General features: G+C 70.3%; 71 protein-coding genes and 11 pseudogenes. 41 read left to right on the top strand and 41 right to left on the bottom strand.

Annotated elements, in window-relative coordinates:
- Positions 1-380, bottom strand: a pseudogene (locus ACIHCQ_RS38515) (ABC transporter ATP-binding protein); the annotation flags it as partial.
- A gap of 268 nt (positions 381-648) precedes the next feature.
- On the opposite strand from ACIHCQ_RS38515, the gene ACIHCQ_RS38510 reads away from it, so the two are divergent.
- Positions 649-1,038 carry a hypothetical protein gene (locus tag ACIHCQ_RS38510; RefSeq protein ID WP_399673196.1) on the top strand — a complete coding sequence of 130 codons (390 nt, stop codon included), beginning with the start codon at positions 649-651 and terminating at the stop codon, positions 1,036-1,038.
- Between the two features lie 69 nt (positions 1,039-1,107).
- On the opposite strand, the gene ACIHCQ_RS38505 is transcribed toward ACIHCQ_RS38510, so the two are convergent.
- Positions 1,108-3,348 carry a glycosyl hydrolase 115 family protein gene (locus ACIHCQ_RS38505; RefSeq protein WP_399673221.1) on the bottom strand — a complete coding sequence of 747 codons (2,241 nt, stop codon included), beginning with the start codon at positions 3,346-3,348 and terminating at the stop codon, positions 1,108-1,110.
- Positions 3,349-3,442: 94 nt separating this feature from the next.
- Positions 3,443-4,042: pseudogene (locus ACIHCQ_RS38500) on the bottom strand (hypothetical protein); the annotation flags it as partial.
- Positions 4,043-4,366: 324 nt separating this feature from the next.
- On the opposite strand from ACIHCQ_RS38500, the gene ACIHCQ_RS38495 reads away from it, so the two are divergent.
- The 5 genes from ACIHCQ_RS38495 (at position 4,367) to ACIHCQ_RS38475 (ending at position 8,162) form a co-directional block, all read left to right on the top strand.
- Complete coding sequence (locus ACIHCQ_RS38495; RefSeq protein ID WP_399673194.1) at positions 4,367-4,666, top strand: DUF1778 domain-containing protein; 300 nt, start codon at positions 4,367-4,369, stop codon at positions 4,664-4,666.
- The gene (locus ACIHCQ_RS38490; protein WP_399673191.1) at positions 4,663-5,049 is read left to right on the top strand and encodes a fic family toxin-antitoxin system, toxin component; all 387 of its coding nucleotides are present in this window, start codon (positions 4,663-4,665) and stop codon (positions 5,047-5,049) included. Before ACIHCQ_RS38495 ends, ACIHCQ_RS38490 begins: the two co-directional genes overlap by 4 nt.
- Positions 5,050-5,096: 47 nt before the next feature.
- Positions 5,097-6,533: an FAD-dependent oxidoreductase gene (locus ACIHCQ_RS38485; RefSeq protein ID WP_399673189.1), complete on the top strand. Its 1,437-nt coding sequence runs from the start codon at positions 5,097-5,099 to the stop codon at positions 6,531-6,533.
- A gap of 121 nt (positions 6,534-6,654) precedes the next feature.
- Entirely contained in the window at positions 6,655-7,401 is a 747-nt protein-coding gene (locus ACIHCQ_RS38480; protein WP_399673186.1) for an SDR family oxidoreductase, read from the top strand.
- A 41-nt stretch (positions 7,402-7,442) separates the two neighbouring features.
- Positions 7,443-8,162, top strand: a complete 720-nt coding sequence (locus ACIHCQ_RS38475; protein WP_399673183.1) for a TetR family transcriptional regulator — start codon at positions 7,443-7,445, stop codon at positions 8,160-8,162.
- Between the two features lie 32 nt (positions 8,163-8,194).
- Here the strand turns inward: ACIHCQ_RS38475 and ACIHCQ_RS38470 are convergent, their stop codons facing one another.
- The 8 genes from ACIHCQ_RS38470 to ACIHCQ_RS38435 form a co-directional block, all read right to left on the bottom strand.
- Positions 8,195-9,088: an aminoglycoside phosphotransferase family protein gene (locus ACIHCQ_RS38470; protein WP_399673180.1), complete on the bottom strand. Its 894-nt coding sequence runs from the start codon at positions 9,086-9,088 to the stop codon at positions 8,195-8,197.
- Between the two features lie 94 nt (positions 9,089-9,182).
- Positions 9,183-10,367 (bottom strand): acetate/propionate family kinase, encoded by a 1,185-nt coding sequence (locus ACIHCQ_RS38465; protein ID WP_399673177.1) that lies wholly within the window; start codon positions 10,365-10,367, stop codon positions 9,183-9,185.
- A complete protein-coding gene (locus ACIHCQ_RS38460) occupies positions 10,364-12,697 on the bottom strand; it encodes a phosphoketolase family protein (RefSeq protein ID WP_399673174.1) in 2,334 nt (777 codons plus the stop codon). Before ACIHCQ_RS38460 ends, ACIHCQ_RS38465 begins: the two co-directional genes overlap by 4 nt.
- Entirely contained in the window at positions 12,694-13,230 is a 537-nt protein-coding gene (locus tag ACIHCQ_RS38455; protein WP_399673218.1) for a Dps family protein, read from the bottom strand. The genes ACIHCQ_RS38460 and ACIHCQ_RS38455 overlap by 4 nt, the downstream gene beginning before the upstream one ends.
- Before the next feature lie 201 nt (positions 13,231-13,431).
- A complete protein-coding gene (locus ACIHCQ_RS38450) occupies positions 13,432-13,617 on the bottom strand; it encodes a hypothetical protein (protein ID WP_399673172.1) in 186 nt (61 codons plus the stop codon).
- A gap of 46 nt (positions 13,618-13,663) precedes the next feature.
- Positions 13,664-13,987 carry a DUF2795 domain-containing protein gene (locus tag ACIHCQ_RS38445; RefSeq protein ID WP_399673169.1) on the bottom strand — a complete coding sequence of 108 codons (324 nt, stop codon included), beginning with the start codon at positions 13,985-13,987 and terminating at the stop codon, positions 13,664-13,666.
- A gap of 13 nt (positions 13,988-14,000) precedes the next feature.
- Complete coding sequence (locus ACIHCQ_RS38440) at positions 14,001-14,507, bottom strand: hypothetical protein (protein WP_399673166.1); 507 nt, start codon at positions 14,505-14,507, stop codon at positions 14,001-14,003.
- A 110-nt stretch (positions 14,508-14,617) separates the two neighbouring features.
- Positions 14,618-15,103 carry an AAA family ATPase gene (locus tag ACIHCQ_RS38435; protein WP_399673164.1) on the bottom strand — a complete coding sequence of 162 codons (486 nt, stop codon included), beginning with the start codon at positions 15,101-15,103 and terminating at the stop codon, positions 14,618-14,620.
- A gap of 133 nt (positions 15,104-15,236) precedes the next feature.
- On the opposite strand from ACIHCQ_RS38435, the gene ACIHCQ_RS38430 reads away from it, so the two are divergent.
- Together ACIHCQ_RS38430 and ACIHCQ_RS38425 are read left to right on the top strand one after the other, a co-directional pair.
- Complete coding sequence (locus ACIHCQ_RS38430) at positions 15,237-18,437, top strand: RICIN domain-containing protein (protein WP_399673162.1); 3,201 nt, start codon at positions 15,237-15,239, stop codon at positions 18,435-18,437.
- 86 nt (positions 18,438-18,523) lie between these two features.
- On the top strand, positions 18,524-30,580 hold the full coding sequence (locus ACIHCQ_RS38425) for an amino acid adenylation domain-containing protein (RefSeq protein ID WP_399673215.1): 12,057 nt from the start codon (positions 18,524-18,526) through the stop codon (positions 30,578-30,580).
- A gap of 27 nt (positions 30,581-30,607) precedes the next feature.
- On the opposite strand, the gene ACIHCQ_RS38420 is transcribed toward ACIHCQ_RS38425, so the two are convergent.
- Positions 30,608-31,825: a hypothetical protein gene (locus ACIHCQ_RS38420; RefSeq protein WP_399673213.1), complete on the bottom strand. Its 1,218-nt coding sequence runs from the start codon at positions 31,823-31,825 to the stop codon at positions 30,608-30,610.
- Positions 31,826-31,970: 145 nt separating this feature from the next.
- Between ACIHCQ_RS38420 and ACIHCQ_RS38415 the strand changes: the two genes are divergently transcribed.
- The 7 genes from ACIHCQ_RS38415 (at position 31,971) to ACIHCQ_RS38385 (ending at position 39,007) form a co-directional block, all read left to right on the top strand.
- Positions 31,971-33,062 carry a glycoside hydrolase family 5 protein gene (locus ACIHCQ_RS38415; protein WP_399673160.1) on the top strand — a complete coding sequence of 364 codons (1,092 nt, stop codon included), beginning with the start codon at positions 31,971-31,973 and terminating at the stop codon, positions 33,060-33,062.
- Positions 33,063-33,221: 159 nt separating this feature from the next.
- Positions 33,222-33,959, top strand: a complete 738-nt coding sequence (locus ACIHCQ_RS38410; RefSeq protein ID WP_399673210.1) for a PIG-L deacetylase family protein — start codon at positions 33,222-33,224, stop codon at positions 33,957-33,959.
- A gap of 81 nt (positions 33,960-34,040) precedes the next feature.
- Positions 34,041-35,009 carry an NADPH:quinone oxidoreductase family protein gene (locus ACIHCQ_RS38405; RefSeq protein ID WP_399673158.1) on the top strand — a complete coding sequence of 323 codons (969 nt, stop codon included), beginning with the start codon at positions 34,041-34,043 and terminating at the stop codon, positions 35,007-35,009.
- An 8-nt stretch (positions 35,010-35,017) separates the two neighbouring features.
- Positions 35,018-36,205: an acyl-CoA dehydrogenase family protein gene (locus ACIHCQ_RS38400; RefSeq protein WP_399673207.1), complete on the top strand. Its 1,188-nt coding sequence runs from the start codon at positions 35,018-35,020 to the stop codon at positions 36,203-36,205.
- Positions 36,202-37,320 carry an acyl-CoA dehydrogenase family protein gene (locus tag ACIHCQ_RS38395; RefSeq protein WP_399673155.1) on the top strand — a complete coding sequence of 373 codons (1,119 nt, stop codon included), beginning with the start codon at positions 36,202-36,204 and terminating at the stop codon, positions 37,318-37,320. The genes ACIHCQ_RS38400 and ACIHCQ_RS38395 overlap by 4 nt, the downstream gene beginning before the upstream one ends.
- 492 nt (positions 37,321-37,812) lie before the next feature.
- Complete coding sequence (locus ACIHCQ_RS38390) at positions 37,813-38,691, top strand: phosphatidylinositol-specific phospholipase C/glycerophosphodiester phosphodiesterase family protein (protein WP_399673204.1); 879 nt, start codon at positions 37,813-37,815, stop codon at positions 38,689-38,691.
- Between the two features lie 121 nt (positions 38,692-38,812).
- Entirely contained in the window at positions 38,813-39,007 is a 195-nt protein-coding gene (locus ACIHCQ_RS38385) for a hypothetical protein (protein ID WP_399673153.1), read from the top strand.
- A 3-nt stretch (positions 39,008-39,010) separates the two neighbouring features.
- Here ACIHCQ_RS38385 and ACIHCQ_RS38380 read toward each other — a convergent pair.
- Positions 39,011-39,355: pseudogene (locus tag ACIHCQ_RS38380) on the bottom strand (DUF779 domain-containing protein); the annotation flags it as partial.
- 57 nt (positions 39,356-39,412) lie between these two features.
- On the opposite strand from ACIHCQ_RS38380, the pseudogene ACIHCQ_RS38375 reads away from it, so the two are divergent.
- A pseudogene (locus ACIHCQ_RS38375) lies at positions 39,413-39,502 on the top strand (nitroreductase/quinone reductase family protein); the annotation flags it as partial.
- A gap of 106 nt (positions 39,503-39,608) precedes the next feature.
- Positions 39,609-40,172 (top strand): NADPH-dependent FMN reductase, encoded by a 564-nt coding sequence (locus ACIHCQ_RS38370; RefSeq protein ID WP_399673151.1) that lies wholly within the window; start codon positions 39,609-39,611, stop codon positions 40,170-40,172.
- A gap of 12 nt (positions 40,173-40,184) precedes the next feature.
- Here the strand turns inward: ACIHCQ_RS38370 and ACIHCQ_RS38365 are convergent, their stop codons facing one another.
- Together ACIHCQ_RS38365 and ACIHCQ_RS38360 are read right to left on the bottom strand one after the other, a co-directional pair.
- On the bottom strand, positions 40,185-41,354 hold the full coding sequence (locus ACIHCQ_RS38365; RefSeq protein WP_399673149.1) for a MalY/PatB family protein: 1,170 nt from the start codon (positions 41,352-41,354) through the stop codon (positions 40,185-40,187).
- A 55-nt stretch (positions 41,355-41,409) separates the two neighbouring features.
- On the bottom strand, positions 41,410-42,921 hold the full coding sequence (locus tag ACIHCQ_RS38360) for a hypothetical protein (protein ID WP_399673146.1): 1,512 nt from the start codon (positions 42,919-42,921) through the stop codon (positions 41,410-41,412).
- Positions 42,922-43,133: 212 nt separating this feature from the next.
- On the opposite strand from ACIHCQ_RS38360, the gene ACIHCQ_RS38355 reads away from it, so the two are divergent.
- Positions 43,134-43,940 (top strand): class I SAM-dependent methyltransferase, encoded by an 807-nt coding sequence (locus tag ACIHCQ_RS38355; RefSeq protein ID WP_399673144.1) that lies wholly within the window; start codon positions 43,134-43,136, stop codon positions 43,938-43,940.
- Between the two features lie 31 nt (positions 43,941-43,971).
- Here the strand turns inward: ACIHCQ_RS38355 and ACIHCQ_RS38350 are convergent, their stop codons facing one another.
- Positions 43,972-44,124 carry a hypothetical protein gene (locus ACIHCQ_RS38350; RefSeq protein WP_399673141.1) on the bottom strand — a complete coding sequence of 51 codons (153 nt, stop codon included), beginning with the start codon at positions 44,122-44,124 and terminating at the stop codon, positions 43,972-43,974.
- A gap of 250 nt (positions 44,125-44,374) precedes the next feature.
- Positions 44,375-45,005 (bottom strand): annotated as a pseudogene (locus tag ACIHCQ_RS38345) (alcohol dehydrogenase catalytic domain-containing protein); the annotation flags it as partial.
- Between the two features lie 392 nt (positions 45,006-45,397).
- On the opposite strand from ACIHCQ_RS38345, the gene ACIHCQ_RS38340 reads away from it, so the two are divergent.
- Positions 45,398-45,592 (top strand): hypothetical protein, encoded by a 195-nt coding sequence (locus tag ACIHCQ_RS38340; RefSeq protein ID WP_399673138.1) that lies wholly within the window; start codon positions 45,398-45,400, stop codon positions 45,590-45,592.
- A gap of 16 nt (positions 45,593-45,608) precedes the next feature.
- Here ACIHCQ_RS38340 and ACIHCQ_RS38335 read toward each other — a convergent pair whose 3' ends face one another.
- The 8 genes from ACIHCQ_RS38335 to ACIHCQ_RS38300 form a co-directional block, all read right to left on the bottom strand.
- Positions 45,609-46,565, bottom strand: coding sequence for an ABC transporter ATP-binding protein (locus tag ACIHCQ_RS38335; protein ID WP_399673136.1), 957 nt, complete (start codon positions 46,563-46,565; stop codon positions 45,609-45,611).
- A 4-nt stretch (positions 46,566-46,569) separates the two neighbouring features.
- Positions 46,570-47,691: a FecCD family ABC transporter permease gene (locus ACIHCQ_RS38330; RefSeq protein WP_399673134.1), complete on the bottom strand. Its 1,122-nt coding sequence runs from the start codon at positions 47,689-47,691 to the stop codon at positions 46,570-46,572.
- Between the two features lie 2 nt (positions 47,692-47,693).
- Positions 47,694-48,719: a FecCD family ABC transporter permease gene (locus ACIHCQ_RS38325; protein WP_399673131.1), complete on the bottom strand. Its 1,026-nt coding sequence runs from the start codon at positions 48,717-48,719 to the stop codon at positions 47,694-47,696.
- A 144-nt stretch (positions 48,720-48,863) separates the two neighbouring features.
- Entirely contained in the window at positions 48,864-49,937 is a 1,074-nt protein-coding gene (locus tag ACIHCQ_RS38320; protein WP_399673129.1) for an iron-siderophore ABC transporter substrate-binding protein, read from the bottom strand.
- Between the two features lie 34 nt (positions 49,938-49,971).
- Positions 49,972-51,810, bottom strand: coding sequence for an ABC transporter ATP-binding protein (locus ACIHCQ_RS38315; protein WP_399673126.1), 1,839 nt, complete (start codon positions 51,808-51,810; stop codon positions 49,972-49,974).
- On the bottom strand, positions 51,807-53,459 hold the full coding sequence (locus ACIHCQ_RS38310) for an ABC transporter ATP-binding protein (RefSeq protein ID WP_399673124.1): 1,653 nt from the start codon (positions 53,457-53,459) through the stop codon (positions 51,807-51,809). Before ACIHCQ_RS38310 ends, ACIHCQ_RS38315 begins: the two co-directional genes overlap by 4 nt.
- 170 nt (positions 53,460-53,629) lie before the next feature.
- Entirely contained in the window at positions 53,630-54,235 is a 606-nt protein-coding gene (locus ACIHCQ_RS38305) for a hypothetical protein (protein WP_399673122.1), read from the bottom strand.
- Between the two features lie 59 nt (positions 54,236-54,294).
- Entirely contained in the window at positions 54,295-55,410 is a 1,116-nt protein-coding gene (locus ACIHCQ_RS38300) for a M20 family metallopeptidase (protein ID WP_399673201.1), read from the bottom strand.
- Between the two features lie 209 nt (positions 55,411-55,619).
- Between ACIHCQ_RS38300 and ACIHCQ_RS38295 the strand changes: the two genes are divergently transcribed.
- Together ACIHCQ_RS38295 and ACIHCQ_RS38290 are read left to right on the top strand one after the other, a co-directional pair.
- Positions 55,620-56,537: a LysR family transcriptional regulator gene (locus tag ACIHCQ_RS38295; RefSeq protein WP_399673120.1), complete on the top strand. Its 918-nt coding sequence runs from the start codon at positions 55,620-55,622 to the stop codon at positions 56,535-56,537.
- Between the two features lie 66 nt (positions 56,538-56,603).
- Positions 56,604-57,821: pseudogene (locus tag ACIHCQ_RS38290) on the top strand (SpoIIE family protein phosphatase); the annotation flags it as partial.
- Positions 57,822-57,825: 4 nt separating this feature from the next.
- Here ACIHCQ_RS38290 and ACIHCQ_RS38285 read toward each other — a convergent pair.
- Positions 57,826-58,425, bottom strand: coding sequence for a TetR/AcrR family transcriptional regulator (locus tag ACIHCQ_RS38285; protein WP_399673117.1), 600 nt, complete (start codon positions 58,423-58,425; stop codon positions 57,826-57,828).
- A gap of 66 nt (positions 58,426-58,491) precedes the next feature.
- Positions 58,492-60,558 (bottom strand): discoidin domain-containing protein, encoded by a 2,067-nt coding sequence (locus ACIHCQ_RS38280; protein ID WP_399673199.1) that lies wholly within the window; start codon positions 60,556-60,558, stop codon positions 58,492-58,494.
- 300 nt (positions 60,559-60,858) lie between these two features.
- On the opposite strand from ACIHCQ_RS38280, the gene ACIHCQ_RS38275 reads away from it, so the two are divergent.
- Together ACIHCQ_RS38275 and ACIHCQ_RS38270 are read left to right on the top strand one after the other, a co-directional pair.
- A complete protein-coding gene (locus ACIHCQ_RS38275) occupies positions 60,859-62,052 on the top strand; it encodes an RNA ligase (RefSeq protein ID WP_399673115.1) in 1,194 nt (397 codons plus the stop codon).
- 3 nt (positions 62,053-62,055) lie between these two features.
- Positions 62,056-62,976: an AAA family ATPase gene (locus tag ACIHCQ_RS38270; RefSeq protein ID WP_399673113.1), complete on the top strand. Its 921-nt coding sequence runs from the start codon at positions 62,056-62,058 to the stop codon at positions 62,974-62,976.
- A 398-nt stretch (positions 62,977-63,374) separates the two neighbouring features.
- Here the strand turns inward: ACIHCQ_RS38270 and ACIHCQ_RS38265 are convergent.
- The 5 genes and pseudogenes from ACIHCQ_RS38265 to ACIHCQ_RS38245 form a co-directional block, all read right to left on the bottom strand.
- Positions 63,375-63,559, bottom strand: a pseudogene (locus tag ACIHCQ_RS38265) (helix-turn-helix domain-containing protein); the annotation flags it as partial.
- A gap of 145 nt (positions 63,560-63,704) precedes the next feature.
- Entirely contained in the window at positions 63,705-64,949 is a 1,245-nt protein-coding gene (locus ACIHCQ_RS38260; RefSeq protein ID WP_399673111.1) for a cytochrome P450, read from the bottom strand.
- Positions 64,946-65,944: an amidohydrolase family protein gene (locus ACIHCQ_RS38255; protein ID WP_399673108.1), complete on the bottom strand. Its 999-nt coding sequence runs from the start codon at positions 65,942-65,944 to the stop codon at positions 64,946-64,948. Before ACIHCQ_RS38255 ends, ACIHCQ_RS38260 begins: the two co-directional genes overlap by 4 nt.
- A complete protein-coding gene (locus tag ACIHCQ_RS38250) occupies positions 65,941-66,825 on the bottom strand; it encodes an NAD(P)-dependent oxidoreductase (protein WP_399673105.1) in 885 nt (294 codons plus the stop codon). Before ACIHCQ_RS38250 ends, ACIHCQ_RS38255 begins: the two co-directional genes overlap by 4 nt.
- Positions 66,822-67,160, bottom strand: coding sequence for an antibiotic biosynthesis monooxygenase family protein (locus ACIHCQ_RS38245; protein ID WP_399673102.1), 339 nt, complete (start codon positions 67,158-67,160; stop codon positions 66,822-66,824). Before ACIHCQ_RS38245 ends, ACIHCQ_RS38250 begins: the two co-directional genes overlap by 4 nt.
- Before the next feature lie 388 nt (positions 67,161-67,548).
- On the opposite strand from ACIHCQ_RS38245, the gene ACIHCQ_RS38240 reads away from it, so the two are divergent.
- Positions 67,549-68,181, top strand: coding sequence for a hypothetical protein (locus ACIHCQ_RS38240; protein ID WP_399673099.1), 633 nt, complete (start codon positions 67,549-67,551; stop codon positions 68,179-68,181).
- The gene (locus tag ACIHCQ_RS38235; RefSeq protein WP_399673097.1) at positions 68,165-68,641 is read left to right on the top strand and encodes a hypothetical protein; all 477 of its coding nucleotides are present in this window, start codon (positions 68,165-68,167) and stop codon (positions 68,639-68,641) included. Before ACIHCQ_RS38240 ends, ACIHCQ_RS38235 begins: the two co-directional genes overlap by 17 nt.
- A 40-nt stretch (positions 68,642-68,681) precedes the next feature.
- On the opposite strand, the gene ACIHCQ_RS38230 is transcribed toward ACIHCQ_RS38235, so the two are convergent.
- Positions 68,682-69,107 carry a hypothetical protein gene (locus ACIHCQ_RS38230; protein ID WP_399673095.1) on the bottom strand — a complete coding sequence of 142 codons (426 nt, stop codon included), beginning with the start codon at positions 69,105-69,107 and terminating at the stop codon, positions 68,682-68,684.
- 106 nt (positions 69,108-69,213) lie between these two features.
- Between ACIHCQ_RS38230 and ACIHCQ_RS38225 the strand changes: the two genes are divergently transcribed.
- Positions 69,214-69,726 carry a hypothetical protein gene (locus tag ACIHCQ_RS38225; RefSeq protein ID WP_399673092.1) on the top strand — a complete coding sequence of 171 codons (513 nt, stop codon included), beginning with the start codon at positions 69,214-69,216 and terminating at the stop codon, positions 69,724-69,726.
- Here ACIHCQ_RS38225 and ACIHCQ_RS38220 read toward each other — a convergent pair.
- Positions 69,678-70,541: a hypothetical protein gene (locus tag ACIHCQ_RS38220; RefSeq protein WP_399673090.1), complete on the bottom strand. Its 864-nt coding sequence runs from the start codon at positions 70,539-70,541 to the stop codon at positions 69,678-69,680. The two genes, ACIHCQ_RS38225 and ACIHCQ_RS38220, sit on opposite strands and share 49 nt — an antisense overlap.
- A gap of 226 nt (positions 70,542-70,767) precedes the next feature.
- On the opposite strand from ACIHCQ_RS38220, the gene ACIHCQ_RS38215 reads away from it, so the two are divergent.
- From ACIHCQ_RS38215 to ACIHCQ_RS38205, 3 genes are all read left to right on the top strand, one after another.
- On the top strand, positions 70,768-71,658 hold the full coding sequence (locus tag ACIHCQ_RS38215) for an endonuclease/exonuclease/phosphatase family protein (RefSeq protein ID WP_399673088.1): 891 nt from the start codon (positions 70,768-70,770) through the stop codon (positions 71,656-71,658).
- Between the two features lie 321 nt (positions 71,659-71,979).
- Positions 71,980-72,171: a hypothetical protein gene (locus tag ACIHCQ_RS38210; protein ID WP_399673086.1), complete on the top strand. Its 192-nt coding sequence runs from the start codon at positions 71,980-71,982 to the stop codon at positions 72,169-72,171.
- Positions 72,172-72,175: 4 nt separating this feature from the next.
- Positions 72,176-73,177, top strand: a complete 1,002-nt coding sequence (locus ACIHCQ_RS38205; protein ID WP_399673083.1) for an N-acetylmuramoyl-L-alanine amidase — start codon at positions 72,176-72,178, stop codon at positions 73,175-73,177.
- Positions 73,178-73,273: 96 nt separating this feature from the next.
- Here ACIHCQ_RS38205 and ACIHCQ_RS38200 read toward each other — a convergent pair whose 3' ends face one another.
- The gene (locus ACIHCQ_RS38200; protein WP_399673080.1) at positions 73,274-74,254 is read right to left on the bottom strand and encodes an alpha/beta fold hydrolase; all 981 of its coding nucleotides are present in this window, start codon (positions 74,252-74,254) and stop codon (positions 73,274-73,276) included.
- A gap of 467 nt (positions 74,255-74,721) precedes the next feature.
- Between ACIHCQ_RS38200 and ACIHCQ_RS38195 the strand changes: the two genes are divergently transcribed.
- The 5 genes from ACIHCQ_RS38195 to ACIHCQ_RS38175 all read left to right on the top strand — a co-directional run bounded on the left by ACIHCQ_RS38195 (position 74,722) and on the right by ACIHCQ_RS38175 (position 77,296).
- On the top strand, positions 74,722-74,958 hold the full coding sequence (locus ACIHCQ_RS38195; RefSeq protein WP_399673077.1) for a hypothetical protein: 237 nt from the start codon (positions 74,722-74,724) through the stop codon (positions 74,956-74,958).
- A complete protein-coding gene (locus ACIHCQ_RS38190) occupies positions 74,955-75,542 on the top strand; it encodes an RNA polymerase sigma factor (protein WP_399673074.1) in 588 nt (195 codons plus the stop codon). Before ACIHCQ_RS38195 ends, ACIHCQ_RS38190 begins: the two co-directional genes overlap by 4 nt.
- Complete coding sequence (locus ACIHCQ_RS38185) at positions 75,542-76,264, top strand: hypothetical protein (protein ID WP_399673072.1); 723 nt, start codon at positions 75,542-75,544, stop codon at positions 76,262-76,264. The genes ACIHCQ_RS38190 and ACIHCQ_RS38185 overlap by 1 nt, the downstream gene beginning before the upstream one ends.
- Before the next feature lie 175 nt (positions 76,265-76,439).
- Positions 76,440-76,619: a hypothetical protein gene (locus ACIHCQ_RS38180; RefSeq protein ID WP_399673070.1), complete on the top strand. Its 180-nt coding sequence runs from the start codon at positions 76,440-76,442 to the stop codon at positions 76,617-76,619.
- Between the two features lie 44 nt (positions 76,620-76,663).
- On the top strand, positions 76,664-77,296 hold the full coding sequence (locus ACIHCQ_RS38175; protein WP_399673067.1) for a GNAT family N-acetyltransferase: 633 nt from the start codon (positions 76,664-76,666) through the stop codon (positions 77,294-77,296).
- A gap of 235 nt (positions 77,297-77,531) precedes the next feature.
- Here ACIHCQ_RS38175 and ACIHCQ_RS38170 read toward each other — a convergent pair whose 3' ends face one another.
- The 4 genes from ACIHCQ_RS38170 to ACIHCQ_RS38155 form a co-directional block, all read right to left on the bottom strand.
- The gene (locus ACIHCQ_RS38170) at positions 77,532-77,819 is read right to left on the bottom strand and encodes a hypothetical protein (protein ID WP_399673064.1); all 288 of its coding nucleotides are present in this window, start codon (positions 77,817-77,819) and stop codon (positions 77,532-77,534) included.
- Between the two features lie 25 nt (positions 77,820-77,844).
- Positions 77,845-79,122 (bottom strand): serine hydrolase domain-containing protein, encoded by a 1,278-nt coding sequence (locus tag ACIHCQ_RS38165; RefSeq protein WP_399673062.1) that lies wholly within the window; start codon positions 79,120-79,122, stop codon positions 77,845-77,847.
- 305 nt (positions 79,123-79,427) lie between these two features.
- Positions 79,428-80,513: a LacI family DNA-binding transcriptional regulator gene (locus ACIHCQ_RS38160; RefSeq protein WP_399673059.1), complete on the bottom strand. Its 1,086-nt coding sequence runs from the start codon at positions 80,511-80,513 to the stop codon at positions 79,428-79,430.
- 174 nt (positions 80,514-80,687) lie between these two features.
- A complete protein-coding gene (locus ACIHCQ_RS38155; RefSeq protein WP_399673056.1) occupies positions 80,688-81,695 on the bottom strand; it encodes a hydroxyacid dehydrogenase in 1,008 nt (335 codons plus the stop codon).
- Between the two features lie 715 nt (positions 81,696-82,410).
- Here ACIHCQ_RS38155 and ACIHCQ_RS38150 point away from each other — a divergent pair.
- The 6 genes and pseudogenes from ACIHCQ_RS38150 to ACIHCQ_RS38125 all read left to right on the top strand — a co-directional run.
- A pseudogene (locus ACIHCQ_RS38150) lies at positions 82,411-82,998 on the top strand (carbohydrate ABC transporter permease); the annotation flags it as partial.
- Positions 82,999-83,017: 19 nt separating this feature from the next.
- Positions 83,018-83,572, top strand: a pseudogene (locus tag ACIHCQ_RS38145) (carbohydrate ABC transporter permease); the annotation flags it as partial.
- Between the two features lie 37 nt (positions 83,573-83,609).
- Positions 83,610-84,653: a LacI family DNA-binding transcriptional regulator gene (locus tag ACIHCQ_RS38140; protein WP_399673054.1), complete on the top strand. Its 1,044-nt coding sequence runs from the start codon at positions 83,610-83,612 to the stop codon at positions 84,651-84,653.
- Between the two features lie 265 nt (positions 84,654-84,918).
- A pseudogene (locus tag ACIHCQ_RS38135) lies at positions 84,919-85,152 on the top strand (hypothetical protein); the annotation flags it as partial.
- 406 nt (positions 85,153-85,558) lie between these two features.
- The gene (locus ACIHCQ_RS38130; protein ID WP_399673052.1) at positions 85,559-86,677 is read left to right on the top strand and encodes a LacI family DNA-binding transcriptional regulator; all 1,119 of its coding nucleotides are present in this window, start codon (positions 85,559-85,561) and stop codon (positions 86,675-86,677) included.
- Between the two features lie 11 nt (positions 86,678-86,688).
- Positions 86,689-87,024 (top strand): YnfA family protein, encoded by a 336-nt coding sequence (locus tag ACIHCQ_RS38125; protein WP_399673049.1) that lies wholly within the window; start codon positions 86,689-86,691, stop codon positions 87,022-87,024.
- A gap of 41 nt (positions 87,025-87,065) precedes the next feature.
- Here ACIHCQ_RS38125 and ACIHCQ_RS38120 read toward each other — a convergent pair.
- Positions 87,066-87,287: pseudogene (locus tag ACIHCQ_RS38120) on the bottom strand (NAD(P)/FAD-dependent oxidoreductase); the annotation flags it as partial.
- A 69-nt stretch (positions 87,288-87,356) separates the two neighbouring features.
- Positions 87,357-87,770 (bottom strand): arsenate reductase ArsC, encoded by a 414-nt coding sequence (locus ACIHCQ_RS38115; protein ID WP_399673047.1) that lies wholly within the window; start codon positions 87,768-87,770, stop codon positions 87,357-87,359.
- A gap of 92 nt (positions 87,771-87,862) precedes the next feature.
- On the opposite strand from ACIHCQ_RS38115, the gene ACIHCQ_RS38110 reads away from it, so the two are divergent.
- The gene (locus ACIHCQ_RS38110; RefSeq protein WP_399673045.1) at positions 87,863-88,177 is read left to right on the top strand and encodes an ArsR/SmtB family transcription factor; all 315 of its coding nucleotides are present in this window, start codon (positions 87,863-87,865) and stop codon (positions 88,175-88,177) included.
- Positions 88,178-88,267 lie beyond the last annotated feature (90 nt).

Raw genomic sequence — 88,267 nt, 5'->3', positions numbered from 1 at the left:
GCGGTGCCGCCCGCGAGGGCCAGGGCCGGGGCCGCCTCGGTGAGCCGCTCGGCCGTGGTGCCTGTGCCCAGGAGGTGGCCGAGGACGCGGTTGACCGCGATGAGGCCGACCGCCTGACTGACGCCCCGGCCGATTTCCGCCAGGGTCACCAGACGCAGGGCCGCCCTGTCCGCCTGCCACGCCAGCTGCGCGGTGGTGGCGAGCAGACGCGGCAACCGCCCGAGGATGGACCTCAGATTCAGCTGGAAGAAGGCGTCCTCGTGCTTGTTCCAGCCGAGGTCGTAGCGCAGCGGCCCGCCGAACAGTAACTGCTCCGACTCCGAGGTCTCCGAGGTCTCCCCGGTCGCTGGTGCCCCGGCGTGGGGCTTTCGCTTCGCCATAGTCGCTCCTGTCGCAGGTCCGATCTTCCGCACCGTGCGTGATCGCCCGATGGCTCACGGTGCTGTCCGGTGAGTGTGCAGTTTGCCAACCGCCACTGACAACGCGATTGCGCGAATACACGAATACGCGCGATCTCTGAGCCGCGCCGAGCGCCGCTCACGCGCTGAGCGGGCGCCGAAGACGCCTCTGGAAGCCCCGTACTCGTACACACCCGTCCGGTGATACGGCTTGTGGTGCCGACGGAGTGTCACTACTACGGTGGAGGCCATGAGTGCCGACGAAATCAGGCCCGAGGATGCCTGGCCCCTGCCTCCGGCCTGGATGTGGTCCTGCCAGAAGTGCGCCGAGCTCTACCGGACCATGAAGCGGGTCCAGGAGCAGACGGAGGAGCTGCGCCTCACGGGGGAGCGTGGCATCGACTACGACCCCATGGACAGGAATGTCACCAGCCAGATGAGCCTGGCCGAACACATGGCCGCCGCTCACCTTGAGCTGCTTCCCGCCTGGGACCCCGACTGCGCCACGTGCAAGAGCCACCGGGCGGCGATCGCCCGCGAGGCCGGAGAATCCGACCGGGCCGCCGTCATCGCCCGCTTCGGCAACGAACACCGCGCCCGTCACGCCTTCGCCCCGCCCAGAGCCGTCGGCCTCATGTGATGAACGGCAGCTGAGCGGGTGAAGACGTACGGCTCGCGACGGCGGCCGTAGGGCTGCCGGACTGCCGGACTACTGGCCCGGCGCCTCCAGGCCCGACCCCGTGGCGGGGTCGGGATTGAAGGAGCGGTGGTAACTCTCCGGCGGCGCGAGATAGCTGCCGGGCAGCCCGCCCGTGTCGATGACGATCTGGTCCACGGCGATCGAGGCGTCGACCATGAAGAGCCTCAGGACATGCTCGCCGGGTTCGGTGACGGTCACCATGGCGGTCAGTTTCTCGATGCCGTCCTCCACTTGGCGAGCCCAGGCGTCGCCGCGGTTGCCGGTGGCGATGGCTTGTCCCGACAGGACGGTGACCGCCCGGTCGTCGAGGGCGACGGCCACCCGGCGGTGGCCGCGCTCGTCGAGGGACGGCAGACGGAAGACGGTGACCGGGAAGATTCCGGTGCCGGCGAAGCGCACCCGGTACCGCAGTTCCGGTGCCCGGGTGGTGAAGTCCCCGGTGATCGGAGCCGCCGTCGACGGCACCGCTTCCACGGCGGCCGTGCGGCGGCCGAGCCCGCGTACCGTACGCCAGTGGGCTCCGCCCCGCGCCACCTGGCGGTCGAAGTGCGCGGCGTCGATCGAGACGTATCCATGGGCCTCCACGAACCCGCGGGCCCGCTTGCGCGCCCGCTCCCCGTCGTTGAGGACCCGCAGGGGCACGTCGATGCTCTGCCCGGCACCGGTGAGGGTCACCGTCGTATCGTGCGCGCCCTCGGACAGCCGCTTCCAGTCGATCTCCACCCAGAGGCGACTCTGGTCCGTCATGGTGCCGCCGGCTGTGGAGAGACGGACCCAGGGCTGGCCGGCGGTCGCGCTCCAGTCGAACGACAGGAAGCCGGTGTTGAAGACGTCGACGAAGCGGCGGTCCCCGGTGGAGGAGGAGAAGGACAGCGGACGGTCAGCTCCGATTTCGTTCCCCTCGGCCGCCACTCCCAGCCCCGAGGTCTCCTGCCGGGCGACCCTGGTGACGGTCGGCCGGCCCGGCGCCTTCGGTATCTGGGAGGGGTAGGGGTTGACGATGCCGTCCCATTTCCCGCCGGCCAGCTCCGTGTTGTAGCGCTTGGTGATCGCCTGCTCCTCGGCGTGGGCGGCCTCGGCCAGCTCCGCGAAGCGGTTCGTCCCGGCCCCGCGCCCCTGCCGGACGGCGAGCGCGTTGCGGTCGGCCCAGTAGAACTTCAGGTTCATCAAGTACGCGCCGTGCACCGGGTATTCGACCAGCTCGTAGAACGCGTCCCGGTAGGCGGCGGGCAGCTTGGCGCCCAGTGTCCGGGCCCGCTCCAGCAGCTCGCGGTAGGCGGCCATTCTGCGGCCCGCCTCATCGCCGTGGTGGACGGGGGAGAAGACGCCGCGGTCGATGAACTCCGGGCGCCGCTCCGCCGCGAGACGGTAGTACTCGGTACGGATGGCGGCGATCTCGCGGCCGTGGCGCCGGCCGAACTGCCGCCCGGCCCACTCCACCAGGAAGTCCTGGACGTCGTCGGCGCTCCACCGGTCCACGTCCCAGGCCATGTTCATGGCGAAGGACAGGCCGGTCTCGATCGACTTGATGTCACCGACATTGAAGATCCACATCCGGTCGGCGCCGTGCTCGTACACGCGGCGCAGCTCCTGCCAGACCTTGCTCAGCTGGGTGGTGTCCAGCCACAGATAGCTCTTGGGCCGTCCCCAGTAGGAGAGGTGGTAGTAGATCCCGCTGCCGCCCGAGCGCCGCCGTTCCGCCTCGTCCGGCAACTGGCGCATATTGCCGTGGTTGTCGTCCGGCCAGATCAGCGTGACGTCCTCGGGCACCTGGACACCCGCGTTGTACAGCTCCAGGACCTCCTTGTACGGGATGAAGATCTGCGGCACGGCCGCGGCGCCGACCTCCTCGGCCAGGATCCGGCGCTGATCCGCGATGATGTCGTTCATCACCACGACCTTCTCCGGAATCGTGGTGGCGTACCGCGTCTCCAGCGCGCTGTCGTGCAGGCCGCGCATGCCCAGGGTCCAGCTGCTCTCGTGGCCGGCGTTCTGCCGCGCCCGGGCCCGCCAGTAGTCGGAGATGACACCGGGGTTGACCGTGTAGTCGTACACAGGCAGGGCGCCGTCCGCACCCGGGTGCTCCTTGGCCCAGGGCTCCCACTCGTGGACGCCGTTGCGCAGCATGGCCTCGGGATGGCTGGAGCCGACGACGATGCCGTAGCGCTCGGCCAGTTCGGGGTTCTCCCGGTGCTTGTTGAAGAAGTCGGAGTACGGATGCATCGCCGGCCAGAGGTAGTTGGCCTTCAGCCGGAGGAGCAGTTCGAAGACGCGCTTGTACGTCTCGGGGCCGATGTTCTTGTCCGGACTCCTGGGTCCGGTTGGACCATGTGGTCAGGTTCTGCTCGTCGTTGATGAAAATGCCGCGGTAGCGGACGGACGGCTCGTGCCGCTTGAAGGGCCCCGCCGGGACGGTCACGGTGTCGCGGCGCTCGACCGGCACGTCGGCCCACCAGTACCAGGGGGAGACCCCGATCCGCTCGGAGGTGTCGTAGATGCCGTAGACGGTGCCGCGCCGGTCGCTTCCGGCGATCACCAGGGCGCGTTCCACTCCGGGCAGCGGACGGTCCACGACCTGGGTGACCGACGCCTCCCAGCGTCCCTTCACCCGCGAGGTGTCCAGGCGCTTGTCCGCGATGAGCCGGTCGATGACCGGGCTCGCGCCGATGGTGCCCACGAGGACGAGGCACGCGGCCTTGTCCGGCAGCGTGTGCCGCAGCTGCGGCCGTACGCCACTGACCCGCTCGACATCCGCCTGCAGGTCGCCGGCCGCACGCAGCACGGCCGGGTCGTCCGCCGCGTCCACGTACACGTCGACGGCGGCACCGCCCTGCACCAGCGGGAAGTCGGACCGGCCCGGCGACGCGGCCGGTGCCGCCGATGCCGCTTGGGCGGCGGCGGGAGTTACGCCGGTGAGCAAGGGGGCCACCCCAGCGGCCGCCATTCCCCGCAGGAACGACTTGCGGGTCCATGGTTGCCACGGTTGCGACGGGCTCTCGGGGTCGTTGTGCGGCACGTGGCGCTACCTTTCCGCGACAGGCCCGCGCGGCTCCTCGTCCGGGCCGTCGGCAGGGCTGAGCGCATGACTCGGTGAGAGAGGGCAGGAGGGCAACGAAACGGCGCGTGTATTGACATGGGCAGGCTAGAAAGCGCTTGCCGTCACCCTATGGCGGCGCGGCTGAGGCGTCCAGATCCCTGCGGCGCGCAGGGCCCCTTGACCGGATACCGCCCATTTCCGTGAGGTGGTACCACTGGTACCGTAGGTGCCATGTCTGAGCCCAGAGCGATGAATCTCCGCTTCCCGGACCCGGAGCAGCGAGCCGCGATCGCGGCCGCCGCCAGGCAGGAAGGCGTCAGTTTGCAGGAGTACATTCTGTCCGCCGCTTATGCCCGCGCCACCGCCGTTGAGCAGCGCTTCCTGGAGGCCTTCAAGGCGTCGATGGCCCGCAGCGGGGCCGCGTTCGCCGCTGAGTCCAGCAGCATCGACCCGGGCGCTGATGAGCGCGCCGCCGAACAGCAGGCACTCGCCGAGCTCGGGACCCACGGCGAGCAGGGCCACGCCGCGTGACCGACCCCGAACCTGCGCATCCGCTCGATGTCACCTTCCTCCTGCACGCCGCCGAGCTGCTCGACGGCGATCCCCAGGTCGACGACTACGGACCCCTCTACGCGGCAGTCGCGCGTGTCAATGCCCGCGCGATGGAACGCGACATCTACGGCTCTCTTCACCTCAAGGCCGCCGCTCTGCTGCAGACCTTGGCCAAGCTCCCCTGCCTGGAGCACTCGAACGAGGCCTTCGCCTGGCACTCCACCGAGGCGTATCTCGATCTCAACGGAAACAGGCTCGACTACCCGCCCAAGGCGGCGGTCGCGCTGGTGAGGGACGCGGCCTCCGGCACGCTCCGCGTCGCTCGTATTGCCCGCCAGCTGCGAACCTGGACCGTCAGCTGACTGTCAACTGGCCGTCGGCGTAGTGCAGAAGACCTGAGAGGCAGGACATGGCTGATCAACTGGGCACCGATGGGCGGGCCCGTCACGCGGTGGTGATCGGAAGCGGCATCGCCGGACTACTCGCGGCATCGGTGCTCGCCGAGTACGCCCAGCGGGTGACCGTCGTCGAACGCGACCGGCTTCCGGACGGGCCGGAACTGAGGCCGGGCGTTCCGCAGGGACGCCATACGCACGTCCTGCTCGAAGGCGGTCAGGTCGCTCTGGAGCAGCTTCTGCCGGGCGTGCTCGGCGAGTTACGCGCCCAAGGGGCTCCAGAGGTCGGCCTGCCCGGGGACGTAGTCCAGTGGCAGAACGGTTACTGGTTCCGGCGCACTCCCGCCACCACCCACATGTTCACGGGCACGCGCCCTCGGCTCGAACACATCGTCCGCCGCCGCGTGCTCGCCAACCCCCGGATTGAGGTCGCCGACGGCACCGAGGTCGCCGGGCTGACCGGTGACGACAAGCGTGTACGGGGGGTGCTGCTGCGCGAGCGGGGTGCGGGGCGCGGCGCGGGACGGGGTGGCGAGCGGAACGGCGAGCGGAACGGCGAGCGGTCCCTGGACGCCGATCTGGTGGTGGACGCGTCGGGGCGGGGCTCCCGCGCCCCCGAGTGGCTGGCGGCGATGGGCGCGGAGCCCCCGCACGAGGAGACGATCGACACCGGGCTCGCCTATGCGACCCGGCTGTACCGGGACGGTTCGAACGGTCATCTCGCGGACTGTCTCGGTTACTTCGTCGTGCCTTGCCCCACGCAGACGCACGGCGGGGTCATCATGCCCGTGGAGGACGACGGGCTTCATCTGGTCACCTTGTCGGGGCTGCGCGGCGACGAGCCGCCCACCGACGCGGAAGCGTTCGAGAAGTTCGCCGAGACCCTGCCGCGCTCCGTCCTGAGCGAGTGGCTGGCGAAGGCGGAGCCGCAGACAGCCGTCCACAGCTTCCGCAAGACCGCCAATGTGCGACGGCGGTACGACCGTCCAGGACGCAGGCCTGCCGGATTCCTCGCGATCGGCGACGCGATGTGTACCTTCAACCCGGTCTACGGGCAGGGCATGGCCGTCGCGGCAATCAGCGCGGTTGCCCTGCGCGACGCCCTGGCGGACCCCCGGCGCACCCCGACGACCCGGCGTGTGCAGCGCGCGCTGTTCACAGCGTCCGCGCAGGCCTGGGACATCTCCGCCGGCTCCGACAAGAACATGCCCGGCGCTGTGGGCAACGCCGTAGGCTCGCGGATCGCCGACCGTCCCGCGCTGTGGTACCTCCGGCGCGTGCAGGCCCGCTACCCCGCTGATCCGGTCGTCGGTGCTGCTTTCCGGAGGGTTCTGAGCCTGGCTGCGCCGATCAGCGCGCTGTTCGCCCCGGATGTCGCCCGGGTGGTCCTGTTCGCACCGGTCGCGGAGACCCCTGATGGGCCGCCTCAGCTGCCGGAGCGCGCGACGTAGCACCGCTACGCAAAAAAGGTAGCGTCGATAGTAAAGCCGTGTTAGCGTTGTTCTCGCAAGCACGAAAGCGACGCTACCAGCCGGCTGGGCGGCGGCGTTCACGAACCGCAGGAGGAACGCCATGGGCGAGCAGACCACCACCCCGACCCGCGTCGCCGTGGTCACCGGAGGCTCGCGCGGTATCGGTCGCCAGACCGCCGAGCGGCTGGCCGCGGACGGCCTGGCCGTCGTCGTCGCCTACGGCGGCAGCAAAGAGGAGGCCGAGGCCGCCGCGGCCGCCATCACCAAGGCCGGCGGGCAGGCCATTGCCGTCCGCGCCGACGTGGCCGACGAGAACGCCGTCTCGGCGCTCTTCGACGCCGCGGAGGCGGCCTTCGGCGGGGTCGACGTCGTGGTGCACGCGGCCGGCGTCATGACACTGGCGCCCCTGGCCGACCTCGACCTCGACGCCCTGGACCGTATGTACCGCACGAACATCCGCGGCACCTTCGTCGTCGACCAGCAGGCCGCCCGCCGGCTGCGCCAGGGCGGGGCGATCATCAACTTCTCCAGCTCCGTTCTGGGGCTGGCCCTTCCCGGTTACAGCGCCTACGCGGCCACCAAGGGCGCCGTCGAGGCCATCACCCTCATCCTCGCCCGCGAGCTGCGCGGCCGGGACATCACCGTCAACGCCGTCGCCCCCGGCCCGACTGCCACGGCTCTCTTCCTGGACGGCAAGGACGAGGAGACCATCGCGAAGATGGCCGCCCAGCCGCCGCTGGAGCGTCTGGGCGCCACCGAGGACATAGCGGAGGTCGTGTCGTTCCTCGCCGGCCCGGCCCGCTGGGTCAACGGCCAGGTCCTGCGTGCCAACGGCGGCATCGTCTGACCCGGCCCCGCCGTCCAATGGGCTTGATAGCGTCCCCGGCGATGAGTACACGTGAACGGATCCTGCACGTCGCGGCCGACCTGGTCGCACAGTCGCCGCACGGCGACATCTCCACCCGCGCCGTCTGCGAGGCCGCGCAAGTGGGCGCTCCGGCCCTGTACCGGCACTTCGGGGACAAGGAGGGCCTGTTGGCGGCCGTGGTGGACCACGGCTTCGATCAGTACCTGGCGACCAAGCGGCAGCACGAACAGGCAGCCGACCCCATCCAGGATCTGCGAGACGGCTGGGACAGCCACGTCGACTTCGCCCTGCGGAACCCCAATCTGTACCGGCTGATGCATTCCCCGGCCATGCGCACCCCGCCGGCGTCCGCGCTGGAGTCCCACCAGATCCTGACCAGAGACCTCGAACGGGCCGCGGCACAGGGAAGGCTGCGGCTCGCCCCCGAACTGGCCGCCCAGATGGTCATGTCGGCCAATGTAGGGGTGGCGCTGATGCTCGTCGCACGCCCGGCGGTCTTCACCGACAGGAGCACCTCCCGGCGCGTGCGCGACGCCGTGCACGCCGCCGTCTTCACCGCCGACGCATTCGCCACCCCGGCGGCCGGCGGCGCCGAGACCGACCGGGACAGGGTGGCGTCCACCGCCGCCAGGCTCCGTGTCCTGCTGCGCGAGTCGCAGTCCTCCGGGCTCAGCACCGCCGAGGTGGCGCTGATGACCGAATGGCTCAACCGGGTCTCCAATACGGAACCGGGCCGGTAGCAGCCCGCCCGCCCCCGCCCCCGGCCGCCGCGTCAGGCCGTCATTCCCGGCACACCGGTGTGCTCGTGATGATCCGCGAGCACTTCACGGATGACGTGTCTCGCGATGGCCGCCATGACCGGGTTCGTGTCCCGGTAGTACCGCAGCTCGATGAGCGCGATCGACAGCGCCCAGCCGCGGCCTCGCGCCCAGGCCGCGCTGTCGGCGGCCAGCGCGGCCCGGAAGACTCCGCGCGCGTCGGCAGACAGTACGTACCACGCCACGATCAGGTCGACGGCGGGATCGCCCACGCCCAGGCACCCGAAGTCGATGACGGCGCTGAGCCGCCCACCGGTGATCAGCAGATTCCCCGGCTGCAAATCCGCGTGGACCCAGACCGCCGGGCCGGTCCGCGCGGGCGCCCGCAGGGCTGTCTCCCATGCGGCGGTCGCCGCGTCGGTGTCGATGGCTCCGTGCAGTTCCGCGATCGCGCCGCGCGTCTCGGCGTCTCGTGTGGCCAGGGGCCCGCTGCGGTACGAGGGAGGCCCGTCCGCGGGGTCGATCCGGTGCAACGCGGCGACGAACTCCGCCAGATCCTTTGCGAGCAGGGCGGGTTCGGCGAGTCGGCCGACAGTCGGATTCTCGCCCTCCAGCCACCGGTAGACCGACCAGTGCCAGGGAAAGCCCTCGGCGGGCGTTCCCATGCCCAGCGGTACGGGAATGGCAGCCGGAAGCCCCGGGGCGAGCCGCGGCAGCCAGTGGTGCTCCTTCTCCACCTCGGTGGCGGACCCCGCGAGGCGGGGGAGTCGCACGACCATGTCCTCGCCGAGCCGGTACATGTCATTGGATGTGCCCGCGGAGTCGACCGGCTCGACGGGAAGGCCCGCCCACTGCGGAAACTGCGCGGCGACCAGCCGTTGTACGAGACCTATGCCGATGATCACCACGTGTGTCCGTCTCCCTCTGGGCCGTGTCGGGCGGCTCTGCCCGCAGGCGGCTCACTCTATGAGCTCGAAAAGGTTGTGAGCCAGGGCCGCTGAATCAAGGCGGGGACTCGCCGGGCGCGGGGGCCGGCGGCTCCCTCCTCGCGCCCAGTTCCGTCAGCACAGCCCGCGTCTCCGCGGCAACCTGCCGGATCTCGCCCGTCGGGATCACCAGAACCGGTACGGCCGCGCCACTCCGGCTGACCACGGTGTCGTGCGACGGGGTCCCTTCCGTGAGGCCCGCGAGGCCGCCCGTAATGCCGAGGGCGCCCAGCCCGGAGCAGACCTCCTCGCGTACCTCCGGCTGGTCCTCGCCGATCTCGCCGGTGAAGACCAGCGCGTCGATCCGGTCGAGGGAAGCGGCGACACTCGCGATGCCGCGCCGTACGCCCAGCGTGAAGACGTCGAGGGCGTACGCCGCGTTCGCGTCCCCCCGCGCCCGGGCGCCGACAAGATCGCGGGTGTCGCCGGACGTACCGGAGAGCCCGAGCAGACCGGACTCACGGTTGAGGGTTTCGGTGAGACGTTCGGCGGTCATACCGGCCGCCGTCTGGAGCCAGAGCAGCAGACCCGGGTCGACGCTGCCGCTGCGCTTGCTCATCACCAGACCTTCCAGTGGGGTGAAGCCCATGGTGGTGTCGACGCTGTGTCCGTCGCGGACCGCGCAGGCCGAGCAGCCGCCGCCCAGGTGCGCGAGCACCACCTGGAAGGACTCGGTCGGCCGGCGGAGCAGCGCGGCCGCGCGCCGCAGGGCCCAGGCGTAGGACAGGCCGTGGAATCCGTACCTGCGCAGCCCATGGCGCTCCGCCAGGTCGCGGGGCAGCCCATAGGCGCGAGCGGCAGATGGCAGGCCCGCGTGGAAGGCGGTGTCCAGGCATACGACATGCGGCACATCGGGCAGCAGGCGGCGCGTCGCGTCCAGGGCGGCGAGCGCCGGGGGCACATGCAGCGGGGCGAGTCCGGCCGCGTGGTCGAGTTCGGCGCGTACGCCGTCGTCGACGGCGGTGGGGCGCAGCAGGCGCGGTCCGCCGTGGACGAGGCGGTGCCCGGTCGCGCTCACCGGGGGCGCCTCGCGCAGGAAGTCCCCGATCAGGCCTGCCAGCTCCCCGGCCTCGGGCGCCTCGGGCCCGGAGGGTGGCTCGGTGAGGTCCTTCGCGGCCAGTTCGCGGTCGTCGCCGTCCAGGACCCGTAGGTGCAGGCTCGCGGACCCGGCGTCGGCGACCAGGACGCGCGCGTCGCTCACGGCTGCCACCTCCATTCCGTGATCTCGGCGGGGTCGGCGCCGGTACGGCGCAGCTCCTCGCGCAACCGGTCGCGGCGGTGGGCGTACGAGGCGGCCAGGTCGCCCGTCGCGGCCGAGCGTCCGCGCAGGTGGCCGAGTGCGGTGACGGCGAGGTCGTGGCGCGATACGCCGTTGCTCGCGAGCAGGTCGTACGGCGTGGTGGTGGTGCCCTCCTCGACGTATCCCCGGACGTGGAAACGGTCGGGCCCCGGCCGGCCGTGGAGGAGCTGGTGCACGGCCGCCGGATAGCCGTGGAAGTCGAAGACGACGTGGGTGTCCGTGCCGAACAGGTCACGGAACTCGGCGTCGGCCATGCCGTGCGGATGCCGGTCGGGCGGAGCCAGTACACACAGGTCCACGACGTTGACCACGCGGATACGAGCATCGGGCAGATCGCGGCGCAGCAGCTGGGCCGCGGCCAGTGGGTCGACGGTCGGGATGCCTCCCGCGCACGCGAGGATCAGCTCCGGATCCTCGCCGTCGTACGTGGAGGCCCAGCGCCAGGCCGACGCGCCGGCCGCGCAGTGGCGGCGGGCGGCTGCCAGGCCGAGCCACTGGGCGGCGGTGTGCTTGCCCGCGACGACCAGGTTGACCCTGCCGGTGTCGGCGAGGAGCTGCTCCATGGTGACGAGGAGGGTGTTGGCGTCGGGCGGGAGATACACGCCGGTGACGGTGGACTTCTTGGTGAGGAGGTTGTTGATGAAACCGGGGCCCTGGTGGCTGTAGCCGTTGTGTTCCTGCCGCCACCCTTCGCTGGTCAGCAGGTAGGTGAAGCTGCTGACGGGGGCGCGCCACGGAACCTCGTGGGACAGCTTCAGCCACTTGGCGTACTGGTTGAGCATGGAGTCCACGACAGAGGCGAAGGCCTCGTACGTCGGGAACAGGCCATGGCGGCCGGTCTGTAGATATCCCTGGAGCCAGCCCTGGCAGTTGTGTTCCGACAACACCTCCATGAGGCGTCCGTCGCGGGACAGGTTCTCGGCATACTCGTCGACGGGCCACACATACGCGCGTCCGGTCGCGCTCAGCACGCTGTCGAGTTTGTTGGAGGCGAGTTCGTCCGGCGACATGATGCGGAAGTCCCGCCTTGCGGCGGTCCTGCGCATGAGTTCGGTCAGCCAGTCGGCGAGTTGGCGGTTGGGGCTCGCGGAGGCCGTCCCCGGTCCGGACGCGACATCGACGGCGTACGGCTCAAGGGGCGGCAGGTCCAGCGGGCGGCGCAACCGGCCGCCGTCCCCGGCGGGCTGCATGCCGATGCGACGCTCGCCCTGCGGGCAGGCGCCGAGGACGTCTGGGCTGGGCACACCGTCGGCGGCGAAGAGTTCCTCCGGCGCGTAGGAGCGGAGCCAGGCCTCCAGCGCCCTGAGTTGTTCGGGATCGTCGTGTACGTCCTCCAGGGGGACCTGGTGGGAGTGGAAGGTTCCCTCGATGCGGGTGCCGTCGACCTCGGCGGGGGCTCCCTGGCCCTTCAGGCTGCGCAGCAGGATCACCGGCCAGGGCGGGCGCTCGTCGCCTTTCCCGGTGCGGGCACGGCGCTGGATGCCGGTGATGGCGGTGTGGGCGTCGCGGACCGCGTCCGTGAGGGGGTCGCTGTCCGAGTCCGTCGGCCGGGTCATGTCGACGATGCGGGGAGCCCAGCCGTATCCCCGGAACAGCGCCGTGAGTTCGTCGTCGGTCATGGTGGCGAAGAGGGAGGGCGAGGAGATCTTGTAGCCGTTCAGATGCAGGATCGGCAGGACCGCGCCGCGGGTGGCGGGGTCGAGGAACTTGGTGGAGTGCCACGCCGCCGCGGTCGGCCCCGTCTCGGCCTCGCCGTCTCCGACGATGCACGCCACCAGCCGCTCGGGCGCGTCCAGGGCCGCGCCGAAGGCTGTGGACAGCGCGTATCCGAGCTCGCCACCCTCGTGGATGGTGCCGGGCAGGGCCGGTGAGAGGTGGCTGGGGAAGCCGTCGGGCGCGCAGTAGCGCCGGGCCAGTTCGCGCAGGCCACGCTCGGTGCGGGGGAGGGCGGAATCGTAGTGTTCGTGTGTGCCTTCCAGCCACAGTCCGGCGTGGTTGGCGGGTGCGCCGTGCCCGGGACCGGTCACGAGCAGCACGTCCGCGTCGCGCTCGCGGATGAGGGTGTTGAGCGCGGCGTACACCATCGTGATGCCGGGGCACGAGCCCCAGTGCCCGAGCAGGCGCGGTTTGAGATGCTCCGGGCGCAGTGGCTCACGCAGCAGCACATTGTCCTGAAGGAAGATCAGCACGGCGGCCACATAGTCGGCGGCACGCCGGTACGCCCGTGTCACGGCTGCTTGCGCGCCTGTTCGGCGGCCTGGGCGGCTGCTTCTCGCTCGGAGCCCGCGTCCGCCGTACTGAGGGTGCCGCCGGAGCTTTCCAGGTGTGCCCGTACGAACCACTGGAACAGCTCCAGGGAACGCAGTTGCTCGATCAGCATGTCCTGCGACACCCGGTCGGGTTCGTCAGTGGCGCGTACGGCCGCACGGTGCTCCTCGATGATCTTCGCATAGACGAGATCGAGCGCGCCAAGGTGCTCGATGGCCTCGGCGCGGCCGACCGAGTAGTCCTGCCAGGTGCGCTCGGCGACCAGGGCTCCCGAGGTGCCGCGGGGGATCCCGCCGAGCGTGGAAATGCGTTCGGCGGTGTCGTCGATCATGCACCGGACCTGCTCCACCTGTGGGTCGAGCATTTCGTGCACGGCGATGAAGTGGGGGCCCACCACATTCCAGTGGATGTGCTTCAGGGTGAGCGCCAGATCGTTCAGCGCGTACAGGCGCATGCTGAGGAGTCGGATGACCTCGGCGCTGTCCTGGGACGTCATGCCGGGGACGGTGTAGTGGGGCGCGGGCGCGGCGTCGTTCGTGGACAAGGCTTCCTCCGGATCGTCTCGGGTCATCTCAAGGGCGCGACGGACTGAGGCGCCGGTCCCATACGACCATCGGCCCGCGCCACGTGCGCGTTGAGCGGCTCCGCCAGGGCCGGTGGCCTACGCCGCGTGGGCGGTGCCGCTGCTTGTTACTCCTTACTCCTTGCCCTGCTCCTGCTCCCGCCCCTGCTCCTTGTGCTGGGCCTTCTTCTCCTCCCGCGACCGTACGGGTCCGCTCGCGTCCGTCTGAGGGTCGTCGTCCGCGACGGGCTCAGGGTCCATGGCGTCTTCGGCGTGCGTGTGCTGCCCGGACTTCAAGTAGCCCTGCAGCTCATGCTTCATCTCGTCGTCCTTGCGGGGACTCAGTGGGTTGCTGCCGCGCTTCACTTCAGGTCTCCTCGTCCAGCTCTTCCTGAATCGGCGTTTTCGGCGCGTCGCGCAGGTGCTGCGACAGCCCCGGCTTGCCGCCCTTGCGTGCCTGCTCCGCGCTTTGCGCAGGACTGTGGCCGAGGTCCGAGTCGGCATCCAGCCGGACGGAGTGGGCCACGTCTTCCCGGTTGGTGTACTGCTCGGGCGGGATGCCGCGCAGTGCCTTGATCACCTCTGGCGACGCATTGGCCCGGCGCGCGGCGTCCAGCAGTTCGTCCTTACCGGCCGGAAAGTCGACTTCCTTCAGTGCGTGCAACACTTCCGGGACATCCGTATGGGCCATGGCTGCTCTCCTGTCAGTGCCGTGGCTTGGTCTCGTACCGGGGGCCGAGGTCCGGGGAATCCACCCGTTGCAACTCGCTGACCAGACCGTGCGTGGTGATCAGGTCGTGGAGCAGCGCCCGGGTCTCCTCCGGCGGCAGACCGGCGATGCGGGCCACCTCATCGAGGTGCGCGCCCTCGCCCTGGTGCTGCTGCTCGGCCTCGGTGACAGCCTGGAAAACCTGCTCGTGGGCGGTGGAGTACTCCGGCGAGCCACGGCCGGTGAAGGAGCGCTCCTGGGGCCCGGCCGAGGGACGCGGCGGGCGTTCCGGTTCCGCTCGGATGTCGGCGGCGCTGCGCTGCTTGCCGCGGTGCAGGGACGCGGTCTTCTCCTCGTGGTCCGCGGAGGCTGTCAGGTGTGCGCGCTGTTTGGACGCGCCGGTCGTTGTGCTGCGGGCACTGGGGCGCTCCCCGGCCTGCTCGGCTTCCCGCGCCGCCGCGCGCCTCTGCTCTTCGTCCCCTTCCATCTTCTTACGCACCATGATGATCCTTTGGGCTTCCGGCAGCTGTGTGCTTGCACAGCAACGGGTGACACCGACGATGTGCGTCAAACGGGGACGGACCGAATAGTTTCGGGCATTGTCACCGAGCGTCAGTGATTTGTCGCACTCTGTCGCACCTGGAATCCGCCACGGCCGTCGAACCGCACCTCCAGCACGGCATCGAACCCGTCCGAGACCGACGGCTTGCGCAACCGCTTCAGCGTGGCGTGAATGCCCACGTCGGGAACGCGATCCCGGCCCTCCCGGGCGGCGTTGCGCCGCAGTGAACCAGCCACGTCCGGAGGAAACCAGTACGCCGTGGCGGTCGCATCATGAGCGTGACCCAGGGTGACCAATGGCCCCCACTCCTCGGGCGACGGGTTGGTGTTGTCGACGGCCACCGACTCCCCGGCCGCCAGCGCTTCCGTCACCAGGCGCAGCTGCCGCTGCTGCTTGTTGCGCGCACCGCGCGGAAACAGGTCCTTGCTCACCAGCCCGTAGCGGCCGGCGAGCTGCTGCTCGTAGAACGTGGACTTCCCGGCGGCCTGCAGTCCGACGAGCACGGCCAGGTCCAGTCCTGTCTGTTCCGTGTCCATCCTCAGCGGCACCTCCTCCTGCGCTTGATCTTGATTTTGTTCAATGTCTTGACGTGTTCATTTCCGTCGGGAACGATTCCCTCTGCTCGATTGGTTCTGGTTGATTCTGTTCACAATGTTGTGAAGGAGCGCTATGGGCAGCAGGCATCGCACCGGCCGCACCGTCTGGGGGACAGCGCTCGCGGTTCCCCTGATGCTCGGCGCGGGACTCGTCACCGCACCGGCCGCAGGCGCGGCCGCGCCGGGCAGCGCGGTCACGGTGCGGATCGACCCGTCCTACCAGCAGCAGGAGTTCGAGGGATGGGGCACGAGCCTCGTCTGGTTCGCCAACGCCACGGGCGGCTACCCCGACCCCATCCGTAAGCAGCTGGCCGAGATGCTGTTCGGCGAAGACGGTCTTGGCCTCAACATCGCGCGCTACAACATCGGCGGCGGCAACGCCCCGGACGTACGCACCGACTATATGAAGCCGGGCGCCACCATGGAGGGCTTCTGGAAGGCCCCCGAGGGAACCACCCGACAGGACATGGACTGGTGGCAGCCCGAGAACCCAGACCACTGGAACTGGGCCGCCGACGCCAACCAGCGCTGGTGGGTGGATCAGATCAAGGACAAGATCACCCGCTGGGAGGCGTTCAGCAACTCGCCGCCGTGGTTCCAGACGGTCAGCGGATACGTATCCGGAGGCTTGGACTCCAGCAAGGACCAGATCCGTACTGACCGCGTTGACGACTTCGCCACGTATCTGGTGCGCGCGACCGAGCAGCTGGAGAAGGCGCACCGCATCAAGTTCGACACCATCGCCCCGCTCAACGAGGCGAACACGCCCTACTGGGGCACCCAGCTCGGCCCGGACGGCCAGCCGGTGGGCGGGCGCCAGGAGGGCGCGCACGCCGGTCCCGATCTCCAGCAGAAGGTCATCCTGGCGCTCCGGAGCGCCCTCGACAACGCCACGACCAGCGCCGGCATCTCCGCGATGGACGAGACCAACCCCAGCATCTTCACCCAGAACTGGAACGCCTACGGCCCTCCGACGCGAGCCGCCGTCGACCAGCTCAATGTGCACACGTACGGCACGGGCATGCGCACCAGCGCCCGCGACATCGCCAAGGGCGCGGACCAGAAGCTGTGGATGAGCGAGGTCGAGGGCACCTGGGGCACGGGCACCGACTTCACCAGCATGGAGCCGGGGCTCGGGATCGCCACCCGGATGATCGATGACATGCGCGAACTGGAGCCCTCGGCGTGGGTGTTCTGGCAGCCCATCGAGGACTCCATCCCGCAGGCCGCGGCGGGGAAGAACTGGGGCAGTATCCACGTCCCGTTCAACTGCACGGCCACCGACACACTCAAGACCTGCCCGATCCGGACCAACACCAAGTTCCACACCATCCGCAACTTCACCCAGCACATCCGCCCCGGTGACCGCTTCGTGAAGGTCGACGACGCGTCGAGCGTCGCCGCGGTGAAGCAGTCCGGCCGCGCGGCAACGGTCGTGCACGCGAACAGCGGTACGTCGTCGCGCGCCGTGACCCTCGACCTCTCGCGCTTCGGCCAGGTCTCGCGGCGCGCCTCCGTGACCCCCGTGGTGACGAGTGCCGACGGCGCGCTCGTACGAGGCGAGCCGGTCCGCGTGAGCGACCGCACGGCCACGCTCGTCGTCCCCGCGAAGTCGGTCACGACCTTCCTGGTCGAGGGCGTCCGCGGCGTGGCGAAGGACGCCGCTCTCGTCCAGCCCGGCCATGTCTACCGGCTGCAGGGCGCGCAGAGCGGAAAGTCGCTGGCCCCGTCCGACGACGGGACCGGACTCGTCATCCGTACGACAGACTCCGGCAGCGAAGCGCAGCTGTGGTCCGTGCGGAAGCTGACCCCGGGCAACGACAACCGCGAGCGTTACGAGATCGTCAACGCGGCCACCGGCAAGCGGCTCGCCGCGCGCGAGAACGAAGCCGTACTGGAAGAGCCGGACCCGGACAGCGGCGCGGTCGGCGAGGCCGCGCAGTGGATCATGTCAACGACCGGCGACTCCACCTGGACGTTCGTCAATGCCGCCACCGGCCGCCTTATCGAGGTCGCCGGGCAGTCCTCCACGGACGGCGCGAAGGTGTCGACGTGGACCACGACCTCGGCGGCGAACCAGCGGTGGACCGCGACCGACGAGACGGTGCTGCGCACCCGGCCGGTCGAGGCGTTCACGGTCCCCGGCCTGGCACCGAAGCTGCCCGAGACGGTGACACCCGTGTTCCGGGACGGCGCCCGGGGGACACTCCCCGTGGTGTGGACCCTCCCGTCGGACCGGGCATGGCGCAAAGCCGGGACGGTACGAGTCACGGGCCAGGCAACCGATGTGCGCGGGCTGAAGATCCCCGCGCAGGCAGTCGTCACCGTCGACACCATCGCCTCGACCCTCCCCGCTCGTGCCAAGACGTACGTGGGCGGGCGGCCTGAACTCCCGGCCACGGTCACCGGCGTCGGCGCACATGGCGGCAAGGCCGGTCTTCCCGTGACCTGGAACCCCGCGCCGGACGGGGCGTTCGACACCACCGGGGTCGTGACGCTGCGCGGAGTCGCCCAGATCGTCGGCGGCTCCACGGCCGCCGCGACCGTACGCGTGCAGGTCACCGAAGCGGCGGAGAGGAACGCCGCGCTCGACGACGGGGTCGCGGTCAGCGCCACGTTCACCGAGAGCGGGTACTCCGCGGCGGGCCTGCGCAACGGCAATCCGGCCGAGAAGGCCTGGTCGAACTGGAAGTCCGGGACGAAGAACCCCTCCGACACCATCACCTTCAAGCTGCCGGCGGCACAGGACGTGCGGCGGATCGTGACGCACTTCCACCGGGACGGGGACACCGCCAGCTTTGCCCAGAGCCTGAAGGTGCAGGTGCGGGCGGCGGCCGACGGCGCGTGGGTCGACGCGAGCGGCGATGTCCAGGTGGGCACGGAGGGCACACCGGTGGTCGACGTCCCGCTGTCGGCGGGACCGGCGACCGAAGTCCGCGTGGTCATGACCGCGCGTCCGGGCGGCTACCTCACGGTGGGCGAGATCGAGCTGTACGCCAGGACACCCGGGGTCTCCTCGGACGACACGGCCGCGTCGATCGAGGTGGCCGGGGTTCCCGTGGCACCGTTCGACCCGGACACGACCAACTACCGGGTCGTCACCGGGCAGCCGGGCCGCAGCGCGGTCACGGCGACGGCGGGCGACCCGTATGCGACCGTCACGGTGACGGCCGAGAAGGCGAGCAAGAGCCATCGGACGGTGGCCGTCGTCACGGTGACCAGTGAGGACGGGACACGGACGCGGAAGTACCGGCTCGAACTCGTACGGCGCTGAGGCGCTGCCGGGGTGACCGGGGTGGCCGGACGCCTCGATTTGGCCCGTTCTGATAGAACGATTCGGTGATCGAATCAAACCGTGGAATGACGCTGCCGCAGGTGCTGTTGGACGCTGCTCTGGCGGCACCTGCGCAGGTCATCGTCCACGTTCGCGGCGATGGCAGCGAACGCGTCGTCACGCTGCGCGAGCTGTGCGACGAATCGCTGCGGGTCGCCGGTGGCCTGCTCGCCGCCGGACTGTCCCCGGGGACATGCGTGCCCATCGTCGCGGACCGCAGCGACGACTTCCAGCCCATGTTCTGGGGCGCGCTCGCGGCAGGTCTGGTGCCCGTACCGCTGGCTCCCGACGCGCGGTTGATTCTCCCGGTGTGGGAGCTGCTCGGCCGGCCGCCCGTTGTTGTCGATGAGTCGACCGCGCCGCTGCTCGCCGAACTGCCTGCGGACGTACGCCCCTTGGGCCTGGCAGCGCTGCGGGAGGGGCAGGCGCCTGACCGGCTGCCGGTGCGGGCGCCGGACGATCTGGCGTTCCTGCAGTTCTCCTCGGGCTCCACCGGGTCGCCCAAAGGCGTTGAACTGACCCATGCCTGCGTACTCGCCAACCTGGAACAGATACGGATCGCGACGGCCCTCACGCCCGACGACGTGGTGGCGAGCTGGATGCCGTACTTCCACGACATGGGGCTCATCGGCACGCACCTGGCGCCGCTCGCCGCACGGGCCAAGCAGGTGAAGCTCGGACCGCTGTCGTTCGCCAAACGGCCGCTGATGTGGTTCGAGATGGCGGAGCGGCACCGGGCGACCATCCTGTCGGCGGCGAACTTCGCGCTGGCCCTGGCCGTACGACGGATCCCGGACGCGGCGCTCGCAGGGCTCGATCTCTCCCGCGTACGACTGCTCCTGGTGGGCGCGGAGCCCATCTCGCCGACGGTGTGGCGCGAGTTCGCCCGCAGGACCCGGCCGGCGGGGCTCGACGCGCGGGCCGCTCAACCCGTCTACGGCCTGGCGGAGGCCACGGTGGCGGTCGCGTTCCCGCCGCTGGGGGAGGTGGCGGCGCCACTGGTACTGGACCGGGCGGCGCTGAGCCGTGGCCGGGCGGTGGACGCCGCGGCGGGCGCGCCCGCCGCGGAGCGGGTGGAGCTGATGGATGTGGGGCATCCGGTGCCCGGCTGTGCGGTGCGCGTCGTGGACGACGGGAGGACGCCGCTGGGTGACCGGTGGGTCGGGCACATCGAGGTCCGCGGCCCGCAGGTGGCACGCGGCTACCACGGCCTTCCCGAGGCGACCGCCGCGGCGTTCGCCGACGGGTGGTTGCGCACCGGCGACACGGGGTTCCTGCGCGATGGCCGACTGTGTGTGACGGGCCGTCACAAGGATGTGCTCTTCATCAACGGCCGGAACTTCTACGCTCCGGACCTCGAAGCGGTCGCGGCGGACACGCCCGGGCTGCCGCCGGGAACGGCAGCGGTCATCGGCTCCACCGATCCGGTGACCGGAGGAGAGCGCGTCGTGGTCTTCGTCCAGTGGGCGAGGCCGCCGCGCGCCACGGTGGACGGTGTCCTGGACCGGGTGGCGGCGCGGGTGCGCGAGGTGCTGGCGCATGACGACGTACGGGTGCTGCCGCTGGCCGCGGGGGCGTTTCCCCGTACGACGAGCGGCAAGGTGCAGCGGCAGCGGCTGCGGGCCCGCTTCGAGGCGGGGAAGTACGCCGGGAAGCTCGGCGGTGTGGTGCCGGGTCCGGTCGGGGCTGTGGTTGAGGCTGCGGTCGGGGCTGCGGTCGGGGCTGCGGTTCCGACACCGCAGCTCCGCTCGCGCAGGGACACCGAAGGTGCCGTCCGTCGTATCTGGGCGCAGGTGCTGGACCTGCCGGAGACCGAGATCGGCTTGCAGGATCGTTTCCTCGCCCTGGGCGGTTCGTCGCTGAAGGCCATGCAGGTGCTGGCCGCGCTGGAGGACACGTTCGGTATCACCGTGCGACCGTCCGTCCTGCGCGACTGTGACACGGTCGCCGCACTCGTGGATCAGGTACTCGCGGGGGAGACCGACGGGCCGCGCCCCCTGGGGGTCGCGGCGCAGCGCGATGCCCCGGCCGCCGCCACCGCGACCCCCGCCATGACCGCGACCACCGCGATCACCGGGATGGCCTGCCGGTTCCCCGGCGCGGACACTCCGGAGGCGTGGTGGGACCTCCTCGCGGCGGGCCAGGACGCCGTCACCGAAGTCCCGGCGGGCCGGTGGCCGGCACCGGGCGACGGGACCGCCCGCTGGGGAGCGTTCCTCGACGATCCGGGCGCCTTTGACGCGGGCTACTTCGGTGTGGGCGAGGAGGAGGCCCGCGCGATCGATCCGCAGGCGCGGCTGTTCCTGGAACTCGCACACGAGGCCCTGGAGCGCGCGGGCTACGCGGGTCCGCGACGGCGGGACCGCCGGATCGGCGTCTTCGCGGCGGTCGGCGAGAGCGGGCACCGGGAACTGCTCGCCCAGGGCCTTGCCGAGCGTGCGGACCTCGCCGGGCCTGCCGGATTCCCCGGGCCTACCGGATTCGGCGGAGCCGGAGTTACCGAATCTGACGGGGCTGCTGGATCCGCCGGGTCCGACGGGGCTGCTGGAACTGCCGGACCTGCATGGTCTCCCGGACCCGCCGGAGCTGGGTCTGCCGGACTTGCTGGACCCGTGGGCCTCGTTGGCTCCGCCGAGACTGCGGGAGCTGTGGGACTTGACGGGCCCGCTGGATCTGCGGGGCCTGGGGGACTCGCCGGGTCTGCCGGGCCCGCTGAACTTGCCGGGTCTGCCGGACGTGCCGGAGCCGTAGCGGCTGGATCCGCCGGAGCTGCGGGACCTGCCGGACTTGCCGGGCCTTCTGGTGCCGCTGGTGCCGGGCTTGCTGGACATGCCCGGTCCGCCGGGCCCGCCGAGGCTACGCGGCCTGCCGGATCCGCCGGGTCCCCCGGGCCCGCTGGACCTGCCGGGTCTGCCGGGTCTGCCGGACGCGGCGGAGCCGTAGCGGCCGGGTCTGCCGGGTCTGCCGGACGTGCCGGAGCGGCTGGATCCGCCGGAGTTGCGGGACCTGCTGGACGCGTCGGAGCCGGAGCTACCGGACCCGCCGAGCGATCACAGCCGGGCGTTCTCGCGTTGCTCGGCAGTCTGCCCAATCTCATCGCCGCCCGCGTCGCGCAGAGTCTGGACCTGGACGGACCTGCGATCGCCGTCGACACCGCCTGCTCCTCCGCCCTCGTCGCGCTCCACCTCGCCCGCCGCAGCATCGAGGACGGCGAATGCGACATCGCCGTCGTGGGCGGGGTCAACCTCAACCTCACACCGACCGCGTACCAGCATCTGGAAGCGGCACAGGCGCTGTCGCCCACCGGGCGCTGCCGCGCCTTCAGTTCCGCCGCCGACGGCTTCGTCCCCGGCGAGGGCGGCGCGGTGATCGTGCTGACCCGCCTCGATGACGCGCGACGCGCGGGCGACCCCGTACTCGCCCTGGTGCGCGGCACAGCGGTCAACAACGACGGCCGGTCGCTGAGCCTGATGGCGCCGAATCCGTTGCGGCAGCGCGAGGTCGTCGCGCGGGCGTACCAGGACGCGGGTGTCGATCCCGGCACAGTGTCCTACGTGGAGGCCCACGGCACCGGCACGGCGATCGGCGACCCGATCGAGATGAAGTCACTCGCCCACGCCTTCCCGCCCCGCGCGGACGGAAAGCCGCGGCTGCTCGGCTCGGTGAAGACCAATCTCGGCCATCTGCTCAACGCCGCCGGAATGCCGGGCCTGGTGAAGGTCGTACTGGCGCTGGGCCACCGGCAGCTTCCCGCCTCCCTGCACCACGCACCGCCCGCGCCCGCCCCCGCCCTCGCCGGATTCGACGTGGTCACCGAACTGCGCGACTGGGCCGGGCCGGGCCCGCTGACGGCCGGGGTCAACGCCTTCGGCTTCGGCGGCACCAACGCGCACGCCATCCTTGAACAGGCCCCACCGGCGCCGCCCCACCAGCCGTCCCCGGTCCCCGGTCCGCACCTGCTCACGCTGTCGGCGCGCAGTGCCCCGGCCCTGCGCGCAGCCGCGTCCGCACTCGCGGCCCATCTGTCGGCCCACCCGGCGCTGGACGAAGGCGACGTCTGCGCGACCGCCAACACCGCCCGGGACGACGGCCCCTGCCGCCTCGCCATCGTGGCGGACGGAGACCTGGCGGAACAGCTCGCCGCCGGGCCCGCCCACACGATTGCGCGGTCGAGCCCCAGGACTGTGTTCCTCCTGCCCAGCCAGGGTGCGCAGGCCCCGGGGTACGGCCGTGAGCTGTACGAGAGCGCGCCGGCCTTCCGGGAAAGCCTTGAGAAGGCGTCCGAACTCCTCGGCCCGGTGCGCGGGCGCAGCCTGGCGGCATGGTGCCTGGACTCCGATGTGACACCCGCCGAACTCGCCCGTACGGACGTCGCCCGGCCACTGACTGTCGCGTTCGGCATCGCACTCGCCCGCCAGCTCCAGGCCTGGGGTGTGCGCCCGGACGCCGTCGTGGGCCACGGGGTCGGCGAGATCGCCGCGGCATGCGTCGCCGGAGCGCTCAGCCTCGATGACGCCATGGCGGGCGCGATCACGGCACAGTGGCAACTGGAGGAGCCCGCGGACTGGGCGGCGCGGTTCGGCGCCGCCGTCGAACGGACGATGGACGCCGGGTACGACACGTTCCTCGAACTCGGCCGCGGGGCCACTCTGGCAGGGGCAATCCGCGCCGTCGCGCCGGCCGGGGCTGTCGTGTCGGCGGCGCTGCCGACGGACACCAGTGCCGATGTGCGGGCTCTGCTGGAGACCCTGGGGCGGCTGTGGTCGCGTGGCACGGCCGTGGACCGTACGGCCCTCGCCGCCGGACGGGCCCGCGTAGCCCTGCCCACCTACCCGTTCCAGCACCAGCCGTCATCGGTCGAACCCCCGAGGTCGGGACTGCTGCACCGTTTCGTATGGCAGGGCTCTCCGGTGACGGCCGACGGCGGGGCGCGTACGGTCGCGCTCGTCGGGCCGGACTCGCCGATGCTCCGAGGACTTGCCCAACGGATCACCGCGCCCGAGGGCGGCACGGTGCCGGACACCATTGTGCTGATCGCCGGGCCCGCTGCCGACCTCGACACCGTGGCGGCGCTCGACACCACCCAGCACACCACCCTGACGACGTTCCACGAGCTGCTCCGGCAGCTCGGTGACGCCCGTCCCGCCCGGCTGATCGTGGTCACCGAGGACGTACACGCCACAGGTGTCGCCGCCCGCGAACAGCTCCGCCCCGCACAGGCGTTGTTCACCGGGCTCACCCTCGCCCTGCCGGAGGAGATTCCCGGACTCGTGGCGGCCGGCGTCGACCTGTCCTCGCTGGACAGCCTGGCCGACCGTCTTGACGCCCTGGAACACGAGCTGGCCGCACCAGGCGTACCGGGTCCGGCCTCCACCGTCGCGTGGCGGGCGGGCCGCCGGCTCACCCGTACACCCGTGGCCGTAGCGACCGACACGGCCCAGTCCGCGCGTCCCCTCCCCGCCGACGGGACGTACCTGATCACCGGCGGCGGCAGCGGGATCGGTGCCGCGCTCGCCCGTGACCTGGCGGGCCGCGGCCGGCCCACCCTCGTACTCGCGGGCCGTTCCCCGCAACCGCCCGCGCAACTGCTCGAAGACCTCGACGCACTCGGTGCCTCGGCGCGCTACCGCGTTGCCGACGTCTCCGTCGAGGCGGATGTCGACGCGCTCCTGGCAGAGCTGCCTGCCCTGGACGCGGTCTTCCACGCCGCCGGAGTGGTGCGCCCCGGCACACTGCGGACCAAGACACCCGAGGAGATGGCCCAGGTCCTCGCCGCGAAGACGCGTGGCAGTCTCCTCATCTCCCGGGCCCTGCGGCAGTACGGCCACCGCCCCGCCGTGTGTGTGGCCTTCTCCTCGATCGCGTCGGCGCTGCCCGGCCTGGCGGGCGCGCTCGGCGACTACGCGGCGGGCAACGCCTTTCTCGATTCCTTCGCCGCCGCCGAACGAGCGGCAGGCAGGCCCTGGCAGTCACTGAACTTCGCCGCATTCGCCGAAACGGGGCTGGCCGCCGCGACAGGCATCCGGCACGCCGTCGCCGCCCGCGGACCGGCCCAGCTCACCACCGATGCCGCGCTGACGGCCCTTCACGCGGCACAGAGCGTCGACGCCGCTCAGCTGCTGGTCGCCGACCTGACGACGCCGGCGCCCGCCCCAACCGCACCCGCACCCACACCCGCGCCCGCTGCCTCCCGCGCAGTCGCGGCGTCTGCGTCCGGCGTCGCCGACGTCGTACGCGGGCTGCTGGCCGTGGCATTGGACCGTACGCCCGGCACCATCCCCGACGACGAACCGTTCCTCGCCATGGGGCTGGACTCCCTCGCCGCCGTCGATCTCGTCAAGCAGCTCGAAAAAGAGCTGGACGCGCCGCTCTCGACCACGCTCTTCTTCGAACACCGGACCATCCGCGAGCTCGCCGCCCACGTCGAGGGCGGCACCTCCGGCGACGCACCGCGGCCCGCACCGAAGCCGGTCACAGCCGAGGCGGACGGCGGCGCTGCGTTCCCGCTCACTCCGGTGCAGCGCGCCTTCCACACCAACGGCCGACTGCACCAGGACGTCTGCTCCTACGGGTATGTACGGCAGACGATCAGCGGCCCCCTCGACGCCGGACTGCTGGGACAGGCCCTCGCCTTCCTCGCGGAGCGGCATCCCATGCTCCGTATGCGTATCCGGCCGGGCAGCGCCGGGCGGCCCGAGCAGTCCATCGCGCCGCCCGCACCCCTGTCCGCCTGGTACGAGATACGTGACCTGGCGGGCAGCGGGGAGGGGCTCGAAGGACTCGAAGAGCTCGAAAAACTCGAAGAGGCCCTGTGCAACGAGCCCTTCGACCTCGCGGCCGAACCGCCCGTACGCGCTGTGCTCGCCCGTGAAAGCACGGAACTCGCCCACCTCGTCCTGGTGATCCACCACGCCGCCGGTGACGGATACAGCCTGAACATCCTCGGCGAGGAACTGTGGTCGGTCTACACCGCGCTCACCCAGGGCCGTACGCCGACGCTGCCTCCGCTCGAAGCGGACTTCGCCGAGTACGCGGACGCCTCCGAGGCAGCACGGTCCTCGACGGCATTCGCCCAGGACCAGCGGTACTGGCGCGAAGCCCTGGCCGCGCGGGCCGAGCCGCCGTGGCTTCCGTACGACCGCGATCCGGGCGCGCCGCCCGCGCCGCCGCTCGCGGCCCATCAGGTGGCCACCGACCCGGCGCTCACCGCAACGCTCCGAGAATGCGCCGCCACGCACGGCGTTTCGCTGTTCCACCTCATGCTCGCCGCGTACGCGCGCTCTCTGGCGCGGTGGAGCGGACAGCGCGACGTGGCCGTCAACGTCGCCCGCGCCCGCCGCGAGACGCGGCTCAACGGCGTCGAGCGACTGGTCGGTCCGCTCGCCGACACGCTGCCGCTGCTCGCGCGGGTCGACCCCGACGAGCCGGTGCCGGAACTGGCCGAGCGGCTGCGGCGGGTCTGGCTGGAGAGCGAGCGGCATGCGAGTCTCACCAGCCTCGACCTGGCCAGGCTCCTGCCCGCCGACAGCCGTGGACCACGTACGGCAGGCCCGGCGGGCTTCAGCTTCGCCCGCTTCCCGGCCGCGACTGCCGATGGCTGCCCCGTCACCGTACGGCCGACCGCGGCCGGAACCGCGTCCGCCGCGACCCGACTCTCCCTGCTGTGCTGGGAGGACGGGGCAACGCTGCGCTTCTCCTGGAACTTCCCGGTTTCGCTCTTCGACCGGGCGACCGTGGCCCGCCTGGCGCGGGAGCATGCGGAGGAACTGGCCCTGCTGGCCGCCAGGCCCGAGGAGACAGCGGCGTCACTCGCACCCGTCTCGGTCGCCGAGCGCCTGTACGACCGGTTCCGAGCGACCCCGTACGCCGTCGCCATCGACACCGGCACGACCACGATGACCTACGGGGCGCTCGATCGTGCCTCCGCAGGGCTCGCCGCCCGGCTGCGCGCCCAGGGCGTGGCCGCCGGGGATCTGGTGGGGCTGCTCACCGAGCCGGGCGTCGACACCGTCGACACCGTCGTCGGTGTAGTTGGCATCCTGAGGGCCGGTGCCGGATGGGTACCGCTGGACTCCGGCCACCCGGCGGCCCGCCTCGCCGACCAGCTCGCCCGGGCCCAGGTCCGTACCGTGGTCTGCCACACCGCCACGCGCGCGTTGGCCGACGGGGACGCCGGTGTCGTACCGGTCTGCGTCGACGATCCGGCACCGGCCCCGCAAGGCACCGATGCGGTCGTCCGCGACCCGGAAGCGACCGCCTATGTGATCTTCACGTCCGGCTCCACCGGCCGCCCCAAGGCGGTGCCCATCACGCACCGGGCCATGGAGAACTACCTCGACTGGGCCCTGGACACCTTCGGGTACCACGCCGGTGACCGGCTCGCCCAGACCGCTTCGGTCTGCTTCGACGCCTCGGTCCGCCAGTTGCTCGCCCCACTGCTCGTCGGCGCCACGGTGGTGACCGCGGACCGCCATGTCGTACGTGACCCCGAACTGCTCCTCGATCATGTCGAGCAGACCCGGATCACGGTGTGGAGTTCGGTACCGACCCTGTGGGAGCAGCTGCTCACGGCCGCCGAGTCCCGGGTACGACGGGGTTTGGCACCCCCCGACCTGTCGGCGCTGCGCTGGATCCACGTCGGCGGTGAGGCACTGCCCGCCGCCTATGTCCGGCGCTGGTACGACCTGTTCGGCGCCGGGCAGCGCATCGCCAACCTGTACGGGCCGACGGAAGCCACGATCAACGCGACCTGTCACATCATCGACGCCCGCCCCGGCGACGACGTGCGCGGGCTGCCGATCGGCCACCCCGTAGCGGGGACCCACCTGGAGGTGGTGGACCAGGACGGACGCCCCTGCGCCCCCGGCGAACCCGGTGAACTGCTCATCGCCGGAACCGGCCTGACACCCGGCTACCTCGGCGAGCCGTCGCTCACGGCTGCCGCCTTCACCGAGCGCGACGGCCGACGGTGGTATCGCAGCGGTGACCGGGTCCGCCGTGGTCCGAAGGGCGCGCTGGAGTTCCTCGGCCGCCTCGACGACCAGGTGAAGATCCGTGGACACCGGGTGGAACTCGGCGAGATCGAGGCGGTGTTGCAGACCCACTCCGGTGTGGCCCGCGCAGCCGTGGTTCACCGGAACGACCGGCTGACGGCCTTTGTCGAGCCCCGGCGCGATGTCCCGGCGCCGGACGCGGCGGCGCTGCGGGCCCACCTCGCCGCCATCCTGCCGGGCTATATGCTTCCGGCCCGTATTGAGCTCGTAGAGGCGCTTCCGCTCACCGACACAGGCAAGATCGACCGCCGCCGGCTCGATCCCGCGACCGTTGCCGGTACCCATGGCGGTGGCACCCCTCCGGCGACCGTGACCGAGTTCCGGCTGGCACAGATATGGTCCGTGCTGCTGGACGTTCCGACGGTCTGCCGCGAGGACGACTTCTTCGCCCTCGGCGGCGACTCCCTCCTCGTCCTGGAGGTGTTCGCGCGGCTGGAGAAACAGTTCGCGGTACTGCCCAGACCGACCGTCATCTACGCGCACGGCACACTGGCCGCGCTCGCCGCACAGATCGACGCGACGGCGGACGAGCACGACCCGGTCGACTCCACGGGAGCGGAGGACTTGCCGACCGGCACCGGACCATCGCCGTACTCGCTCACTCCCACCCAGCGTGGCTTCCTGCTCGCCGAAGCGCTCGCGCCCGAAACCAACTCCGCCTGGCTCGCCCGCCTGCGCCTGCGGGGGCCGTTGCGTACCGCCCACTTCCAGGGCGCGGTCGACGTTCTCGTCGCACGTCACCCCATGCTGCGTACCGTCTTCCCCGCCGGAGCCCGGCCGCCGGTCCAGCAGGAGCTGCCGCCCTCGATGCGGCTCCCCGTCGACTTCGAGACGCTCGCCTCGCCGGAGCTGCTCGACGCCCGGGTCGCCGCGGAACAGCGCCGCCGCTTCGAGCCGTGGACCTGGCCCTTGCTGCGTCTTCGGCTCCTCACCGTCGCACCGGACGAGCATGTGCTCCTCGTCCACGCGCACCATCTCATCGGGGACGGCTACAGCGCGGCCCTGTTCGGACGGGAACTGCTCGCCGTCTACGACCGTCTCGGCCGTGGCGAGCCGGCCGGGCTGCCTCCGCTGCGCGCCACGTTCCGCGACTACGCGGCCCTCCTCGAACGGCCGGTGCCCGCGGCTGCCGAGGCCGCCGCGGATCCGGCAGCCGACGCCTGGCGATCCCGCCTGACCGCCCCGTACCGGCCCCCGGTGCTGCGCACGGGCACCGACGGCCGGCACACAGGTCACCGGAGCCAGGGGTTCCTGTCGGCCGGATTCACGCTGGACGCGGAGCACGTCGACGGGCTGCGCCGACTGGCCGCCGACGCCGGGGCGACGCTGTACGCGCCGGTGCTCACCGCGTACTACCGGGCACTGACCGAACTCACCGGTCAACAGGACCTCGTACTGGGCCTCGCCGTCAGCGGGCGAGATCATCCGCTGCCGGACGCGAACCGCCTGTTCGGCCCGTTCGCCGCGGCTGTGCCACTTCGGCCGGGTGCCCCGGCGAGCCACCGGGACTTCGCCACCGACCTGCGCCGGGTCGCGGCCGAGGTCGCCGCTGCCAGGACATCCACAACGTACGGAGGCAATGGGGACAGCGGTCAGCGGCTGCCCGGCGGACTGCCGCTGTCCGCCCAGTTCTTCTTCACCTTCCTCGACTTCTCCGCACTCGGCCCGCCGGTCAGCGACTCGCTGACCCTGTCCTGGGACGAGGGGGACACCGAACTCGCGCCGCCTCCCGTGGGTACGGATGTGTTCCTGGCGGTCCGCCCGGTCGGCGAAGGCCTGCGGGTTACGCTGCGGGCCGCGGCAGCCGCCCTGACCCCGGCGGCTTTCACGGTGTTCACGGACGCGCTGCGCGACCAGCTCAGCCAATCGGTCCAGGTTGCGCGCGGGCCGGAGCTGGACGCCGCGCTCGTCGGCTATCTGCCGTCCCCGGCACACCTCGCCGGGCTCGTCGGGCTGCCGACTCAGACGCTGCCCCGCGAGGAGTTGCGCTCCCTGCTGTTCCCCGACGCCCGCCCCCGCCTCCTGGAGGAGCTGACCACGCCGCTCGGCCGCTCCGGGTTCATCTGCCTCCCCCTGTTCGCCGACGAACTCGCGCCGGGCGAGGCCCTCGTCGGCCATACCGCGCGGGCGGTGGCGCACGCGATGTCACTCGGCGCGCGGTGCGTGTCGCTGGCCGGCATGATCCCCGCGCTCACCGGCTACGGCTTCGGGGTCCTGCGGGAGACGGGCGCGGCGCCCGTCACCACCGGCCATGCGGCCACGGCGGTGTCTGTCGTCAAGACCGTCCAAGCCGCGCTGGACGCCACTCGCCGCGAGCTGAGCGGGCTCGTCGTCGCTGTGGTGGGCCTGGGTTCCATCGGGAGTTCGTCCCTGGAACTGCTCCTGACCCAGGCTCGGCGCCCACCGGCCCGGCTGTTGCTGTGCGACGTCGCCGGAAGCGGGCCGCGCCTGAAGGAACTTGCCGATGACCTGCGCCGCCGCGGTCTGGCCGAGTCCGTAAGTCAGGTGGAGTCCGATCCGGGGCTGCCCGCCGCCGTATACGAGGCCGACCTCGTCGTCACCGCGGTCAGCGGCGGGGGAACGCTCCTTGACGTCGACAGGCTGCGGCCCGGCACGATCGTGGTCGACGACTCGTTTCCGCACTGCTTCGACGCGGCACGCGCCATTGAACGGATGCGGCGACAGCGTGACGTCATCGTCGTCGGCGGCGGACTGTTCACCGTCGGAGACACCGAGAGGCGGGTGACCGAGGGGCTTCCGGCGATGGCCGCCGCCGGTTACGCGGCGCAGCCATGGTTGCCGGGCACGATCGCCTCCTGTCGGCTGGAATCGCTCCTGCACGCCGCCGACTCCGCTGCCGACTCCGACTCCGCGTCCAGCCTGCCGCTGGTCCATGGCCTGGTCGACGGGGCGCTGGCACGCGCGTACTGGCGAGCGCTGGAGGCGGCCGGGGTACGGGCCGCGCCGCTGCACCTGCTCAACTACACGGTCGATATCGCGTCGCTCGCCGATTTCCCGCGGGGGAGGTGAACCGATCGGTACGGGACCCGGCGCGGATCAACCGTTTCTGCGACCGTCTCCGCGCTGCGCCGGGCCCGTGTGCAGGCTCTCCAGGCGTCGCTGGAGCACCTGGAGCGCCCCGCGCTGACGGCCGGGCACATCACGGCGCAGTCCGACGAGGGCGGGAGCGAGCGACCGGGCCCTGGACAGGTCGCGGATCTGCTCCCACTGGTGGTGCGCCCGGTCGACCGCGCCTTCGACGTCGGGGTCGTCCGGAGCCTGGTGGCGTGCCAGCCGGGCATGGGCGGCGGCCATCCACAACTCGCAGCTGAGGCCGGGGTCCTGGGCGAGGCGGGCGAGATCGGCCCGGACCTCCATCCAGTGGATGGCCTGCGCCGAACCGGGACCGTGGGTACGCAGCTCCTGCTGCTCCCAGGCAGCGGCGGCGGCAGCGGCCTCGCCGTGCCGCCCGGCCTGCGCGGCGGCGAGAATTACCGGATGCGGGTCGGCGACCGCGACCGCGGCCTCTGGGGCGGGGGCAGCTGGGGCAGCCGGGGCAGCGGGGGTGGCCTGCGCGGCGGATGCCGCCTGCGCGCGGTCGCCGCCCACCGGCGCGACGCCGCCGATCGCGAGCAGCAGTGCGTCGCCCTCGGCCCCCAACCCCGCCCGCGCCGCGGCCTGTTCGTGCAGCGCGGCAGGACCGGGCCTGGCCCCGCTGCGCCAGATCGCGGCGCACGCCTTGAGATAGGCGGGCTCAGCGCTACCCCGCCGCGGCGGAGAAGCGGGCGCGATCCGTCCGTAGAGACGGGTGCCGTGCCCGAGTGTCAGGCCCTCCGCCGCGAGGTGCTGCCACGCCTCGGTGTCGGCGACCAGATCCACGACCACAGTGGTGGTGCCCGGACGCCGGATCGCCAGCTCGCCCGCGAGCCAGTGCCAGGGAAGTGCCGTATAGCGCACGGTCGTCGGCGTCGTCCGCGCGAGAGCGAGGTGCGGCAGCCGCTGCTTGCGGTCCAGTTGCAACTGCCCGGCGATGTAGAGCGACAGTGGCCCTTCCGCGGTCGCGGCGGCGCGGATCCGGGTCAGTACGGTCTGGGGGTCGAGGGGATCGGCGAGCTCGATCACCGTCGCGGCCCGGGTGCCGGTCAGCACGCTGGGCGGGACGGCGGCGAGCGCGGGCAGTACGGAACTCGCGTCCATGAGGCGGCCCTTGCCGACCGGGGCGGCTGCGATGACCAGCGCGGTTCCCGGTTCTTCTGTGTCCCCTCTGTCGATCATCACACCCAGCACCGTAGCCGACGCTCCGGCGACGGCCGCTTCTTGGCCCCGAGCGGCAACCTTGCAAGGTGAAGTGGCGGCTGCTATCCATCTATTAGGAAGGTTTCCTTTCGATTCCATACCCGCGCAGGCGACGGAGGCCCCCATGAGATCCGCACGGTTCTGGTTACGCTCGCTCAGCCGCGTCGGCACGCTCGGCGCCGCCGCCCTGTTTCTCAGCCTCAGCGCGGCACCCGCCGCACCCGCTGCTGCCCCCGCCGCCCCCACCGCACCCGTCACCCAGGAAGCCGCGGCCGTGACCCCCGTCGGGATCAACGGACAGCTCCGGGTCTGTGGCGCCAGGCTCTGCAACCAGTACGGCAAACCCATCCAGCTGCGCGGCATGAGCACCCACGGCCTGCAGTGGTACAGCCAGTGCGTGACCTCCGGCTCGCTCGACGCCCTGGCCACCGACTGGAACGCCGATGTCATGCGTATCTCCATGTACATCCAGGAGGACGGCTACGAGACCAACCCGCGCCGCTTCACCGACCTGGTCCACTCGATGATCGAGCAGGCCACCGCGCGCGGCATGTACGCGATCGTCGACTGGCACATGCTCAGCCCCGGCGACCCGAACCACAATCTCTCCCGCGCCAAGACCTTCTTCACCGAGATCGCACAGCGCCACGCCGGCAAGACCAACGTCCTGTACGAAATCGCCAACGAGCCCAACGGCGTCAGCTGGCCGACCATCAAGAGCTATGCCGAGCAGCTCATCCCGGTCATCCGCCAGCATGACCCGGACACCCCGGTCCTGGTCGGCACCCGCGGCTGGTCGTCCCTCGGCGTCTCCGACGGCTCGAACGAGACCGAGATCGTGAACAACCCGGTCAACGCGTCCAACATCATGTACACCTTCCACTTCTACGCGGGCTCGCACGGCGCCGCGTACCTGGGCGCCCTCTCCCGCGCCGCCGACAAGCTCCCCATGTTCGTCACGGAGTTCGGCACCCAGACCTACTCCGGCGACGGCGCGAACAACTTCGCCCAGGCGCAGCAGTACATCGATCTGATGGCGAGCAAGAAGATCAGCTGGTCCAACTGGAACTACTCCGACGACTTCCGCTCCGGCGCCGTCTTCAGAACAGGCACCTGCGCCAACAACGGTCCCTGGACCGGTACCGGGCCGCTCAAGCCCGCCGGCGTGTGGGTCCGTGACCGGATCAGGACGGCGGACAACTTCCCGACGGGCTGACCCAGGTCTCCGCACGCCCATGCCCGTATGCCCGTATGCCCGTACGCCCCGCCCGCCCATATGACACGTGTGTCCCATGGGCGGGCGCAAGCCACGCTTCGCCGCCCGCCGTGCTTGGAGTCATATCCTGCGCCCATGACCGAGCCTGCGACCGAGCCCATGACCCAGCAGCTGCACCCCATGCCCGACGACTGGCAGCGCGCTCTCGCCGTCGTCGCCCACCCCGACGACCTCGAGTACGGCTGCGCCGCGGCCGTCGCCGGATGGACCGACAGCGGACGGGACGTCGCGTACCTCCTCGCCAGCCGCGGCGAGGCGGGCATCGACACCATCGAACCCGCCGTCTGCGCCCCCCTGCGTGAGCGCGAGCAGCGCGCGAGCGCGGCCGTCGTCGGCGTCTCGGCGGTGGAGTTCCTGGACCACAAGGACGGCGTGATCGAGTACGGGACCCGGCTGCGCCGGGACATCGCGGCGGCCATCCGCCGCCACCGCCCCGAGCTGGTGATCACCCTCAACCACCGTGACACCTGGGGCGGCGGCCTCGCCTGGAACACCCCCGACCACCGGGCCGTCGGCCGGGCGACACTCGATGCGGCCGGGGACGCCGGAAACCGCTGGATCTTCCCGGAACTCGTCTACGAGCAGGGCCTCGAACCGTGGAACGGGGTGCGCTGGGTGGCCGTCGCGGGCTCCGCGACCCCCACCCACGCCGTCGACGCGACTGCGGGTCTGGAGCGCTCCGTACAGTCGCTGCTGGAGCACCGCAGCTATATCGAGGTACTGACGGACGAGGACCCGGAGGCGTACTGCCGCGGCTTCCTCACCCAGAACGCGCAGGCCGCCGCCGAGCGCTTCGGCGGCAGGCCCGCCGTTCCCTTTGAGCTGTTCACGCGCTGAGACCGTTCCGCAGGGCTTCCGTAGAGGCAAGCGACCGCTTAGTATGCGCCCGAATGAGCGCAGTCGATCGGAGGCCCTGAAATGCAGGCATGGCGAGTGCACCGGAACGGCGAGCCGGGCGAGGTGATGCGGCTCGAAGAGGTGGACCGGCTCACGCCGGGCGAGGGGCAGCTGCTGCTGAAGGTCCGCGCGGCGAACATCAACTTCCCCGACGCGCTGCTCTGCCGCGGCCAGTACCAGGTGCGCCCGCCGCTGCCCTTCACGCCGGGCGTGGAGATCTGCGGCGAGACCGAGGACGGCCGCCGGGTGATCGCCAACCCCGCGCTGCCGGACGGCGGTTTCGCCGACTACGTCGTCGCCGACGCGGCGGGCCTGCTGCCCGCGCCCGACAGCCTCGACGACGCCGAGGCGGCTGCCCTGCACATCGGCTACCAGACGGGCTGGTTCGGGCTGCACCGCCGGGCGCACCTCCAGGCGGGGGAGACGCTGCTGGTCCACGCGGCGGCAGGCGGCGTCGGCAGCGCGGCCGTCCAGCTGGGCAGGGCGGCCGGTGCCAAGGTCATCGGCGTCGTCGGCGGCGCGGACAAGGCGCGTGCCGCGCGGGAGCTGGGCTGCGACCTCGTCATCGACCGCCGCGAGGACGACATCGTCGCCGCGGTCAAGGACGCCACCGGCGGTCGTGGCGCGGACGTCGTCTACGACCCGGTCGGCGGCGACGCCTACGCCAAGTCCGTGAAGTGCGTCGCCTTCGAGGGCCGGATCCTGATCGTCGGCTTCGCCAGCGGTGCGATTCCCGCGCCGGGGCTCAACCACGCCCTGGTGAAGAACTACTCGATCGTCGGCCTCCACTGGGGCCTGTACAACCAGAAGGATCCGGCCGCGATCCGCGCCTGCCATGACGAGCTGACCAAGCTCGCGGCGCAGGGCGTGGTCAAGCCGCTGATCAGCGGGCGCGTCGCGATGAAGGACGCCGCGGACGCCGTCCAGCGGGTCGCCGACGGCACGACCACCGGCCGCCTGGTCGTCATCCCGCAGGGGGAAGGCCGATGACGGATCCGATGTCTGCTGCGGCCGAACTACGCAGCCGTACCAAGGAGCTACTGGCCGCGCACCCTCCCGCCGCCACCGACCGTACCGACTTCCTGAAGGCGCGCTTCGACGCGGGCCTCGCCTGGGTGCACTACCCGAAGGGCCTCGGCGGACTCGGCGCCCCGCGCTCGCTGCAAGCCGTCGCGGACAGCGAACTGACGGCGGCGGACGCGCCGGACAACGACCCGCGCCGTATCGGCATCGGGCTCGGCATGGCCGCGCCGACGATTCTGCGGTACGGCTCCGAGGACGTGCAGCGGCGCTTTCTGCGACCGCTGTGGCTCGGCGAGGAGGTGTGGTGCCAGCTGTTCAGCGAGCCGGGCGCCGGGTCGGACCTCGCGGCACTGTCCACGCGTGCCGTACGCGACGGCGACGGCGGCGACTGGATCGTCAACGGGCAGAAGGTGTGGACCTCCAGCGCCCATGTGGCCCGCTGGGCGATCCTCATCGCCCGCACCGACCCGGAGCTTCCCAAGCACCAGGGCATCACGTACTTCATCTGCGATATGACCGACCCCGGCGTAGAGGTGCGACCGCTGCGCCAGATCACGGGTGAGGCGGAGTTCAACGAGGTCTTCCTCACCGATGTGCGCATCCCCGACGCGCACCGGCTCGGGGCGGTCGGCGAAGGATGGAAGGTCGCCCAGACCACCCTGATGAACGAACGCGTATCGATCGGCGGCAGCCGCATGCCGCGCGAGGGCGGCATGATCGGCCCGGCCGCGCGGACCTGGCGCGAACGCCCCGAGCTGCGCACTCACGAACTGCACCAGCGGCTGCTGACGCTCTGGGTGGAGGCCGAGGTCGCCCGGCTCGCCTCGGAGCGGCTGCGCCAGCAGCTCGTCGCGGGCCAGCCCGGCCCCGAGGGCAGCGGAATGAAGCTCGCCTTCGCCCGCCTCAACCAGGAGATCAGCGGTCTGGAGGTGGAGCTGCGGGGCGAGGAAGGGCTGTTGTACGACGACTGGACCATGACCCGGCCCGAACTCGTCGACTTCACCGGGCGCGACGCGGGTTACCGCTATCTGCGCTCCAAGGGCAACTCCATCGAGGGCGGCACGAGCGAAGTGCTGCTGAACATCGTCGCCGAACGCGTTCTCGGGCTGCCCTCCGAGCCGCGCAACGACAAGGACGTCGCGTGGAAGGACCTCGCCCGATGAACCGGATGAACCCGATCAGCACGGAGCCTGATCTGCTGTACTCGGAGGCCGAGGACGACCTGCGGGCCGCTGTACGCTCCCTGGTCGCCGACCGCGGCGACACGGCGTCGGCCCTGGCGCGCGCGGAGTCCGGTACGCCGTACGACCCCGAGCTGTGGAAGACGCTCGCCCGGGACATCGGCGCGGCGGGCCTGCTCGTACCCGAGAAGCTCGGCGGGCAGGGCGCGAGCCACCGCGAGGCCGCCGTCGTGCTGGAGGAGCTGGGCCGCGGTGTCGTGCCCGCGCCGTATCTCACCAGCTCGGTGATCGCGACCGAGACGCTGCTCGCACTCGACCGCGAGTCGTCCGACGTCGCCGCGCTGATCGGGGAGCTGGCGACGGGGAGGAGGACCGCGGTGCTCGCCGTGCCGCTGTCGGCGTCTCCGTACGGGCCGCTCACGGCCGGCGCCGACAGGATCACGGGGGTCGCGGACGCGGCGGTCGCGGACGTGCTGCTCGTGGTGAAGCCCGACGGGCTGTACGCGGTCGAGAGGGCGGCCCTCACGGTCGAGGCGCAGACCCCACTGGACCTGACGCGTCCGCTGGCGACGGTGAGCGGCACCTCGGGCGCTGCCGGTGGCGCCGGCGCCGTCCGCCTCGCCGACGCGGAGAGCGCCGAGCGGGCCGTACGCCGTGGGCTGCTCGCGGGGGCGGGGCTGCTCGCCTCCGAGCAGCTGGGGCTCGCAGAATGGTGCCTGGAGGAGACGGTCGGCCATACCCGCGAGCGACACCAGTTCAACCGGCCGATCGGCTCGTTCCAGGCGCTCAAGCACCGGATGGCGCAGGTATGGCTGGAGGTCGTCTCCGCACGCGCGGCGGCCCGCAACGCGGCGGACGCGCTGGCGACGGACAGCCCGGAGGCGGCGCTCGCGGTGGCGGTCGCGCAGACGTACTGCGCGCGGGCGGCGGTGCACGCGGCGGAGGAGTGCGTTCAGCTGCACGCGGGCATCGGGATGACCTGGGAACACCCGGCGCACCTGTACCTCAAGCGCGCCAAGTCCGACGAACTGGCGTTGGGCACGCCGGGCCGCCACAAGGAGGCACTGGCGGACCTGGTCGACCTGCGGGCTCCGTAGCCCCCGAGCCCTCGCGCCTCAATCGCCGGCGAGGCTGAGAATGTCCGGCTCCCTCGTCGGGGCTCCGCCCCGAACCCCGCTCCTCAATCGGCGGAGGGGCTGGGTTTCCGCCGGCGGGGCTTGGTTGACGGATGGCCCGGCAATTCAAGCCCGTCTGGGGGTCCCCCCACGCCGTTAGGCGTAGGGGGAGATTGAGGACACCGCCCGAAGGGCGGTACGGGGGTCTGGGGGCGCAGCCCCCAGTTACGGGAAGGGCCCGGGTCTTCGGGCCGCCCGGAGCCGGGCGGCTGCGCGGACGCCGACGGCTGACGCGCCTTCAGCCCAGGCCACCCGCGTGCCCCGGCTCCGCGGCGGGCCGCCCCCTCCCCGCATCGGCGACGCGCCGCCAAGCGTCAAGTGACAGGTGGCCGAACTCTTCGCGCTGCTCTGCCCATTGGGGCCCACCCGACGGATACTCACCGATGTCCCCGACCCGCAGAGCCCGGAGGCATCATCGTGCTGACCACCCGCCGCAGAGCCGTCACCACCCTCGCCGCCGCGCTGGCCGGAGCCGTCGCCGTGCCCGCGTACGCACACGCGCAGGAGGCCCGCCCAAAGCACCCGAAGCACCCGAAGCAGCCGCTGCGCCGGGCCCACGCCCATAACGACTACCTGCACGAACGGCCCCTCCACGACGCCCTGTCGCACGGCTTCACCAGCGTGGAGGCCGACATCTTCCTCGTGGACGGGGAACTGCTCGTCGCCCACGAACCGGCCCACCTCGACCCCACCCGCACCCTGCGCTCCCTCTACCTCGACCCCCTCCTCGCGCGCGTCCGCGCCAACCACGGCTCCGTGTACCGCGGTTACCACCGGCCCGTCCAGCTGCTGATCGACATCAAGACCGACGGCGCCGCCGCCTACCTCGAACTCGACCGCCAGCTGCGGCACTACCGCGCGATGCTCAGCACGTACGCCTACGGGCAGGTCCGCCTCGGCGCCGTCACCCCCGTCATCTCCGGCGACCGCGCCGCCCGCGTGCCCATGGAGGCGCAGCGCCTCCGCCACGCCTTCTACGACGGCCGCCTCGACGACCTCGCCGCCCCCGTCCCCGCTCCCGCCTCCTTCATCCCGCTGATCTCCAGCAACTGGACGCAGAGCTTCAGCTGGCTCGGCACCGGCCAATTCCCGGCCGCGGAACGCGAAAAGCTGCACGCGTTGGTGTCCCTCGCGCACGACCGCGGGCAGCGCGTCCGTTTCTGGGCCACCCCGGACATCGCAGGGCCCGCCCGGGACGCCGTCTGGAGCGAGTTGCTCGCCGCCCGCGTCGACCACATCAACACCGACGACCTCGCCGGTCTGGAGCTGTTCCTCCGCGCCCGCGGCCAGTAGTCGAAGCCCCACCACCCAACACCACCCGTACGGCGGGCATGCCAGTCGTCCGTACGGGCCCTCCGCTGCGCCAGACTGACGCCCGAATGCCGCAATTCCGGCGCGGCGGAGGAGGTTGGCGATGGCCATTTCGATCTCGGTGGTGCTGCTCCTGCTGATGCTCGCAGCGATTTTTCTGCGCAACGGTGGGCTGAAGCTGTCACACGCGGTGGTCTGTGCCCTGCTCGGTTTCTTCCTCGCGGGCACGAGCATGGCGCCGACCATCCATGAGGGCATCGCCGCCACCGCCCACGTCGTCGGCAGTCTCCGGCCCTGAGGCCAGCCGCGACCGGATCAGGAACCGCACCCCCTCCGGCGCCTCCAGCGAGAACCCGCTGCCACGCCCGTCCACCACATCGACAATGAGCCGGGTGTGGCTCCACAGCTCGTACTGGCTCCTGGACATCCAGAAGGAGACCGGCTCCTCGACCCCGTCCACCCGGAGCTCTTCGAGGAGGATGTCGGACGCGCCCGTACGGAACTCGCCCCGCGGGTAGCACATGGGCGCGCTGCCGTCGCAGCAGCCGCCCGACTGATGGAACATCAACGGACCGTGGTCCGCCCGCAGTCGCCGCAGCAGCTCGGCGGCAGCGGGGGTCAGCTCGACGCGCGGGGCCTGTGTCATCCGGCCAGCAGAGCACCGCCGAGGTTGCAACGCCGTTGCACCCCGTCGTCATCTTGACGACTCCGCAAGAACCCACTGATGCGGGTGGAGCACGAGGGCGTCCACGCGGTGGTCGCCTCGCTGGGCGGCGCGCCCAGGAACCCCCTATCAGCCCGACCGCACCGCTCCCACCAGCGCATTTGGACGGCGGACCGCGAAAGTGCTAGAACATTAAACCAATATCTTAGCTCGCTCTTCCTTCAGGAGTTACGCCATGTCTGTACGTATCGTCGCGCTCGTCGGCAGCCTTCGTGCCGGTTCGCACAACCGCCAGCTCGCCGAGGCCGCCGCCAAGCACGCTCCCGAAGGCGTCGAGATCGAGCTGTACGAGGGTCTGGCCGAGGTGCCGTTCTACAACGAGGACCTCGACATCGAGGCGGGCGCCCCGGCCGCCGCTGCCCGGCTGCGTGAGGTCGTTGCCCAGGCCGATGGCCTGCTGCTCTTCTCGCCCGAGTACAACGGCACCATCCCGGCCGTGCTGAAGAACGCGATCGACTGGCTGTCCCGCCCGTTCGGCGCCGGCGCGATCGGCGGAAAGCCCGTCGCCGTGGTCGGCACCTCGTTCGGCCAGTACGGTGGCCTGTGGGCGCAGGACGAGGCCCGCAAGGCCGCGGGCATCGCCGGCGGCGCCGTGCTGGAGGACGTCAAGCTGTCCATCCCCAGCTCCGTGATCCGCTTCGCCGAGACCCACCCCGCCGACGACGCCGAGGTCGTCACCGGGCTGCTTGAGGTCATCCAGCAGCTGAGCACCAAGGCCACCACCGCCACCGCGGCCTGAGGCTCCCCGCCCCTAAGCGCAGAGGGAGGCGGCCATCCGCCGTACCGCCTCGGTGATCAGTTCCGGTGAGGTCGCCAGATTCAGGCGTACGAAACCGGCGCCGCCCGTGCCGAAGGGCATGCCCGAGCTCAGCGCGACCCGGCCCCGCTCCAGAAAAGCGGCCGCCGGGTCGTCGCCGAGGCCCAGCGCCCGGCAGTCCAGCCAGGCCAGATAGGTGGCCCGCGCCGGTTCGTAGACCACGGCGGGCAGCTGCTCGGCCAGCAGGCGGCTCAGCAGTCGCCGGTTCTCGTCCAGGCCCGCCAGCAGTGCGTCCAGCCAGCCGCCGCCGTCCCGCAGCGCGGCGGTATGGGCGATGATCCCCAGGTGGCTCGGCCCGTGGCTGACCTCCTCGGGGATGCGCGCGAGGTCACCGGCGGCCTCGGGGCCCGCGACAGCGAGGGCGGCCTTCAGCCCGGCCAGGTTCCACGCCTTGGACGCCGACATCAGGGACAGGCCGCTCTCCGCGCCCGGCACGCTCAGATACGGCACGAAGGCGGCGCCGGAGGCCACGATCGGGGCGTGTATCTCGTCCGCCACGACCCGTACCCCGTACGTACGCGCCAGGGCGGCCACGGCCGCGAGCTCCTCGGCGCTGTGCAACGTGCCGGTGGGGTTGTGCGGGCTGCACAGCAGATACACGGCCCGCCTGCCCCCTGCTGTGGCGCGCCGGAACGCGTTCTCCAGTTCGGCGAAGTCGATCCGCCAGTCCTGCCCCAGCCGGGCCTCGACGACCGGGCGGCCCATGCTCCGTACGAACAGGTAGAACGGCGGGTAGACCGGACAGTTGACGATCACCGGGTCGCCGGGTCCCGAGACCAGCTTCAGCATCTCGGTGACGCCCAGCATCACATCGGGCACGATCGCCGTACGCTCCACGGCCACCCCGTCCCAGTCCCACCGCTTCCGGGCGAACTCGGCCAGCGCCTCGGCGTACGCGGTCCCGGCCGGGTATCCGGTGTCGCCGAGCGCGACCGCGTCGAGGACCGCCCGGGCGATCGGCTCGGCGAGCGGCACGTCCATCTCCGCCACCCACAGCGGAAGCACGTCCTCCGGGTAGGCGCGCCATTTCATGCTCGTACGCTGCCGGAGCTGGTCGAGGGAGAGGCGGCGCAGGGGATTGTCGTCGGGCCGCAAGCTGTCCATACGGCAAAGCTAGGCGAGCGACACCCGACACGACAGACCACGGTCAAGGCCACGGTCACCGACTGCGGCGCTCAGGAGACACATACGCGCGGTACCCGGCCCGCTGGCCCAGCTCCGGCAGGCGATGGACCCGCCACAGCCGGGCGTACGACGGAGGGCGCCGCTCGCCGGAGAGCAGCACCACGACCGGGTGCCGCAGCGCCGCGGCGGCCAGGGCGTCGGACGTGATGCTCGCGTCGTGGCCGCCGGGCTGGCGCGAGGCGCAGCCGGTGCGGAAGGCGACGCGGACGGCCTCCTCGCCGGTGACCACGCATGGCGGGCGTACGCCCAGCGTGCGCAGTTCGGCGGCGATGCGGGTGTGGGTGGCGGTGTCGGCGCGTACCCGGTCCGCCACTCCGTCGAGTACGCGGTACTGGACCGCCAGATGCCCGGCGGCGGCAATGGCCAGGAGCCCGACAGCGGCCGGGCGCCACCGTGTCCTGGCCCGCCACAGCAGGAGCAGGCAGTACGCCACGGGCAGGCTCAGCAGCGCATACGCGGGCAGCAGAAACCGCGGCGCGGCATAGCCGACCGTGAACAGATACGGCGCGGCCAGGCACAGCCCGGCCACCGTCGCGAGTACGAGCTCGGCGCGGCGACGGGCGCGGACCCCCGCCCAAACGCCGCCCGCGACCAGCAGCGGCAGTGCGAAGAACCACAAGGCCGTGGCGGGGTACCGCCAGGGCACGTCGCAGGGACGGCACAGGGTGCGCCCGCCCAGCGCGCGCACATGGTCGTCAACGGCGAAGTAGCCACCCAGCCGGCCCTGGATCTCGCTGGCTCGCCGCAGCCGGGCGAGGAGCCCGTCGTAGCGGACGTACGCCTCGATGATCCACTCGGCCCAGCCGAGGGCCAGACCCGCGGCCAGCACCATGACCGGCAGCAGTCGGCGCCGCGCACGCACCAGCAACACCGCCACGGCGAGCGGCAGAGCCAGCCACAGCGCGTCGGTCGGCCGCATCAGCGCGGCGAGCGCCACCCCGCCGCCGAGACCGATCAGCGCCCGGCGGTCCGACGGGTCGCGGGCGGCGCGCAGGAAACAGCCGACCGCGGCGAGTGCCCCGTAGGCGACCCAGAGGTTGGGCATCGCCTGCGGTCCGTAGAACAGGGTGACCCACAGGCTCGCGAACAGCGCCCCGGCGACCCCGAGCGCCGGGGCGGGCAGGAGCCGCCGCCACACCCACAGCGCGCCGAACAGCCCGCAGCCGGCCAGCAGCGCCAGACAGACGCGCAGCGCCAGGGTGGAGGTGGTCAGCGCCGCGACGGGGGCGACAAGGAAGCTGATGCCACGGGCCCGGGGAGCGCTGAAGAACGCCGCCGGGGCCTGCGGGCTGACCTGGCTGACGTACACCGTCTCGTCCCAGCCGAGCCCGAGGCCGGGCACCACCACGGCGAGCTGCACGAGCGTGAAGGCGACGGCGACGGACGCGAGCCAGGGCAGCGGATGTGCGACAGCATCAGCTCCAGGGCCGCGCGCCTTGTGGGGCACGTCCTCGCGTCGGCCGGAGATCAAGCGTGGTTCGTACATGGCCCGGCCTCGCTCGACGGAAGGCGGGTGACGGTTTCCCCGTCCTGTCCAGTCCACACTTTCGGGTGCAGCGCGAGGCCACCAGATCTGGTGTGGCACCTGGCCGAGCGGCCTTCCCCAAGGAGTGAGAGGGCGGTGTACGAATCCCGGGCAGCGCCCGCGTGGATAGCGTTCGGAAAGGGGCAAAGCCCACGAATGGCACGGAGGCAGCCATGCACACAACACCCACTTCGCGCCTGTCGCGGAACCGCTCACGACTGAGCCACAGGCTCCGGTACGCCCTGAGCCACCCGCAGCGCGTGGTGCCGTATCTGCGACGCGCGGGCCGGGACGGCTGGCTGCGGCTGCGACACCGCGGGAGCCATATCGCGTACTACCGGGCGGTGATGGCGTCGGACACCGCGCGGAGTCCGGAGGCGGCCGTCGGCGGCAAACCGTCGCACGACCGCTGGCTGGCCATCGGGCAGATGCAGTACGACTACCTGGTAGGGCATGGGCTGACCCCGCAGGACAGGGTGCTGGAGATCGGGTGCGGCAATCTGCGCGCCGGGTGGCGGTTCATCCAGTACCTGGAGCCCGGGCACTACGTCGGGATCGACATCTCGCCCGACATCCTCATCGAGGCCAAGAAAACCCTGGTCAGGTATGGACTTCAGGACAAGATGGCGCATCTGACACCCGTGGACAACCTGACGCTGGACTTCCTCCCCGACGGCTGGTTCACGGTGGTGCACGCGCACAGCGTGTTCTCGCACTCCCCACTGGAGGTCATCGACGAATGCCTCGCGAATGTCGGCCGGGTGCTGGCCCCCGGCGGCTTCTTCGACTTCACCTACGACCGCACCGAGGCGAATGAGCACCAGGTGCTCGGGGAGGACTTCTACTACCGTACGCAGACCCTGATCCGGCTGGCCGAGAAACACGGCCTGGTCGCCTCCTTCATGGAGGACTGGGAGCAGCTGCCGCACGGCCAGTCCAAGCTGCGGGTCACCCACCCCGCGGCGGACCGGGTGACCTGACGAGCTGCCGCGCATGCGACAGCGCGGGCCTTCAGTCGGTGCCGGTCGCCCCGTCCCGGTGGAGGGAGTCCAGGACGGCCACTTCGCTCTCGGAGAGGCGCAGGGCTCCGGCGGCCACATTCGCGACCAGGTGATCCGGGTTGCCGGTACCGGGGACGGCCAGCACATGCGGCCCGCGCTGCAACGTCCGCGAAATCCTCGACAAAGTCACCCTCGCCGATGTCGCGGCAGCGCAACTCCCTGCCGAAGTACTCGCTCTGACCGACACCCCCGGCGCCTGGACCAACCCCTGACCCCGGAGGGGTACGGGACGTCGGGCCCATGGTTCAGGGGCGAACGAGGACCTTCAGCGCCTCGCGGTTGTCCATGGAGCGGTAGCCGTCGGGCACCTCGATAGAGGCGCGCACCCGGGCGGGGCCGCCGGTGAGGTGATGTTGGGGCCGAACAGGCTCCCGAACCTTCTCGATGCCTTCCTCGCCGCGCTCCGCGACCACGTCGGTCGCGCCGAACTCGCGGCCGAGGTCGGTACGGTCCTTGTGCCGGCCCATGAGGATGACGCGCTCGGCACCCAGACGCCTGGCGGACAGCACTGCCATCAGCCCGACCGCGCCGTCCCCGATCACGGTGACCGTGGTGCGCGGGTTCACCCGGGCCATCTTCGCGGCGTGGTAACCGGTGCCGTACACGTCGGACAGGGTCAGCAACGACGGCAGCAGGGCGGAGTCCTCACCGACGGGCAGCTTCACCAGCGTGCCCTGCGCCTGCGGGACGCGGATCTCCTCGGCCTGCCCGCCGCCAATGCCGCCGGGCGGCCCAGAACCTGCCGAGGCGGCAGGAGGTGTGCAGGCCCTCACGGCAGAAGTCGCAGGTGTTGTCGGCCCACGCGAAGGGGGCCACGACGAGATCGCCGCGCTCGAGCCCGAAGACGTCCGAGCCGAGTTCCTCCACCACGCCCAGGAACTCGTGGCCCATCGGCGTGCCCCGCGGGTGCAGGTCACTGCCGCAGACACACGAGCGCACGATGCGCACGACCGCGTCGGTGGGCTGCCGCAGGACGGGGTGCACTGCCGAATGCTTACTCGCCTGCGGATAGAGAGCTTGGTCAAGGCCGCCGACCGGGTGTCCATCAGCTGGAGCACAAGCGTCGTGCTGGCGCTCGACTGCTTCATCTGCCGACGCGCCCACCGCTCGCACATCCTTGAGGCCGGGAAGCCGGCGGGGCGTTGTGCGTCGGGACAGCGGGCGGGCGAGGAGATTCCGGCGGGGGTGTACAGCTTCAGTGATACGTCGCTGACGCATCCGACGCCGGTCCGGATCGCGGGATTCAATCAACTGACGTACCGAGCCGAAGGGCACCGGGAGGCCCACCGGCTGCGGTGCGATGTCGATTACTGGTGGGCGCCGTTCGAGGATCTGGGCAATGGGATGCCGGGCAGCAGTTTCCCGCGCATCCGTGGGTGCGACTGGGCCTCAGCGTCGGGTGCCGGGCGTGCTTCGACAAGGGGAACAAAAAGGCCCTGGGGGCCCCGGGGAAGCGCGAGTTCGAGACCAACCAGTCCTGCCCGGTCGTGTGGTCCTGCCCCACGTGCGAGCGTGACCTGGCCACCGTCGAGAACCCTCCCGAGGTCACGCTCGTCTCCGCACCGGCGTGAGAGACGCCGGCGGCAATCAGCCCGTGCTCACCGGGACGGCGGCCTGGTGATGCCGGCTGATCGGAATGACCAGCGGGGTGCCGCTGACCGGGTCCGTGGTGACCTGGCAGCGCAGTTCGAAGACGTTCTCGACCGTCGCGGCGGTGATCACCTCGGCCGGCGGACCCTCGGCGACGATACGGCCGGACTTCATGGCGATGACATGATCGGCGTACCGGCAGGCCTGGTTGAGGTCGTGCAGCACCATCACCACCGTGCGGTTCTCCCGCCGGTTGAGGTCGGTGATCAGGTCGAGTACGTCGATCTGGTGAGCCAGGTCCAGATACGTCGTCGGCTCGTCCAGCAGCAGCACGGGCGTGCCCTGGGCGACGGCCATCGCGATCCAGGCGCGCTGGCGCTGCCCGCCCGACAGCTCGTCGACGGCGCGGTCGGCCAGTTCGGTGAGATTCGTCGCCGCCAGGGCCTCGTGCACGGCCAGCTCGTCGGCCTTCGACCACTGCCGCCACCAGGTCTGGTGCGGTGAACGGCCCCGGCTGACCAGGTCGATGACGGTCAGTCCCTCCGGGGCCACCGGCGTCTGCGGCAGAATGCCGAGCCGCTGCGCCAGTTCCCGGGCCGGTATGGAGTGCAGGTCGCGGCCGTCCAGTTGCACAGTGCCCGCACGCGGGGCCAGCAGGCGGGCCAGCGCGCGCAGCAGGGTCGACTTGCCGCAGGCGTTGGCGCCCACGATGGCGGTGATCCGGCCGGACGGGACGGCCAGGTCGAGGTCCTCGACGACCGGCCGGTTGTCGTACGCCAGATGCAGCCCGCTCACCCGCAGGTCGGGTCCGGTGGGTCCGGTGGGTCCGGCGGCGGGGTCCGGGGCGCGGCCCGTATCCGTATCCGTGCCCCCGGCCGTACCCGTACCCGTACCCGTGTCGGGAGCGGAGTCCGAGCCGGGGCGGGGCAGGGGGCCAGGTGTGGTGGTTGCCATGCGTTCAGCCTCCTGAGCCCGCGCGGTTGGCGCGGATGAGTAGCCAGAGCAGCACCGGCGCGCCGAGAACGCCGGTGACGATCCCGACCGGCAGTTCGGTGCCGGGGATCCCTTCGCGTGCGATGAGGTCGGAGCCGAGGACGACCAGTGCGCCGGTCAGTCCCGCGGCGACCGGCGGCGGCCACGCGGTGCCGGCCAGCCGCTGGGCGATCTGAGGGGCCGCCAGCGCCACGAAGGCGACCGGTCCCGCCGCCGCCGTACCGAAGGCGACCAGGCCCACACCCGTCAGCAGAAGGGCGAACCGGACCCGCTGTACGGGGGTGCCGAGCCCGGCGGCCACGTCGTCGCCGAGTTGCAGGATGCGCATCCAGCGGCTCATCACCAGGGCCACGGGCACCAGGAACGCCGTCGCGACGGCGAGTGTGGTGACCTGGTTCCACGTACGGCCGTTGAGGTTGCCGACCAGCCAGCCGACGGCGGCCTGTGCCTCGAAGCCCCTGCCTCTGGCGAGCAGGAAGTCGGTGGCGCTCGTGCAGATCCACGACACCCCGATACCCACCAGGATGATCCGGTAGCCGGTGGCGCCGTGCTTCCAGGCCAGCGTGTACACGATCAGGGCGGTGACCAGCGCACCGAGCAGACCGAGGCCCTGGAGGCCGAGGCCGCCGTCCCAGCCGAGCACGATGCCCGCCACAACGGCGGTGCCCGAGCCCGCGGTCAGGCCGATCATGTCCGGGCTGGCCAGTGGGTTGCGGGTCATGGTCTGGAACAACGCCCCGGAGATCCCGAAGGCGACGCCCACCAGCAGCCCGGTCAGGGCGCGCGGCAGCCGTAGATCCTGTACGACGATGACCGTTCCCGGGTCTCCGGAGCCGGCCAGCGCCTTGACCACCTCGGTGAGGGAGATCGGGTAGTCGCCGATCGAGACACCCCAGCAGAACACCAGGAACACCGCGGCTGTCAGGACGGCGCAGAGCACGATCAGCCGTGGCCGCAGCACCCCGGAGACGGGTGGGATGCCGAGCCGGAAGGTCCTGCGGCCGCCCCAAGGCTTACGCGACGCAAGGGCGGTGGTGGCGTTGGGGGAGGGGTCGGCGGGGGTGACGGGGGTGCCGAGTGGGGACATGCTCACACCTCCGCGAGCTTGCGTCGGCGGACCATGGCGATGAAGAACGGGCCGCCGACGAACGCGACGAGAACCCCCGCCTGGATCTCGATGGGCCGGTTGACCACCCGGCCGAGGATGTCGGCGGTGAGCAGCAGGCAGGGCGCGAGGGCCGCCGAGATCGGTAGCAGCCACCGGTGGTCGGGCCCAAGGCCCGCCCGCTGCGCGAGGATCCGCGCGAGGTGCGGGACGACCAGTCCGAGGAAGACGACCGGGCCGATGACGGCGACCGCCGCACCGGTCAGCAGCACGACCGCGGCGACGCCCTGGAGCCGTACGAGACCGAGCCGCCGTCCCAGTGAGGCAGCCACATCGTCACCGAGGGCCAGGCTGTTCAGCGCGGGGGCGCAGGCGATGGCCAGCACCGTGCCCACGGCGAGGAAGGGCAGGATGTCCAGCACCACATCACCGTCCCGGCCCGAGAGGGAACCGGCGGACCAGAAGCGGAAGCGGTTCAGCGCGTCGGGGTCGGTGAGTACGACGGCGCTGGTGAGCGAGGAGAGCAGCGAGGTCACGGCGACCCCGGCGAGCGCGAGTTTGACGGGCGTGGCGCCGGAACGCCCCAGCCTGCCCAGCAGAAAGACCACCACGCTGGCGACGAACGCGCCCGCGAAGGCGAACCACACGTACCCGTACAGCGATCCGATCCCGAACACCGCGACCGCGACCACGATCGCGAAGGCGGCGCCCGCGCTGACACCCAGGATCCCGGGGTCGGCGAGCGGATTACGGGTCAGAGCCTGCATGAGGGCGCCGGACAGGCCCAGCGCCGCGCCCGTGGCCAGGCCGAGCGCGGTGCGTGGGACGCGTACGGACCAGATGACGTCTTCGACGGTCTGGCTCGGGGGGTCGCCGAACACCGTCCGGACGACCTGAGCCGGCGGGATGGTGAGGGTACCGACGGCGATCGACAGCAGGCACAGGAAGACCAGGGCAGCGACGACCCCGCCCACGAGCAGGGCGGGGCGCAGGCTTCCTCCCGGGGGCACGGGTTCTGGCCCTGGCCCTGGTCCTGGCTCGGGCCCTGGCTCTGGCTCCACAGCCAATTTCCTTGGGTTAGGCACGCCTTGACTCTTATCTCCGCGATCTGTGGTCTGTGGTCGGTGATCTGTGTCTGCGGTCTCTGCGCCGCCTCAGGAAGCCGGCTGCTCCACCTTGGTAGCCGGCTTGCCGTCGACCGCCGCCGCGAGCTGCGGCGCCAGGCGGTCGATGACATACGGCAGGCTCAGCACGGTGACGAACGAGAACGCGTTGCCGTAGTCGGTCTCCTCCTGGAGGAAGACCTCACGGCCCTGCTTCACCACGTTCAGGTTCTTGTACGTGTTGTCCTGGTGCAGCTTCGCCGGACCCTCGGCGATGTCGGGCACCGTCCAGATGACGACGTCGGTGTCCAGCAGATCCGTCCGCTCCTTGCTGATGTTGGCGCCGAACTGGTCACCGATGACCTTGTCGAGATCGGTCGGCAGCTTGAAGCCCAGTGAGGTCATGGTGCGCGACCGCGCGTCCTGGGTGCCGTAGACGAAGAAGCCCTCATACGGGGTGGCCACCACCGCGGTGGCGTTCGTGAAGGCCGGGTTGGCCTTCACGGCGTCCGAGAACTGTGCCTTGACCTCCGTCACAAGCTTCTTGGCCTCGGTTTCCTTGCCGAGCGCCTTGCCCGTCGTCTCGGTCTGCTTCTCCCAGGGGATGCCGTAGTCGTTGAACTCCTTGGGCTGGGCCACGACCGGAGCGAACTTCGACAGGCTGTCGTACTGAGCCTTCGTCAGCGCCGAGTACAGGCCGATGATCAGATCCGGTTTGAGGGCGGCGATCTTCTCCACCTGGGGACCGGTGCCGGTGTCCTTCAGCAGGGTGGGCGCGGTGGCGCTGCCGAGCTTGTCCTTGGCCCAGGGGCCGATGGCTCCCTTGTATCCGCCGAACCAGTCGGTGGTGCCGACGGGGACCTTGCCGAGGGCGAGCACGGCGTCCTGGTCGGTCAGGCCGATCGTGACGATGCGCTGGGGTTCGGACTTGATCGTCGTACTGCCGAACTTGTGCGGGATGGTGACGGGGAAGGCGCTGTTCGCGGAGCTCTTCCCGGTCCCCGAAGAACCAGAACCGGAGTCGGAGTCGGAGTCGGAGGAGCCGCAGGCGGTTGCCGCGCCGACGAGCATCAGTACGGAGGTGAGCAGTCCGGCGAACCGGGTGGCTCTGCGGGCGTGGGGCATCGAGTGATCCTTCTGTTCATTCCGCCGTCGCGGTTCAGGGCTGAGGGGTACTGGTACTGGTACTGCGGTTCTCCGACCAGGCCTGCCACAGGGCCGCGTACGGCCCGCCGGCCGTGCGCAGTTCGTCGTGCGTGCCGCTCTCGACGATCCGGCCGTCCTCCATCACGACGATCCGGTCGGCGGCGGCGGCCTGGCTGAGGCGGTGGGCGACGACCAGCGCCGTACGGCCCGCAAGGGCACGCTCGGCGGCCTGCTCCAGCACCTGGGCGCCGGAGCTGCCCGCCTCGGCGGTCGCCTCGTCCAGCACGGCGACGGGCGGATCGGCCAGCACCAGCCGGGCGAGAGCGAGTTGCTGTGCCCGGTCGGCGGTCAGCCGGTGGCCGCCGTCGCCCACGACGGTGTCCAGGCCCTCGGGCAGCGCCTCGACCCAGCCGAGGGCGCCGACCCGCTCCAGGGCCTCGCGCAACTCCTCGTCGGTTGCGTCGGTCCTGGCCAGGCGCAGGTCGTCGGCGAGCGGGCCGGCGAAGACATGCACCTCCTGGGTCACCAGCGCCACCGTACGACCGGACTCGCTCGGCTCCGTTCCGCCGATGTCGATACTGCCGACGGCCGGGCGGTGCATGCCGACGAGGAGCTTGGCCAGCGTGGTCTTGCCCGCCCCGCTGGCGCCGACGAGGGCCACCTTCTCCTTCGGGCGCAGGACGAGGTCCACGCCGTGCAGCACCGGGCGGCCGGGTACGTAGGAGTGGCCGACCCCGGTCATGGTGACCGTGGGAACGGTCTGCGGTGTGTCCCGCGCTGCCTCGCGCGTCGCTTCCCGCGTTGCCTCCGGCGCAGCATCCCCTGCCGGTTCGTCGACGACACCGATCAGCCTGGCCAGAGCGGCGGACGCCGACTGGGCGTTGTCGAGAAGCACCAGCGCGGTGTTGACCGGCCCGAACAGGCTGTGGAAGTACAGCGCGGCCGCCGTCGCCGTGCCGATCGACGCCGAACCGTCGCGTACGAGCAGGAAGCCGACTGCCAGGACCGCCGCGAGACCGATGTACTCGGCCACATGCAGGCGGCTGTAGAAGCGCAGCACCAGCCGTACCCCACGCATGGTCAGGTCGACGGCGGCCCGGGACCGTTCGGTGACCCGCTCGGTGTGCGCGGCCTCCAGCCGGTAGGCCCGTACGGTGGGCGCCCCGCCGATGGTGTCGAGCAGCTGCTGCTGTTGCGCCCCGGTGGCGATGCGCTCGCGCGCGTACAGGGTCGCGGCGTTGCGTATGTACCAACGGGCGGTGTGCGCCTGTACGGGCACCGCGAGGAGCGCGGCGAGCAGGAAGCGCCAGTCGAGCACGGCCAGCGCGCCGAGTGTGAGCACGATGGAAAGACCGGAGTGCGCCAGTTCGGGCAGAGCGGTCCGAATTGCCTCGGCGACACGGGAGACGTCCCGGGTGACGCGGGCGGTCAGATCGCCCGAGCCGGCCTTCTCCAGCCGGTCGAGCGGCAGCAGCAGAGCCCGTTCGACGAACCGCTCGCGCAGCTCGGCCAGTACGGTCTCGCCGAGCCGGGAGACCAGCGACATACCCAGCGCGGTCGTGACGCCCTGGGCGACGGCGACGGCGACCAGCAGCACCACGGGCAGGGTGAGCGCCCCGGCGGGGCTCCGCTCGGTGACCAGGTCGACGATGCGGCCGAGCAGCGGCTGGGTGAGCAGACCCACGGCGGTGGCCACCACCAGCACACCGAACCCGGCCCAGGCCAGTGCCCGGTGCGGGCGCAGCAGCTCGCCGACGGCGGCCCGGGTACGGGCGGGCGTGGCGGTGGGCAGCAGCTCGCGGGCCCCCGCTGATGGCCCTGGCTGCCCCGTTGTGTCGGGTCCCGTGGTCATGCCAGCACCGCCGTCCGGTAGGTCGCGTCATTGCGTACGAGGTCGGCGTGGCGGCCGTCGGCCGCGACCCGGCCGGCGTCGAGGAGCACCACCCGGTCGGTGACGGCGAGCAGCGCCGGGCTGTTGGTGACCAGGACGGTGGTACGGCCGTGCCGGAACTCCCGCAGGCCCGAGGCGATCCGGGCCTCGGTGACCGCGTCGACGGCGGTGGTCGGGTCATGGACGACGAGCACGGACCGGCCGGCGTTCAGCGCACGGGCGAGGGCGACGCGCTGGCGCTGGCCGCCGGACAGTGAGCGGCCCCCCTCGCTTATCTCGGTGGCTGCGCCGAGCGGCAGCGCGCGGGCGACCTCGTCGGCGCCCGCGGCGGCCATCGCCGTTTCGACGCCTTCGACGCCTTCGACACCTTCCACGCCACCGACGTTGTCGCTCAACGTGCCCTCGAACAGATCGGCGTCGTGCGCCGCGACGAGTACGGCCGTACGCAGCTCCGCCGGGTCCAGGCCGGTCAGCGGTACGCCGTCGAGTTCCACGACGCCTGAGTCCGGGTCATCGGTACGGCCGAGACAGCGCAGTAGGGCAACGGCAGCCGCCGGGTCGGTGGTGGCGACCCCGAGCAGCTCGCCGGGCGGGACAGTCAGATCGACGCCGCGTAGCCCGCCCAGGCTGACCTCCCGCAGCCGCAGCCCACCGCGAACGGGACTCGGCAGCCCCCGGTCGCCGGGAACCACGTCGGGTGGCGCGGCGAGCACCCCCGCGATGCGCGCGGCCGAGGCCCGGCCCTGGGCGAACTCGGCGTTCACCCAGGCGAACACCTGCAGCGGCCCGAGCAGGAACAGCGCCAGTCCTACGGCCGACACGAACTGACCGAGCGTGATGTCGCCCTGCACGGCGAGCCGTCCGCCGATCAGCGCGACCAGGGCGATGAAGCCGCCGGTCAGGGCCAGTACGACGCCGCGCTGCCACGCCTCGGCGCGGGCGGCGCGCAGCGTGGCGGCCAGCGAGTCGCGGCTGGTACGCCGGTAACGGTCCACGGCCGCCGCCTGGGCGCCGATGCCCTTGAGCACCCGCAGCCCGGCCACCAGATCGGCCGCGACGCCGGACGCGTGGGCGGCCCGCTCCTGCTCGGCCTCGCTGCGGCGCTCCAGCGGCTTGCTGAGCAGATGACCGAGCCACAGCAGCACGGGCGTGCCCACCAGGACCACAAGACCGAGGGGTACGGAGATCAGGAGCAGCGCCACAGCACTCACCGCCAGCCCGGCGAAGGCCGAAATCCCGAACATCACCGCCAGGTTGACCGCGCCGACCCGCTTGGCGTCCTCGGTGGCGATGTTGGCGAGCGCACCCGGCAGCCGCCCGCCCTCGGCCCCGCCCCGGGAATCGAGTACGCGTCGGACAAGTTCCACCCGCAGCGAGTGCGCCGCCACCTCGGCTGCCTGCTCACCTGCGCGCGCCCCGAAGCGGAAGCTGAATGAAAGCCCCACATAGACGACGGCGAGGACGACGAGCCAGCGCACCAGCGCAGTCGCGTCGCTCTCGGCCACGGCTTGGTCGATCACGATGCCGATCAGTACCGGAACCAGGGCTTCGCCCAGTTGATGGCCGGCGCCCAGGAGCGCGCCAACGGTTACGCGGCGCCGCTGTCCCATGACCGCTCGCGTCAGGACATCCCGACCTGACGGTTCGTCTGCTCCCACCGGCCGCACCCTCCAGAACCAGCCACCATGACAATATTAGGTAAGGCTAGTCTAACTAGGAGCCCTGGAGGGCCGGCCCATGGGGCTGTGCTGAGGGCGCGCGCTCACTGAACCGGGGGCGGCTACTCCCCGGAGTCCTTCCAAGGGTCCTTCTCCGGAGCGAGGCCGAAGCTGCTGCGGAGGTGTGAATGGAACGCTTTGAGGTCGGCGATGCCTTTGCTGAACTGTTCCCAGCCCCGGAATTCCTGGGCCTGTTTATCGGGAGACCGAAAGAGGAGGTCTTCGGAGCCCGAGTCCAGAACGCTGTTCGCGCCGTCGTAGAGGTTCCTGACGGCGGTCGTCCATGAGATGTACGTCTTCTGGTCCGGGATGGATCCGAAACTCCGAGCGTCGCGGCAGGCGGTCACCAAATCCTCGAAGTCAATGACGGAGGCGTCATTGGCGTGCTCGGTCTGGACCTTCACCGCGGCGTCCGTCACGCGACCGATCAGCACAGCCCCTCCGTACTCGTACCAAGAGGTGACGTTGTCGGCGATCTGCGAGGGGTCGGTGGTCACCGTGGGGGTGGCGGTCGGCGTGGCCTCCACCGTCTGCGAGGCGTGGGCGGTCGGCGTGGCGCTGCCGGCCTGCGTGGGGCCGGGGTCGCCGGAACAGCCGGCGAGCACCACGGCGATGAGGGCGGTGACGGTGATGACGGCGGTGAGTAACAGGGGAGTCCGTGCTGTCATGAGCCTCTGCTTCGCGTAGGAGTGGCAGGAGTGATAGCGGTGACTGGGGTCGGGCCTCTTCACTGCCGCGTCCGCGTGATCAGCTGAGCGAGCAGACGAGTGCGGGGGACGATCTGTGTGACCCGGACGTGCTCGGTGTCCGCGTGGGCGCCGCTGCCGACGGCACCGAGGCCGTCCAGCGTCGGACAGCCCACGCCCGCGGTGTAGTTGCCGTCCGAGGCGCCGCCGACGGCGAGTCCCCGCAGCGGCTCCTGGCCCAGCTCCGAGGCGATGGCGGAGGCGAGGGTGAACAGTTCGGCGGAGGACTCCGGTTCCAGTGGCGGCCGTCGTCTGCCGCCCAGTACCTCCAGCCGGGCTCCGTGCGTACGGGCGGTGAGCTTCCGCATGAGCTGGTCCGTCAAGTCCTGTGCCGCCAGGGTCGGCACCCGTACGTCCACCGATATTTTCGCCAGCGCGGGCACGGTGTTGAGCGTGCTGCCGGCCGACAGCAGGGTGGGCGTGATGGTCGGGGCTCCCAGGGCGGAGCGGGTGGTCCCGTTGGTACCCATCCTGGTACGCATCGACGCCCCGAGGCCGGCGATGGCCAGGACCTGGTGAGCCGCCTCCACCGCGGCGTTGACCCCTCTCTCCGGCTCCAGGCCCGCGTGGGCGGCCTTGCCGTGCACCACGACCTCGTATCGTGACGTGCCTTTACGGGCGGTCTTGAGCGCGCCCTCCGCGTTGGCCGACGCCTCCAGCACGAAGGCGGCCGCGCAACCACGCGCGGACTCCTCGATCAGCTCCCGTGAGGTGGGGGAGCCGACTTCCTCGTCCCCGTTGATCAGTACGCACACACCGTCCGGGGAAGGCAGGGAGGCAAGCGCGTGGAACATCTGCACCAGGCCCGCCTTCATGTCGAGCACGCCGGGACCCCGGGCGATTCCGTCGACCACCGACCAGGGGTGGGTCTTCAGCGAGCCCATGGGCCACACCGTGTCGTGGTGTCCCAGCAGCAGCACACGCGGCGTCCCGAAGGCCCACCGCAGGTGGGTCACACCCTCGATCACGTACGTCTCCGGCACGGCGCCCAGCAGTCTCGCGCCGAGGGCGCCGACCACCTCGGCGCTGCGGGCCACCGCCGCGTGATCGGCCGAGAAGGCCTCGCAGAGTACGAGTTCCTTCAGATCGGCCAGCATCGCCGGCAGCGCGATCGCCGCTCCCGCGGTCACCGGCCCTGCCCCGTCTCAACCTGTTCAACCTTTTGCGGCAACAGCATGCTGTCTCCTCAGGCCTGATCCGATCTGAACCGGCCCCGTCCTCAAACGCGACCACATAAACGACGTTAGGACGGGACAAGGCATTCCACCAGCGACTAGATTGCATGTGAGCCATGCATAGGAGGAATGTGTTCGGAATCGACGCGCTGCGTCTGCTGGTGGCCGTGGCCGACACCGGGTCGTTCACCCAGGCGGCGGTCCGGCTCAATTACACGCAGTCCGCGGTGTCCCGGCGCATTGCCTCGCTGGAGCAGCAGGCGGGCGGACCGCTGTTCGAACGGCTGCCCCGGGGCGTACGGCTGAATCCCGCAGGCCATGCGCTGCACCGTCACGCGGTGGAGGTGCTGGAGCGGCTGTCGCGAGCGGAGCAGGAGCTGGCCGTGATCCACGCGGGTCAGGGCGGGACGCTGCGCGTAGGGGCGTTCTCGACCGCGAACATCTCCTTGGTGCCCGCTGCCCTGCGGGCGTTCAAGCAGGCCAGACCCGATGTCGAGATCGTCGCGATCGAGGGCCGGAGCAGCACGCTGATGCAGCGCCTGGCGGAGGGAGCGCTCGACCTGGCGGTGGTCAGCGACTATCCGTCCGGTCTGCCGTCGGCCGACGGTGTCACGACGGCTGTTCTGCTGGAGGACGAACTGTTCGTCGCCCTGCGGCGCGAGCATCCCCTCGCGGGAGCCGGGACGATCGATCTGCGCGAACTGCGCGACGAGGCCTGGCTCCAGGACGCGCCCGCGGGCGGCCGTCCCACGCTGCTCACCGATGCCTGTGCCCGGGCGGGCTTCACACCCAAGAAGATCATCAAAATCGCGGAGTGGACCGGGAAGTTCGGTTACGCGGCGGCCGGACTCGGGGTGGCGCTGGTCCCCTCGCTGGCAACCTGGGCGGTTCCGGCCGAATTGGTCCTCTGCCGGCTCGGCGATCTCGCCATGCGCCGGACCGTACACACAGCGCTGCCCGCCGCCCCACTGCCGGCGGCACTGAAGCTGCGGGATCTGCTGCGGGACGCGCCGGACACGCGCCGGGGGCCCGCAGTCGGCCTGGCTTGATGCCGTTCTTCAACGGGATCATTCTTGACCGTATGGGGACGCCGACAGGCGAAGAGCGACTGGTCATGGCAAGCGACGACGCCACGGCGGTGCTCGGTCAGGCCGGAGGGTGCGGACGCCGTCAATTTCTCGCTGATGGCCGTACCGCTGGTGGCGCGCGGCACGACACTGGGGGTGGCGGTCTCGGTGGACAACGCACGCCGCTACACCCGGGAGCGCACCACCGCGCTGGCCCTGCAGCGCAGTCTGCTGCCCCAGGCAATGAGCGGGCAGGCGGGAGTGGGCGGGGACTGGTTCGATGTGATCCCGCTGTCCGGGACCCGGGTGGCGCTGGTCGTCGGGGATGTGGTCGGGCACGGCATCCACGCCTCCGTGACGATGGGGCGGCTGCGTACGGCCGTGTGGACGCTCGCCGATGTCGATCTGCCGCCGGACGAGCTGCTCACCCACCTGGACGACCTGGTCGGGCATCTGGCGAACGAGCAGTCCGCGGTGACCGGGGAGATCGGGGCCACGTGCCTGTACGCCGTGTACGACCCGGTGTCCCGCTCCTGCACGATCGCCTCGGCCGGGCATCCGCCGCCCGTGGCCCGGCTCCCCGATGGAACCGTCGAGCTGATCGAGGTGACCGCCGGTCCGCTGCTCGGGATCGGTGGGCTTCCGTTCGAGGCCACCGAGCTGGTGCTGCCCGAAGGCGCTGTGCTGGCTCTGTACACCGATGGTCTGGTCGAGACGCGCGATCTCGACGTGGAGCAGGGCATCGCCGCACTGTGCGCCGCCCTGGCGGCCCCGGCGGCCACCCTGGATGACGCCTGTGACACGGTGATCAAGGCTCTGCTGCCCGACCACCGCGCCGGTACGGCCGACGATGTGGCCCTGCTGCTGGCCCGTACGCGCGCCCTGGACGCCGAGAAGGTGGCCGTATGGGACCTGCCCGCCGACCCGGCAATGGTTGCCACGGCCAGGCAGCACGCCACCGAGCAACTGGCCGTCTGGGGACTCGACATGGCCTCCTTCATCACGGAACTCGTGGTGAGCGAGCTGGTCACCAACGCCATCCGCTACGGCGGCGTCCCCATTCAGCTGCGGCTCATCCGCGACCGCTCGCTCATCTGCGAGGTCTCCGACGGGAGCAGCACTTCCCCCCACCTGCGCCGGGCACGCACCTACGACGAGGGCGGCCGCGGACTGCTGCTGGTCGCCCAGCTCACCGACCGCTGGGGCACCCGGCCCGGTCGCAGCGGCAAGACCATCTGGGCGGAGCAGGCGCTTCCGACGGGGTGAGCGGTCAGTCGCAGGGCAACGCGAGCCCGACGACGTGATCGGCGATCATATCCAGAATGTCCGCGCCGGCTGCGTCGTCGCCGAGCGCGAGGAAGTGCAGGGTCAGTCCGTCGGTCATGGTGGCCAGGTAGCGGGCCAGTACGGGGACGGGTACGCGCAGCTCGAACTTCATGCTGTGACGTAGTTCTTCGATGAGCTCGCCATAGGTGTCGGAGTACAGCTCGTACTGCCGTCGCGCCAACTGCTCGAACCCGGGTTGGCGCAGGGCCCACTGCGTCAGCTCATACGTGAGCATGTGCTCGCCGGGGTTGGCGGTCACATGGTCCCAATAGGCCTGGAAACCGGCCCGGATGGTTACGCGGAGGGTGGCCTTCGGGCGGATCGCGTCCTTCACGACCGTGACGTAGTGATCGGTGATCGTCGCGATGACGGACTCGATCAGGGCCTGCTTGGAGTCGAAGCAGTAGTGGAAGACGCTCAGTGACACGCCCGCCTCGGCGGCGATGGACCGGGTCGTCGTCCTGGCGACACCGTCCCGGGTCATCGCGCGGATCGCTGCTTCGGTCAGCTGTCGGCGCCGCTCGGCCGACGGCATCCGCGCCATCCGATATTCCTTCGCTCTCGTGTCCTGGCGCCCTCAGTCGGTCCTCAGCTGGTCCTCAGCTGGTCCTCAGTTGGTATAGACGCCGACTTCGCGCAGGGAGTAGCCCCATTCGGTGCCGCGCTCCAGCCCCTGGATGCGCACATAGCGGGCCGGTACGCCGGTGAACCGGGCCGTGTCCAGGCCACCGTCACCGGCGGTCGTGGACCAGACGGATCGCCAGTTCGCGCCGTCGGAGGAGAGCTCGATGCGGTATGCCTTCCCATAGGCGCGTTCCCAGTCGAGGGTGACGCGCTTGACCAGCTTCGCCGACCCGAGGTCGATCCCGAGCCACTGGTCGTTGCTCCAGTCGCTCGCCCAGCGGGTGCCTGTGTCGCCGTCCACGGCCCTGCCGGGCGCGTAACTCGTGAGCGGATTCCACTCCGCCGAACTGGCCGACACCGCCGAGCCCGCCGCCACGTTGACGTTCGCCTTGTGGTTCTCGGAGGCTCCCCAGGTGTCGAGATAGGACTCGGCGCCCCGGAAGAGGTCGTCCACGACACCCTGGCCGCCGACGAGCCGTATGTCCTCCACCCAGTCCGGGACAAGACCGTAGTGTGCCGCGCCGTCGGTATTGAGGTCCCAGGTGCGCTCGCCGGAGGTCTGCCGGTCGATGACGGTGGTGCCGTCCGCGCTGCGGAAGGGGTACTTCACGGGGTTCGCGGTGTCCGCGCCGCGCGGAGCGGGCCAGCCGCCGACACCGTTCATGTCGGTGCCGTAGCCATAGCCGACGTTGTACTTGTCGCGCAGCGCGTCCGTACGCTTCGCCTCGGCGCTGAACTCCTCCGAGCCGTGCATGTACTGGGCGATGAAGCCGCCGGCACGGTAGACCCGCTCGGTCCAGTTCAGGTCCATCCAGCTGTGCGAGGAGAGCACACCGGCGTACGACGCGGACTCGACGATGTCGAGCACCCGCCCGGTGGCCTTGACGCCCATATGGTCGATCTCCAGCATCATCTTGCGCTGCATCATGCCGCGCACCGCGTACTCACCGAGGTCCGTCAGACCGCGGCTGTTGCACTGCGCGTCCGCGGCGTACGAGGGGACCGACACACCCGGCGGAAGTGTCTTCTCCGCGTTGGGCGCCGCCGCGCCGCCGATGGGGTTGTCGTGCTGCGGGCCTGCGCACTTCTCCGTCTGCCAGAAGGTGCCGGTCGACAGGAACTGGCCGACGTTGATGGCCGTGCCGAGGGTGCCCTCGTCGAAACGGACCCCGCACAGGGCGTTGTCGAACTTGTGGCACAGGAACATGCTGCGCACGCCCAGCGCGTACAGCTCGTCCAGCCCCCGGTCTATGTCGGCCTTGCCGCACTGCGCGATGTCCAGGATCTGCTTGCAGCCGAACGGCTCCGAGGTCTCGACCCCCAGCACGACGGCCAGCTTGCCCTGCTGGACGACCTCGCGGGCCTGCGCGCTGTCGGTGACGATCCTGAACCAGCCCTTGCCCGCCCCGCCGTACATCGTGTCGATGTAGGCCTGCATGTCGTACGTCTTCCGCGCCTGCAGACGGATGGAGGTCATCTCGTCACAGCCGCGGTCCTTGAACGGGTACACCGAGCAGATCACACCGTTGGTGACGAGATCGTTGACGAGCACCCGCTGACCGCCGCGCCAGGCCCGTTCGACCCAGGCGTAGTAGTTCTGCTGGTGGGTCATCGAGTCATAGGCGGGCCAGTCCTTGAACGTCGGCCAGCCGGTCGGGTCGTGCTTTCCGTCACCGCCCTTGGTGATGAAGTCGAAGAGCGCGAGCGAGCCGTCGGGATAGTGCTCGGGGCAGTCCTTGAGCGCGTCGGCGATGCCCAGTTCCGAGAACGGCTTTCCGCAGATGAGCCGGCCACCGAAGGCCTCGTTGGCCATCAGGTGGTTGTGCGCGTCGACGAAGCCCCGCACCTGTCCCTGGGCGTCGGTTCCCTTGAAGGGCTCGCCCGTGACATTGATCCCGGAGTCGGGGGCCGGCCGCGCGGCCGGGGTCCACCAGCCCGTGTCGGCCGAGGAATTGGGCGCGGCGGGCGCGGCGCCGAGCGTCATGGCCAGCACGGTGAGGAGCAACGACAGAACCGTGAGGGGCCTACGCCTGCGGTGCGGGTGTCGAGTCATCGTCATCACTCACGTCTTCGGTCGTCGGCGGACGGCGCGGCTAGCTGTTTGTCATGGCTCGCACAAACGAAACGATTGGGATGAGAATCGCGACTGCCGTCATCGGAGTCAATAGTCCGGGACGGCTGACCTGATGACTCGTCGGTTCCTACAACCCCCTCCGTAATTCGCTGTCGCCCAGGCGTTTCCGCAGGTGAGAATGCGTCATCTCGAAGGGGAGGAATCCATGAGCCAGGCACACCTGACTCTTCACGACCTGCTGCCGCCGCAGGAACTGGCACAAGCGACGCGGAGGCTGCTATGAAGATCTCTGACCTGTTCAGCCTCGATGACCTAGAGGCGTCGATCGCTGCCGGCCACGTAACTCGCAAGGCCCACCCGTCTTTGCCGATCTCCATATTCACGTACACGCGAGCAGCCCAGTACGACCGCGCCTGGACCTCTGTCACCACCCGCTGCCGGGGCCTGGTCGCAGACGACAGGACCGGCGACATCATCGCGTGGCCGTTCCCCAAGTTCTTTAACATGCCCGAGCACGCCCTCGGCCACGACTACGCTCCGCCGCTCGCCGACGAGCCCTTCGAGGTGTACGACAAGGTGGACGGCAGCCTGGCGGTGGTCTTCCACTACGCCGGCCGGTGGCGAGTCGCGTCCAAGGGCTCGTTCATCAGCACACAGGCCACCTGGGCGCAGCGCCGGCTCGACGGGAAGGACACCTCGGCCCTCACCCCGGGCGTGACCTACCTCGCCGAGATCCTGTACCCGCAGAACCGGATCGTCGTCAACTACGGCGACCGCCGGGACCTGGTGCTGCTCGCCGCCTTCGCCAAGGACGGCACGGAGGTACCCCTCGCCGATGCCGCCCCCGCATGGCAGCCGATCGGCTCCGTCGTCACGGTCTGGCCCGCCATGCCGCTCGCCGAACTGCTGGCCATGAGCGAGTCGAACACCCTGCCCGGAGGCCGGGCCGCCACCGGGACCGATGCGGAGGGCTTCGTACTGCGCTTCGCGTCCGGGGTACGGGCGAAGGCCAAGCTGTCGGAGTACGTACGGCTGCACAAGGTACTGACGGGCGTCAGCGAGCGCGACATCTGGCGCAGCCACGGCATCCAGCGCTTCGGCGGCCTGCCCGCCAAGCGGGTGGCCCAGACGCTGGGCTGCTTGGCGGCGGACATCACCGCGTCGGGCGGCCGGCCGCTGGACGCCCTGCTGGAGCAGGTGCCGGACGAGTTCGATGCCTGGGTGCGCGGGGTGATCGCGCGCATCGAGAAGGACGTGGCGGACCGGGAGCGCGCCATCGACGACGCGTACCGCTCCCTCGCCCATCTCAGCGGTGATCGCGCCGTCTTCGCCCGCGCGGCGAAGGCGCTGCCCGACGCCGCTGTCCGCCCCGCCATGTTCCTGCGCCTGGAGGGACGTCCGACGGAACTTGCCACGTACCGTTCCGTGCGGCCCGAGGCGTCCGATCCGTTCAAGAACGACCAGGAGAACTGACCAGTGCCCGTAGTACATGTCATGACCGGCCTGCCCGCCTCGGGGAAGACGACCGCGGCGCGCGCACTGCAGGCGGAGGCGGAGGGCAGGATGCGCCGGGTCAACCTCGATGATCTGCGAGCCATGCTCGACATTCCGGCGCCCGAGCGCGGCCGGTCGTACGCGCACGAGCAGACGGTGCTGGCGATCCAGGACGCGGCGGTCCGGGCGGCCGTCGACGGCGGTTTCGACGTCGTTGTCGACAACACGCATCTGACGCGGCACATCCCCAAGCGGCTGAAGGCCGCCGTGGCCGGGAGCGCCACCTTCGTCGTGCACGACTTCACCGGCGTGCCGGTGGAGGAGTGCGTACGGCGGGACGGCGAGCGGGAGAAATCGGTCGGAGAGGAGATGATCCGGCTGCTAGACGACAAGCACATGAAGGCCAGGAAGGGCGGCTGGCAGCTCACCGGCGAGTGGCTGAACGACGATCCGCCGCCGCCCGTGGATCCGTACGTCGCGGACCCGGCGCTGCCGTCGGCGGTCATGTGCGACATCGACGGCACGCTCGCCCTCAGGGTAGGCCGCGGCCCGTACGACTTCTCGCGCTGTGACGAGGACCTGCTCAACGTCTCGGTACGGCAGGCCCTGTACTCCTTCCGGCGCGCGAACGACGACGTCATCGTGTTGCTCTCGGGCCGGGGCGAGGAGCACCGCGCCAAGACGGAGGAGTGGCTCCGGCGACACGAGGTGCCGTGCGACGAACTGTGGATGCGGGGCGCCGGCGACGTTCGGCGCGACGACATCGTGAAGGCGGAACTGTTCGACCGGCACGTCCGTCACCGCTTCGCGGTTCGGGTTTCCCTGGACGATCGTGACCGGGTCGTCGCCGTGTGGCGGCGTATGGGCCTGCCCACGTGGCAGGTCAATTACGGCAACTTCTGAGCGGCTGAGGCCGGTTGGTGCCCGGGAGGGGCCGGGCCTGGCGGGAACCCGGCGACCTGCGCGGGATCTCGGGCGTGCGACCACTTCCCGGGCCGGTGGCCCAGCGTCCGTCCGGATTCGTGGCTTCATGCGCTGCGTGGCAGGCCGTGCCACACCCCGGAACGTCACTCCCTGGCACAGCACGGTCTCCCACGCGGCGCACAAAGGCTGCAGGCTGGATTCAGCTTGAAGATCAAGTTCGCTTGACACCACACACACCCGAGAAACACCGAGAAACCCGAGCAGCATGGAGTGGCAACCATGAAACACATCAAGCTTGCAGATCTGGAGGTCTCCCGCATCGGTCTGGGCGCGCTGTCGATGTCCCACGCCCCACGCCCCACGGACTGGCTGGGTACGGCCGGCGCGGTCGACGGGTTGGGCGTGGCGCGGGTGGCGCGCGCGGCGAGGTCGCGCAGGTGCTCACGCTCGGCCTCCTCCAGCCGCAGCGCGGCGGCGAGGACGGACTGGGGTTGGCCTCTTTTCCGCGCTCCAGGCGACTGTAGTGGTCGATGCTGACCCCGGCGAGGGTGGCCAGTTCCTCGCTGTCGGCCGCACGGACCGTCCCGCACTATGGCTGCGCCCCGGCACCGGTGAGTAAAAGCGCGTGAGCGGCAACGGGGTGCATCGGCCGCCCCGGAGGCCCGGGGCGGCCGATGCCCATGCCGCTGTCCGTCTGGTGCCGCCGGTCACGGCACAGCAGGATCCAGCACAACGGGCAGCTCCGCGAGGCCGCGGAAGGCCGGGAACGGAACCGCCATCCAGGGCGCCTCACGCGCCGGGTCGGCCAGCGCCACCCTCGGGAAACGGCTGAACAGACCGGTGAGAGCGAGTTGCATCTCCAGTCTGGCCAGTGGCGCTCCCAGACAGTAGTGAATGCCGTGCCCGAACCCCAGGTGGGCACTTTGCGCGTTGTCCGGTCGGGTCACGTCGAACTCGTCCGGGGAGGCGAACTTCAGCGGGTCGCGGTTGGCCGAAGTCAGCGCGATCTGAACCAGTGCGCCCTTCGGAATTCGCGTCCCGGCGATCTCCAGATCCTCTGTCGCGAAACGGAACGTCGCGCTCTCCACCGAGCCGTCGTAACGCAGCAGTTCCTCCACCGCCTGTCCGACCAGCCCCGGGTTCTCCTGTACGGCGTGGAGCTGTGCAGGATGGGAGAGGAGATGGTAGACGGCGTTGCCTATGAGGTACGCGGTCGTCTTGTGACCCGCGAACATCAGCAGAAACGCTGTCGAGATCAGCTCCTGCTCGGTCAGCCCGCCGTCTCTGTCCCGGGCTGCGGTGAGCGCGCTGAGCAGGTCCTCACCCGGGCGGCCGCGCTTTCGCGCGAGGAGACCGGCGAAGTAGTCGTGCAGGCTCTCCTCCGCCTTCTGCTGGGCGCGTTTGGATTCCTTGTCGAACCCGGTTTGCGCCACGGTGGTGGACCAGGCCTGCACCTCTGACCGCTCGTCCGGCGGCACGCCGAGCAGTTCGCAGATCACGGTGATCGGCAGGGGGAACGCGAACGCGGGCAGCAGGTCGACCGGTTCCCGGGTCGCGCAACCGTCCAGCAACGCCTTGACCATGTCCTGGATCCGCGGCCGCAGTGACTCGACACGGCGCGGGGTGAACTCGGAGTTGACCAGCTTGCGCAGCCGGGTGTGTTTGGGCGGGTCCGCGTTGAGCATGTGATCGTCCAGTGCCACGGACGAGTCACCGAAGATCCTTTGGTAGGAGTCCATGGCTCCGTACAGGTCCTTGCTCAGCCGTGGATCTGCCAGCGCCGACCGCGCGTCCTCGTACCGCGTGATCAGGTACGTGTCGATGCCGTGCGGCGGCCGCATGGGGCAGACCGGCGCCGTCTCTCTGAGGCGCGCGTAGACCGGGTGCGGGTTCAGCCGGAACTCGGGGGTGCACCGCTCGGCTGCGGTGACGGGGTCCTCCACGGTGGTCACGGACGGCTCCTGAGGTCGAAGAGGGCCTCGGCGTTGCCACCGAGGATGAGTTGCTGGGACGCCTTGTCGAGAGGAAGCTTCTCGATCATGCGCATGAGCTCCACCAGCGGTACGGACATCGGCGGCGAGTCAGTGCCGAACAGCATCCGCTCCGGTCCCAGCACCTCCGCGTTGAGGCTCAGGTGCGCCGCGCTGAACGGGCTGGTGTCGACGTACATGCGGTGCAGCGCCGCGACCGGGTCGGCGACCGGGCCGGCAGCCGGGTTGGCAGCCCGGCTGCCGGCAGCTGGGGCTGAGGACGACGCCGGTGGCCCGTCCCCGCCACCCCGGTGCCGCTGACGCGTCGCCGCCGTCTGCAGGCGTTCCGGGAGCAGCGCCAGAGCGCCGCCGCCGGTGGCACCGATCAGCCGCAGGCCGGGATACTTGTCCAGCCATCCCGCGAACGCGATCATGGCCATGCCCATGGAGACGTCGCCGAACCGGCCGATCTGCTCGACGAAGCCCACGTCGTCGACCCGCTCCGTGCCGATCGGTTCGGCCGGGGCGTGCACCAACACCGGTACGTCCAGCTCGGCGGCCAGCGCGAAGAAGGAGTCGGCTCGCGGAGAGCCGAGCAGTTCGCCGTGGACGCTGGAGGTGGTGATCAGACCGACGAAGGCGGGGTCTGCCAGCGTCTCCCGGACTCCATCCAGGTGATCGTCGTCGCCGAACGGGTTGGCGTACACATACCCGCGCAACTGATCCGGGAAGGAGGCGATCAGGCCCGACATCCAGGCGTGGAAGCTTCGCAGCCGGTCTCGGGGTTGCGCGTAGTTGTCGACGCCAGGGACTCGCGCCATCGCACCGGCGCCGACCGGACTGCCGATGATGGTCAGGTCGATCCCGGCCTGAGCGCGGGCGGCGAGCATTCCGTCGACGTCCGTCAGGCTGGGCGGCATGGGGAAGCGTCGGGCGGCCTCCGGTGGGGAGAGATGCCCGTGGATGTCGATGATCATGTCTGGGTTCCCGGGGTCGGTGTGAGCGCGTGGGTGACCGCGACACAGTCCTCGTCGCCGTGCCCGAGCTCGGTGGCGCGGCCGTGCGTCTCGGCGGCCGCGGCGGCCAGCGGAAGCCGCAGTCCACCCGCCGCGGCCTGGTCCGCGGCGAGCTGGAGGTCCTTGGCCATCAGGCGCAGCCGGAAGTCGGGCTTGTCGAAACGCCCGGCTGCCAGGCGCTTCGACTTGAAGGCCATGACCGGCGAGGCGAAGCCGCTGCCCGCGATCGTGCTGAGGACGAGCTTCCGGTCGAGTTTGGTGGCGCCCGCCAACTCGACGGCCTCGGCCAGCGCCTGAACCTCGATGCCCATCAGCAGATTGAGGATCAGTTTCATCCGCATGCCGGAACCGAGTTCGCCGAGGTGGACGACTTCCTTGCCCAGCAGTTCGAGCAGCGGCCGCCCCAAGGTGAAGACCGGCTCGTCGCCGCCGACGAACAGCCGCAGCTCGCCGGTGCGGGCGTGCTCCCGGTTGCCCAGCATGCCGACGTCCAGAACGGAGTGCGTGTTCTCGGCGAGACGGACGATTTCTTCGGGGGCGACCGTGCCGGCGCAGACCAGGTGGCCGGGGTACGCCCCCCCGGCCAGGATCCCGCGCGGTCCGTGCAGCACGGTACGGAGGGCTTCACCGTCGGCCACGGTGCAGATGGCAGCGCTCGTACCTTCGACGGCGTCGGCCGGATGGGCTACGGCGATGGCGCCGGCCCTGGCGAGCGGCTCGGTCCGCTCAGGGGTGCGGTTCCAGACCCGTACCGCCATGCCCTGATCGAGAAGACGGGTGGCCAGGCCGGTGCCCATCGTGCCGAGACCGAGGACGGCGACAGGGCCGCTGGGGCGCGTCATGACTTTCCTCCCACGGTCTCCAGAATGACCCGGTACCGCAGCGACTGGCGGTGGTCGACCCATTCGCGCAGCGGATCCACCAGTGCTTGGTGATCCTCGCCCTGCTGCCAGGCGAAGAAGTGCTCGGGCGTCTCCCACTCGCTGGTGATCACCCACTGCCGGGAGTCGTCGATGGGTTCTCCGAGTCGGTCGATGATGTGTCCGGGGACGTCGGCGACGGATTTCCTTATTCGCTCGTACACCTCCAGAAACCCTTGCTCGCCGCCCTCGACGACGTGGACCGCGTATACCACCGACAGCCTGTCGGCCGGTTGGCCGTTCCGCACAGCGCCCATGTCTCCTCCTGGTGTGAGATCTGGCAGAACACGACTCCCACCACCTCATTGGTCCCGCGGCCACGCAACTCCAGCGCGGGGACAGGCCAATGGAGAGAAGGGCTCCGCCGAATTTGCTAGCCCGTACGGGTGAGAATGGAAGGGGCGCTTTCGCGAGTCGCCGCGCTCGGCCTGGCAGGCGCTCGTATGCGAGTTGATGCCCGCCGCCAGTCAGGGCACGGACGCGGCGAAGAAGTCCGCCGAGAGGAGCGGGAGGAGCCGGAGGGGCGGGAAGAAGCGGAGCATCGTGGGTCAGGCCGGTCCCGGCCAGGCAGCCGTCGATGAGGTCACGGTGATCGAGGGCCAAAGCTATTGCCCTCCGTGATCACGACCGGGGATGATCACGGCCGTGACCCTCTTCCTCGCTCTCCTGACGGCCTTTCTCTTTGCCTGGCTCATCAAGATTTTCGTGGCTCCCGCCCATCTCGCGGACTGGGTCCGCAACCGGTTCGTCCCGGTCGAGTACGGGCTCGCTCCGCGCGAACAGCTGGATGCCCACCGGGCCGGGCCGCCCCTCCCTGTCTACCGGCGCAAGGAGATGCAGGCCCTCGCGGACGCGGCTTGGGAGGGCGACTGGCGTCCGGCAGCCGCCTACGTGGAGGCCGCGGGCCAGAACTGGGACGAACGCTGGTCCCGGCTGGCACTCCTGCGGGAGATCGCCGAGGGAAGCGACGCATGGCTGGACGAGTGGTGTGAGGCTCAGCCGAAGAATTGCGCCGCCGCCACCCTCCACGCCGAGATGCTGCTGCACCGCGCCTGGCAGATCCGCGGCGGCGCGTACGCGGACAAGGTCCCGGCCGAGAAGATGGCCCGCTTCCATGAACTGCTGCCCGCCTCGATGACGGCGGCGCGGGAAGCCGCCCTGCTCGCGCCGGAGGATCCGGGCCCGTGGGTCGTCATGATCACCGCCGCCCGCGGTGTCCAGTACACCCCCGAGCAGTTCCGACCGCTGTGGGACGGTCTCGTTGCCCGTGCTCCCTAACCACTACGCGGGCCATATGCAGGCCCTGCAGTACTGGTGCGCCAAGTGGTACGGCTCCGACAAACTGATGCTGCAGTTCGCCGAGCGCGCCGTGCGGCACACCCCCGTCGGCAGCCCGCTGGCAGGCATACACGTGCACGCTCTGTACGAGCTGACGGAGCGCTCCGGCGCGTCGGCCGTCCCGGCGTCGGGCACGGCGAAGAAGCTGCTGGAGGATGTCGCCCGGTCGCTGAGCACCGTCCCCGACGACGATGAGCGCCTTCCCCGGCTGCGGCATCTGCTGGCGTACTACCTGGTCAAGGCCGGCCAGTACGACGCGGCGCTGGAGCAGTTCCGGCTGCTCGGCCCGTGGTGCGGCGCGGCGCCGTGGACGGAGGAGGACGACCCGGTCGCGGCGTTCGATCTCGCCCGGGGCACCGCCGCGAAGAAGGCCAAGGGAGACCGGCCGGCGAGGTTGTGAACCGGTCTGTTCGAACGCGTGAGTTCAGCGGTTCAGCGGTTCAGGGGCGGGTCGACGCCCTGCGGACGAGTGCGGCGCGGTCTGGGGCAAGGAGAAACGGCATCAGGGCACGCACGGCGGCGGCGAAAGCCCGGACGCGTACCGCCGCCAGCCGGGGGCCGTAGGCGGTATGGGGCAGGTGGTTGATGGCGCCGCCGAGGCCGCACTCGGCGTACAACTGCTCGACGGCGGCGTGGGCGCAGGGGCCGGGGCCGGGGTCGGGGTCGTCCAGGACCTCCACGAACGCCACCACTGCGGATTCGTGGATCCAGTAGTGGTGATAGACGGTGATCAGCAGACCGTGACCGTCGTAGTCGAGGCCGCCGTCGATGTCGCAGGGTCCGGTGAATCCCGCCTCCGCCAGGAACCCGAAGGCGTCCCGCCCCACCCGGCGTACCACTTCCGCCGGCGTCTCGCGCTTCCCCATCCCGCCACCATCCGGCGGAACCGCCGCTACCGCCAGACCCGCGTCCGCGCGAGTGAATGCCCTTACCGAGGAAGGCCGCTGTACAGGCCGCTGTACCCTCCCCAGCATGAGAGTCGACCAGTTCGTGGACGCTTTTCAGGGTGGCGGCGTGCGCGTCCAGCTCAGCTGGGACCGCCTGGACTCCTCTGAATTCAGCGCCACCCACACCGTGTCCCGGTCAACAGGTCTGCTCGGTTCCCTGTTCACCGTCTGGTACGAAGGCCAACAGGGCGGAAACAGTGACTGGCGCCGCGCCGCCCACCCCCTCCGGGTCTCCGAGGCGAGCAGGACCGAACCCGACTGGCCCGCCAACCGCCGCCATCGGGTGTCGTCATTCGAGAAGGAGTTCGTCCAGGCTCGGGAGCCCATACAACTCGTGTTACCCACATACGCTCTCCACGACGGCGGCCTTCTCCTCCTCGACGGTACCCACCGCGCCGTTGCCGCCCACCGTGCCTCGGTGCCGGTGCGACTGCTGATCTACACCCTGCGTGGGCCGGTCCACCAGGACGTCCTCCCGGACCTGCGGCATCACACCGCCCGCGTACCGCCGTCCGGCCCTGGCACGAGCGTCGGCTGAAGGCCGGGGGCGGCCGGTGGTTCTTGCTGCCGCGCCAGGGCCAGCCGCATCTCATTGCCCTCCACCAGACCGCGCAGCGACTCCCACCGCTCGCTGCGCCGCAGCCGCATCGCTGAGCTCAGCACCAGCCAGCACAGCACGGCACCGGTCAGTGCCGCAGACGTAACGGCGAGCGGCCCTGGCCCACCCAGCGTGCTGAAGAGCCATGTGCCGAGGCCGATCGGGAACAGCGTCGACACCAGGATGTTGATTTCCCTTTCCGTATCGAACGGCGCCAGGTCAGGCATGACCTCCCTCAGCCACTGCTTGGCATAGACGAAGGCCTCCAGGCTGTTGCCCCAGGCCAGCGCCCCTCCCAAACCGTCCCGCCCGACTCCGTCGGAATCCTGCTCGGCCGAAAGGAACCGCGCGAGCAGCGGATGCGCCAGAAAGCAGCTGTCCACGGCGCGGTCACCGTATCGGGCCCGCAACTGCCGGTGCAGCTCCGCAGCTGTGGCATGCGGCTTACGTGATACGCGCTCAGCAAGTCCTAATACCTGGAACGCGATTTCGCGAGTCACATACCCGACGACATAGGAGACCGCGGCGAGCAGCACTGCCAGCAGAATGGCGAGCGGGCCATGCACGTCCTCGCTGAACCGAACGATTTGCGCCCAGGTACCGTCCCCATGTTCGGCGTGCATCAGCAGGACAGTCGCGCCCACCACCGTCACCACGCCCGGCAACAGCACACTCGTCAACTGCACTGTGAAATATGTCGACAGCCGCTTGCCGCCGGCTTCCCCTGCGAGCCCAGTAACACTGATCGGGTCCACGGTCCCTCCCCCGGTCGCTTCCCGCGACCAATGTGCCCGACAGTTCTACGGTCCCGCCAGACGGTCTTCGGAACCGTTACAGCGTCAGGGTGCGCAATGCCGCATACCTGTGAGCACCGTTACTCAGGACGGCGACTGCGGGCTGTCGGTGGACCACTTGGGGTTTTGCGTGTACGGCGGGCCCAAAGAAGGGAAGCCATCGATGGATGACCTTGGAGGTGCTCGCATGAACACTCGCCTGAAAGACCTGCGTACGGCTGCCTTGTTCGCCGCCACCGTCGCCCTGCTCTCACTGACTGTCCTCCCCGGGAACGCCTCCGTACCGGAAGGGGCGCCCCGAGCCGCCCCGGCCGGCAACGGACAGCTCGTCGGCACCTTCAACATCTACGGAAACAAAGGACACCAGGGCAACGGCGGCAAATGGATCAAGAACGAGGCCGACGCCATCAAGGACATCGTCCTCGACGACACCTCACGCTGGTTCTTCATCGCCCTGCAGGAAACCTGCAAGAACCAGGGCGAGCAGTTTGCCCAAGAGCTGGGAATGAAGAGTGCTTTCGTCGCCACCGGGCCGAAGTGCGCCAACGAAGAGCCGTACGGGAACACACTCCTGTACCACAGCGGCCGTGTCCTTCCGTCCGCCCTGCTGCCCAACCCCGCCGACAAGGAGGGGCGCGGCATCATCTGCGCCGCGTTGCGCACCAAGGGCGATCCGTCCACCGAGGTCGCCGCGTGCAGCACCCACCTCAGTGTCGACAGCGCCGCCAACCGCGCCGCGCAGGTCAAGTTCATCAACAGCGACATGAACGACGGCTCCGACTACCAGCCGGAAGGCCGGCCGCTGTTCGCGTACGGCTCGGTCATCATCGGCGGCGACTTCAACGCCTTACCCCGCGCCGCCGAAATGGACTCCATGTACGCCGGCATCGAGGCGAACGGGCCGCGCACCGCGCAGATCCCGCAGATCTACCCGACGACCGACGACGGCCGCAAGATCGACTACCTGTTCACCTGGGACATGCGCGGCCCCGGATCCTGGGACGCCCTCGCCACGGGCGTACAGGACAGCTCCAACTCCGACCATCACCTCTACTACAGCAAGTTCAGCCGGGGCTGATCACCACCGGCGCGGGGTACAACCGCATCGCAGGGGTCAATCCGCTCGTACGTAGTCATCTACCGAAGGGCCCGGAATCGTGGAAGAGACGGAAGTATCGTTCTACTACCGGTAAGTCGATGGGTCGTACTCGATCCGGACAGACGCTGACCGGTGTGAAGGGGCCTGTGGAGCCGCCGGAGGGCGCGATGGAGATCACCGCGGACAAGTACGCCGCCGGTGTCGCCGCGGTGGACGGTCTACGACGGGCTGCGTGCCCTGCGTGCCCTGCGGCTCTTCGGAGACGACCGTGCGCGAGATTACTGGATACGAGGGAGAGTGATGGCCACCCTTGAAAACGACCTGACCAAGCCGGCCCAGCCCGCCTGCACGGCCCACGGCCAGTCCACCGGCGCACGCGCATATGACGGCCGGCCCGTGCCCCAGTGGGATGAGCCCGGCGACGACACGATCCAGCGGGCATGGACGGCAGCCGCCGCCGCTGTGCTGCCCACGCCTCGGGACGAGGAGTGATGACGTGGCAACGCCTCTTACCGCCTCCACGCTGCTGAAAGCCCTCCGTAACGAAGGGCTGCGCGTTGTGGAGCACCGGAGCTGGCGCACACACAACCGCAACCACAAAGGTCCGTGGGGCCCGGTGTACGGAGTGATGATCCATCACACGGTGACCTCGGGAACCCAGAGCTCCGTGGACCTCTGCTACAACGGCCACTCGACCCTGCCGGGGCCGCTGTGCCACGGTGTCATCGCGAAGGACGGCTCGGTGCATATGGTCGGCAACGGCCGGGCCAACCACGCCGGACTCGGCGACGACGACGTTCTGCGCGCCGTGATCAACGAAGTGGCGCTGCCCACCGACAACGAGGCCAACACCGACGGCAACCGTCACTTCTACGGCTTCGAATGCATCAACCTGGGCGACGGAAAGGACCCGTGGCCAGCAGCTCAGCTGGAGGCCATCGAAAAGGCGTCGGCGGCGATCTGCCGGGCGCACGGCTGGTCCTCCCGCTCGGTGATCGGGCACAAGGAGTGGCAGCCGGGAAAGATCGATCCGCGCGGGTTCACGATGGATTCGATGCGGACCCGGATCAAAGACCGCCTCACCGGCATGAATCAGGAGGACGATGTGCCGTCCATGCTCAGCGAATTCACCGCGACCCTGACCAACGTACCCGCCGGGAAGTGGACGACCCTGGCCATGGCCGTCGACGCGAAGATGCTGCAGGGCCCGCTCACCGCCTACGACGTCAACGTGCAGCTGCGCGTCCGCGGATGCCTGCCCGGCGCGAAGCTCCAGGGCCGCTTCTACCACTACCAGACCGCGACGAAGAAGCGCTCCGAGGGTCTCGCGATCGACGCCTACGGCCCCGCTGAGGGCGGTGACGCCTACCCGCAGTACCGCAAGTCCGGGGCGCTTGGCGCCGGATGGGAGCTCCGCTTCGAATTCTTCGCCCACAACGACCGGGCCGTCTCGATCGCGCACCGCGTCGTCGAGGGCCCGTTCTGGCCCGCCGACTGACCCCTGCTCACCCTGGCCGGCCACTCACCGAAGAGTGGCCGCCGACGCGGCCCAGGCTTACCCGGCCTGGGCCGGGTGGTTGAGCCCCGGCCGGCTTCAGGCGGGGAGGTGGGCGAGCCAGTCGGTCAGGAGCCGGTTGGTCTCGGCGGGGTGCTCCTGCTGGATCCAGTGGCCGCAGTTGTCGAGGATGTGGGAGGAGATCAGGCCAGGCAGGGTGGCGGGGTAAGCCTTGATCGCGTCGGCCATCCAGGTGGTGGAAGCGTCCAGGCCGCCGCCGATGAACAGGGACGGCTGAGTGATGGGGGCGCCGTCGAAGTCGGCGAGGTCCTCCCAGTCCCGGTCCATGTTCCGGTAGCGGTTGAGCGCCCCGCTCATGCCGGTCCGCTCGAACTCCCCGGCGTAGAGGTCGAGGTCGTTCTCGCTGAGCCAGGCGGGCCGCCGGCCGACGGGGAAACGGTCCCGCAGCATCCCGCCGCGGCCGACGAAGTACGGGCTGGGCCCGCCGGGTGCGGGCATGGTGTCGGCGGACAGGGCGGCGTAGAAGCCCGCGAGCCAGCCGCGCACGTCGGGCTCGGCCTCGGCCTCGGCGCGGCCGGGCTGCTGGAAGTAGGAGACGTAGAACTCCTCCTCCCCACCCATCTGCGCGAAGACCTCGCTGGGCCTCGGTCCGCCGCGCGGGGCGTAGGGAACGCTGAGAAGTCCCACCGCGCGGAAGACATCCGGCCTGACGAGGGCGGAGTTGGCGGCGATGGTTGCCCCCCAGTCGTGGCCGACGATCACCGCGGACTGTTCACCCAGGGCGTGCACCACGGCGGCGTTGTCCGCCACCAACTCGAGCATCCGGTACGCGTTCGTATCGCCGGGCCTGGAGGAACGGCCGTAGCCGCGGACATCGATGGCGACCGCACGGTACCCGGCCGCGGCCAGCACCGGCAATTGGTGACGCCAGGAGTACCAGGACTCCGGGAAGCCGTGCACGAGCAGCACCAACGGCCCGGCGCCCTGTTCCACCAGGTGGATCCGGCCTGCGGGCGAGGAGACCAGCCGGTGAGTGACGTCCGTGGCCTGATGCGACATGAATCCTCCAGGGCTCTCGATCTGCCGTGTGCCAAGACCGATGCCCGATCATGCGAGGAACGACACGGTCGTTGCCAGCCTTGTTGCCACTTCAGCAAAAAAGGCCCCTTGACTGACACGCGCCCCGCGTCGGGCGAGGTTCCCGGTGTACGCCGGGCCCAGTCCCCTGTGATCACGACTGCGGTGCGTTGTGTTGGTCCTGTTCATCCCGGTGGTGCGCCGGGCGCGGTGGTGAATCTCCAACGGCGGCTGCAGACAAGGGCGCTAAACATGTGATTAGCGTCACGTCACAGTGCGACGATGCAGGTCACACGCTGCGTAATGATCGGATGATCACATACCGCGAAGAACGTGTGTCTCAGAGTTAACTCTGGTGGGTCCCCTACTCGGTGTAGGGGGTGAGACGAAGTGCTCACCTGGCCCGCAACGACGCGGGGCAGGACCCGATCTGGAACGAAGGAGGGTCCGTGGGGCTCCACAGGGCCTGGTACGCGCCGGTGTTCCCCGGCGTCTACCGGATGACCGAAGCGGGCTTCGGTCCCACCGCGCGCTGTACCAACCGCATCACCCCGCCGGTCGGCGCGGAGCGCCGCTCGGCTCCGCACGCCGTGCCGCGCTACTCGCAGCAGACCGCCGGGCCAGTTCTTCACGGGCTGCGCCAGGCATCGCCGCCCGCCTGCCCCCTGGCTGAGGGGGCACGGTGACCGATTCGTCCGAGCAGGAGCACGACGTGGCGCAGCCGGCCGAGTCGACCGAACTGCCTCTGGAGTTCGAGGCGTTCTTCGTGATGCACAAGGATGCGTTCTTGCGCATCGCGGCGGGGCGGCTGCGCAATCTCCATGACGCCGACGAAGCCCTCATGGACGCAGGCATCCAGATGTACCGCAAGTGGCCGCGTATCAAGGCCCATCCCAAACCCATCGCCCTCGCCTACACCATCCTCAGCGCGGCGATCACCGATTTCTACCGGCGCCGGGCCCGCCACGCCGACCGTGAAGTGCCCGTGCCGGGCCCGGCCTACACGACGTACGCCGACAAGCCCACCGTCGATGACCTACTCATGTTGCGCGGCTACGACCCGCTCGACCGTGCTCTGGCCAGCCTGGAGGAGAGTGCGCCGCTGCAGGCCCAGTGCGTCCAGCTGCGCTATCTCGCGGACAAGGACATCGATGAGATCGCCGCATACCTCAACATCACGAAAGGCGCTGTCAAAGGCAACATTCATCTCGGACGCAAGAAACTGCACGCTCTCATGGAGACCCCCGAACCGGGGAAAGGGGATTCCTGATGCTCGAAGAGACTCTGCGCGCCGAAGCGCAGGTCCTGCACGACATGCTCGGCACCCACGATACGAGTGACTTCATGCGCCGCCTCGCCGTCCGCATCACCCAGGACGCTGCCCGTCCTCCCAGGGTGAGGAGCAGTGCCTCCGATCCGGAGACTGCCGATCCGGAGGACGCGCCCGACGGCCCGGCGGCACCGCCGCCTTCCTTCAGCGCTCAGAACCAGCGGTTCACCCGTCCACGTATCCGCAGATCCCTGCGCAGACGCCCCACACCCATCGTCGTACCCGATCCCGCGGCTCACCCCGCGGCCGTACGCGACCATGTCCGGCGTCTGTGCGAGGACGTGCTGCGCTCCGACGACGTGCGTACGCTGCCGGCCTTCGACAGCGACTACGACGAGAGGGGCGCCCGCACGTTCGGGTGCTTGCTGTACATCATCGACCGTCACGAGGCCGCCCTGTACTGGTGGGGTTTCGCGGCCGGAGCCGACGACGCACTCGCCGCCCACCTGCTCGCAGCCCATCACGCCGCCGCGGGATCCTTGCCCGACGCCCGGCTGTGGCGGACCTTCGCCCGCATGCTCGGCTACACCGAACGGCACCTGCCGCGGCCGGTCCGTGCCCGTTCCCACACCAGGAAAATCACCCACCAGGCCCCGTGGGACAGCGAACTACGTGAGTTCATGACGTCCGATCAGCTGCCCGAAGGGCTCCTGGCCCGGTGAGCCGGCGAAGGCCGGCGCTGTCCTCACCGACGACGTCGGCCTTCGCCCAGGTGGATCGTCCAGCCCGAAGGCAACGGGACGGACTCCCTCACATTCTCCGGGGGCCCCACATGATCCAGCCTTGAGCAAAGACCCGAGCACGACACGACGCACCTCGGAGAAAGGAACATCTGCCATGTACGACAACCCTGCTCGCCGCGCCGAGCGCAAGAACTCCGCGCTCCTTCACCGCCTCCTGCGGTGGGGCCGTCAGCGGCACCGGGCCGCGCTCGGCCTCGTGCTGCGCGGGGCCTGTTGGGGCCTGGGCACCGGCGCGGTCAGCACCGCCGCGTACTGGGTGCAGAACCGCCTTTGACGTGCAGGGTTGTGGGTGCGCTCCCCATTGTGCAGGATGCTGCGGTGACTCCGAATTCCGCCATACGTCCGTACCGCTCCCAGGACCGGGATGCCCTTGCGGACATCTGCATCCGCACCGCGCACAACGGCGGGGACAGCCGGCCCGTCTATGCGGACCCTGAGATCTTTCCGGCGATCTTCGCGGTTCCGTACGTTCATCTGGAGCCGGAGCTGGCTTTTGTGCTGGACGACGGGCAGGGGCAGGCGGCCGGTTACATCCTCGGCACCGCGGACACTCCCCGCTTTGCCGAGGACTTCCGCTCGAAGTGGCTGCCTCTGGCGGCGGACCGCTATCCGGCGCCCAGCGGGCCGCCCGGCACTCCGGACGAGGGGATGATCCAGCTGCTGCACGACCCCGAGCGTATGGTCGTCCCGGAACTCGCCGCGTATCCGGCCCATCTGCACATCGACCTGCTCCCCGCGTGGCAGGGCCGCGGCCACGGGCGTGCGCTGATGCGGACGTTCCTGCAGGCCCTGCAGGACAGGGGGGTGCCGAGCGTGCACCTGGCCATGGTGACGGCCAATGTTTCGGCCAGGGCCTTCTACGACCGTCTGGGCTTCCACGAGATCGAGGTCCCGGACCCCGGCCCGGTCACCTATCTCGGGCGCACGACGAACGGGCGTCCGGAAGTCTGACGCGATCGGCTGCTCCGGGATCTCGGAGCCGGCTGGGACCAGGCGGTCCCGGGCGTTAGCCACGTTGACCAGCGAGGACTCCGGATGGAAAGAGACCTCGAAACGCAGGCCAAACTGGCGGCCACCGGACCGCAAGGCCGTCTCCTGGTCAGCGACGCTTCAGCGCCGCCGACCGGCCAGGAGCTGTTCGCAGCCGCAGGTGTCGACGCCCCTGCCACCCGGCGAGCTCGCGAGCTCAGTGCCAGTTCTCGGCCTCGTAGACGCACCAGAGTGCCGCCCGGCCTTCGTTCTTGGGCTTCCTCTCCGGCGCAGATGGGGTCATGACCAGATACCCGCACACGCTGCGCAGCCATGTGTCATGGGACGACGCGGTGCCCGCCGGCGCCTGCGGCGGATCGACGTGCGGTGCGCGGTGGGGCACCGGCCATTCCCGCACCACGTTGCCGTCGCTGAGGACGGCGCGCTCGCTGTCCAACGGATCGATGCGGTCCGCCTCGACCGGCGGGTAGGGCAGGTAGTCCATCATGCCCACGATGCCGCTGCTGGTCTCAGGGTGGCTGCGTCGTGGGGGGAGCATTCTGGACCGGCAGGTTGAACACATGGTCGGGGGTGACGATCCGCGTGATCGCCTGGCCGATGAGCGTGCTCGGCTCCACCTTGTCCTGCCGGATGTCCGTGTTGAGGAGCACGACCAGCGTCGCCCGCGCCTCGGGGAGGTAGACCGTCAGGGATTCGTAGCCGGGCAGGGAGCCGTTGTGGCCGATCCAGCCCTGGACGTTGAAGATGCCCAGACCGTATCCGGCGCCCGGGATACCGCTCGGGCCGGTCTTGAGGCGCTCTGCCTGCGTCTTGGGGGTCAGCAGCGTGCCGGTGGCGACCACACGCGCCCAGGTGCGCAGATCCTGCAGGTCGGAGATCATGGCCCCGGCGGCCCAGCCCCAGGAGGGATTCCAGTCCGTGGAGTCCTCGGTCTTTCCTGAGGCGGTCTGGGCGGTATAGCCGTGGGCGTGGGGGTTCGGGAACTCGGCGCCGGTCGGGAAGAGGGTGTGGCGCAGGCCCGCCGGCTCCACGACGTTCTTCTGGATGAACTCGTGCAGCGGAGCGCCGCCGGCCTTCTCCACGACGAGACCCAGCAGGATCAGATTGGTGTTGCAGTACTCGAACTTCTCACCGGGCTGGAAGTTCACCGGATGCTTGAAGGCGAAGTCGAGCAACTCCTGTGGCGTGAAGGGCCGATCGGGATCCGACGTCAGGGCCTTGAAGAAGTCCTCGTCCATGGAGTAGTTGAAGAGCCCGCTTCTCATGCCCGCCAGTTCACGCAGGGTGATCCGGTTTCCGTTGGGGACGCCGTCGACGTACTTCGCGATCGGGTCGTCCAGCCCCACCTTGCCCTGGTCGACGAGTTCGAGCAGGGCGGTGACGGTGAAGGTCTTGGTTTCGCTGCCGATCCGCATGTAGAGGCCGGGATCCATCGGGGTACGGGTGGCCTTGTCGGCGACTCCGAAGGCCCGGACGTAGTTTCCCTTGCCCGGCGCCGACAGTCCGACGATGACACCGGGCACTTCGGCCTCGCGCATGACCTGCTGGATCGCGGCGTCCAGGCGCTTGGTGACGGCGGGGCTGAGCTCTGGGAAGCCGGAGGGCGAGGGCGGGGGCGAGGGGGCGGTGGTGGCCGCGGTGGTGGCCGCGGTGGTGGCTGCGGCGAAGAGAGGCGGATCCGGGGCCGTCACCCCGTACGTGGCTCCCGCGGTCGCCGGTACGGCCAGTGTCCCGGCCGCGGCCACACCCACGCAGAGCCTGCGCCAACGAAGCTGTGAGTACCTCATGGCAGTCCTCCTGCCAGACGAGGACAAAACTCCTCCCTCAGGCTAGGCCCGCGTCCATGGCCTCGCACGCCGACACATGAGATCGTCCAGGGTGCAACTGTGTGACCACACAGGCCGGGACGGCAGACACCCCGCACGTGACAAGGGCGCTCGCTACCCTGCGGGCCAACTCAGCCCCCAGTCTCAGCTTTGTGATCGCGACGCGCCGGGGGATCACCGCTCCTCCTCCCTGTCGGCCCCGGTTCGCGCCTGTGTCTCTCCGAAATCAGCACGCGCCGCACGGACGAGTCGGCTTCTACCGCGTTCTACCGCGCCGTCCCCGCGCGCCAGGAACTCACCGGCCCCGAGGACTCCCGGACGGCCACATGGACGCCCATCTTCAGGTGCTGGACGGGGTGCTGGTTCCTGTTGAGGGCGAGGCGTACGGCGGCGCGGCCCAGTTCCTCGTGCGGAACGTGCACCGTGGTCAGTTCGGGGGTGAGGTCCAGGCTGAGGGGGATGTCGTCGTAGCCGACGACCGAGACGTCCTGCGGGACCCGGACCCCGGCTTCGCGCAGTGCCTTGAGCGCTCCGGCCGCGATCATGTCGGTGATGGCGAATACGGCCGTGAAGTCCTGCCCGCTCTCCAGGAGATCGCGGGTGGCCTGATAGCCGTACTCCCGGGTGTGGAAGCCCGGGACGACGAGTTCTGGACGGAAGGTCAGGCCCCGGCCGTCCAGCGCCCGGTGGTAGCCCTTGATCCGCTCCACGGCGGTGGAGTGGTCCCCGACGCCGAGCAGCGCGATCCGTTCATGGCCGAGTGAGAGCAGATAGCTGGTCATGGCGAAGGCGCCGCCCTCGTTGTCGTACTCCACGACGGTCTCGGGGATGTCCGGGCCGAGCGAGGGACGGCCGCAGAGCACCAGCCGGGAGCCCTCGCCGTCCAGCGCGTGGGCGAGCTTTACCATGCGCTCGGTGTACTCCGGGGTCTGTATGGCGCCGCCGACCAGGATCACCGCCTCGACCCGCTGCTCCCGCATGAGGTTGATGACCGCGAGTTCGCGGTCCGGGTCGTTGTGGGTGGTGCACACCAGGCACAGCCGGCCCTCCGCGGTGGCCTGCTGCTCCACACCGTCGGCGATGAGTGAGAAGAACGGTCCTTTGACGTCGCTGACGACGAAGGCGACCGTGTTGCTGTTCGTGCTGCGCAGGCCCCGGGCGCCGGCGTTCAGCACATAGTCGAGTTCCTGCGCGGCCCGCTGGACCCTGATGCGGGTGGCGGCGGCAACCGGGTACGTACCGCCGAGGACCCGGGAGACGGTGGCCGTGGACACCCCGGCCCTGGCCGCGACTTCTTTGACCGTGGCCCGCTTGTTCCCGTCGTCCGCGCTGCCTGCGGCGGGCCTTTTCATCGCGCTGCTCTCCCGTCTGTGAGGTGTCCCGTGAGGCGTCCTGATGACGTCCACCGCGGTGAGTAACCGCGGTATGTAACCACCGTAAGTATCCGACGCCGGGCCGGTAGTTGGTGAGGTCTTGGCGGACTCGTCCGAGGGGAGCCGTTGGCACGCGCGGGGCGCGGGGTCGGCTCAGGCCACGTGTGTGAGGTCGGTGCGCCGGACCTGGTGGCTGGGCGGCCGGCCGGCTGTGAGATGTTCGAGCTCCGCCACCACGGTTCCTCCCAGCCGCGCCAGCTCGTTGCCGACCGAGCCCGCGATGTGCGGGGTGAGGAAGACATTGGACAGGTGGTGCAGCGGGGAGTCTCCGGGCAGCGGTTCCGGCTCGGTGACGTCGAGTACCGCGCCGATACGCCCGGAGATCAGCTCCTCGGTGAGCGCGACGGGGTCGATCAGCGAGCCGCGTGAGGTGTTGATGAGGACCGCGCCGTCCGGGATCAGGGCGAGCCGCTCACGGTCCAGCATCCGGTAGGTGGCGGGGATCTCGGGTGCGTGCAGACTGACGATCTGGCTGGTGCGCAGCAGCTCGTCCAGCGGCAGCAGCCGGGCGCCGAGCGCGGCGGCCTCCGCCTCGTCGACGTACGGATCGTGCAGCGAGACCCGCAGATCGAAGGGGCGCAGCAGTTCGAGCACCCGGCGGCCCACGCGGGACGCGCCGATGATGCCGATCCTGCGGCCGTTGTTGCCCTGGTTGATCAGGTCGAGGACAGGGGGGTAGACGGGCTCGCGCTGGTAGCGCTCTCGCAGGGCGAAGACGTCCTTCCCGGCGAGAAGGATCACCGCGAGGGTGTACTCCGCGACCGGCAGGGCGTTGGCATGTACCGCACTGGAGACGATCAGTCCGCGCTCCCAGCATGCCTCGGTGACCAGACCCCGGATGCTGCCCGCGGCGTGCAGGACGGCGCGCAGCCTGGGTGCGGCATCGAGCACGCTCTCGTCGAGGCGGGGACAACCCCAACCGGTGATCAGGAACTCCGCCTCGGCGAGGGCCACGGCCGCGGCAGGACGGGTGAAGTCCTGGACAACCATCTCCGTATCGATGCGGACCAGTTGGACGATCCGGTCCAGCACGGGCGGCGGGAACAGCAGAGGCAGGTTCTCGGGGTTCATGGCGAACAGAGCCGCCGGACGGTCATGCATGTGTCTCCTGCGCCTCGGTCCCGAAGTGAGGTTGGGACAGGCTGGGTGATGGTCGTAGTAATCGAGTACTAAAGCTAGACCGGCCCTGACTGGTGGTCAACGGGAGAGGCGATCATGGCTCTATGTATTTACTTGAGTGCACACAGTAGTGATTGTGGGGGAATGTGCTGGTGGGCTCGGTGATCTCGTCATCCTGGGGGAGAATCTGCGGAAACAATTGGGTGCCGAACCCTTGCGTGGCTGCGGCCGTCGTCATACTTTCCTCCGCAATCGATTACTACCGCTTTCCAGGACCCCCTCGGTGGCTCCCCGACCAGCGAGGCCCCTGGAGAAGGCTCGACGACACCCATCCAGGTTCAGACGAGAAGTGGGTCCGGCATCGTGACCACCACCAGCGGCGGCCTCCGCGCTTCCACAGGCTCGGGGTTCCTCCCCAAACCCGGCGAGCAGGGGGCACCCCACGCCGCCACCCTGCGTGGCCTGAAGGGCATCGGCTTCGCCGCCTTTCTTCCTCGGGTTCGTCCTCACCTTCATCCTGCCGCTGGGCTACGCCCTGTGGGAAAGCCTCTTCCGCACCCGTAACTCCGGTCTGGGCATCGGCGGCCAGACGGTCGAGTTCGCCGGTCTTGACAACTTCACCCGTGGACTCGCCGACGAGGCGTTCTGGGCAGGGGTGCTGCGCGTCATCATCTTCGCCTGCGTCCAGGTACCGGTGATGCTCGCCTGCTCCGTGGCGATGGCCCTGCTGCTCGACAGCATCGCCCGCCGCACCGCGAATCGCTTCCGACTCGCCTTCCTGGTGCCGTACATGATCCCCGGGGTGGTCGCGGTGCTGATGTGGCTGTACCTCTACAGCCCGCGCCTGGGACCCCTGCGCGACATGGTCGGGGCCTTCGGCATCGAGGTGAACTTCTTCTCCTCCAGCATGCTCTGGCTCTCCATCGGCAATCTGCTGACCTGGTCCCAGATGGGCTTCAACATGCTCATCGTCTACGGCGCCCTGCAGGCCGTCCCGCGTGAGATCTTCGACGCCGCCCGCGTGGACGGGGCATCCGAGCTCCGTATCGCCCGCTCCATCAAGGTGCCCTATGTGCGCGGTGCGCTGATCTTCACCGGGATGCTCTCCATCATCGGCACCCTGCAGATCTTCAACGAGCCCCTGCTGTTCCGGCAGGCCGCGCCGGAGACGGTCACCAAGGACTACACCCCGATTCTGATGATCTACAACCAGGCCTTCGACAGCAACGACTACAACTACGCCGCCGCCCTGTCCGTACTGCTTGCCGTGGTCGCGGGCATCGCCTCGTTCGTCTTCTACAAGCCTGTCCCGCTTCGACTTTCCCGGCCGCCGCTTCGGCATGGCGCTCGTCGTGGGTTCCTTCCTGCTTCCGGGCGCTCTGCTGACCCTGCCGATGTATCTGCTGTTCACGAAGATCGGTCTGGTCGACACCGCCTGGGCGGTGCTCATCCCCACCGTCATCAGCCCGTTCTCCGTCTATCTCGCCAAGATCTACATCGACGGGGCGGTCCCCGAGGAACTGTTGGAGGCCGCCCGCATCGACGGCGCCGGTGAAGTGCGCATCTTCTTCACCATCGTGATGCGTCTGATGACCACCGGAGCGGCCACCGTCTTCCTCCTGGCCTTCGTTCACAGCTGGAACGGCTTCTTCCTGCCGCTGACCATGCTGCAGGGCGAGGACAAGTGGACGCTCAGCGTCGGCCTGTACGCGTGGAACGCGATGCGTACCAGCGCCGAGGTCGACCTCACCGCTCTGGTTCTCACCGGGGCTCTGCTCTCCGTCATCCCGCTCGCCATCTTCATGATCGCCATGCAGCGCTACTGGAAATCCGGTGTCACGCTCGGCGCCCTCAAATAGCCGCTGTCCCCACACCGCTGAAGGGAACGCTACGCGCATGCCGCGAACCGCCTCCCCGTTGCCGACGCTCGCTCAGATAGCCAGGGTGGCAGGGGTCTCCGTGCCGACGGCCTTCAGAGTGGTCAACAGGCGGGAGAACGTCGCACCTGCCACCCGCGTCCGGGTGGAGGAGGCCATGCGGCGCACGGGCTACGTACGTCCACCGCGTGCCGCCCCGGCGACGACGCCCCAACTGGTCGATGTGGTGGTGCACAGCCTCGACAGCCCCTGGGCCGGCAAGGTGCTGCGCGGTGCCGAGGCGGTGGCGGCGGAGAGAGGGCTGGGCATTGTCGTATCCGGCCGGCTCGACGGGGACGGGCGGCCACCCGACGGATGGCTGGAGCGGGCTCGCGCCCGGGCCACCGCCGGAGTGCTGTTCGCTCTCGCCGAACTCACCGCCACCCAGTACCTCTGGCTGGCGCGGCACGAGATCCCGTACGTGGTGGTCGACCCGGTCGTGGAGCCGCCGGACGGCGCGCCGGCGGTGAGCGCCGCCAACCTTGCCGGGGGCCGGAGCGCCACCGAGCACCTGCTGGCCCTTGGCCACCGGCGGATCGCGGTGATCGGCGGCCACCGCCACACCCTGTGCGGTGGTGCCCGGATCGACGGCTACCGGTCGGCGCTCGCCACCGCCGGGGTGCGGATCCGCCCCGCCTACGTGCGGTTCGCGGACGTTGACGCGGCGCGCGCCCAGCAGCTGACGCGCCAGCTGCTGGATCTGCCGGGGCCTCCCACCGCGATCTTCGCCTGCTCCGACGAGATGGCCATGGCTGTCCTGCGTGGAGCGGCCGCGAGTGGACTGCGGATTCCGCAGGAGCTCAGCGTGGTCGGGTTCGGCGACATCCCCGGGGCCCGCTGGACCTCTCCCGGACTGACCACGGTCAGGCAGCCGATTGCCGAGATGGCCGCCGGAGGCATGCGCATGCTCGTGAGCATGATGTACGGGGAGCCGCTGGAGGCCGTCCGTACCCAGTTGCCCACCCGGCTGATGGTGCGGGCCAGCACCGCACCGTGCGCCGGGGTCTCGGGTGCGGTCATCTGATCAAGTCCCGCGCGGACGTGTGAGGTGATCCGCGGTGAGGGGGATCGCGTCCGTACAGGAGACGTGGCCGAAGGACACGACCTTGGCCAGGGCCCACCACTGACCGGCGGGAGCCGTGTCCATGGCCGTGGTCACGGTGGAGTCCAGTGCGGCCGTGCCACCGGGCGCGACGGTGAAACCGCGCAGGCGCGGCGGGATCCACGGCTGCCCGAGGCGGTACGCCGCCCCGCTACGGCGAGCAGCACTCCGCCTTCGAAGCGGTCCTCTGCCTTCGCTACTTCACCGGGCGTACGGTCTGCACGGTTTCGGCCCGGTCGCCGACGGCCGGCTGCTGAGCCGTTCGATGGGTGCGGTAAGAGTCCGCGAGGCCCGGGCCGACGGCCTGGCCGCCAAACACGTCACCGACGGCACGAGCCTGTGGCTCACTGTCGCCGTGGAACGCCTGGCTTCGGCGCCGTATCTGCTCGCCGGAATGCCGTACGTCGCTCAGGACGGCGACCCCGAACCGCCCGGCCCGCACATCTTCGCCGTACGCTAGGGCGGCCCGGCCGGTCGCCCTTTCGCTGCGGCGACCGAGGCGGACGCGACCGGGATCACGATCCGCGCGGACGAGTTCAGCGCCCTGATCGGTCGTCCTGGCACAACTGGCCTACGCGCAGTCCGCGCGCGCCTGACGCACACACGGTCCCTTCCTGCGGCCCAACGATGAAAAACCGTTGAGGTACGGCCTAGGGCCGGCCCGTGAACAGCGGCCTGTGGGGCGGCTTCGCCGCCCCACAGGCCGTTTTGCGCTGCTAGCCTCCGGCTTGGGAACCGGTTGCCGCACACGTTGCCGCGCTTCCCGAGGAGTGGGCACTTCCGGGCGGCGGACGAGTCGCGGCCGGGGTGGATAAAAGGGGCGAACCATGACGAGGGAGACCAGCGGTGACATCGGTGGCCGGAGCACGATCCGGGACGTGGCGGCCCGGGCGGGGGTATCCGCGTCGACCGTGTCGCGTGTGCTCGGCGGCGAGTATTCGGTGAGCACGTCGACACGGACGCGGGTGATGCGGGCCGTGCGCGAACTGGACTATGTCGCCGACGCCCGCGCCAAGGCGGTCGCGGGTGTCGGTACGCCGACGCTCGCGTTCGTCCTCGACGACATCACCGGCCCGTCCTTCACGCACATGGCGCACGGCGTCGAGCGCGAGGCGACCCGGCTCGGTCACCTGTGCCTCGTGTGCAGCACGGAAGGGGACGCCGAACACCAGCTGGCGTTCATCGAGATGATGCGTGCCCAGCGTGCCGCCGCCGTGATTCTGGTGGGTGGCGGCACGGACACCGCCGAGTACCGCGAGAGCCTCGTCCGTATCGCCGACTCCCTGGCGTCCGCCGGATCGCGGCTCGTGCTGTGCGGGCGGCCACCGCTTGCTCCCGGTACGCCGGTGACGGTCATCGAGTACGACAACGAGAGCGGGGCACACACACTCTGCTCCCACCTGCTCGCCCAGGGCCACCGGCGTGTCCTCTTCCTCGGGGGCAGACCGGAGAACACCACGGCCCAGGGTCGCGAGCAGGGCTATCTGTCCGCCCACAGCGCACGTTCCGGAGATCTGCCCCGTCTTCGTGTCGACCTCAAGGCCCTTCGGCAGCCCGACGGCGCCGAACGACGTCGGCAGCGCGGTCGCGGTGACGGGGTGGTTGAAGATCTGGCGCGCGGTGGCCGTGGCCTCGCCGGCGCTGGTGACCGCCGGGGTCTGGGTGGAGGCCGCCGTGGCGGCGTCCAGGAAGCGGAGGTCCTTCACGTGCTCGTTGACGAACATCGGCACCTGGTCCTGGGTCAGGAACCAGCGGGGCTTCTCCTTCATGTTGTCGGAGCCTGCGTGGCGTGCTGCCTGCTGCCCGCCGCCGCGCTCACGCCGGCCGCACTTGCCGGTGCGACCTGGTGGGTTTCCCGCCGCCGTACCTCCTGCGGCTGCGGCTGCGGCTGCGGCTGCGAGGCGACGGCCGACCCGCTTCAGGTCACCGGCACGGGCCGCCACTAGGCTGATTGATCGTGACCGTCCTGCGCTCCATCGCCCTGTTCGCCATCGCCGCCGTGTTCGAGATCGGCGGCGCATGGCTGGTGTGGCAGGGCATCAGGGAGCACAAGGGCTGGATCTGGATCGGCGCGGGCGTCATCGCACTGGGCCTGTACGGCTTCGTCGCCACCTTCCAGCCCTCTGCCGACTTCGGGCGCGTCCTGGCCGCGTACGGCGGAATCTTCGTCGCCGGTTCGATCGCTTGGGGCATGGTCGCCGACGGCTACCGCCCGGACCGTTTCGACGTCATCGGCGCTCTGGTGTGCCTGGCCGGAATGGCCGTCATCATGTACGCCCCCCGCAGCCACTGACCGCTGTAGGCGGGGCAGACGGTGACCGGGGTCTTGCCCGGCTCCGCGGTCTCGCCGTCGAAGGCGAAGGAGATCTTGTCGTCGGAAAGGGCGCGGTTCTGCATGACGTGCGAGGCGCACAGGGTGGAGCGGCGGTGGACGACGGTGACTGTACGGGCGAAGCGGGTGAGGAAGGCGGCCTCCTCGATGGCGGTGTCGCCGCCGCCGACGACCACGATGTCGCGGTCGCGGAAGAAGAACCCGTCGCAGGTGGCGCACCAGGAGTGGTGAGCGAGCCGCCGACGAAGATGTTGCTGCCGAACAGCAGAGGCCTCAGTTGGGCGCGGGCACGCTCACGCGGTCTTCTCCGGGGCGATCTCTTCGATCAGGCCCTCCACGAGCCTCTTGATCTCGTCGCGGATGGGCCGTACGGACTCGACGCCCTGACCGGCCGGGTCCTCCAGTGTCCAGTCCAGGTACCGCTTGCCGGGGAAGACCGGGCAGGTGTCGCCGCAGCCCATCGTGATGCAGACGTCGGACTCCTTGACGGCGTCGACCGTGAGCATCTTCGGGGTCTCGGCGGAGATGTCGATGCCGACCTCGCGCATGGCCTCGACGGCGGCGGGGTTCACCGCGTCACCGGGGTTGGAGCCGGCGGAGCGGACCTCGACGCGGTCTCCGGCCAGGTGGGTCAGCCAGGCGGCGGCCATCTGGGAACGGCCGGCGTTGTGGACACAGACGAAGAGCACAGAGGGCTTCTCGGACATCAGGCGGTCTCTCTTGTCTCACGACGAAATCAGGCGCAAGTGACATCAGCACCCGATGGTGTCAGCAGCCACTGATGTGACAGTATCAGCCCATGATGACGTCAGTCGACACTGAACTGATCCGGGTACTGGCCGATCCGCTCAGGCTCCAGATCGTGACCCTGCTCGCCCACGAGACGCTCTGTACCACGCACCTGGTCGAGGAGACCGGCGCCAAGCAGACCAACCTCTCCAACCACCTGCGCGTGCTGCGCGAGGCCGGGGTGGTGGAGACGGAGCCGTGCGGGCGTTTCACGTACTACAAGCTCCGGCCCGACGTCATCGAGGCCATGGCGAGCTCCTTCACCGAGCTCGCCACCACCGCCCGTGCCACCGCTGAGGGCGGCGCCAAGCGCGCCTGCCCCTAGGGCGTGTTTGAGAAGTCCCTCCCCCTGGACTTCGTCCGGTGGGGGTCCCCTGGGGGCACCTCCCGTGCGAAGCCACGGGGGAGAAGCCAG

The organism is Streptomyces sp. NPDC052236, from assembly GCF_044548015.1.
Classification (GTDB): domain Bacteria; phylum Actinomycetota; class Actinomycetes; order Streptomycetales; family Streptomycetaceae; genus Streptomyces.
Note: the sequence above shows the minus strand (reverse complement) of the source record. Positions and strands in the feature narration are given on the sequence as shown.

Excerpts from the sequence above, each read along its gene's own strand:
- ACIHCQ_RS38510 (WP_399673196.1), top strand. The coding sequence starts at position 649 with ATGAGTGCCGACGAAATCAGGCCCGAGGATGCCTGGCCCCTGCCTCCG.
- ACIHCQ_RS38495 (WP_399673194.1), top strand. The coding sequence starts at position 4,367 with ATGTCTGAGCCCAGAGCGATGAATCTCCGCTTCCCGGACCCGGAGCAG.
- ACIHCQ_RS38485 (WP_399673189.1), top strand. The coding sequence starts at position 5,097 with ATGGCTGATCAACTGGGCACCGATGGGCGGGCCCGTCACGCGGTGGTG.
- ACIHCQ_RS38480 (WP_399673186.1), top strand. The coding sequence starts at position 6,655 with ATGGGCGAGCAGACCACCACCCCGACCCGCGTCGCCGTGGTCACCGGA.
- ACIHCQ_RS38475 (WP_399673183.1), top strand. The coding sequence starts at position 7,443 with ATGAGTACACGTGAACGGATCCTGCACGTCGCGGCCGACCTGGTCGCA.
- ACIHCQ_RS38455 (WP_399673218.1), bottom strand. The coding sequence starts at position 13,230 with ATGACGTCCCAGGACAGCGCCGAGGTCATCCGACTCCTCAGCATGCGC.
- ACIHCQ_RS38450 (WP_399673172.1), bottom strand. The coding sequence starts at position 13,617 with ATGAAGCATGAGCTGCAGGGCTACTTGAAGTCCGGGCAGCACACGCAC.
- ACIHCQ_RS38445 (WP_399673169.1), bottom strand. The coding sequence starts at position 13,987 with ATGGCCCATACGGATGTCCCGGAAGTGTTGCACGCACTGAAGGAAGTC.
- ACIHCQ_RS38440 (WP_399673166.1), bottom strand. The coding sequence starts at position 14,507 with ATGGTGCGTAAGAAGATGGAAGGGGACGAAGAGCAGAGGCGCGCGGCG.
- ACIHCQ_RS38435 (WP_399673164.1), bottom strand. The coding sequence starts at position 15,103 with ATGGACACGGAACAGACAGGACTGGACCTGGCCGTGCTCGTCGGACTG.
- ACIHCQ_RS38430 (WP_399673162.1), top strand. The coding sequence starts at position 15,237 with ATGGGCAGCAGGCATCGCACCGGCCGCACCGTCTGGGGGACAGCGCTC.
- ACIHCQ_RS38425 (WP_399673215.1), top strand. The coding sequence starts at position 18,524 with ATGACGCTGCCGCAGGTGCTGTTGGACGCTGCTCTGGCGGCACCTGCG.
- ACIHCQ_RS38420 (WP_399673213.1), bottom strand. The coding sequence starts at position 31,825 with ATGATCGACAGAGGGGACACAGAAGAACCGGGAACCGCGCTGGTCATC.
- ACIHCQ_RS38415 (WP_399673160.1), top strand. The coding sequence starts at position 31,971 with ATGAGATCCGCACGGTTCTGGTTACGCTCGCTCAGCCGCGTCGGCACG.
- ACIHCQ_RS38410 (WP_399673210.1), top strand. The coding sequence starts at position 33,222 with ATGACCCAGCAGCTGCACCCCATGCCCGACGACTGGCAGCGCGCTCTC.
- ACIHCQ_RS38405 (WP_399673158.1), top strand. The coding sequence starts at position 34,041 with ATGCAGGCATGGCGAGTGCACCGGAACGGCGAGCCGGGCGAGGTGATG.
- ACIHCQ_RS38400 (WP_399673207.1), top strand. The coding sequence starts at position 35,018 with ATGTCTGCTGCGGCCGAACTACGCAGCCGTACCAAGGAGCTACTGGCC.
- ACIHCQ_RS38395 (WP_399673155.1), top strand. The coding sequence starts at position 36,202 with ATGAACCGGATGAACCCGATCAGCACGGAGCCTGATCTGCTGTACTCG.
- ACIHCQ_RS38385 (WP_399673153.1), top strand. The coding sequence starts at position 38,813 with ATGGCCATTTCGATCTCGGTGGTGCTGCTCCTGCTGATGCTCGCAGCG.
- ACIHCQ_RS38370 (WP_399673151.1), top strand. The coding sequence starts at position 39,609 with ATGTCTGTACGTATCGTCGCGCTCGTCGGCAGCCTTCGTGCCGGTTCG.
- ACIHCQ_RS38365 (WP_399673149.1), bottom strand. The coding sequence starts at position 41,354 with ATGGACAGCTTGCGGCCCGACGACAATCCCCTGCGCCGCCTCTCCCTC.
- ACIHCQ_RS38360 (WP_399673146.1), bottom strand. The coding sequence starts at position 42,921 with ATGTACGAACCACGCTTGATCTCCGGCCGACGCGAGGACGTGCCCCAC.
- ACIHCQ_RS38355 (WP_399673144.1), top strand. The coding sequence starts at position 43,134 with ATGCACACAACACCCACTTCGCGCCTGTCGCGGAACCGCTCACGACTG.
- ACIHCQ_RS38335 (WP_399673136.1), bottom strand. The coding sequence starts at position 46,565 with ATGGCAACCACCACACCTGGCCCCCTGCCCCGCCCCGGCTCGGACTCC.
- ACIHCQ_RS38330 (WP_399673134.1), bottom strand. The coding sequence starts at position 47,691 with ATGTCCCCACTCGGCACCCCCGTCACCCCCGCCGACCCCTCCCCCAAC.
- ACIHCQ_RS38320 (WP_399673129.1), bottom strand. The coding sequence starts at position 49,937 with ATGCCCCACGCCCGCAGAGCCACCCGGTTCGCCGGACTGCTCACCTCC.
- ACIHCQ_RS38315 (WP_399673126.1), bottom strand. The coding sequence starts at position 51,810 with ATGACCACGGGACCCGACACAACGGGGCAGCCAGGGCCATCAGCGGGG.
- ACIHCQ_RS38310 (WP_399673124.1), bottom strand. The coding sequence starts at position 53,459 with ATGGGACAGCGGCGCCGCGTAACCGTTGGCGCGCTCCTGGGCGCCGGC.
- ACIHCQ_RS38305 (WP_399673122.1), bottom strand. The coding sequence starts at position 54,235 with ATGACAGCACGGACTCCCCTGTTACTCACCGCCGTCATCACCGTCACC.
- ACIHCQ_RS38300 (WP_399673201.1), bottom strand. The coding sequence starts at position 55,410 with ATGCTGGCCGATCTGAAGGAACTCGTACTCTGCGAGGCCTTCTCGGCC.
- ACIHCQ_RS38285 (WP_399673117.1), bottom strand. The coding sequence starts at position 58,425 with ATGGCGCGGATGCCGTCGGCCGAGCGGCGCCGACAGCTGACCGAAGCA.
- ACIHCQ_RS38280 (WP_399673199.1), bottom strand. The coding sequence starts at position 60,558 with ATGACTCGACACCCGCACCGCAGGCGTAGGCCCCTCACGGTTCTGTCG.
- ACIHCQ_RS38275 (WP_399673115.1), top strand. The coding sequence starts at position 60,859 with ATGAAGATCTCTGACCTGTTCAGCCTCGATGACCTAGAGGCGTCGATC.
- ACIHCQ_RS38255 (WP_399673108.1), bottom strand. The coding sequence starts at position 65,944 with ATGATCATCGACATCCACGGGCATCTCTCCCCACCGGAGGCCGCCCGA.
- ACIHCQ_RS38250 (WP_399673105.1), bottom strand. The coding sequence starts at position 66,825 with ATGACGCGCCCCAGCGGCCCTGTCGCCGTCCTCGGTCTCGGCACGATG.
- ACIHCQ_RS38245 (WP_399673102.1), bottom strand. The coding sequence starts at position 67,160 with ATGGGCGCTGTGCGGAACGGCCAACCGGCCGACAGGCTGTCGGTGGTA.
- ACIHCQ_RS38230 (WP_399673095.1), bottom strand. The coding sequence starts at position 69,107 with ATGGGGAAGCGCGAGACGCCGGCGGAAGTGGTACGCCGGGTGGGGCGG.
- ACIHCQ_RS38225 (WP_399673092.1), top strand. The coding sequence starts at position 69,214 with ATGAGAGTCGACCAGTTCGTGGACGCTTTTCAGGGTGGCGGCGTGCGC.
- ACIHCQ_RS38215 (WP_399673088.1), top strand. The coding sequence starts at position 70,768 with ATGAACACTCGCCTGAAAGACCTGCGTACGGCTGCCTTGTTCGCCGCC.
- ACIHCQ_RS38210 (WP_399673086.1), top strand. The coding sequence starts at position 71,980 with ATGGCCACCCTTGAAAACGACCTGACCAAGCCGGCCCAGCCCGCCTGC.
- ACIHCQ_RS38200 (WP_399673080.1), bottom strand. The coding sequence starts at position 74,254 with ATGTCGCATCAGGCCACGGACGTCACTCACCGGCTGGTCTCCTCGCCC.
- ACIHCQ_RS38185 (WP_399673072.1), top strand. The coding sequence starts at position 75,542 with ATGCTCGAAGAGACTCTGCGCGCCGAAGCGCAGGTCCTGCACGACATG.
- ACIHCQ_RS38180 (WP_399673070.1), top strand. The coding sequence starts at position 76,440 with ATGTACGACAACCCTGCTCGCCGCGCCGAGCGCAAGAACTCCGCGCTC.
- ACIHCQ_RS38170 (WP_399673064.1), bottom strand. The coding sequence starts at position 77,819 with ATGGACTACCTGCCCTACCCGCCGGTCGAGGCGGACCGCATCGATCCG.
- ACIHCQ_RS38165 (WP_399673062.1), bottom strand. The coding sequence starts at position 79,122 with ATGAGGTACTCACAGCTTCGTTGGCGCAGGCTCTGCGTGGGTGTGGCC.
- ACIHCQ_RS38160 (WP_399673059.1), bottom strand. The coding sequence starts at position 80,513 with ATGAAAAGGCCCGCCGCAGGCAGCGCGGACGACGGGAACAAGCGGGCC.
- ACIHCQ_RS38155 (WP_399673056.1), bottom strand. The coding sequence starts at position 81,695 with ATGCATGACCGTCCGGCGGCTCTGTTCGCCATGAACCCCGAGAACCTG.
- ACIHCQ_RS38140 (WP_399673054.1), top strand. The coding sequence starts at position 83,610 with ATGCCGCGAACCGCCTCCCCGTTGCCGACGCTCGCTCAGATAGCCAGG.
- ACIHCQ_RS38130 (WP_399673052.1), top strand. The coding sequence starts at position 85,559 with ATGACGAGGGAGACCAGCGGTGACATCGGTGGCCGGAGCACGATCCGG.
- ACIHCQ_RS38115 (WP_399673047.1), bottom strand. The coding sequence starts at position 87,770 with ATGTCCGAGAAGCCCTCTGTGCTCTTCGTCTGTGTCCACAACGCCGGC.
- ACIHCQ_RS38110 (WP_399673045.1), top strand. The coding sequence starts at position 87,863 with ATGATGACGTCAGTCGACACTGAACTGATCCGGGTACTGGCCGATCCG.